The organism is Rhizobium sp. R634, from assembly GCF_002211305.1.
GTDB lineage: Bacteria > Pseudomonadota > Alphaproteobacteria > Rhizobiales > Rhizobiaceae > Rhizobium.
The window spans coordinates 224,380-334,104 of sequence record NZ_LOKW01000028.1 but is presented as its reverse complement, the minus strand read 5'-3'; the positions used below and the strand labels follow the sequence as shown (position 1 = coordinate 334,104).

At 62.1% G+C, this 109,725-nt stretch carries 110 protein-coding genes, 1 tRNA gene and 1 other RNA gene (1 of these 112 only partly in view); 39 read left to right on the top strand and 73 right to left on the bottom strand.

From position 1 onward, the window contains the following. Positions 1-375 precede the first annotated feature (375 nt). The 7 genes from recN to ATY77_RS30920 form a co-directional block, all read right to left on the bottom strand. The gene (gene recN / locus ATY77_RS30950; RefSeq protein WP_088690235.1) at positions 376-2,049 is read right to left on the bottom strand and encodes a DNA repair protein RecN; all 1,674 of its coding nucleotides are present in this window, start codon (positions 2,047-2,049) and stop codon (positions 376-378) included. A gap of 5 nt (positions 2,050-2,054) precedes the next feature. Continuing rightward, positions 2,055-2,924 carry an outer membrane protein assembly factor BamD gene (locus ATY77_RS30945; protein ID WP_190237718.1) on the bottom strand — a complete coding sequence of 290 codons (870 nt, stop codon included), beginning with the start codon at positions 2,922-2,924 and terminating at the stop codon, positions 2,055-2,057. Between the two features lie 268 nt (positions 2,925-3,192). Beyond that, on the bottom strand, positions 3,193-4,149 hold the full coding sequence (lpxC, locus tag ATY77_RS30940) for a UDP-3-O-acyl-N-acetylglucosamine deacetylase (RefSeq protein ID WP_088673245.1): 957 nt from the start codon (positions 4,147-4,149) through the stop codon (positions 3,193-3,195). A 261-nt stretch (positions 4,150-4,410) separates the two neighbouring features. Further along, positions 4,411-6,129, bottom strand: coding sequence for a cell division protein FtsZ (ftsZ, locus tag ATY77_RS30935; RefSeq protein ID WP_088690233.1), 1,719 nt, complete (start codon positions 6,127-6,129; stop codon positions 4,411-4,413). A 56-nt stretch (positions 6,130-6,185) separates the two neighbouring features. Further along, on the bottom strand, positions 6,186-7,517 hold the full coding sequence (gene ftsA, locus ATY77_RS30930; RefSeq protein ID WP_011426086.1) for a cell division protein FtsA: 1,332 nt from the start codon (positions 7,515-7,517) through the stop codon (positions 6,186-6,188). Next, the gene (locus ATY77_RS30925; RefSeq protein ID WP_088690232.1) at positions 7,514-8,446 is read right to left on the bottom strand and encodes a cell division protein FtsQ/DivIB; all 933 of its coding nucleotides are present in this window, start codon (positions 8,444-8,446) and stop codon (positions 7,514-7,516) included. The genes ftsA and ATY77_RS30925 overlap by 4 nt, the downstream gene beginning before the upstream one ends. Beyond that, a complete protein-coding gene (locus ATY77_RS30920) occupies positions 8,434-9,360 on the bottom strand; it encodes a D-alanine--D-alanine ligase (protein WP_088690231.1) in 927 nt (308 codons plus the stop codon). The genes ATY77_RS30925 and ATY77_RS30920 overlap by 13 nt, the downstream gene beginning before the upstream one ends. A 444-nt stretch (positions 9,361-9,804) precedes the next feature. Here ATY77_RS30920 and ATY77_RS30915 point away from each other — a divergent pair, with 444 nt between their 5' ends. Continuing rightward, positions 9,805-10,734, top strand: a complete 930-nt coding sequence (locus ATY77_RS30915; protein WP_088690230.1) for an SDR family oxidoreductase — start codon at positions 9,805-9,807, stop codon at positions 10,732-10,734. Between the two features lie 3 nt (positions 10,735-10,737). Here ATY77_RS30915 and murB read toward each other — a convergent pair whose 3' ends face one another. From murB to ATY77_RS30825, 18 genes are all read right to left on the bottom strand, one after another. Next, positions 10,738-11,712: a UDP-N-acetylmuramate dehydrogenase gene (gene murB, locus ATY77_RS30910; protein ID WP_088690229.1), complete on the bottom strand. Its 975-nt coding sequence runs from the start codon at positions 11,710-11,712 to the stop codon at positions 10,738-10,740. Then, positions 11,709-13,124 carry a UDP-N-acetylmuramate--L-alanine ligase gene (murC, locus tag ATY77_RS30905; RefSeq protein ID WP_088690228.1) on the bottom strand — a complete coding sequence of 472 codons (1,416 nt, stop codon included), beginning with the start codon at positions 13,122-13,124 and terminating at the stop codon, positions 11,709-11,711. Before murC ends, murB begins: the two co-directional genes overlap by 4 nt. After that, the gene (gene murG, locus ATY77_RS30900; RefSeq protein ID WP_088690227.1) at positions 13,121-14,245 is read right to left on the bottom strand and encodes an undecaprenyldiphospho-muramoylpentapeptide beta-N-acetylglucosaminyltransferase; all 1,125 of its coding nucleotides are present in this window, start codon (positions 14,243-14,245) and stop codon (positions 13,121-13,123) included. Before murG ends, murC begins: the two co-directional genes overlap by 4 nt. 6 nt (positions 14,246-14,251) lie before the next feature. After that, positions 14,252-15,406 carry a putative lipid II flippase FtsW gene (gene ftsW / locus ATY77_RS30895; RefSeq protein WP_088673237.1) on the bottom strand — a complete coding sequence of 385 codons (1,155 nt, stop codon included), beginning with the start codon at positions 15,404-15,406 and terminating at the stop codon, positions 14,252-14,254. Between the two features lies 1 nt (position 15,407). Beyond that, positions 15,408-16,820: a UDP-N-acetylmuramoyl-L-alanine--D-glutamate ligase gene (gene murD, locus ATY77_RS30890; protein WP_088690226.1), complete on the bottom strand. Its 1,413-nt coding sequence runs from the start codon at positions 16,818-16,820 to the stop codon at positions 15,408-15,410. Positions 16,821-16,827: 7 nt separating this feature from the next. Then, entirely contained in the window at positions 16,828-17,928 is a 1,101-nt protein-coding gene (gene mraY, locus ATY77_RS30885; RefSeq protein ID WP_085737793.1) for a phospho-N-acetylmuramoyl-pentapeptide-transferase, read from the bottom strand. A gap of 21 nt (positions 17,929-17,949) precedes the next feature. Then, positions 17,950-19,389 (bottom strand): UDP-N-acetylmuramoylalanyl-D-glutamyl-2,6-diaminopimelate--D-alanyl-D-alanine ligase, encoded by a 1,440-nt coding sequence (locus ATY77_RS30880; RefSeq protein ID WP_088690225.1) that lies wholly within the window; start codon positions 19,387-19,389, stop codon positions 17,950-17,952. Next, positions 19,386-20,906: a UDP-N-acetylmuramoyl-L-alanyl-D-glutamate--2,6-diaminopimelate ligase gene (locus tag ATY77_RS30875; protein WP_190237717.1), complete on the bottom strand. Its 1,521-nt coding sequence runs from the start codon at positions 20,904-20,906 to the stop codon at positions 19,386-19,388. Before ATY77_RS30875 ends, ATY77_RS30880 begins: the two co-directional genes overlap by 4 nt. Positions 20,907-20,912: 6 nt before the next feature. Continuing rightward, positions 20,913-22,670: a penicillin-binding protein 2 gene (locus ATY77_RS30870; RefSeq protein ID WP_088690224.1), complete on the bottom strand. Its 1,758-nt coding sequence runs from the start codon at positions 22,668-22,670 to the stop codon at positions 20,913-20,915. Continuing rightward, positions 22,670-23,161 (bottom strand): hypothetical protein, encoded by a 492-nt coding sequence (locus ATY77_RS30865; protein ID WP_088690223.1) that lies wholly within the window; start codon positions 23,159-23,161, stop codon positions 22,670-22,672. Before ATY77_RS30865 ends, ATY77_RS30870 begins: the two co-directional genes overlap by 1 nt. A 1-nt stretch (position 23,162) precedes the next feature. Next, positions 23,163-24,188 carry a 16S rRNA (cytosine(1402)-N(4))-methyltransferase RsmH gene (gene rsmH, locus ATY77_RS30860; RefSeq protein WP_088690222.1) on the bottom strand — a complete coding sequence of 342 codons (1,026 nt, stop codon included), beginning with the start codon at positions 24,186-24,188 and terminating at the stop codon, positions 23,163-23,165. Positions 24,189-24,205: 17 nt separating this feature from the next. Next, positions 24,206-24,643 carry a division/cell wall cluster transcriptional repressor MraZ gene (gene mraZ / locus ATY77_RS30855; protein ID WP_245314410.1) on the bottom strand — a complete coding sequence of 146 codons (438 nt, stop codon included), beginning with the start codon at positions 24,641-24,643 and terminating at the stop codon, positions 24,206-24,208. 415 nt (positions 24,644-25,058) lie between these two features. Then, positions 25,059-25,456: RNase P RNA component class A (rnpB, locus tag ATY77_RS30850), an RNA gene on the bottom strand. A gap of 57 nt (positions 25,457-25,513) precedes the next feature. Continuing rightward, the gene (locus ATY77_RS30845; RefSeq protein ID WP_088690220.1) at positions 25,514-26,689 is read right to left on the bottom strand and encodes an FAD-dependent oxidoreductase; all 1,176 of its coding nucleotides are present in this window, start codon (positions 26,687-26,689) and stop codon (positions 25,514-25,516) included. A 113-nt stretch (positions 26,690-26,802) separates the two neighbouring features. Continuing rightward, the gene (locus ATY77_RS30840; RefSeq protein ID WP_088690219.1) at positions 26,803-27,990 is read right to left on the bottom strand and encodes an FAD-dependent oxidoreductase; all 1,188 of its coding nucleotides are present in this window, start codon (positions 27,988-27,990) and stop codon (positions 26,803-26,805) included. 75 nt (positions 27,991-28,065) lie between these two features. Next, the gene (locus tag ATY77_RS30835) at positions 28,066-28,686 is read right to left on the bottom strand and encodes a lytic transglycosylase domain-containing protein (RefSeq protein ID WP_088690218.1); all 621 of its coding nucleotides are present in this window, start codon (positions 28,684-28,686) and stop codon (positions 28,066-28,068) included. A 262-nt stretch (positions 28,687-28,948) separates the two neighbouring features. Continuing rightward, on the bottom strand, positions 28,949-29,710 hold the full coding sequence (locus ATY77_RS30830) for an N-acetylmuramoyl-L-alanine amidase (RefSeq protein ID WP_088690217.1): 762 nt from the start codon (positions 29,708-29,710) through the stop codon (positions 28,949-28,951). Further along, complete coding sequence (locus ATY77_RS30825) at positions 29,707-30,414, bottom strand: DnaJ family molecular chaperone (protein ID WP_088690216.1); 708 nt, start codon at positions 30,412-30,414, stop codon at positions 29,707-29,709. The genes ATY77_RS30830 and ATY77_RS30825 overlap by 4 nt, the downstream gene beginning before the upstream one ends. A gap of 395 nt (positions 30,415-30,809) precedes the next feature. On the opposite strand from ATY77_RS30825, the gene ATY77_RS30820 reads away from it, so the two are divergent. The 3 genes from ATY77_RS30820 (at position 30,810) to ATY77_RS30810 (ending at position 33,777) form a co-directional block, all read left to right on the top strand. Further along, entirely contained in the window at positions 30,810-32,021 is a 1,212-nt protein-coding gene (locus ATY77_RS30820) for a pyrophosphate--fructose-6-phosphate 1-phosphotransferase (protein ID WP_088690215.1), read from the top strand. A 57-nt stretch (positions 32,022-32,078) separates the two neighbouring features. Then, entirely contained in the window at positions 32,079-32,714 is a 636-nt protein-coding gene (locus ATY77_RS30815) for a LysE family translocator (RefSeq protein ID WP_088673224.1), read from the top strand. A gap of 115 nt (positions 32,715-32,829) precedes the next feature. Then, entirely contained in the window at positions 32,830-33,777 is a 948-nt protein-coding gene (locus tag ATY77_RS30810) for a lytic transglycosylase domain-containing protein (RefSeq protein WP_088690214.1), read from the top strand. Between the two features lie 28 nt (positions 33,778-33,805). Here ATY77_RS30810 and ATY77_RS30805 read toward each other — a convergent pair whose 3' ends face one another. Further along, entirely contained in the window at positions 33,806-35,230 is a 1,425-nt protein-coding gene (locus tag ATY77_RS30805) for a serine hydrolase (protein ID WP_088690213.1), read from the bottom strand. 193 nt (positions 35,231-35,423) lie between these two features. Between ATY77_RS30805 and ATY77_RS30800 the strand changes: the two genes are divergently transcribed. From ATY77_RS30800 to ATY77_RS30780, 5 genes are all read left to right on the top strand, one after another. Next, positions 35,424-36,668 carry a DUF3419 family protein gene (locus ATY77_RS30800; RefSeq protein WP_088690212.1) on the top strand — a complete coding sequence of 415 codons (1,245 nt, stop codon included), beginning with the start codon at positions 35,424-35,426 and terminating at the stop codon, positions 36,666-36,668. Then, positions 36,665-37,339: a class I SAM-dependent methyltransferase gene (locus tag ATY77_RS30795; protein WP_088690211.1), complete on the top strand. Its 675-nt coding sequence runs from the start codon at positions 36,665-36,667 to the stop codon at positions 37,337-37,339. The genes ATY77_RS30800 and ATY77_RS30795 overlap by 4 nt, the downstream gene beginning before the upstream one ends. A 127-nt stretch (positions 37,340-37,466) precedes the next feature. Beyond that, positions 37,467-38,264, top strand: a complete 798-nt coding sequence (locus ATY77_RS30790) for a GH25 family lysozyme (protein ID WP_088690210.1) — start codon at positions 37,467-37,469, stop codon at positions 38,262-38,264. 88 nt (positions 38,265-38,352) lie between these two features. Further along, a complete protein-coding gene (locus ATY77_RS30785) occupies positions 38,353-39,576 on the top strand; it encodes a lytic murein transglycosylase (protein ID WP_088690209.1) in 1,224 nt (407 codons plus the stop codon). A 97-nt stretch (positions 39,577-39,673) separates the two neighbouring features. Next, a complete protein-coding gene (locus ATY77_RS30780; RefSeq protein WP_088673217.1) occupies positions 39,674-40,579 on the top strand; it encodes a DMT family transporter in 906 nt (301 codons plus the stop codon). 456 nt (positions 40,580-41,035) lie between these two features. Here ATY77_RS30780 and metF read toward each other — a convergent pair whose 3' ends face one another. The 4 genes from metF to ATY77_RS30760 form a co-directional block, all read right to left on the bottom strand. Then, positions 41,036-41,938, bottom strand: a complete 903-nt coding sequence (gene metF / locus ATY77_RS30775) for a methylenetetrahydrofolate reductase [NAD(P)H] (protein WP_088690208.1) — start codon at positions 41,936-41,938, stop codon at positions 41,036-41,038. 1 nt (position 41,939) lies between these two features. Beyond that, complete coding sequence (locus ATY77_RS30770; RefSeq protein ID WP_088690207.1) at positions 41,940-42,965, bottom strand: metalloregulator ArsR/SmtB family transcription factor; 1,026 nt, start codon at positions 42,963-42,965, stop codon at positions 41,940-41,942. Positions 42,966-43,364: 399 nt separating this feature from the next. After that, the gene (ettA, locus tag ATY77_RS30765; RefSeq protein WP_088690206.1) at positions 43,365-45,014 is read right to left on the bottom strand and encodes an energy-dependent translational throttle protein EttA; all 1,650 of its coding nucleotides are present in this window, start codon (positions 45,012-45,014) and stop codon (positions 43,365-43,367) included. Positions 45,015-45,112: 98 nt separating this feature from the next. Beyond that, on the bottom strand, positions 45,113-45,853 hold the full coding sequence (locus ATY77_RS30760) for a ribonuclease (RefSeq protein WP_088690205.1): 741 nt from the start codon (positions 45,851-45,853) through the stop codon (positions 45,113-45,115). Between the two features lie 157 nt (positions 45,854-46,010). Between ATY77_RS30760 and ATY77_RS30755 the strand changes: the two genes are divergently transcribed. Genes ATY77_RS30755 through ATY77_RS30740 form a run of 4 tightly spaced genes read left to right on the top strand, consistent with a single transcriptional unit; the run spans position 46,011 to position 50,804 of the window. Beyond that, a complete protein-coding gene (locus ATY77_RS30755; RefSeq protein WP_088690204.1) occupies positions 46,011-46,955 on the top strand; it encodes an alpha/beta hydrolase in 945 nt (314 codons plus the stop codon). Positions 46,956-46,972: 17 nt separating this feature from the next. Then, complete coding sequence (locus ATY77_RS30750) at positions 46,973-47,929, top strand: DMT family transporter (RefSeq protein WP_088690203.1); 957 nt, start codon at positions 46,973-46,975, stop codon at positions 47,927-47,929. A gap of 17 nt (positions 47,930-47,946) precedes the next feature. Beyond that, positions 47,947-49,149, top strand: coding sequence for a CaiB/BaiF CoA-transferase family protein (locus ATY77_RS30745; protein WP_088690202.1), 1,203 nt, complete (start codon positions 47,947-47,949; stop codon positions 49,147-49,149). Continuing rightward, complete coding sequence (locus tag ATY77_RS30740; RefSeq protein ID WP_088690201.1) at positions 49,146-50,804, top strand: thiamine pyrophosphate-binding protein; 1,659 nt, start codon at positions 49,146-49,148, stop codon at positions 50,802-50,804. The genes ATY77_RS30745 and ATY77_RS30740 overlap by 4 nt, the downstream gene beginning before the upstream one ends. A 69-nt stretch (positions 50,805-50,873) precedes the next feature. Here the strand turns inward: ATY77_RS30740 and ATY77_RS30735 are convergent, their stop codons facing one another. From ATY77_RS30735 to ATY77_RS30725, 3 genes are all read right to left on the bottom strand, one after another. Further along, positions 50,874-51,218: a RidA family protein gene (locus tag ATY77_RS30735; protein WP_088690200.1), complete on the bottom strand. Its 345-nt coding sequence runs from the start codon at positions 51,216-51,218 to the stop codon at positions 50,874-50,876. A gap of 71 nt (positions 51,219-51,289) precedes the next feature. Beyond that, entirely contained in the window at positions 51,290-51,628 is a 339-nt protein-coding gene (locus ATY77_RS30730; protein WP_088690199.1) for a TIGR01244 family sulfur transferase, read from the bottom strand. A gap of 73 nt (positions 51,629-51,701) precedes the next feature. Further along, a complete protein-coding gene (locus ATY77_RS30725; RefSeq protein ID WP_088690198.1) occupies positions 51,702-52,541 on the bottom strand; it encodes a DUF4432 family protein in 840 nt (279 codons plus the stop codon). A gap of 363 nt (positions 52,542-52,904) precedes the next feature. Here ATY77_RS30725 and ATY77_RS30720 point away from each other — a divergent pair, with 363 nt between their 5' ends. From ATY77_RS30720 to ATY77_RS30705, 4 genes are all read left to right on the top strand, one after another. Then, positions 52,905-54,305 (top strand): L,D-transpeptidase, encoded by a 1,401-nt coding sequence (locus ATY77_RS30720; protein WP_088690197.1) that lies wholly within the window; start codon positions 52,905-52,907, stop codon positions 54,303-54,305. Positions 54,306-54,459: 154 nt separating this feature from the next. Continuing rightward, positions 54,460-55,428, top strand: a complete 969-nt coding sequence (locus ATY77_RS30715) for an aliphatic sulfonate ABC transporter substrate-binding protein (protein WP_088690196.1) — start codon at positions 54,460-54,462, stop codon at positions 55,426-55,428. Between the two features lie 16 nt (positions 55,429-55,444). Next, positions 55,445-56,284: an ABC transporter permease gene (locus ATY77_RS30710; protein ID WP_088690195.1), complete on the top strand. Its 840-nt coding sequence runs from the start codon at positions 55,445-55,447 to the stop codon at positions 56,282-56,284. 1 nt (position 56,285) lies between these two features. Continuing rightward, the gene (locus ATY77_RS30705) at positions 56,286-57,041 is read left to right on the top strand and encodes an ABC transporter ATP-binding protein (protein ID WP_088690194.1); all 756 of its coding nucleotides are present in this window, start codon (positions 56,286-56,288) and stop codon (positions 57,039-57,041) included. Between the two features lie 60 nt (positions 57,042-57,101). On the opposite strand, the gene ATY77_RS30700 is transcribed toward ATY77_RS30705, so the two are convergent. The 6 genes from ATY77_RS30700 to ATY77_RS30675 form a co-directional block, all read right to left on the bottom strand. Next, on the bottom strand, positions 57,102-57,800 hold the full coding sequence (locus tag ATY77_RS30700) for a ParA family protein (protein WP_088690193.1): 699 nt from the start codon (positions 57,798-57,800) through the stop codon (positions 57,102-57,104). Positions 57,801-58,026: 226 nt separating this feature from the next. Then, positions 58,027-59,181 carry an iron-containing alcohol dehydrogenase gene (locus ATY77_RS30695; protein ID WP_088690192.1) on the bottom strand — a complete coding sequence of 385 codons (1,155 nt, stop codon included), beginning with the start codon at positions 59,179-59,181 and terminating at the stop codon, positions 58,027-58,029. After that, entirely contained in the window at positions 59,178-60,563 is a 1,386-nt protein-coding gene (locus ATY77_RS30690; protein ID WP_088690191.1) for an aldehyde dehydrogenase family protein, read from the bottom strand. Before ATY77_RS30690 ends, ATY77_RS30695 begins: the two co-directional genes overlap by 4 nt. A gap of 207 nt (positions 60,564-60,770) precedes the next feature. Then, on the bottom strand, positions 60,771-62,138 hold the full coding sequence (locus tag ATY77_RS30685; protein ID WP_088690190.1) for a glutamine synthetase family protein: 1,368 nt from the start codon (positions 62,136-62,138) through the stop codon (positions 60,771-60,773). A gap of 145 nt (positions 62,139-62,283) precedes the next feature. Then, positions 62,284-63,840, bottom strand: coding sequence for an amino acid permease (locus ATY77_RS30680; protein WP_088690189.1), 1,557 nt, complete (start codon positions 63,838-63,840; stop codon positions 62,284-62,286). Between the two features lie 120 nt (positions 63,841-63,960). Beyond that, positions 63,961-64,731 carry an N-formylglutamate amidohydrolase gene (locus ATY77_RS30675; protein WP_088690188.1) on the bottom strand — a complete coding sequence of 257 codons (771 nt, stop codon included), beginning with the start codon at positions 64,729-64,731 and terminating at the stop codon, positions 63,961-63,963. Between the two features lie 176 nt (positions 64,732-64,907). Between ATY77_RS30675 and ATY77_RS30670 the strand changes: the two genes are divergently transcribed. The 6 genes from ATY77_RS30670 (at position 64,908) to ATY77_RS30645 (ending at position 70,462) form a co-directional block, all read left to right on the top strand. After that, positions 64,908-65,780: a MurR/RpiR family transcriptional regulator gene (locus ATY77_RS30670; protein WP_088690187.1), complete on the top strand. Its 873-nt coding sequence runs from the start codon at positions 64,908-64,910 to the stop codon at positions 65,778-65,780. 189 nt (positions 65,781-65,969) lie between these two features. Continuing rightward, complete coding sequence (locus ATY77_RS30665; RefSeq protein WP_088673197.1) at positions 65,970-67,073, top strand: ABC transporter substrate-binding protein; 1,104 nt, start codon at positions 65,970-65,972, stop codon at positions 67,071-67,073. A gap of 72 nt (positions 67,074-67,145) precedes the next feature. Further along, on the top strand, positions 67,146-68,039 hold the full coding sequence (locus ATY77_RS30660; protein ID WP_088690186.1) for an ABC transporter permease subunit: 894 nt from the start codon (positions 67,146-67,148) through the stop codon (positions 68,037-68,039). Next, positions 68,036-68,824: an ABC transporter permease gene (locus tag ATY77_RS30655; protein WP_088690185.1), complete on the top strand. Its 789-nt coding sequence runs from the start codon at positions 68,036-68,038 to the stop codon at positions 68,822-68,824. The genes ATY77_RS30660 and ATY77_RS30655 overlap by 4 nt, the downstream gene beginning before the upstream one ends. 12 nt (positions 68,825-68,836) lie before the next feature. Continuing rightward, positions 68,837-69,898: an ABC transporter ATP-binding protein gene (locus tag ATY77_RS30650; protein WP_088690184.1), complete on the top strand. Its 1,062-nt coding sequence runs from the start codon at positions 68,837-68,839 to the stop codon at positions 69,896-69,898. Positions 69,899-70,081: 183 nt separating this feature from the next. After that, a complete protein-coding gene (locus ATY77_RS30645) occupies positions 70,082-70,462 on the top strand; it encodes a pentapeptide repeat-containing protein (RefSeq protein ID WP_088690183.1) in 381 nt (126 codons plus the stop codon). A gap of 211 nt (positions 70,463-70,673) precedes the next feature. Here the strand turns inward: ATY77_RS30645 and ATY77_RS30640 are convergent, their stop codons facing one another. The 5 genes from ATY77_RS30640 to ATY77_RS30620 all read right to left on the bottom strand — a co-directional run bounded on the left by ATY77_RS30640 (position 70,674) and on the right by ATY77_RS30620 (position 76,020). After that, the gene (locus tag ATY77_RS30640) at positions 70,674-71,675 is read right to left on the bottom strand and encodes an ABC transporter ATP-binding protein (RefSeq protein ID WP_088690182.1); all 1,002 of its coding nucleotides are present in this window, start codon (positions 71,673-71,675) and stop codon (positions 70,674-70,676) included. 10 nt (positions 71,676-71,685) lie between these two features. Continuing rightward, complete coding sequence (locus ATY77_RS30635; protein ID WP_088690181.1) at positions 71,686-72,747, bottom strand: Gfo/Idh/MocA family oxidoreductase; 1,062 nt, start codon at positions 72,745-72,747, stop codon at positions 71,686-71,688. Further along, positions 72,744-73,583, bottom strand: coding sequence for a carbohydrate ABC transporter permease (locus ATY77_RS30630; RefSeq protein ID WP_088690180.1), 840 nt, complete (start codon positions 73,581-73,583; stop codon positions 72,744-72,746). The genes ATY77_RS30635 and ATY77_RS30630 overlap by 4 nt, the downstream gene beginning before the upstream one ends. Before the next feature lie 9 nt (positions 73,584-73,592). After that, positions 73,593-74,540, bottom strand: coding sequence for a sugar ABC transporter permease (locus ATY77_RS30625; protein ID WP_088690179.1), 948 nt, complete (start codon positions 74,538-74,540; stop codon positions 73,593-73,595). A gap of 220 nt (positions 74,541-74,760) precedes the next feature. Further along, positions 74,761-76,020 carry an ABC transporter substrate-binding protein gene (locus ATY77_RS30620; protein ID WP_088690178.1) on the bottom strand — a complete coding sequence of 420 codons (1,260 nt, stop codon included), beginning with the start codon at positions 76,018-76,020 and terminating at the stop codon, positions 74,761-74,763. A gap of 527 nt (positions 76,021-76,547) precedes the next feature. On the opposite strand from ATY77_RS30620, the gene ATY77_RS30615 reads away from it, so the two are divergent. Genes ATY77_RS30615 through ATY77_RS30605 form a run of 3 tightly spaced genes read left to right on the top strand, consistent with a single transcriptional unit; the run spans position 76,548 to position 78,556 of the window. Continuing rightward, positions 76,548-77,432 (top strand): N-acetylglucosamine kinase, encoded by an 885-nt coding sequence (locus ATY77_RS30615; RefSeq protein ID WP_088690177.1) that lies wholly within the window; start codon positions 76,548-76,550, stop codon positions 77,430-77,432. Next, the gene (locus ATY77_RS30610; RefSeq protein WP_088673186.1) at positions 77,429-78,193 is read left to right on the top strand and encodes a GntR family transcriptional regulator; all 765 of its coding nucleotides are present in this window, start codon (positions 77,429-77,431) and stop codon (positions 78,191-78,193) included. The genes ATY77_RS30615 and ATY77_RS30610 overlap by 4 nt, the downstream gene beginning before the upstream one ends. A gap of 57 nt (positions 78,194-78,250) precedes the next feature. Continuing rightward, positions 78,251-78,556, top strand: coding sequence for a type II toxin-antitoxin system prevent-host-death family antitoxin (locus ATY77_RS30605; protein WP_245314409.1), 306 nt, complete (start codon positions 78,251-78,253; stop codon positions 78,554-78,556). Here ATY77_RS30605 and ATY77_RS30600 read toward each other — a convergent pair. Both ATY77_RS30600 and metH read right to left on the bottom strand, forming a co-directional pair. After that, on the bottom strand, positions 78,513-78,746 hold the full coding sequence (locus ATY77_RS30600; RefSeq protein WP_010017092.1) for a type II toxin-antitoxin system prevent-host-death family antitoxin: 234 nt from the start codon (positions 78,744-78,746) through the stop codon (positions 78,513-78,515). The genes ATY77_RS30605 and ATY77_RS30600 overlap by 44 nt on opposite strands. A gap of 339 nt (positions 78,747-79,085) precedes the next feature. Beyond that, positions 79,086-82,859 (bottom strand): methionine synthase, encoded by a 3,774-nt coding sequence (metH, locus tag ATY77_RS30595; protein ID WP_088690176.1) that lies wholly within the window; start codon positions 82,857-82,859, stop codon positions 79,086-79,088. A 204-nt stretch (positions 82,860-83,063) separates the two neighbouring features. On the opposite strand from metH, the gene ATY77_RS30590 reads away from it, so the two are divergent. Beyond that, positions 83,064-84,323 carry an AGE family epimerase/isomerase gene (locus tag ATY77_RS30590; protein ID WP_088690175.1) on the top strand — a complete coding sequence of 420 codons (1,260 nt, stop codon included), beginning with the start codon at positions 83,064-83,066 and terminating at the stop codon, positions 84,321-84,323. Positions 84,324-84,359: 36 nt separating this feature from the next. On the opposite strand, the gene ATY77_RS30585 is transcribed toward ATY77_RS30590, so the two are convergent. The 9 genes from ATY77_RS30585 to ATY77_RS30545 form a co-directional block, all read right to left on the bottom strand. Beyond that, positions 84,360-84,956 (bottom strand): DUF2799 domain-containing protein, encoded by a 597-nt coding sequence (locus tag ATY77_RS30585; protein ID WP_088690174.1) that lies wholly within the window; start codon positions 84,954-84,956, stop codon positions 84,360-84,362. 174 nt (positions 84,957-85,130) lie between these two features. Next, entirely contained in the window at positions 85,131-85,754 is a 624-nt protein-coding gene (locus ATY77_RS30580; protein ID WP_088690173.1) for a DUF2799 domain-containing protein, read from the bottom strand. Positions 85,755-85,880: 126 nt separating this feature from the next. After that, positions 85,881-86,375: a heme-degrading domain-containing protein gene (locus ATY77_RS30575; RefSeq protein WP_088690172.1), complete on the bottom strand. Its 495-nt coding sequence runs from the start codon at positions 86,373-86,375 to the stop codon at positions 85,881-85,883. A gap of 77 nt (positions 86,376-86,452) precedes the next feature. Further along, complete coding sequence (locus tag ATY77_RS30570; RefSeq protein ID WP_088690171.1) at positions 86,453-87,064, bottom strand: flavin reductase family protein; 612 nt, start codon at positions 87,062-87,064, stop codon at positions 86,453-86,455. Positions 87,065-87,066: 2 nt separating this feature from the next. Continuing rightward, positions 87,067-87,810 (bottom strand): aspartate/glutamate racemase family protein, encoded by a 744-nt coding sequence (locus ATY77_RS30565; protein ID WP_088690170.1) that lies wholly within the window; start codon positions 87,808-87,810, stop codon positions 87,067-87,069. A 1-nt stretch (position 87,811) separates the two neighbouring features. Then, entirely contained in the window at positions 87,812-88,633 is an 822-nt protein-coding gene (locus tag ATY77_RS30560; RefSeq protein ID WP_088690169.1) for an ABC transporter permease, read from the bottom strand. A 1-nt stretch (position 88,634) separates the two neighbouring features. Beyond that, a complete protein-coding gene (locus tag ATY77_RS30555; protein WP_088690168.1) occupies positions 88,635-89,546 on the bottom strand; it encodes an ABC transporter permease in 912 nt (303 codons plus the stop codon). A 315-nt stretch (positions 89,547-89,861) separates the two neighbouring features. Next, complete coding sequence (locus ATY77_RS30550; RefSeq protein ID WP_088690167.1) at positions 89,862-91,160, bottom strand: PotD/PotF family extracellular solute-binding protein; 1,299 nt, start codon at positions 91,158-91,160, stop codon at positions 89,862-89,864. A 45-nt stretch (positions 91,161-91,205) separates the two neighbouring features. Further along, the gene (locus tag ATY77_RS30545; protein WP_088690166.1) at positions 91,206-92,294 is read right to left on the bottom strand and encodes an ABC transporter ATP-binding protein; all 1,089 of its coding nucleotides are present in this window, start codon (positions 92,292-92,294) and stop codon (positions 91,206-91,208) included. A 268-nt stretch (positions 92,295-92,562) separates the two neighbouring features. Here ATY77_RS30545 and ATY77_RS30540 point away from each other — a divergent pair, with 268 nt between their 5' ends. Then, entirely contained in the window at positions 92,563-93,270 is a 708-nt protein-coding gene (locus tag ATY77_RS30540; RefSeq protein WP_088690243.1) for a GntR family transcriptional regulator, read from the top strand. A gap of 152 nt (positions 93,271-93,422) precedes the next feature. Here ATY77_RS30540 and ATY77_RS30535 read toward each other — a convergent pair whose 3' ends face one another. Together ATY77_RS30535 and ATY77_RS30530 are read right to left on the bottom strand one after the other, a co-directional pair. Then, positions 93,423-93,836, bottom strand: a complete 414-nt coding sequence (locus ATY77_RS30535) for a DUF4174 domain-containing protein (protein WP_088690165.1) — start codon at positions 93,834-93,836, stop codon at positions 93,423-93,425. 121 nt (positions 93,837-93,957) lie between these two features. Continuing rightward, a complete protein-coding gene (locus tag ATY77_RS30530; RefSeq protein WP_088690164.1) occupies positions 93,958-94,341 on the bottom strand; it encodes a hypothetical protein in 384 nt (127 codons plus the stop codon). 361 nt (positions 94,342-94,702) lie between these two features. On the opposite strand from ATY77_RS30530, the gene ATY77_RS30525 reads away from it, so the two are divergent. Then, entirely contained in the window at positions 94,703-94,918 is a 216-nt protein-coding gene (locus tag ATY77_RS30525; protein ID WP_088690163.1) for a hypothetical protein, read from the top strand. A 16-nt stretch (positions 94,919-94,934) separates the two neighbouring features. Further along, the gene (locus ATY77_RS30520) at positions 94,935-95,174 is read left to right on the top strand and encodes a DUF2934 domain-containing protein (protein ID WP_088690162.1); all 240 of its coding nucleotides are present in this window, start codon (positions 94,935-94,937) and stop codon (positions 95,172-95,174) included. A 421-nt stretch (positions 95,175-95,595) separates the two neighbouring features. Here ATY77_RS30520 and ATY77_RS30515 read toward each other — a convergent pair whose 3' ends face one another. Beyond that, on the bottom strand, positions 95,596-95,790 hold the full coding sequence (locus tag ATY77_RS30515; protein ID WP_088673169.1) for a hypothetical protein: 195 nt from the start codon (positions 95,788-95,790) through the stop codon (positions 95,596-95,598). A gap of 123 nt (positions 95,791-95,913) precedes the next feature. On the opposite strand from ATY77_RS30515, the gene ATY77_RS30510 reads away from it, so the two are divergent. From ATY77_RS30510 to ATY77_RS30500, 3 genes are all read left to right on the top strand, one after another. Beyond that, positions 95,914-96,639, top strand: coding sequence for a LuxR family transcriptional regulator (locus ATY77_RS30510; protein WP_088690161.1), 726 nt, complete (start codon positions 95,914-95,916; stop codon positions 96,637-96,639). Between the two features lie 216 nt (positions 96,640-96,855). Then, a complete protein-coding gene (locus tag ATY77_RS30505) occupies positions 96,856-97,521 on the top strand; it encodes an acyl-homoserine-lactone synthase (RefSeq protein ID WP_088690160.1) in 666 nt (221 codons plus the stop codon). Next, the gene (locus tag ATY77_RS30500) at positions 97,518-97,736 is read left to right on the top strand and encodes a hypothetical protein (protein WP_088690159.1); all 219 of its coding nucleotides are present in this window, start codon (positions 97,518-97,520) and stop codon (positions 97,734-97,736) included. The genes ATY77_RS30505 and ATY77_RS30500 overlap by 4 nt, the downstream gene beginning before the upstream one ends. A 76-nt stretch (positions 97,737-97,812) precedes the next feature. On the opposite strand, the gene ATY77_RS30495 is transcribed toward ATY77_RS30500, so the two are convergent. Then, positions 97,813-98,181: a response regulator gene (locus tag ATY77_RS30495; RefSeq protein WP_088690242.1), complete on the bottom strand. Its 369-nt coding sequence runs from the start codon at positions 98,179-98,181 to the stop codon at positions 97,813-97,815. 197 nt (positions 98,182-98,378) lie between these two features. Between ATY77_RS30495 and ATY77_RS30490 the strand changes: the two genes are divergently transcribed. Both ATY77_RS30490 and ATY77_RS30485 read left to right on the top strand, forming a co-directional pair. Then, a tRNA-Ile gene (locus tag ATY77_RS30490) sits at positions 98,379-98,454 on the top strand. Positions 98,455-98,622: 168 nt separating this feature from the next. Further along, positions 98,623-98,871 (top strand): hypothetical protein, encoded by a 249-nt coding sequence (locus ATY77_RS30485; protein ID WP_088690158.1) that lies wholly within the window; start codon positions 98,623-98,625, stop codon positions 98,869-98,871. 111 nt (positions 98,872-98,982) lie between these two features. On the opposite strand, the gene ATY77_RS30480 is transcribed toward ATY77_RS30485, so the two are convergent. From ATY77_RS30480 to ATY77_RS33480, 3 genes are all read right to left on the bottom strand, one after another. Continuing rightward, complete coding sequence (locus ATY77_RS30480) at positions 98,983-99,705, bottom strand: hypothetical protein (protein ID WP_088690157.1); 723 nt, start codon at positions 99,703-99,705, stop codon at positions 98,983-98,985. A 286-nt stretch (positions 99,706-99,991) separates the two neighbouring features. After that, positions 99,992-100,174: a hypothetical protein gene (locus ATY77_RS33485; RefSeq protein WP_348627676.1), complete on the bottom strand. Its 183-nt coding sequence runs from the start codon at positions 100,172-100,174 to the stop codon at positions 99,992-99,994. Beyond that, a complete protein-coding gene (locus tag ATY77_RS33480; RefSeq protein WP_348627675.1) occupies positions 100,171-100,419 on the bottom strand; it encodes a type II toxin-antitoxin system HicB family antitoxin in 249 nt (82 codons plus the stop codon). The genes ATY77_RS33485 and ATY77_RS33480 overlap by 4 nt, the downstream gene beginning before the upstream one ends. A gap of 337 nt (positions 100,420-100,756) precedes the next feature. Here ATY77_RS33480 and ATY77_RS30470 point away from each other — a divergent pair, with 337 nt between their 5' ends. Then, complete coding sequence (locus ATY77_RS30470; protein WP_088690156.1) at positions 100,757-100,993, top strand: DUF982 domain-containing protein; 237 nt, start codon at positions 100,757-100,759, stop codon at positions 100,991-100,993. Between the two features lie 94 nt (positions 100,994-101,087). Here the strand turns inward: ATY77_RS30470 and ATY77_RS30465 are convergent, their stop codons facing one another. Next, positions 101,088-101,711 (bottom strand): outer membrane protein, encoded by a 624-nt coding sequence (locus ATY77_RS30465; RefSeq protein ID WP_088673163.1) that lies wholly within the window; start codon positions 101,709-101,711, stop codon positions 101,088-101,090. A 149-nt stretch (positions 101,712-101,860) separates the two neighbouring features. Then, the gene (locus ATY77_RS30460) at positions 101,861-102,052 is read right to left on the bottom strand and encodes a hypothetical protein (RefSeq protein WP_088673162.1); all 192 of its coding nucleotides are present in this window, start codon (positions 102,050-102,052) and stop codon (positions 101,861-101,863) included. Positions 102,053-102,285: 233 nt separating this feature from the next. On the opposite strand from ATY77_RS30460, the gene ATY77_RS33030 reads away from it, so the two are divergent. Then, positions 102,286-102,432, top strand: a complete 147-nt coding sequence (locus ATY77_RS33030; RefSeq protein WP_190237716.1) for a hypothetical protein — start codon at positions 102,286-102,288, stop codon at positions 102,430-102,432. Between the two features lie 572 nt (positions 102,433-103,004). After that, a complete protein-coding gene (locus ATY77_RS30455; RefSeq protein ID WP_088690155.1) occupies positions 103,005-103,745 on the top strand; it encodes an SIMPL domain-containing protein in 741 nt (246 codons plus the stop codon). Between the two features lie 312 nt (positions 103,746-104,057). Here the strand turns inward: ATY77_RS30455 and ATY77_RS30450 are convergent, their stop codons facing one another. From ATY77_RS30450 to ATY77_RS30420, 7 genes are all read right to left on the bottom strand, one after another. Further along, positions 104,058-104,408, bottom strand: coding sequence for a hypothetical protein (locus ATY77_RS30450; protein ID WP_088690154.1), 351 nt, complete (start codon positions 104,406-104,408; stop codon positions 104,058-104,060). Between the two features lie 228 nt (positions 104,409-104,636). Then, positions 104,637-104,942 carry a hypothetical protein gene (locus ATY77_RS30445; RefSeq protein WP_088690153.1) on the bottom strand — a complete coding sequence of 102 codons (306 nt, stop codon included), beginning with the start codon at positions 104,940-104,942 and terminating at the stop codon, positions 104,637-104,639. A 119-nt stretch (positions 104,943-105,061) separates the two neighbouring features. Continuing rightward, positions 105,062-105,484 carry a secondary thiamine-phosphate synthase enzyme YjbQ gene (locus tag ATY77_RS30440; protein WP_088690152.1) on the bottom strand — a complete coding sequence of 141 codons (423 nt, stop codon included), beginning with the start codon at positions 105,482-105,484 and terminating at the stop codon, positions 105,062-105,064. Positions 105,485-105,583: 99 nt separating this feature from the next. Further along, on the bottom strand, positions 105,584-105,937 hold the full coding sequence (locus ATY77_RS30435) for a DUF1428 family protein (protein WP_088673156.1): 354 nt from the start codon (positions 105,935-105,937) through the stop codon (positions 105,584-105,586). Between the two features lie 75 nt (positions 105,938-106,012). Further along, entirely contained in the window at positions 106,013-106,684 is a 672-nt protein-coding gene (locus ATY77_RS30430; protein WP_088690151.1) for a DUF922 domain-containing protein, read from the bottom strand. Further along, positions 106,684-107,904, bottom strand: coding sequence for an MFS transporter (locus ATY77_RS30425; RefSeq protein WP_088690150.1), 1,221 nt, complete (start codon positions 107,902-107,904; stop codon positions 106,684-106,686). Before ATY77_RS30425 ends, ATY77_RS30430 begins: the two co-directional genes overlap by 1 nt. 130 nt (positions 107,905-108,034) lie before the next feature. Next, on the bottom strand, positions 108,035-108,754 hold the full coding sequence (locus tag ATY77_RS30420; RefSeq protein WP_088673154.1) for a Crp/Fnr family transcriptional regulator: 720 nt from the start codon (positions 108,752-108,754) through the stop codon (positions 108,035-108,037). Between the two features lie 134 nt (positions 108,755-108,888). Between ATY77_RS30420 and ATY77_RS30415 the strand changes: the two genes are divergently transcribed. Continuing rightward, positions 108,889-109,134, top strand: coding sequence for a hypothetical protein (locus ATY77_RS30415; protein WP_088690149.1), 246 nt, complete (start codon positions 108,889-108,891; stop codon positions 109,132-109,134). A gap of 167 nt (positions 109,135-109,301) precedes the next feature. On the opposite strand, the gene ATY77_RS30410 is transcribed toward ATY77_RS30415, so the two are convergent. Further along, entirely contained in the window at positions 109,302-109,532 is a 231-nt protein-coding gene (locus ATY77_RS30410) for a hypothetical protein (RefSeq protein ID WP_088690148.1), read from the bottom strand. A gap of 74 nt (positions 109,533-109,606) precedes the next feature. Then, positions 109,607-109,725, bottom strand: the final stretch of a protein-coding gene (locus ATY77_RS30405) for a DUF427 domain-containing protein (protein WP_088690147.1). It continues 280 nt past the right edge of the window; 119 of the gene's 399 nt are visible here — the last part of the coding sequence; its start codon lies off the right edge, out of view; its stop codon occupies positions 109,607-109,609.

Genomic DNA, 109,725 nt, shown 5'->3' with positions numbered 1-109,725 from the left:
TCATGACGTCGGTCGTTGACACCTATTCCTGTACGGGCGCTTTGTCGCGCGAACCCCGGGATGGCCATCCCGGGGTTCGATCCCAGCTTCTCCTGCAGTAAAGCATAGATTTGAGAGACAATTCCTGTGCCTGTCACAGGAATCCAGCCACCGCGCGTCTGCGCGGTGAATGACTCTTATCGGAAACGGGAGTCTTCCGCGCCCAAGGACTTGGGCTTGCTGGATCCCTGTGACAAGCACAGGGATGAGGGAGATAGAGTTGAACGTTCGCGCCAAACTTGATCGCTGAATTGAAGATACTGATCGGATTGATGCACATAACGCGAAGCCGAAACACTTGTCGCCGCTGTCGACCCTACAGGTGGTTCAGGCGGATCACCCGTTGCCGGCCAGCAGCCGCTTTGCGGCCGCCCTCGCCTCTTCGGTCACCGAAGCGCCGGCGAGCATGCGGGCGATCTCCTCGGTGCGGTCCTTCTGCGCCATGGTCGCGACGCGGGTCGCGATCTTCTCGGAGCCGTCTGTGGCCGGTCCCTTGGAGATCAGCAGGTGCGTTGCCGCCCGGGCCGCGACCTGCGGCGCATGCGTGACCGACAGCACCTGCACGCGCTCGGAGAGCCGCTTCAGCCGCTGGCCGATCGCATCGGCGACGGCGCCGCCGACACCGGTGTCGATTTCGTCGAAGACCAGCGTCGGGGCCGATCCGCGATCGGCGAGCGCCACTTTCAGCGCCAGCAGGAAGCGCGAGAGTTCGCCGCCAGAGGCGACCTTCATGATCGAGCCCGGCCGCGTGCCGGGATTGGTCTGGACATGGAACTCGACGACGTCGATGCCTTCGGCAAGCGCCTCGCCCGCATCCGTGGTGATCTCCACCATGAAGCGGGCGCGCTCGAGCTTCAGCGCCGGCAGCTCGGCCATGACGGCGGCTGCCAATGCGGTGCCGGCGTGATGGCGCTTCTCGGACAGCGTGCGCGCCGCCGCATCGTAACTCTCCCGCGCCAGGCCGACCTCGGCTTCGAGCCGGGCAAGCTTCTCCTCGCCCGCATCGAGATCGGCAAGATCGGCGATCATCCGCACGGCAAGCGCCGGCAGCTCGGTGACGGGTACGGAATATTTGCGCGAGGCGGCCCGGAGCGCAAAAAGCCGTTCCTCCACCCGCTCCAGCTCACGCGGATCGTATTCGGTCTTGCGGAGCGCCGCCTCGACTTCCATCTGCGCGTTGGACAGCTGGTCGAGCGCGGCATCAAGCAGCGCCACGGTCTCTTCCAGCAATCCCGGCGCCTCGTGGCTCTTGCGCTCCAGCCGGCGCACCAGCGAGGCGATATGCGGCACGGGCGAGGCATTGCCGTTCAGGAATTCGGAAGCTTCGGCGATATCTCCGGCGATCCGCTCGGCCTTCATCATTTTCTGCCGGCGATCGGCAAGCTCGTCCTCCTCGCCGTCCTGCGGCGAGAGCTTCTCGAGCTCCTCCACGGAAGAGCGGAGGTAATCGGCTTCGCGCGCGGCACTCTCCACCTTTTCGCGGTGCTTCTTCAGCGTCCGCTCGCTGTCGCGCCACAGGCGATAGAACCGGGCGACTTCGGCTACCTCATCGGTCAGGCCGGCGAAGGCATCGAGCAGGGTGCGATGGGCATTGGTATCGACAAGGGCGCGATCGTCGTGCTGGCCGTGGATTTCGACCAGCATCTGGCCGGCCTGCCGCATCAGCTGCACGCTGACCGGCTGGTCGTTGACATAGGCTTTGGTGCGCCCGTCCGCCGATTGCTGGCGGCGGAAGATCAGGTCGCCCTCGTCGTCAATGCCGTTTTCTCTGAGCAGCGTGCGCGCGCCGTGGTCCATGCCGACGTCGAACACCGCCGTCACCTGGCCCTTGTCCTCGCCATGGCGCACCAGGCCGCCATCGCCGCGCCCGCCGAGCGCCAGCGACAGGCTGTCGAGCAGGATGGATTTGCCCGCCCCGGTCTCGCCCGTCAGCACGGAAAGACCGGTCTCGAAGGCAAGATCCAGCCGCTCGATCAGGACGATATCGCGGATCGAAAGCTGGATCAGCATAGGTTTTATGAACCGAGCAGGAGTTTCTTGCCTGCCGCAGCGATCCACGAGCCCTTGTTTTCACGCGGCTCGGCGCCGCCGGTCTGCAGCAGCTTGTAGGAATCGGCATACCACTGGCTGTCAGGATAATTGTGGCCGAGAACGGCCGCCGCCGTCTGGGCCTCGTCGACGATGCCCATGGCGTAATAAGCTTCGACGAGACGCGCCAAGGCCTCTTCGATCTGGTTGGTGTTCGGATATTTCTCGACGACGATGCGGAAGCGCGAGATCGCGGCGAGATATTCCTTCCGCTCCATATAGTAGCGGCCGATCTGCATTTCCTTGCCGGCGAGCTGGTCGCGCGCGAAGCGCATCTTGGCCTGCGCGTCGTCGACATATTCGGAGTTCGGGTAATTGTCGACGACGGCCTGCATTGCTTCGATCGTCTTGGCGGCGGCGCGCTGGTCCTGCGTCACGTCGACGATCTGCTTGGAATAGGCCAGTCCGATCAGATACTGCACATAGGCGGCATCCTGCGACTTCGGATATTGCGCCATATAGCGGTTGCCGGAGGCGAGCGCATCGTCGAGGCGGCCCTGGCGATATTTGACGAAGGTGCTCATCACAAGCGCCTTGCGCGCCCATTCGGAGAACGGGTTCTCGCGGTCGATCGCGTCGAACTTGCGCGCCGCTTCCGCCATGTTGCCGGCCTTCATATTGGCAAGGCCCTGATTGTAGAGCACATCAGGCGGATCGGTTTCGAGGCCGAGCTTGGTGATGTCGATGTCGGGGTCCGACTGGCAACCGGATATAGAGGCGCCTGCGCTGAGCACCAGAAGCGATGCGAACAAAGCGCGCGCTGTCTTCATCATACCTTCAGATCCTGCATAAGCCATTCGAAAGAACCCCACTGCCGCCGCTCGCTCTACGGCAGCCACGCCTCGCTGGCGTTTCTAGCCACAAATGTGCATCAAGAGCAACGCAATGATAAGGCATTAACGCATTTTTGTGGCAGCCACGGCCGGAATGACCGGCTTTTCACCTTCTTTCCGACCTGTTGCAGCTAAGCACCTGCCGCAAAATGCCTATCGCCGCAGACTGGGAACGACATAAAAAAACCGCCCCTGGGAAAGAGGCGGCCTGGTCTTAAGAATATGCTGGAGGTCATGCCGACCAGGGAGCGAATTCCGAAGCGCTGACCGCGATCATTTCGCGGGCGGCGACGCGCTGGCGCGGCGTCGACGTCTCCACAACCTCATAGGCGGTGGGATCGGCGAGCAGCGCCTTCAGCGCATTGGCGTTCATCTTGTGGCCGCCGCGATAGGAACGGTAGCAGCCGATGAACTGGGCGCCGGCAAGCGACAGGTCGCCGACGGCATCGAGCGTCTTGTGGCGGACGAATTCGTCCTTGGCGTAACGCAGCCCTTCGACGTTGATGACGGTGTTGTCGTCGGAGATGACGACGGAATTTTCAAGCGAGGAGCCGAGCGCGTGGCCCGATGCCCAGAGACGCTCGACATCGCGCATGAAGCCGAAGGTGCGGGCGCGTGAAAGTTCGGTCTTGAAGACGGAGGCGCTCATGTCGCCGGCCCATTTCTGCCGGCCGATCAGCGGGCATTCGAAATCGATCTCGACTTCGAATCGCGTGCCGTCATAGGGGCGGAATTCACTCCAAGAGCCGCCGTGCTCGATGCGCACCGGCTTGGTGATACGGATATAGCGGCGCTTGACGCCGAGAGAAACGAGGCCGACCTGCTCGATCGCTTCGACGAAGGGCAGCGAGCTGCCGTCCATGATCGGCATTTCGGCACCCTGCACTTCGATCACCACGTTGTCGAGACCGAGCGCATAGATGGCGGCCATGACATGTTCGATCGTCGCGACCGAATGGGCGGGCGAGAAACCGAGTACGGTGCAGAGGTCGGTATTGCCGACCTGCGAGGAGACAGCCTTGAGTTCGGTGACGTCGCCATTGTCATGCAGGCGCTGGAAAACGACGCCGGTGTCCGACTCGGCCGGGTTCAGGGTGATCGAGACTTCTGCGCCCGAATGAACCCCGATGCCCGAAAGCGTCACGGGACGCGATACCGTCGTTTGAAAACCCAGCAAGCCAATTGCCATAAAATCTGCCTTTATTTTTCCGCTCCAGTGGTTCGTCTCACGGTGCGGTTTTCATTCCTTCTGCAGAAGGAGCCTCGTTGAGGAGTCTCCTAGGGCAGTTTTCTTGCACCATACTTACGTGTGCCGGCGCTCCAATCCAAATCACTGTTTCTTTCGTTTTGTTACGAAGTCACACGATTGATATCGCTCAGCAATTTCAGGCTGAAAAACGCAAATGCCCGGGACGTGAATCCCGGGCATGAACGGTGTCGAATCGCAGCCTCAGTTCGACTGGCGGCGCAGGAATGCCGGGATTTCCAGCTGGTCGTCTTCCTGCATCATGCGGGCCTGCGGAACCGCGCGGCCCTGGTCGTCGAGGTTGCCGCGGCGCGGTGCGTAGAGGCTTGCCTCCGGCGACAGCGGACGGCGCTGCTGCGAAGCGGCGGGCGGTACGGCCGTCATGTCGGCGGCAACGGCGTCGTCGTCACGGCGGCCAAGCGAATTGGTGATTCGCTTGAGCAGGCCCATCGGACCGCGCTCTTCCTGCTGATGCGCCGAAGCCGGCTGCGTGCGGTGGTCGAGTTCGGCCTGGACGACCGGCGGGAAGTCTTCGACCTTCGGCATGCGCATCGGCTCGGGCGCCTGGCGGATGATCGGCTCCTGCCGGACCGGCTGGTGCTGCTGGATCGGCTGCTGCTGGACCGGCTGGCTCATGACCGGAGCCGGCGCCGGCTGAACCGGTGCCGGACGGATGACGGGCGCTTCCTGCGCAGGTGCGAAGATCTTGCTCTGCGGACGGAAGACTTCCTGCTGAACCGCCGGCTGCTGCACGGGGGCGCTGGCACGCGGGGCCGGGATTTCGAGCTCGCGTTCCATCTCGGCTTCGCGGATGGTCTGCGCGATCGGATCGATGGCCTTCGGTGCCTGCATAACGGGAGCAGGCTGAACTGCGGCCGCTGCCGGAGCAACAGCCGCGGAAGGACGGATAGCGGGCTTTGCAGCCGGCTGGAAGCTGCGCTCGGCGGCTTCGCTGATCGCCCGGTCGATGCCGGTCGCGACGACCGAGACGCGGATGATCCCTTCGAGCGATTCGTCGAACGTGGCGCCGAGGATGATGTTGGCGTCGGGATCGACTTCTTCGCGGATGCGGGTCGCAGCTTCATCGACTTCGAACAGGGTCAGGTCGCGGCCGCCGGTGATGGAAATCAGCAGGCCCTGGGCGCCCTTCATCGAGGTTTCGTCGAGCAGCGGGTTGGCGATTGCCGCTTCGGCTGCCTGCAGCGCGCGGCCGGAGCCGGAAGCTTCGCCGGTGCCCATCATCGCACGGCCCATCTCACGCATCACCGAGCGAACGTCGGCGAAGTCGAGGTTGATGAGGCCTTCCTTCACCATCAGGTCGGTGATGCAGGCGACGCCCGAATAGAGAACCTGGTCGGCCATGGCGAAAGCGTCGGCGAAGGTCGTCTTGTCGTTGGCGATACGGAAGAGGTTCTGGTTCGGAATGACGATCAGCGTATCGACAGACTTCTGCAGTTCCTGGATGCCCATCTCGGCCAGACGCATGCGGCGGCCGCCTTCGAAATGGAACGGCTTGGTGACGACGCCGACCGTCAGGATGCCCTTGTTGCGGGCGGCCTGTGCGACGACGGGCGCAGCTCCCGTGCCGGTGCCGCCGCCCATGCCGGCGGTGACGAAGCACATATGCGTGCCGTTCAGGTGATCGATGATCTCGTCGATGCACTCTTCGGCAGCCGCGCGGCCGACTTCCGGCTGCGAACCGGCGCCGAGGCCTTCGGTGACATTGGCGCCGAGCTGGATGATGCGCTCGGCCTTCGTCATCGTCAGCGCCTGCGCATCCGTGTTGGCGACGACGAAGTCGACGCCCTGGAGACCGGCGGTGATCATGTTGTTGACGGCATTGCCGCCGCCGCCGCCCACGCCGAACACGGTGATGCGCGGCTTCAGCTCTGTGATGTCAGGCTTTTGCAGCTTGATGGTCATGGTACCTGTTCCTTCTCTCTCTGGCCGCATCGCCACGCCGGCCAATTACTCGAATTTCAGAAGCTTTCCTTCAGCCACTGGCCCATCCGGGCTATGCGGCTGTTATTTCCCCCAAGCGACATGAGCAGACCGCTCTGTGACGCATGTGTCTCCATGTCCGCGACCTGCGGATAGATCATCAGGCCGACGGCTGTCGAAAAGGCCGGGCCCTTGGCCGCCGTCGGCAATCCCGACACGCCCATCGGGCGGCCGATGCGGACGTTGCGGGCAAGAATGCGCCGCGCCACTTCGGCAAGGCCGGTCAACTGGCTGGCGCCGCCCGTCAGCACGACGCGCTTGCCGACGATCGGGCTGAAGCCGGAACGCTGGATACGGTCGCGGATCAGTTCCATCGTCTCTTCAATTCGGGCCGATACGATGCGCGAAACCAGCGCCCGCGGCACTTGCGACGGCTGGTCGCGATCGTCCTCGCCGATCGGCGGAATGGAGATCAGCTCGCGCTCGTCGGAGGAATTCAGCAGCGCCGAGGCATGCACGACCTTCAGCCGCTCCGCATCCTCGATGCGGGTCGAGAGACCGCGCGCCAGATCGGTGGTGACATGGTGGCCACCGAGGCCGACGGCATCGGTATGAACGAGCTTGCCTTCGGCAAAGACCGAGATCGTCGTCGTGCCGCCGCCCATGTCGATCGCAGCACAGCCGAGTTCGACCTCGTCGTCGACGAGAGCGGCAAGGCCGGATGCGTAAGGCGTCGCAACGATGCCCTCGACCGAAAGATGCGCGCGATTGACGCTGAGTTCGAGGTTCTTCAGCGCCGAGCGCTCCGCGGTGACGACATGCATGTCGACGCCGAGCGCATCGCCATACATCGCCAGCGGATCGCGGATGCCGCGCTCGCCGTCGAGCGAAAAACCGGTCGCCAGCGAATGCAGCACCGAGCGGTCCTGGCGCAGCGACTGCTGGCAGGCGGCCGAGAGCACCTTCTTCAGGTCGTTGAGCTCGACCTCCTGGCCGCCGAGATCGATGGTCGCGGTATAAATATCGCTGCCGAGGCGCCCCGCCGTCAGGTTGACGATCAGGCTCTCGACGGTCAGCCCCGCCATGCGCTCGGCCGCATCGACGGCAAGGCGGATGACGCCTTCCAGCGCGTCGAGATCGGCGATGACGCCGGTCTTGATGCCGCGGGAGCGCTGATGGCCGATGCCGATGATCTCGATATTGTGGGTGCGGCCGGGCAGGATCTGGCTTTCCTCGCGCGGCGTCAGCCGGCCGATCATGCAGACGACCTTGGTCGAGCCGATGTCGAGGACCGAAACGATATGCGACCGCTTCGACGAAAGCGGCTTCAGGCGCGGCAGTCCGAAATGGGATGAACCGAACAAGCTCATATATTCTGCCCCGACTTCTTCAATTCTTTCGTACGCTCCGTCACCGCCGCCTGCCTGCGGACTGCCGCTTCCGGCGTCAGCTGGATTGCGGTCCTGTCGGGCAATCTCAGATCGACGGCAGCGATATCGCGCTCCAGGAGCTGATGCTGCTTGTCGAACTTCGAAAGTGTGGCCAGCGCCTGGTCGATGCCGTCTTCCGGCAGCTTGACGATGACGCCGTTATCCATGTGCAGATCCCAGCGGCGGCCCGATATCCAGACATAGGCCCTCACACGGGCCTTCACGTCAGGCCATTTCGAGAAGGCCTCGTCGAGCGAAGCAGCCGCCGCTTCGGCATCGCGGCCGACGACGAGCGGCAGCGCCGAAAACTTGTTGTCGCGCAGCGGCGCAATGACGCTGCCGTTCTTCTCGATCAGCGAAAGCTCCTGCCCATGCTGCCAGATCGCATAGGCTTGACGCTCCTTGAGCTTCACCTCGATCGTCTTCGGGTAGATCTTGCGAACCTCGACATTCTCGACCCAGGGAAGATGCGCGATCTTCCGGCGGGCAGCATCGACATCGAGCGCGACCAGCGAGGTCGTGCCGTCGAGGCCGATCAGCTGCAGGATCTCGATTTCGGAGGTTTCGGAATTGCCGGAAACCTTCACGTCCTCGATCGCAAAGCCAGCGGCCGTCGTCGTCGCCTGCGCGACGGCTTCCGTATGGCCGCCGAGCGACATGCCGTACAGGCCGGTCGCGGCCAGGAAGGCGAGCGCCGAAACCGTGCCCGTATGGGCCGGAATATCGATGCGGCCGCTGCCAAGGCTGATCAGGAAACGGGTGACGCGGCGCAGCGGGCGCGGCAAAACGAACCGCTCCTCGGCTTCCACCATGGGAAGCGCGACATGATGGCTAGGGCGCCCAATCCTCTTGACCGTCAACGCAAACAAGACGCGTCCTCCACCATCCACCGGAGAAACTGACCAAATGAATAGCCGGCATGACCGGCCATTTCGGGCACGAGCGAGGTTGGAGTCATGCCGGGCTGGGTATTGACCTCCAGCCAGATGATTTCGCCGTCTTCGGAGAAACGATCGTCGTAACGAAAGTCGGACCGACTGACGCCGCGGCAACCGATTGCCTGATGCGCCCTTAGGGCCAATGTTTGTATTTTTTGGTAAATATTCGGTGAAATTTTCGCCGGGATGACGTGTTTTGAACCGCCTGCCGCATACTTGGAATCGTAATCATAGAAATTGTGTCCCTGCGGCACCACTTCGGTGACACCGAGCGCGACATCGCCCATCACGCCGCAGGTCAGTTCGCGGCCATAGACATAGCGCTCGACCAGCACCTCTTCGCCGTAACGCCACTCGGGCGAGCTGACGACCTGCGGCGGATGCGCCTGATCTTCCGTGACGATGACGACGCCGAAGCTCGACCCCTCGCGAACCGGCTTCACCACATAGGGCGGCTTCATCGGATGCGTCGAAGGGAAGGCGAAACGATTGACCGTCTGCGATTCGGCCACAGGAATGCCGGCTGCGGCAGCAACGCGCTTCGCCTTATCCTTGTCCATCGCCAAAGCCGAGGCAAGCACACCCGAATGCGTATAGGGGATCTCCAGATATTCCAGGATGCCCTGGATCGTGCCGTCTTCGCCGAAGGGGCCATGAAGGGCATTGAAGACGACATCGGGCTTCAGCGCGGCAAGCTTTTCGGAAACGTCGCGGGCGACATCGATGCACGTCACCTTGAAGCCTTCCGCTTCGAGGGCCTCTGCGCAAGCCTTTCCCGAGGAAAGGCTGACGGGCCTCTCCGAGGAAAATCCGCCCATCAGGACAGCGACATGCTTGCGACTCATCAACACCCCCAAAAATAACTTCCACTTTTGAAATCGACGCTTGCGCGAAGCTGTCTGCGCCGTTTCAGGCCGTTGTCCGGCTTGCCTGCATTAGAGCATCATTATGGTTAATGAAGTGTTTACTTTCGTTAACTCTTTGCCCGGAAGTTCCCGGCCCTTTACCTTTTGCTCATCTCGCAGCCATTCCCAGGCCGTCCGGGAGCGGGCCCGAACACGATCGAAAAGCCTATTTGTTCAACGAGATATCGTATGGCGCTCACCACGATGGAATCTGCCAAGGGTTTGAGACGTCATTCCTCAACCCGATACCGGCAACACTGAGGCGGGGGCCGGCGCCTTGATAGATTAATGCAAAGCGCCGCGACGCCCCGCCATTCCCGCTTTTGTGTTGATGCGAGTCCCACTTCCGGTTAGCGAAGGCCAGGAAATAGCAGGGAGAAGATCATGCGATGCCTCGTCACCGGCGCCGCCGGCTTCGTCGGCAGCCCGCTTGTCAAACGGCTGCACGAGGAGAAGGTTTGCGATCTCGTGGTCACCACCCGATCCGCAACGCCTGCCTTTCCTGATGATGTCAGGCATTTTCCGATCGATATAACCGACAGGACCGACTGGGCGGCAGCGCTCGAAGGCGTCGATGTCATCGTCCACCTTGCTGCCCGCGTGCACATCATGAACGACCGCGCGGCCGATCCGCTGGCGGAATTCCGCCGGACGAACACCGCCGCCACGCTCAATCTCGCCGAACAGGCCGCCCGCGCCGGCGTGAAGAGATTCGTCTTCGTCAGCACCATCAAGGTCAATGGCGAAGAGAACGACAGGCCGTTCCGGCACGACGACACGCTGAAGCCGATCGATCCCTACGGTATTTCGAAGCTGGAAAGCGAAACCGGCCTGCGCGAAATCGCCGCCCGTACCGGCATGGACGTCGTCATCATCCGCCCGCCCCTGGTCTATGGTCCCGGCGCAAGGGGCAACTTCGCTCTTCTCGTCGGGCTCGTCCGCAAGCGGATACCGCTCCCTTTCGCTTCGCTGAAAAACCGCCGCACCTTGGTCGCGGTGCAGAACCTCGTCGATCTGATCATCACCTGCATGGCGCATCCCGCCGCCGCCGGCGAGATTTTCCTCGCCGGAGATGGTGAGGACCTCTCGACCCCGGAACTCATCAGCGGAATTGCCGCGGGGCTCGGCGTCAAGCCGATGCTGGTCCCCTTCCCGTCCGCGGTGCTGCACATGGCGGCAAAGGCAGTCGGGAAGGACGCCGTCTATCAGCGCCTTTGCGGTTCGCTGCAGGTCGACATATCCCGGGCGCGCGACGTTCTCGGCTGGTCGCCCGTCGTCACGCCGCGCGAAGGACTGAAACTGGCGGTGAAGTAACCGCTACTCGGTGGTCACGCCCTGGAACGGGCGCACTTCGCGACCGGGCATGAAGACGCCGATGCGCTTGATTTCCCATTCGAGCTTGATGCCCTCTTTCTCGAAGACCTCGCGGCGCACCTGCTCGCCGAGATATTCGAGATCGTAGCCGGTCGCCTGCCCCATGTTGATCATGAAGTTGCAGTGAAGCGACGACATCTGCGCACCGCCGATGACGAGACCGCGGCAGCCCGCCTCGTCGATCAGCTTCCAGGCCGAATGGCCCGGCGGGTTCTTGAAGGTCGAGCCGCCGGTTTTCTCGCGCACCGGCTGCACCGTCTCGCGGTGATTGCGCACCGCGTCCATCTCGGCGCGGATCTGGGCGCGGTCCTCAGGATAGCCCTCGAAAAGCACCGAGGTGAAGATCAGGTCGGCAGGGGCTGCGGAATGCCGATAGGAATAGCCCATCTCGGCATTGGAGAGCACATACTTGTTGCCCTTGCGGTCGACCGCGTTGACCTCGACCAGCCGCTCGCGCGTCTCGACGCCGTTGGCGCCGGCGTTCATGCGCGCCGCGCCGCCGATGCCGCCCGGGATGCCGTAATAGAAATGGAAGCCGCCGATGCCATTGTCCATCGCCATCGCCGCGACGTGCTTGTCCGGGCAGATGGCGCCGGCGAGGATGCGGTTTTCACCGGCCAGTTCGACGAAACCGAAGCCCTTGGCCGACAGGCGCAGCACGACGCCTGGAATGCCGCCGTCGCGCACCAGGATGTTGGAGCCGACGCCGACCACGGTCAGCGGCACCTCTTCCGGCAGGATCTTCAGGAAGGCGATGAGGTCGTCGACGTCATGCGGCTGAAACATCAGCTCGGCGAGCCCGCCCGCCCGGAACCAGGTGACGCGGTCCATGGGGGCATCCGGCGTAATGCGGCCGCGGATATCCTTTACACCGTCTCCGAGAGACGCGAGAAGCTTTTCCCCATTCACCTGTTTCATGCGGACTTTCCCGATAGGCCTTCCAGTTGTTTGGGCAGCGCCGCCGCCCAGGATGTGATGCTTCCAGCCCCCAACAGAACCACGAAATCACCAGGCTTTGCAACCTCTGCAACCATCTGCGGCAGAAGCTCCGCCGAAGCGAGGAAGCGGGCGTCGCGATGGCCGCCGGATTTGATGCGCGAGACGAGCGACAGGGAATCCATGCCTTCGATCGGATCCTCGCCTGCCGCATAGACGGGTGCCAGGAAAATGCTGTCGGCATCGTTGAAGCAGGCGGCGAATTCTTCGAACAGGCTCGAAAGGCGGCTGTAGCGGTGCGGCTGATGAACGGCGATGATCCGTCCCTTGCAGGCTTCGCGGGCAGCGCGCAACACGGCCTTGATCTCGACGGGGTGATGGCCGTAATCGTCGAAGATCTGCACGCCGTTCCATTCGCCGGTCAGCGTGAAGCGGCGTTTGACGCCGCCGAAGGAGGCAAGCCCCTTGGCGATATCTTCCTTCGAAATGCCGAGCCGGTTGGCAACGGCGATCGCCGCCGTCGCGTTGGAAATATTGTGACGGCCGGGCATCGGCATGACCAGCCCCTTGAGCTCGATCACCTGGCCGGTGCGGCGGCGGCGGATCTCGACGTCGAAGATCGAGCGCGTGCCGTCGATGCGCACATTCTTGAAGCGCACGTCGGCCTGCGGGTTTTCGCCATAGGTGATGATCTTGCGGTCCTCGATGCGGCCGACCAGCGACTGCACCTCGGGATGGTCGAGGCACATGACGCCGAAGCCGTAGAACGGCACGTTCTCGACGAATTGCCGGAAGGCGGCGCGCACGGCGTCGAAATTGCCGTAATGGTCGAGGTGCTCGGGATCGATATTGGTGATGACGGCAACATCGGCCGGAAGCTTCAGGAAGGTGCCGTCGGATTCGTCGGCCTCGACCACCATCCACTCGCCCTCGCCCATGCGGGCATTGGTGCCGTAGGCGTTGATGATGCCGCCGTTGATGACCGTCGGGTCGAGCCCGCCAGCTTCGAGCAGGGTCGCGACCAGCGATGTGGTCGTCGTCTTGCCATGGGTGCCGCCGATGGCGATCGCATTGCGGAAGCGCATCAGCTCGGCCAGCATTTCGGCGCGGCGCACCACCGGCAGCAGCTTTTCGCGCGCCGCGATGAGTTCCGGATTGCTCTTCTTGATCGCCGTCGAAACCACGACGACTTCGGCATCGCCCAGGTTTTCGGCCCGGTGGCCGACGGAGACTTCGATGCCCTTGTCACGCAGGCGCTGGACATTGGCGCTGTCGGCCTGGTCGGACCCCTGCACCTTGTGGCCGAGATTGTGCAGCACCTCGGCGATACCGCTCATGCCGATACCGCCAATGCCGATGAAATGGACGAGACCGATCGCCTTCGGCAGTTTCATGCGCGTGTCCTCTTGAATTCCGCTATTGTCCGTCCGGCGGCAATAGCCTCAACCATGTCGGCAAGCAAGTTCGCGGCATCGGGTTTTCCCGCGAGCTTTGCCGCAGCCGCCATGCCGGCAAGCTTTTCCGGGTCGTTCATCACGTGGCCAAGGATGGAGGCGATGCGTTCCGGCGAAAGCTCCGCTTGCGGGATCACCTTGGCTCCGCCGGTCGCGGCAAGCGCGGCGGCATTGGCCGCCTGATCGTGATCGAGCGCATGCGGATAAGGCACCAGCACGGCCGGACGGCCTATAACCGAGATTTCCGAGACCGTCGAAGCGCCGGAGCGGCAGATCACCAGATGCGCTTTCGCCAGCCGCTCCGCCATGTCGGTGAAGAAGGGCGCGATATCGGCGCCCATATCCAGCTTGGCGACGCAGCCGCTGACCATCTCCATATCTTCCGGGCGCACCTGCTGGGTGATGCGCAGACGAAGACGAAACGCCTCGTCGAGCAGGCTGATCGCCGTCGGCAGCGCCTTGGAGAAATATTGCGCGCCCTGGCTGCCGCCGAAGACGACGAGATTGAAGGCTTCGCCAGGATGCGACGGCGTATAAGGCACTTCGGCCGCGGCAATGATCGCCGGACGAACCGGATTGCCCGTGGTCACCGTCTTGTCTGGAAATGCAGCGCCGCCCTCCGGCAGGAAGCCGCCGGCGATCCCCTGCACGCGGGTCGCCAGCGCCTTGTTGGCGCGGCCCATCACGGCATTCTGCTCATGGATCATCGCCGGCACGCCGAGCCTTGTAGCGGCAAGCAGCGGCGGCACGGTGGGATAACCCCCGAAACCGACGACGACGACAGGTTTCAGCCGCTGGATCAGCTTCTTTGCCGCCCGCATGCCGCTCCAGAGCGTCCATAGCGAACGGGCGACGGCAACAGGGTTCTTCGAGCCGATCGTCGCCGACGGCACGACATGGATCTCTTCGGCGGGGAACTTGCCGGCATAACGCTCCGCCCGGCTGTCGGTGACGAGATGCACCGAATAGCCGCGTTCCTTCAGCTTGAAGGCCAGCGCCTCCGCCGGAAACACATGGCCGCCGGTTCCCCCGGCGGCAAGCAGCACGATGCCTTTGCTCATAAGCTCTTACTCCGCCGGCATGCCGTGCGGGACGCGGAAAAGGCTCCGGTCCTGCGCGCGCTTTTCCGGACGATGGCGCGTCAGCGCCAAGATGAAACCGGCGGTGACGCAGATCGCCACCATAGACGAGCCGCCGTAGGAAATCAGCGGCAGCGTCATGCCCTTTGCCGGCAGCAGCTCGAGATTGACGCCGATATTGATGATCGACTGGATGCCCATCTGCAGCACCAGGCCGGCGACGGCGAAACGGTTGAAGTCGTTGCGCTCGCGATAGGCATGCGACAGGCCGCGCAGCACCAGCACGGTGAACAGCGCCACGAGCGCCATGCAGAAGACGATGCCGAATTCCTCGGCCGCGACCGAGAAGATGAAGTCGGTATGGGCATCCGGAATGATGCGCTTGACGATGCCCTCGCCCGGCCCCTGGCCGAACCAGCTGCCGCGGATGATCGCTTCGCGCGCCGTGTCGATCTGGAACGTGTCGCCCTCGCCGGTCATGAACTTGTCTATTCGCCCGGCGACGTGCGGAAAGACGTAATAGGCGCTGAGCAGGCCACCGGCGCCGCCGATGCCGAGCAGGACGATCCAGATCCACGGCATGCCGGCCATGAAGAACATCCCGCCCCAGACCGCCGTGGTCAGGATGGTCTGGCCGAGGTCCGGCTGCGCGACGAGAAGGGCGGCGACGATGCCGAACAGGATGATGGCGAAGAGATTGCCGGGAATTTCCGGCTGTCGCGCATGTTCGGCAAACAGCCAGGCGCAGACGACGACGAAGGCGGGCTTCATGAATTCCGACGGCTGGACGGAAAGGCCGGCGATCCAGATCCAGCGCCTGCCGCCCTTGACCTCCTGCCCGACGAAAAGAACCAGCACCATCATCGCGAGCGAGATGATCAGCAGCAGGATCGCGGTCCGCCGCACCTGGCGCGGCGTCAGGAACGACAGTCCAAGCATCACCCCGATCGACGGGATCATGAAGGCCGCATGGCGCTTGACGAAGTGGAAAGGCTCGAGCCCGATGCGCTCGGCAACCGCGGGAGAAGCGGCGAAGGACAGCATGAAGCCGATGCCCATCAGGAAGATGAACATCGCCAGGAAGAAGCGGTCGATGGTCCAGAACCAATCGGCCAGAGGCCCACGTTCCGCGCGGCTTACCATGTCATTTCTCTCCTGTTGCAGGACCGATCAGCATCGTCATTCCGTCAAGTGCCGCCACGTGGCTGACGAAGGCATCGCCCCTGACTTCGAAGTTCTTATACTGGTCGAAGCTTGCGCAAGCCGGGGATAACATCACGGCCGAAAAGCCGCTCTCGTCGCGCTCGGCATCGGCCGCCGCATGCGCGACCGCCCGCTCCAGCGTGCCCGAAATCTCGTAGGGCACGGCCTCGCCGAGGGTTGCTGCGAATTCCGCCGCCGCCTCGCCGATCAGATAGGCCTTGGCGATACGCGGGAAATAGGGCGCGAGCGTCGTGATGCCGCCTGATTTCGGCAGGCCGCCGGCGATCCAGTAGATGCGGTCATAGCTCGAAAGCGCCGGTGCTGCGGCATCGGCATTGGTCGCCTTGGAATCGTTGACGAAAACGACGCGGCCGCGCTGGCCCACCGGCTGCATGCGGTGCTTGAGGCCGGGGAAGGAGGCAAGGCCGGCGCGGATGTCGTCGGCGGAAACGCCGGCCGCAAGGCAGGCGGCGACGGCAGCGGCGGCGTTCTGCGCATTATGGCTGCCGCGCAGCGTCTGGATGCCGTCGAGATCGATGAAGGGCAGCATGGCGCCGCCGGCGGCCTGAACGAGCTTGGTGCCCTCAGCATAGATGCCATCGGCCACCACGTTGCGGCGGGAGATGCGGACCACCTTGACGCCCGCCCGCTCGACGCGGTCGGCGATCAGTGCCGAATGGCTGTCGTCGATGCCGACGATCGCCACATCGCTGCCGGCGACCAGCCGCTCCTTGACGTCGGCATAGTGCTGCATCGTGCCGTGGCGGTCGAGGTGATCGGGCGTCAGGTTGAGAAGGATGCCGGCGGACGGGTTCAGCGTCGGCGCGAGATCGATCTGGTAGGAGGAGCATTCGACGACGTAATAACGTCCCGCCTTCGGCGGATCGAGCGTCAGCACGGCCGTGCCGATATTGCCGCCGAGCTGCGTGTCGTAACCTGCCGATTTCAGGATATGGGCGATCAGCGCCGTGGTGGTCGACTTGCCGTTGGTGCCGGTGATGGCGATGAAGGGGCAGTCCGGCGCGTGGGCACGGCGCTCACGCACGAAGAGCTCGACGTCACCGACGATGTCGACGCCGGCGGCCCGCGCCAGATCGACGGTCCAGTGCGGCTTCGGATGGGTGAGCGGCACGCCGGGTGACAGCACGAACAGCGCCTGCTGGCTCCAGTCGATCGTATGCAGGTCCTCCGTCCGGATGCCCTCGGCCGAAGCCTTGGCGACGCTGTCGGGATTGTCGTCCCAGGCGGTCACATCGGCGCCGCCTGCAATCAGCGCGCGGGCTGTGGCGAAACCGGAGCCGCCGAGCCCGAAGAGCGCGACCTTCCTGTCCTTGAGCGTCGTGACCGGGATCATCGCCGCCTCACCTCAGCTTCAGCGTCGAGAGGCCGAGCATGGCAAGACCGACCGCGATGATCCAGAAGCGGATCACCACCTGGCTCTCGGTCCAGCCCTTCTTCTCGAAGTGATGGTGGATCGGCGCCATCAGGAAGACGCGCCGGCCGGTCATCTTGAAGAAGCCGACCTGGATGATGACCGATAGCGTCTCCATGACGAAGAGGCCGCCGATGATGGCCATGACGATCTCGTGCTTGGTGGCGACGGCGACGGTGCCGATCGTGCCGCCGAGCGCCAACGAGCCGGTGTCGCCCATGAAGATGGCCGCCGGCGGTGCGTTGAACCAGAGAAAGCCGAGGCCGGCGCCGATGACGGCGCCGAGCACGACGGCAAGCTCACCGGTGCCGGGCACGAAATTGATCTGCAGGTAGTTCGCAAACACGACGTTGCCGGCGAGATAGGCGATGACGCCGAAGGAGGCGGCGGCGATCATCACCGGCACGATGGCGAGCCCGTCGAGCCCGTCGGTCAGGTTGACGGCATTGCCGGCGCCGACGATGACGAAGCCGCCGAAGACGACGAACATGATGCCGAGATTGATCAGGAAGTCCTTGAAGAAGGGAAAGGCGATCGAGGAACCGAAGGTCGAGCCTGCAGTCCCCGAGGCAAGGGCCGTGCGCATCATGAAATAGACGGCGATGCCGGCGATGACGAACTCGATGCCAAGACGGGCCTTGCCGGAAAAGCCCTTATGGCTCTGCTTGGTCACCTTGAGATAATCGTCATAGAAGCCGATGGCGCCGAAACCCAGCGTCACCAGCAGCGTCGCGACGACATAGACGTTGGAAAGATCGGCCCAGAGCAGCGAGGCCCCGACGATGCCGGCAAGGATCATCAACCCGCCCATGGTCGGCGTGCCGGCCTTCTTGAAATGCGTCTGCGGCCCGTCGGCGCGGATCGGCTGGCCTTTGCCTTGCCGGATGCGCAGCGAATTGATGATCGTCGGCCCGAACAGGAAGACGATCAATGCGGAGGTGAAGAGAGCGGCGCCCGTGCGGAAGGTAATATATCTGAACAGGTTCAGAAACTTGAAATATTCCGACAGTTCGACAAGCCAGATCAGCATTCAGGGCCCCTTGTTACCCGATCAAAGTTCGCGTTGCGTGTCGGAAAATGCCGGGAACTTGTCAAGAAGCGCGGCGACGATCTTGCCGAAACCGATGCCCAGAGACGATTTCACCATCAACACGTCGCCCGGCACGACCGAGTTCAACACGTAGTCCGTCAATTCGTCCGTCTTTTCCCGGTATTCGACATGGACGCTTTCCGGCAGTGATTCCTTCAGCGCGGCCATTTCGGCCCCCGCGAGCCAGACATGTTCGATGCCGGCCGCGAGCAGCGGCCCGGCAAGGTCGGTGTGGACCTTCTCGGCATATTCGCCCATCTCGAGCATGTCGCCGAGCACGGCGATACGGCGTCCGCGGCCGGTCGGCTCGGCCGCCGCCAGCAGCGCGATCGCCGCGCGCATCGAGGCCGGATTGGCATTGTAGCTCTCGTCGATCAGCGTGAAGCTGCCCTTGCCGCCGCCGATCGAAAGCCGGTGGCGCTTGCCCCTGCCCTTTTCCGGTTTCAGCGTCGCAAGTGCGGCGATCGCCTTCTCGATGTCGGCGCCGACGATCCTGACGACGCCGAGTGCGGCCAGCGCATTCTCGGCGATGTGGCGGCCCGGCGCGCCGAGCGCCACCTCCAGCGTTTCGCCGCCGATCGTCAGCCACAGCGTCGAATTCTCGTCCGAGCCGTTGAACTCCGCGAGCCGGAATTCGGCTTTCGCATGCTGCCCGAAGGAATGGATCTGCTCGATGCCGAGCGACTGCGCCGTCCGGTCGAGGAAATTGAACTGGTCGTTGTCACGGTTGAGCACGACATGGCCGCCAGGCTCCAACCCCTCGAAGATCTCGGCCTTGGCGGCGGCGATCTCCTTGATGCTCTTGAAATTGCCGAGATGGGCCGGCGCGATCGTCGTGATGACGGCGACATGAGGGCGGATCATCGCCACCAGCGGCCGGATCTCGCCCGGATGGTTCATCCCGACTTCGAAGACCCCGTAATCGGTATCGTCAGGCATGCGCGCCAGCGTCAGCGGCACACCCCAGTGATTGTTGAAGGAGGCGACGGAGGCATGCACCTTACCGGAGGGCGACAGCACGTGCCGCAGCATCTCCTTGGTGGTGGTCTTGCCGACCGAACCGGTGACGGCGACGATCTTTGCCCGCGACCGCTCGCGCGAAGCCTGCCCGAGACGCACGAGTGCTGCGAGCACGTCGTCGACGACGATCATCGGCACCGTCAGGCGGCCCATGGCCGGAAGTCTCGCTTCGCTGACGACGAGAAGGGCAGCACCGTTCGCCATCGCCATCGACGCATAATCGTGACCGTCGACGCGGTCGCCCTTGATTGCGAAGAAGGCTTCGCCCGGGCCGATCGAGCGGCTGTCGATGGAAATGCCGGTGATGCCTTCGGGCAGAGTGCCGAAGGGGCGCCCCGCCATCGCTGCGATCATGTCTTCGGTCGTCCAGAGCCAGCTCAAGATTTCAGTTCCTCCAAGGCCTTGCGCACCTCCGCATGATCGGAGAACGGCAATGTGACGCTCCCGACTGTCTGCCCCTCCTCATGCCCCTTGCCGGCGACGATCAGCGTATCGCCCGATTTCAGCATGCCGACGGCTTCGCGGATCGCCGTGGCGCGGTCGCCGATCTCGGAGGCGCAGCCTGCCGCCGCCATGATCTCCGCCCGGATTGAGGCCGGCTCTTCCGAGCGCGGATTGTCGTCGGTGACGATGACGACATCGGCGAGACGGCAGGCGATTTCGCCCATGATCGGCCGCTTGCCGCGGTCGCGGTCGCCGCCGCAGCCGAAGACGACGACGACGCGGCCGGTCGTGAAGGGCCGGACCGAGCTCAGCACATTTTCCAGCGCATCCGGCTTATGGGCATAATCGACATAGGCAAGCGCGCCGTCCTTGGTGTGGCCGACGAGTTCGAGACGGCCGGAGGCGCCGACGAGCTTTTCGAGCGCGGCCATCGCAGCCTTCGCCGACACGCCGGTCGACATGGCAAGTCCTGCCGCGACCAGCGCGTTGGCGACCTGGAAATCACCGGCCAGCGGAATATCGACCTCGAAGATCTCGTCGCCGATATGGATCTCCGCCGTCTGCTTGTGGCGGAAATGCTCGACGCGTTTCAGCGTGAGGTAGTCGCCCTTGCGCCCAACGGTGCGGACATCGTGACCGGCATCGGCCGCAGCCTGGATCGCCTGTGCTGACCAGGGATCGTCGGCAAAGATCACCGCCGGCGCGCCCTTCGGCAGCAGCGTATCGAAAAGCCGCATCTTGGCGGCCATATAGGCCTCGACGGTGGGATGATAATCCATGTGGTCGCGGCCGAGATTGGTGAAGGCTGCGGCGGCGAGCTTGACGCCATCGAGCCGGCACTGGTCGAGGCCGTGGCTGGAAGCCTCCATCGACGCATGCGTGACGCCTTCGTCGGAAAGCTCGGCGAGCAGCTTGTGCAGGGAAACCGGATCAGGCGTCGTCAGCGCGCCATATTCGTTGCGCGTCGGGGAGACCACGCCCGTCGTGCCGATCATCGCGGCCGCATGGCCCGCATGCGCCCAGATCTGCCTGGTGAAAGAGGCAACGGAGGTCTTACCCGCCGTACCGGTGACGGCGACCATGATGCCCGGCTGCCTGCCATAGAAATGCGAGGCGGCGACGGAAAGGAAGCGACGCGGCTCCTGGACGGCAAGCACCGGGATGGAAGCCTCGACGGCTTGGGAAGCGATCGCGACGGCAGCCCCCCGGCTTGCGGCATCGGCGATGAAGCCCGCGCCGTCCGCCTTGGTACCGGCGACCGCGACGAAAGCGTTGCCCGGCGCCACCTTGCGGCTGTCCGAAGACAGGCCTGAAATATCAAGCAAGCCTGCCGGGCCTTCGAGCTGTGCTTCAAGTTCCGGAAACTGATCTCCGGCCAGGTCTCGCAATTTCATCGAATGCACTTTTCTCTCTTGAAGCCGGTTCACCCCTCGCGAATCGGCGCCGATATTCATTCACGCTCAATAAGACACCAACAAGGCCGATCCGCCCTCCCCAAATTTCGGCTCGATGCCGAGAATGGGGGCGGCGCGGCGGATGATCTCGCGGGCAATCGGGCCGGCCGTACCGGCGGAGATCGTTCCGCCATACTGCTTTTCGCCGGTCTTCGGCTCGTCGCAGAAGGTGATGACGGCATATCGGGGGTTGTCGATCGGGAAGGCGGCGATGAAGGAATTGAAGTTCAGCGTCGAGGAATAACGTCCGTTCACCACCTTGTCGGCCGTGCCGGTCTTGCTGCCGACGCCGAAGCCCGGCACGCGGGCCACGCGCCCGGAGCCCTTGTAACCGTTGAAATCGAGGAGATAGCGGACCGCGTCGCTGGTCGACTTCTTGAGGACCTGCGTGGCGATCTGATCAGCCTGTTGGCGCGTGCGCGGCAGGAATGTCGGCTCGATCAGCTTGCCGCCGTTGACAAGAGCGGCCGCCGCCACGCCGGTCTGCAGCGCCGTCGTCGAAACGCCGTGGCCGAAGGAAATCGTGATCGAATTGATCTTCTTCCAGACGCGCGGCTGGCTCGGCATCTTCACTTCGGGCAGCTCGGTCTGCATTTTCGTCAAGAGGCCGAGCTTGGTCAGATAGTCCTTCTGCGAATCGATGCCGACGAGGTCGATGACGCGCGCCGTGCCGATGTTGGAGGAATACTGGAAGATTTCGGGAACGGTCAGCCAGCGGCGCTGCCCGTGAAAGTCATGGATGGTGAAGCCGCCGATATAAATCGGTTTGCTGGCGTCGAAGGTGTCGGACATCTTCACCTTGCCGCTGTCGAGCGCCATCGCCAGCGAGAAGGTCTTGAAGGTCGACCCCATTTCGAAGGTGCCGTTGGTCATCCGGTTGAGCCAGCCTTCCTTGGCGCCCTCCTGCGGATTGTTCGGATCGAAGTCCGGCGCCGATGCCATGCCGAGCACTTCCCCGGTATGCACATCGATGACGGCGGCGCCTGCGCCCTTGGACTGGAAATTGTTGACGGCGTTGACGACCGCATCGCGGACGATGTTCTGTACGCGCAGATCGATCGACAGCCGCACCGGCTCCAGCGGCTGATCGCTGGTCATGCCGACGGAGGCGAGATCGGCAAGCCCCTGGTCGTCGATATATTTCTCCATGCCGGCCACACCGCGGTTGTCGATGTTGACGTAGCCGAGGATATGCGCGGCGGTCGCCCCGCCCGGATAGAAGCGGCGCTTCTCCGGCCGGAAGCCGATGCCGGGAATGCCGAGCGCCAGGATCTGGCTCTGCTGCTTCGGCGTCAGCTGCCGGCGCAGCCAGGCGAAATGCGAGGTCTTGACCGAGAGCTTCTTATAGGTGTCCCGGGCGTCGAGCTCGGGCAGCACGGTCGAAAGCTTCTCCACCGCCTCATCGACGTCGACGATCTTGTTCGGCTCGGCAAACAGCGAGACGGTGCGGATATCGGTCGCCAGCACCTCGCCGTTGCGGTCGAGAATATCGGGGCGCGACGCCATCAGCCGGTCGGGCGGCAGGATGCTGGAGACGACCTCCTGATCCTTCATCGCATATTCGACCAGACGGCCGCCGATGACGGCGTAGACGCCCATGAAACCCATGATCAGCAGACCGACGCGGCTTTTCGCCTGCCCGGACTTTTTCTTGCGCGACCCCTCGATCGCCAGACCGGCGGAAGGGCCGCCGAAGCGGTTATAGACGCCGGCGGAGAAATGCGCCTGGCTCTTCAGGACCATGATGCGAGAAAGAAACGACATTATTCTACCGACCCCGTTTCGATCTCGTCTGCTTCATCTTCCACGACGCCATGCTGCGTTACGCCGCCGCGTGGAGCGGGCGTCGGAACGGGCTGAGTCTTTGCGGCACCTTTGGCGCTGGCCACGGTCGTGCCCTTGGCGCCGGCCTCGGCCGCGCCTTTGGCGCTGGCCTTGGCCTCCGTCACATCGGGCACGGGAACCTCCGATTTCAGCATCGGCAGCTCCTTGGCATGCACGAGCGCCGTCGATTCCGTCGGCTGCAGCTGCAGCTCGGCATTATAGGCATTGACCAGCCGCTCCAGCCGGTTCGGCTGCGATTGCAGCGCCCAGTCGGCCTTGAGAAGGTCGATCGTATCCTTCTCGAGCTTGATCTCGGCTTCGAGGCGATGAACCTCCTCGAGCTTCAATTCGGCGCGATGCTTGATCGTGTAGGTGACGGCGGCAGCTGCCGTCATGACGCCGATGAGCACGAGATCGAACGTCTTCAGCATATCAACCTCCAAGCTTTCCGAGAGTGGCAAGATTGGGAAACCCGAAGAGCGACATATCAGCCGCCTCGGCGGCGGCATCGGTCCTCAAGCCGGCGCGCAGCTTGGCGGAGCGGGCGCGCGGATTGGCCTCGGCCTCCGCCTCGCTTGCCGAAACCATCGGCTTGCCGATCGCCGTGAACGTCGCCGCCCGCTCATGCGCGGCCGGCAGGTGCCGCGATCCCGTCGCCTTGCCGGCGCGGTCGGAGAAGAATTTCTTGACGATGCGGTCTTCGAGCGAATGAAAGGTGACGACGACGAGGCGCCCGCCGGGCTTCAGCGCTCGCTCCGCCGCAAACAGCGCCTGCGCCAGCTCGCCGAGCTCGTCATTGACGAAGATGCGCAGGGCCTGGAAGACGCGCGTCGCCGGATGGATCTTGTCCTTCATCTTGCGGGGCGTGACCAGTTCGATGAGACCGGCGAGATCGCGCGTCGTTTCGAAGGGCTTTTCCTCGCGCCGCTTCTCGATCGCATGGGCGATACGCGGCGCCTGATTTTCTTCACCCAGAAAATGGAAGATGCGAATGAGGTCGGCGACCTTGGCGCGATTGACGACATCGGCGGCCGAAACGCCTGCCGCCGACATGCGCATGTCGAGCGGTCCGCTCTTCTGGAAGGAGAAGCCGCGCTCGGCTTCGTCGATCTGCATGGAGGACACGCCGATATCGAGCACGACGCCGTCGAGCCCGCCCTGCGGCGCATGATCGGCAAGATGCGAGAATTGCGAATGGATGAGCCGAAGACGGCCGCCATGGGCGGCGACCATCGCTTGGCCTGCCGCAATCGCACTGGGGTCGCGATCGAGCGCGATCACCTCGGCGCCGGCCGCGAGGATGGCCGAGCTGTAACCGCCCGCACCGAACGTACCGTCGAGGATGAGCTTGCCGGGTGCGGGCGCCAGCGCCGCAAGGACTTCATCGAGAAGAACAGGAATGTGACGAACCGGTCCGCCACCGGCATCAGTTGAACCTCCGCCAGGATTCGCCACCATTCCGTTCCCTCGTCCTTTCAGGAACGCTTGCCCGCCAGCTTGCGCTCCCCTCGTGCCTGCGCCTGCGCGGCCTGAAATGCCAGCGGCTGCCAGAGCTGAAAATGATCCGCCCGACCAACGAAGGTCACCTCGTCCGAAATGCCGGTGAAGTCGCGGATGAAATCCGTCACCATCAACCGCCCCTCGGCGTCGAGCTTCATGAAGACCCCGCCTCCGTGGATCAGAAGCGACATCGCATTCGCATCCGGCGAAAACGGATCTTCCGCAGCGATCTGCCGTTCGAACCTTTCGAGAAGATCCGGACCGCCGACGCTGATCGCCGGAAACACAAAATCCTGGAAGCAGTAAAGCTCCTGGACGTTGCGCTGCGCCAGCACGGAACGGAATGCCGAAGGCACGGAAACCCTGCCCTTGGCATCGATCCTGTTGGTCGCGTTCGATAGGAAGCGGCTCATGACACGAAACATCCGTTCCCGCAGGGATCCGGACATCATTGAAACGCCCGAAACTCCCAATATCAGGCACAGCTTCGCAAGCCGGATGAGCTAAATCCCACCCGACGCTTCCGGAACGGAAGACGCCTTTGCTTTGCGATAAATGGGCAAATGATTGCCCTGGTGCAGTGCGCATTTGGGATAGCATGGGACCATATGGGCGTCAATGGGATACACCCATTTCGCAACGGGCGCATGATCAAACATTTATAAGCTGTTAAGTTTAACAAAGGGTTAGCATTGCCATTTTGCAAATGACACGCATTGGTGGCGCCGAACAAATATACATCCGCTAGCTGTATGAATACCAGCTTGAAAACGCTCTGTTTCAGGGGCTTAGAATGGAAATCCGAGCCCTGCCGCGGCTCGGATGATAATCGCCAGTTGGCCTGTAAGCCGGGTTCTGTATGGCTCCGGCGTGAACCGGAACGTGGCAGCCATTCCTCTGGGACAGCGCTCGCACGCTGCCTCACGCAACCCACCCGGATGACTGGCCTGGAAACCGGCCGGAGAACCTTTCGGCCCGCCGCGTCATCCCTATTCGGTCTTGCTCCCGGTGGGGTTTACCGTGCCATTTCCGTTGCCGGAGATGCGGTGGGCTCTTACCCCACCCTTTCACCCTTACCTGTCATGACAGGCGGTTTGCTTTCTGTGGCACTTTCCCTGAGGTCGCCCTCGCCGGACGTTATCCGGCACCGTGTTTCCGTGGAGCCCGGACTTTCCTCACCCTACCGCCTTTCGGCATTGGTAAAGCGCGGCTGCCCGGCCAACTGGCAGGGCTCCCATAAACGAGAGAGCCCGCAATTACCACAGAAAATATGGGCGGCAGCCTTAACGGAAATAAGGTGTGAAATCCGTGGAATAGCCCTGTTCGCTGATTCTGCCTGACAAAAGCAGCTCGGCCCCAAGCCTGCCGATTTCGTCCGAACTCTTGGCCGAGGTCCCGGCGCAGCCCGTCAGCACCGCGATTCCCGGCGATGAGCTGTAGCCGATCATCGGATAGCCGCTTTCGGTGAGCGAGACGACGCAGGCGGCCGTCGAGATCGAAAGCGGCGCCATATCGGGAACGATGCCGGCAACGATGCGCTTGAGATAGGCGCGCACGGTCTCGCGCCCCTCGGTCCTGAACCAGGCGCGCATCTCGGCATCGTCGCCGAGCACCAGATCATCCGGGTCGCCGCCGATCTTCAGGTAATATTTGCCGTCGGGATAACGGATCGGCGGCAGCAGATAGATGTGGATGCCGGGCACGTCGAGGATGAGCGACGGCATTGCAGCCAAGCGGAGCGCGTCGGCTTCGCTTACTTCGAAAAGCGTGACCGTCCGGCCATAAACCGTCATGGCAACAGGCCGCGGCAACAGATTCCGGGCAATGGAAAATCCGCCCGCCGCCAGCAGCACCTTTTCAGCGCAGTAGGTCATTCCGCCGGCGGTCTCGACAGTCGCCAGTCCACCCTGCTCACGGATCGAAACGGCATGGTCCTTGATGACCGTGGCGCCCGCCTTTTCCGCTAGCAATGATTGTGCCTTCACCAGTTTGCGCGGACTGATATGTCCGGCGCCCCTCACCTCGAAGACTCCGGCAGCCGCGTCGGGAAAGGCGAAGAAGGGAAACGCCGCCTTCAGTCCGCTGCCGTCGAGATGGCTGGTCTCGACGCCGAGCGAGACCGCGGCTTGCCGGGTTCGCTCCAGATAATCGCTTCCATCAGGCGCGACGACGACGCAGCCGACTTCGCGATAGAAGTCGATCCCGCTCTCGCGCGCGATCTCGCCGTAACGGGCGATCGAACGATTGGCGAGCAGCGCCCAGTTGCGGTCGGGATCGATGGTGCGGGTGATGCGGCCCTCGTCGTAATGGCTGGCGAAGACGCCGTTATGCGCCTTGCGATCAGCAGGCTCGTCCGGGCCGATCACCGCGACGCCTTCCACTTGGCGCGCCAGATGCCGCGCGGCGGCAGCTCCCATCAGCCCGCGGCCGACGACGATATATTTGAAATCGACTGCCATGATATTCCTCTAGAGCATGTCGCGCAAAACTGTGCAGCGGTTTTGCGGCAACGACATGCGTGAAAAAACAAAAGCTAAAGCGCAACGAACGAATCTGAAAGATCTCGATGCGCTTAGGCAAAGACTGGCGCCAGCTCGCGGCCGAAATCCTCGTCCCCGAGCCGTCCTTCCCTGAGAAGCACGGCGCCCAGACGCCCGAGTTCGTCGGAGGATTTGGCGGCGACGAAATTGCCGCCGGTCAGCACCGCGATGCGCGGCGACTGGGTGAATCCGGCATAGGGATAGCCGGTCGGCGTGAAATTTGCCACGCACGGCCCCGAGGTGACCGGGCAGCCGGCAAGCGCCGGCATCAGCTGCAGGGCGATTGCCGAGAGATGATCGCGTTCGGCCGCACTGCCTTCGGAACGGAACCACGTGCCGGCATCCTCCAGCCGGCTGAAGGAAAGCGCTTCGGTATCGCCGCCGAGCTTCAGATAGGTCTTGCCGTCGGGATAACGCACCGGCGGCAGGATATAGATGTGATCCTCCTCCCGGTCGCCGAGCACGATGGTTGACGGCATGTCACCGAATACAGCCATCTCGCGCTCGCCCATTTCATAGAAGACGACCGTACGCGCCTTCACGCTGAGATCGAGGGGACGCGGCAGCAGGGCGTGAAAATTGCTGAAGCCGCCGGCTGCGACCAGCACGCGTTCGGCGGTGTAGCGAATATCGCCGGCCGTCACCTCGACATGGGAGCCCGCGTCGCGCACCGATGTCACGGTCTCTTCGATTAGAGAAACGCCGCCCCGTTCGGCAAGCCTCGCCTGCGCGCGCACCAGCGCCCGCGGGTTGATATGCCCGGCGCGCTTGCTCTCGAAATATCCGCTGAAATCGGAACCGACATTAAGATAGGGAAAACGCCGGCCGAGGTCTGCCGGCGCGACGATCTCGATATCGCTGCCGAGCGTCCGGCTGACGGTCTGCGCCCGGAGAAGAAAGTCCTGCTCGTCCCTGGGCGGCGGACCGGCAAAGAGGCAGCCGACTTCCGAAAAGAAGGAAATGCCGCTCTTCGCCTCGATGTCCCGGTAGCGGTCGAGCGCCCGGGCGGCGAAACTGCCCCAGGCGAGATTGCCATCGAAGGTGCGGGTGATGCGCGCTTCGTCATAATGGCTGGCAAAGACACCATGATGGGCCTTGCGTTCCTCGGGTTCCGGCGGGCCGATCAGCGCGATGTTATCGGCCATCGCAGAGAGATGCCGGGCGGCCGCGGCACCCATCATGCCGCGTCCGATGATGATGAACCTGAAATCGACTGCCATATCCCACCTCGCTAAATTCCAGCGATACCATGGCAATCATCTTGAATCATCCAGCTCTTGTCAGGAATAAGCGCTTCAGAGCATTGCGAGAACCTTGCCGCAATAGGACTTGGACACCGGGTTCATGCGCGTGGCGCCATGACCGGCATTGTATTTGAGGATGGTGTTGCAGGTCTCGCCACCACCGAGATTATGGGCGGCAGCCAGATATTTCATGCCGTACTTGATGTTGGTTTCCGGATCGAACAGGCCCTTGGCGCTGCCGGAATAGCCCATCATGCGGGCAGTTGCAGGCTTTATCTGCATCAGGCCGATTTCACCGTGGCTGCCGCGCGCATTCGGATTGAAATTGCTTTCGATACGGATGACAGCGGTCGCAAGCGCAACCGGTACATTATATTGGTTCGCATATTTGCTGATCAGTGCGGAATAGGAATTGCCGGAAACATTGGCAACGGGATAACCGCTCTGGCGCTCGACCGTCTTCAGTGTGCGTTCTGCCGTCTTGAGCGGACGCTTCGCCGGCTTGACCGAACGCTCCGCTTTCTTCAACGGACGCTCTGTATTCTTCGAAGGACGCTCGACTTTCTTCACCGGCGCATCAGCTCGCACACCCCAATCATTCGCAAAGGCAAAGCTATTTCCGGCCAGCATCATGCCAGCGCATGTTGCAGCAACAACAATCAGTTTTCTCATGTAGTCTTGAACACTCCGACCCAAAGAATTTCCGGACGGCGCGCCTCGCTGTCACAATGAATACCAGATCAATGACCGATCTGGATTCGCGGCAATTCTTATCGTTTCACATAGCGCCCGTGGTTTAACTCGAAAACAGCCCCGAGTACCGCTTGGCGGAGGTTCTTAGACCATCGCAATGAGGAGATAATAGGGAAATGATGTGGCAGGCCGAATTTCGCGCTGCAGTGCGAAATTCGGCGTTTCAGTAATTGCCGAGGAATCAAGAATAACGCGGCAAAGCCGACAGTAGCCGGTGCAGCGTGTCGATCGTCGAGAAATCGGCGATGCCATCTATCCGTTCGGGCCGAAAATGCCGCTGGAAAGCCTCCACGTCACCTGCCGTTTTTTCTGAAAATTGCCCCGTGATTTCAGTGCCGTAACCATAGAGCGACAGCATCGACTGCAGTGCTTCGACGGGTTGGCCGGCATCGCCGCACTGGAAGAAGCGTCCGCCAGTGATCGTTGCCGGCTCGACCCAGTGCCCGATGCCCGCCCGGTGGAGCTCCGCCCAGGGGAATTTTTCACCCGGATCAACCTTGCGAATCGGGGCGACATCGGAATGCCCGAGCACCCTTTCCGGCGCGATCGACCAACGTTTGACACAGTCGCGACACAATTCGATCACCGCGGCGATCTGCTCTTTCGGAAAGTCGGGAAGGCCGCCGGGATGACCGGCATTGGCGATTTCGATGCCGATCGACAGCGAATTGATATCGTTCTCGCCGTGCCAGCTGCTTTTGCCCGCATGCCAGGCGCGCCGCGCCTCCGGAACCAGCTGGATCACCTCGCCATTCTCGTGCACGAAATAATGGCTGGAAACCTGGCTCTCGTCCCGACAGAGCCAGTCGAGCGCGCCCTCCGGCGTCGGCATGCCGGTATAGTGCAGCAGGATCATGTCGGGACGGCGTCCGTCCGCCCGCTCGCCGTGATTGGGCGACGGCCGCACGCGGGCACCTCGGTAATCGGCCTCGAAAGAGGTCATGCGGCGCGGCGTTCCTTCTCGATCGCCGCATAGGCTGCATTCAGCGCCGCCATGCGCTCATTGGCGATCACATGGAACTCCTTCGGTACGCCGCGCGAAACCAGCCGGTCAGGATGATGTTCGCTGACAAGGCCGTAATAGCGGCGGCGGATCGTCGGAAAATCGTCCGACGGCGATACGCCGAGCACCTTGTACGGATCGCCGCCGGACGAGACGTGGCGGGCGGCGATCTGCTCGAAGCGGATCTCGCTCATCTGGAAGATCTCTGCGATATGGCTGAGGAAATTCAATTCCTTCTCGTGGATCAGCCCATCGGCCTTGGCAATGTGGAAGAGACCGTCGAGCACATCTTCCAGCACCGGGCAATTGGCCGCGCAGGTAACGCAGAGCTTGGAAAGCCGCTCGGCATAGGCTTCGTAGCCGGCGACGTCCTGGCGCGCGAGATTATAGAGTCTCGCGACGTTCTTGGCCTGATCCTCGGGAAATTCGAAGATTTCGCGGAAGGCCTCGACCTCTTTCTCGCTCACGATGCCGTCGGCCTTCGCCATCTTGGCCGAAAGCGCGATGATCGCCACCGAAAAAGCCACCTTGCGCCGCGTTTCCGGATCGCCTTCGAAAACCGTCCGGATAGCCTCGACCACCGCGGAGAGCGCGTTGCCCGCGGTATTGCCAATGGCATTCAACAGTTTTTCCCAGAAGGACATCGAAAATCTCTCGCACGATAGTCAAGTATGAGAAAATCAGCTTGACCAAAGAATCGTAGCCTTTGCAAGGCGGCTATTGGTCGTAGGAGCGAAAACAGTTTTCACGATTCGGTAATTATTGCGCCGCAGCAAGCGATCGGTCGCTTTCGCCTGATCTGGCGTGAGCGGGATAGCCGTCGCCATCCTCGCTCAATGCTTAACCGCCGATTTCCACAAACAGTTCCCGATCGGCAGCGCGTGCTTGAAACGATTATATCGCCGCTTCCCGCCGGCTTTGCCGTTTAACTCGGCCAAAAGGCAGGTTTTTCGTAAATTCTTTACTTTACAGGGCCCTCTCCCTGCCGCATCCATGCGCTAGCTAACGCTGCCGCACTGGGCACCATAGGAGGGAAATCATGGCCAAACAGAAAGTCGCAATGCTGACCGCCGGAGGCCTGGCGCCCTGTCTTTCCTCCGCCGTCGGCGGCCTTATCGAACGTTACAGCGACGTGGCGCCCGAGATCGATATCGTCGCCTACAAGTCCGGCTACCAGGGCGTGCTGCTCGGAGACCGCATCGAGATCAGCCGCGACATGCGCGAGAAGGCACCGCTCCTGCATCGCTACGGCGGCTCGCCGATCGGCAACAGCCGTGTCAAGCTCACCAACGCCGCCGACTGCGTCAAGCGCGGCCTCGTCAAGGAAGGCGAGAACCCGCTCAGGGTCGCCGCCGAACGCCTCGCCGATGACGGCATCACCATTCTCCACACGATCGGCGGCGACGATACCAACACCACCGCCGCCGACCTTGCCGCCTATCTCGCCGCCAACGGTTACAATCTCACCGTCGTCGGCCTGCCGAAGACCGTCGACAACGACGTCGTGCCGATCCGCCAGTCGCTCGGCGCCTGGACGGCCGCCGAAGTCGGCGCGCATTTTTTCGACAATGTCAGCAACGAACAGACGGCCGCACCCCGCACCCTCGTCATCCATGAGGTGATGGGCCGCCATTGCGGCTGGCTGACGGCCGCCACCGCCCGCGCCTATCTCCAGCGCACCAGCGGCAACCAATATGTCGACGGCCTGATGATGGACGCGCATCTGAAAAGCATCGACGCCGTCTACCTGCCCGAAATGGCCTTCGACCTCGACGCCGAGGCCGCCCGCCTCAAGGACGTCATGGACCGCACCGGCCACGCCACCGTCTTCGTGTCGGAAGGCGCCTGCCTCGATGCCATCGTCGCCGAGCGGGAAGCAGCCGGCGAGACCGTCAAGCGCGACGCCTTCGGCCATGTGAAGATCGACACGATCAATGTCGGCGCATGGTTCCAGAAGCAGTTCGCCAATCTTCTGAACGCCGAGCGCTCGCTGGTGCAGAAGTCGGGCTATTTCGCCCGCTCGGCCCCGGCCAATGGCGACGATCTCAGGCTGATCCAGAGCATGGTCGACCTCGCCGTCGAAAGCGCGCTCAATAAAGTCTCCGGCGTCACCGGCCACGATGAAGCGCAGAACGGTAAATTGCGCACTATAGAATTCCCGCGCATCAAGGGCGGCAAGGCTTTTGACCTGTCGACGGCATGGTTTGCCGAAGTCATGGACAATATAGGCCAGAAATACAAAGAAGCGTGATTGACGGATGGTTAATATGATGTCTTTGCTTATTCCTGAGGAATAGGAGGAGACACCATGTCGCTTGAAGCCTGGCTCGCTTTTGCGGCCGCATCCGCCATCATGCTGGCCATTCCGGGGCCGACGATACTGCTCGTCGTCTCCTATGCGCTCGGCCATGGCCGCCGCACCGCGCTTGCAACGGTCAGTGGCGTGGCGCTTGGCGACTTCACGGCGATGACGGCTTCCCTCTTCGGTCTCGGCGCGGTGCTGGCGGCCTCCGCCACCCTCTTCACCGTCCTGAAGTGGATTGGCGGCGCCTACCTGATCTGGCTTGGAATCAAGCTTTGGCGGGCTCCGGTGATCGGTGAACCCGTCGCCGACAACGACAATCTGCCTGAGGAAAAATCGCTCAGGATCTTCCTCCACGCCTACGTCGTCACCGCCCTCAATCCGAAGAGCATCGTCTTCTTCGTCGCCTTCGTGCCTCAGTTCCTCAATCCGGCCCTGCCCTTCCTCGGACAGATGGCGATCATGGAAGCGACCTTCCTCGTGCTGGCGATCCTCAACGCCGCCACCTACGCATTTCTCGCCCACTCCGCTCGCGGACTGATTCGCAAGGCAAGCGTCCAGCGCGCCGTAAACCGCACCGGCGGCACGCTGCTGATCGCCGCAGGCGCGGTAACGGCCGGGTATCGCCGTATTGCAGCGTAGAAACATTCCGTGGTTGCCGGAATGCAACGAATAGGTTAATGGGGTCGTCAGGTTTAAGCTTTTTAGTAACTTTTATAACGCTGCCGGGGCGGCGCGATTTCACGAAAGTGACGGAATGGTAGCGATCGGATTGTCCGGCCTGAAACGCAGTCTTGTCGTTTCTACGGTGCTCTGCTGCGGCGTGATGACCGGCTGCACGAGCGTCGAATACACCTCTCAGGCCGAACTGACAGCTCTCCAGACCGTTGTGCCGACACCCAAGCCCGGCGAAGACGCCATGCTTGCCGCGGTTCCCACGGCAGAAGGCGCTGCCGGCCAGGCAGTCGCCGGCGCTGTCCTTCCCCAGGCGCAGGCAGGTCCGTCGCTGACGGCAACGGCGATGCCGGCGGTCAGTGCTTCTCAGCCCGCCGATCTCACCATGCAGGCAGGCATGCAGCCGGCAGCCTATGCGCAAATCCCGCTGACGCCCGAAATGACCGCCATTCAGTCCGTCGTGCCGACGCCGCGCCCGGGCACGCCGGCGCAGCCGGCAACGCAGCTTGCCTTTGCCGCCACCCCGCAGAACAGCGCGCTGGCAGCTCTTGCCGCGGTCGACACCACGCCGCGCTCCATGGATTACGGCTTCGACGAATCCGGGCCGATCGATCCGCCGACGGCGCCGCCGATGTTCAGCGACGACGACAAGGACGATGCGCCGACCGTCGAGAAGAGCTTCGTCTCCAAGCTGATCCAGAAATATTCGAAACTCTACGAAATTCCCGAAACGCTGCTCCACCGCGTCGTCCATCGCGAGAGCCGCTACAATCCGAAGGCCTACAACAAGCGCGGCTATTTCGGCCTCATGCAGATCAAATACAACACCGCCAAGTCGATGGGCTATGACGGTGCGCCGGGCGGCCTCTTCGACGCCGAGACCAACATCAAATATGCCGCGAAATATCTGCGCGGCGCCTGGCTCGTCTCCGACAGCAAGGAAGACGACGCCGTGCGCCTCTATGCGCGCGGCTATTACTACGACGCCAAGCGCAAGGGCATGAACGACATTGCCCAGGGCAATTACTGACATCGACGATTGAGACAAGCGCGCCGGCCTATGGCTGCGCTTGCGTGCGTTGCTGTGATCCGGCCTGCTGCTGCGGCGCACCGGACGGCGGCAAGGCCGCCAGGATCGCCTTGAGAAGCGTGCGCGGCCGATAGTCGAGCCAGGATGGCGTCAGTCCGAGCCGGACGACGACAAGATTGGCGGACGGCACGATCGCCATGCTCTGTCCATCATGCCCCGACAGCCAGAACGTGTCCTCCGGCAGCCCGAACGCGGCGCTTGAGCCGCCGCCGGGCGCGAGCCAGGCCTGGCCCTGCGTGTACTGGCCGTTGGAGGCCGCCGTCGGCGTGCGCATGGCGCCGACGAACCCCTCCGGCAACAGCCGCCGGCCGTTCCACACACCGTCCTGCAGCAGGAATTGCCCGAAGCGGGCCCAGTCATGCGCCGTTGCATAGAGATAGGAGCTTCCGGCGAAGGTCCCGCGCGCATCGAGTTCGAACACGGCGCTTGTCATGCCGAGCGGCGCAAACAGCGCATCATGCGGATAGGAAAAGGCCGCCTGCGCATTGCCGACCCTGTCCATCCAGATGCGCGACAGGAGCACCGCCGTGCCGCTCGAATAGCGGAACCGCTTGCCGGGCGCGGCCTCCATCGGCGCATTGGCCGGCAGCGATACCATATCGGGGTCGAGATAAAGCATGCGCGTCACGTCGGCGACATCGCCATAATTCTCGTTGAAGGCAAGGCCGCTCTCCATGCCGAGCAGGTCGGAGACCTTGATCTTGGCGCGGGCATCGTCCTTCCACTGCGCCAGCAGATGATCGTCGTCGAAGGAGATCTTGCCGTCGAGCATCAGCCGGCCGAGGATCGCCGCATTCACCGTCTTCGTCATCGACCAGCCGATCAGCGGTGTCGTCGCCGAGAAGCCGGGGCCATAGGCTTCGGCCACGATGCGGCCATCGCGCACCACGACGATCGCCCGCATCGCCGGGCCGGCAAGCCTGGCATCGGCGAGCACCGCGGCAATCTTCCCGTCGGCATCGCCGACGCCCTCGCCTTGCGGCCAGGAGGCATCACTCGTCTCCATCCTGGCCGGCGGGTCGAAAGGCACAGCCTTCTCCGCCGCCTCGAAATCGCCGTCCGGCACGCTCGTGCAGCCGAGCCCATTGCGATAGAGCGCATAACTCGATGCGAACAGCCCCATGAAGCGCGCCGTCACCCGGCCGTTGTCATGATCGACGCTGACGCGCACCAGCCGCAGCAGCGGGTTTCCCGGCGCCTGCACGTCGTCCTCCAGCACATCGTCGGCATTGCGGCCGGCGATGAAGACATTGGAGCAGACGATCTTGGCGGCATAGCCGTCGCCGACGCGCAGAAGCTCCGGCGGCCGGACGGATAGCCAGGCGGCGCCGGCAACGACGACGAGAACGAGAAGGAGAGCAAGCGCCTTCAGGACACGCAGCACAAATCGCATGGCATTCCTCCGAATGCCCGGAGAGAAGCAGGAATTCCGCCCGCCGGAAAGGGGGCGGCGCAAAGAAGATCCGTCCCCCCGATCACTTTCCGAGGAGGAGGATCCTTTCGAACGGCGCAGGCCCACAGCCCACGTCATCAAACTGTAGCAGTGGCGCGCTACACGCCCTGAACGCTAAAAAGGTGACAGACTCATGTCGGAATTTGCACCGGATGCCGGCTTCCGCAAGAACCGGAAACTCAAGGACGCCCTTCTCCGCCACAAGGCTTTTTCGAAGGATGGTTTTTCCGAGCGTCTCTTCGGTCTGCTCTTCTCCGGCCTCGTCTATCCGCAGATCTGGGAGGATCCGGATCTCGACATGCAGGCGATGGAGCTGAAGCCCAATCACCGCATCGTCACCATCGGCTCCGGCGGCTGCAACATGCTCGCCTATCTCTCCAAGGCGCCGGCCTCGATCGACGTCGTCGATCTCAACCCGCACCACATCGCGCTGAACCGCCTGAAGCTTGCCGCCTTCAAGCATCTGCCCGGCCATGCCGATCTCGTCCGCTTCCTGGCGATGCCGAACGAGAAGTCGAACAGCCGCGCCTACGACCGGCATCTCGCCGCCAGGCTCGACGAGGCGACCCGCAGCTATTGGAACGGCCGCAAGTTCGGCCGCCGCCGCGTCACCGTCTTCGACCGCAACATCTATGAAACCGGCCTGCTCGGCCGCTTCATCGGTGCGGCTCATCTTCTTGCCCGCCTGCATGGCGTCAAGCTGCGCGAAATGACCAAGACCCGCTCGATCCGCGAGCAGCGCCAGTTCTTCGACGAGCAGATCGCACCCCTGTTCGAAAAGCCGGTCGTGCGCTGGATCACCGGCCGCAAGAGCTCGCTCTTCGGCCTCGGCATTCCGCCGCAGCAATATGACGAGCTCGCAAGCCTTGCCGACGATCATTCGATCGCGCCGGTGCTGAAGCATCGCCTGGAAAAGCTCGCCTGTCATTTCCCGATGCGCGACAATTATTTCGCCTGGCAGGCCTTCGGCCGCCGCTATGCGGCCGCGGAGGAAGGCCCCTTGCCGACCTATCTGAAGCCGGAGCACTACGAAGTGATCCGCGCCAACGTCAATCGCGTCAACGTTCACCATGCAAGCTTTACCGAGCTTCTGGCCCGCGAGCCGGCTTCCTCGCGCGACCGCTACATCCTGCTCGACGCGCAGGACTGGATGACCGACGGGCAGCTGAACGACGTCTGGCGGGAAATCACCCGCACGGCGCGCGGAGGTGCGCGCGTGATCTTCCGCACCGCCGCCGAAAAGAGCATCATCGAAGGCCGCCTGTCTCCTTCGATCCGTGACCAGTGGGACTACTTCGAGGAGAAGTCGCGCGAGCTGACCGCGCTCGATCGTTCGGCGATCTATGGCGGCTTCCACATCTATGGGAAGAAGGCGTGAGCAAGGTCGGCGCCGAGACGGCAGGAAAGAGCGATCAACATGCCACTCTGATGGATAGCATGTACCGCTACCAGCGCCATATCTACGACCTCACCCGCAAATATTACCTCCTCGGCCGCGACAGAACGATCCGCAATCTCGACGTGCCTGATGGCGGCACTCTGCTCGAGGTCGGCTGCGGCACCGGCCGCAACATGGCGCTGGCCCACCGGCATTTCCCGACCGCCAAGCTGTTCGGCCTCGACATTTCCCAGGAAATGCTGATTTCCGCGCGCAAGACCTTCGCCACCAAGGCGACCATCCCGGAATTCCGCGTCGCCGACGCCACGGCCTTCACACCGCGCGAATTCGGCGTCAGCGGCTTCGACCGCATCCTCATTTCCTATGCCCTGTCGATGATCCCGGATTGGGAGCGCGCCGTCGATGCGTCGATCGCCGCACTCAATCCCGGCGGCCAGTTGCACATCGTCGATTTCGGCCAGCAGGAGGGCCTGCCGCGCTGGTTCCGCCGCATCCTCCAGTCCTGGCTCGCCAAGTTCCACGTCACCCCGCGCCGCGATCTGCGCGAGGTGCTGGAAGCCCAGGCCGAAGAGAACAAGGCGCGATTGGTCTTCGAAACCGTCGGCGGCGGTTATGCCTGGCGGGCGGCAATTATCAGCAAACGCTCATAATTCGCTTGAAACTAACCGATTTTTTACGTTGATATGGTGAAAAGAGGGTTATTCCTCTGCTGGGCTCGTCATCTTCGAAGGTCAGGCTGTGGGGCAAAGAGATCATTCGGTTCACGACGGGATACCCATGCGCCGGCTTTTGTTTTGCGTTCTGCCTTTGGCCATCATGCTCGCCGGCTGCTCCTCCTCCGGTTATGATTACCTCGAAACGGCGTCGATCAAGCCGAAAATGCGCTTCAAGGACACCGATCCGCAGAATTTCGGCGCGAAGCACCCGCATCAGAATGATGTGCACGGCATCGACATCTCCAAATGGCAGGGCGATATCGACTGGGCGACGGTGAAGAATTCGGGCGTTGCCTTCGCCTTCATCAAGGCGACCGAGGGCAAGGACAGGCTCGACCCCCGATTCGACGAATATTGGCGCGAAGCGCGCGCCGCCGGCATCCCGCACGCCCCCTATCATTTCTATTATTTCTGCTCCTCGGCCGACCAGCAGGCCGACTGGTTCATCAGCAACGTGCCGAAGGAGGCGATGCGCCTGCCGCCGGTGCTCGACGTCGAATGGAACGGCGAATCGAAGACCTGCCGCTATCGTCCCGACCCGGCGACGGTGCGCGCCGAAATGCAGCGTTTCATGGACCGGCTGGAGGCCTACTACGGCAAACGGCCGATCATCTATACTTCGGTCGATTTCCACCGCGAGAATCTCGTCGGCTACTTCCCGGACTATCATTTCTGGGTGCGCTCCGTGGCCAAGCACCCCGAGGTGACCTATTCCGACCGCCGCTGGGCCTTCTGGCAATATACGTCCACCGGCGTTGTCCCCGGCATCAAGGGGCCGACCGATATCAACGTCTTTGCCGGCAGCGCAAAGAACTGGAACAACTGGGTCGCGACCGTTTCCAAGGATAGAAATTCTTAGTAACGTCTTTCAATCTTTCTTGCTTCCGTCACATTCCTCTGTGAAAGCGACGGGCATCCATTTGCTATTTGCTATAAGGACCGCATTCATGCACCGCTCGCTCGCAAGCCGCTCTGCACTCGCCCTCCTGTTTGCCCTGACCTTTGCCGGCGGCGCGGCCGCACAGCAGGCGCCTGCCGCCTCCGCTCCGGCGGCAGCGCCCTGCGGCGGCGATCTGTCCGCCTTCCTTGCGGGCGTCAAGGCCGATGCGATTGCCGCCGGCGCCAGTGCCGCGGCCGCCGACGAGGCGCTTGCCGGCGCCGAGATCGATCCCAAGGTGCTCAGCCGGGATCGCGCCCAGGGCGTCTTCAAGCAGACCTTCCTCGAATTCTCCCAGCGCACCGTCAGCCAGGCCCGCCTCGACATCGGCCGCCAGAAGATGAAGCAATATGCCGACGTCTTTGCCCGGGCCGAGCAGGAATTCGGCGTTCCCGCAGGCGTCATCACCGCCTTCTGGGCGATGGAAACCGATTTCGGCGCCGTCCAGGGCGATTTCAACACCCGCAACGCCCTGGTGACGCTCTCGCATGACTGCCGCCGCCCCGAGCTCTTCCGCCCGCAGTTGATCGCTCTCATCGAGATGGTCCAGCACGGCGACCTCGACCCCGCCACCAATACCGGCGCCTGGGCCGGCGAGATCGGCCAGGTGCAGATGCTGCCGCGCGACATCATCGCCTATGGCATGGACGGCGACGGCGACGGCCATGTTCGCCTGAAGCAGAGCGGCCCGGACGCCATCCTGACGGCGGCGAAATTCATCCAGCACCTCGGCTTCGAGCGCGGCCAGCCCTGGCTGCAGGAAGTCACCCTGCCCAACAATCTGCCTTTCGAGAAATCCGGCCTTGGCGGCACCATGAAGGCCAGTGACTGGTTCGCGCTCGGCGTCACCCCGCGCGACGGCAACACCGCCTTCGGCGATCTCGAAGGCGACCTCGTGCTGCCGCAGGGCCGCATGGGACCAGCCTTCATCGCCTACCCAAATTTCAAAATCTATCTCGAATGGAACAAGTCGTTCATCTACACAACGTCGGCCGCCTATTTCGCCACCCGGCTTTCCGGCGCCCCGACCTATTCCAAGGGCACGCCTGAACAGGGGCTCGCCAACGAGCAGATGAAGACGCTGCAGACCAAGCTGCAGTCGCTCGGCCATGATGTCGGCGAGATCGACGGCATCCTCGGTTCCGGCACGCGTGTCGCGATCCAGAAGGAGCAGCAGCGCCTCGGCATGCCGGCCGACGGCTGGGCGACGCCTGCCCTCCTCAACGCTCTCTGATCCCTGACAATTTTCCGCCACCCGCTTCGCAAGAAACGGGTGGCGCCGTTTTCCGCCTGCGCTAAGTCTGTACGAGGTTTTAGCTGGAGGACGCGGCGTGGACAGCAGAATGAATGCCTGGACCTGGGGGCTGCTGGTCCTGCTCGGCCTGATCTGGGGCGGCTCCTTTTTCTTTGCCCGCATCGCCGTCCAGCACGTGCCGCCGCTGACCCTCGTCTTCTTGAGACTACTGCTCGCAGCGACCGCGCTGCATGTCTATATTGCCGGCCGCTTCGATATCTATCCGATCCTCAAGGCCCGCTGGCGGGAATTCCTCATCCTCGGCGTCATCAACAATGTCCTGCCGCATGCGCTGATCTTCTTTGGCCAGACCCGCATCGGCGCCGGCCTTGCGGCAATCCTCAACGCGACGACGCCGATCTGGACCGTGCTCATCGCCAATTACCTCACCTCGGACGAGAAGCTCTCCTCGGCAAAGATCGCCGGCTGCCTCGTCGGCCTTGCCGGCACCATCGTGCTGATCGGCCCCAGCATCTCCACCGGCAGCGAAGCGCCGCTCTGGGCGCTGCTGCTTCCGGTGCTTGCCGCCGTCTCCTACGGTTTCGCCGCCACCTACGGCAAACGTTTCAAGGGCGTTCCCTCCCCCGTTACCGCCGCCGGCCAATTGACCGCCTCCTCGCTGATCGCATTGCCGCTGTCGCTTCTCGCCGATCGCCCCTGGGAGCTTGCCACGCCGCCGCTCGATGCGCTGCTTGCCATCCTGGCGCTGGCGCTGCTGTCGACGGCCTTCGCCTACATTCTCTATTTCCGGATCATGGCAATGGCCGGCGCCACGAACGCCTCGCTCGTCACCCTGCTGGTGCCGCCGGGGGCCATCCTTCTCGGCGTCCTCTTCCTCGGCGAAAGGCTCAGCCTCGCCGAATTCGCCGGCATGGCGCTGATCGGTTTCGGCCTCGTTATCCTCGACGGCCGCGCCTATCGCCTGTTGACGAAACCAGCCTAAGAACGGTTGCATTTCTCTATCTTTTCAACCTGTTGCATAGCCGCCATGTTTTGGGCGCATAGGTGAATCCGCAATCGCCTGATTTAACGCCGCGTTAAAATCTGTGAACAAAAATTAGCGATAAATTATCGTTTTATCTCAATAGCTTGGGAAAACGATCTTCGACTTATCCACCGGCCATTTCGGCGGTGCAGCATAAAATCCGCTTTCCAACCGACATATTTCAGACATAATATCGGCCGGTTAACGCGAGGAGACAGACATGGGACTCACGCAATCCTTGAATGTTCTGTTGGTCAGTGCGGCGTTCGCTTTCGTCCTATCCATGCTCTTCATCTGAGCCGGGATGACAAAAACGTAACGCTGATAGTGCCTAAACTCCCCTGATCAATCCGCCATGAAAAAGCGCATGTCCCGCCCGACATGCGCTTTTCACTTTTGAGCGGAGACGAAAGATCAGGCGGCGGCGCCGGCGCTCTTTGCCGGGCGGCGGGAAAAGCCGAGATTGTCGAGCACGGCGGAGACCAGCGGCGCGCGGTTCATCGTATAGAGATGGAACTCATCGATGCCGCGCCGCACGAGATCCTCGATCTGTTCGGCGGCGACTTCGGCCGCGACCTTCGCCCGCTCTTCCGGCTTGTCGTCGTAGCCGGCGAAACGCTCGTCGAGGAAGGCTGGGATGATCGTGCCGCAGGCGCCGGCGAAGCGCTTCAACTGCGTCAGGTTCTGGATCGGCATGATGCCGGGCACGATGGGAATCGAGACGCCGGCAGCCCGCACCCGCTCCAGATAACGTTCGAAATTGTCATTGTCGAAGAAGAACTGCGTCAGCGCCCGGTCGGCGCCGTTATCGGCCTTGCGCTTCAGCATCTCGATATCGGCGGCCGTATCACGGCTTTCCGGATGTTTTTCCGGATAGGCGGAGACCGAGATCTCGAAATCGCCGATCGCCTTCAGGCCCGCCACCAGCTCGGCCGCATTGGCGTAGCCGCCGGGATGCGGCTGGTAGGGCGCCCCCGCGCCGCCCGGCGCATCGCCGCGCAGCGCCACGAAATGCGTCACGCCAGCCTTGCGGAAGGTGTCGATCACCTGATGCGTCTCTTCCTTCGTCGCGCCGACGCAGGTCAGGTGCGAAGCGGTGGCAAGCGGCGTCTGCCCCAGGAAGCGCGTGACGGTCGACAGCGTCGGCGTCTTGGTGGTGCCGCCGGCGCCATAGGTCACCGAGACGAAATCCGGGTCCCAGTCCTGCAGCTTGCTGACGGTCTCCCAGAGCTGGCCTTCCATCTCTTCCGATTTCGGCGGGAAGAATTCGAAGGAGATCCCGATGTTGCGCCCGCGTGCTTCGTTGTTCAAAGCCATGTCATACTCTCCCGGCAAATGTAGGTTCGGCGCCTTCGCTTAGTTGCGAAGCCATGAGGCGCCTCGGATCGCGCGCGAGCCAGACGGTGACCGTCAGCCCCTGCCCGCTCTGCTGACCCGGATGAAGATCGACGACCTGCTCGACATCGAGCCCGGTCTTGCGCAGCCAGTCGGACATCGCCTGGTGCGAGAAGCCGAGACGGACATGGGCATGTTCGTCGCGGAGATATTCGAGCGCGTGCGGTGCGAGGTCGATGACCACGAGCCGGCCGCCCGGCCGCAGCATGCGCGCCGCTTCCGCGATCGCAATCTCCGGCTGGTCGAAGAAATGCAGCACCTGATGGATCGTCACCAGATCGAAATCCTGTCCCTCGAACGGAAGGTTCAGGATATCGGCGTGGCGCACCGTCGCCTTGGTGATGCGGGATTTGTCAAGATTGGCGCGCGCCACGCTCAGCATGTCGCGGCTGGCGTCCACGCCGATGGCGCGGCGGTAAAGCCCTGACAGCAGCTCGAGGATGCGGCCGGTGCCGGTGCCGAGATCGAGCAGCGAATCGATCGGCTGGTTGCCGAGCAGCCGGATGACTGCGGCGTCCACTTCTTCGTCGGCCGCATGCAGCCGGCGAAGCTCGTCCCATTCCGCAGCGTTGCGGCTGAAATAGGCCTGGGCCCGTTCGGCGCGCTGGCGCTTGACCTGCGAAAGCCGCTCGCCGTCGCGAAGGACGGTCGGATCATTCTCCGAGACATGCTTCAGCAGCGCCCGCACGAGCATGGCCGCCTTGCCGTCCTGCTTGAGCCGGAAATAGGCCCAGGCGCCTTCCTGATAGCGTTCGATTAGCTCGGCTTCGCCGAGCAGCTTCAGGTGGCGGGAGATGCGCGGCTGAGACTGGCCGAGAATTTCCGTGAGATCGGTGACCGTCAGATCGCCGCCGTCGAGAAGCGCCAGAAGACGCAGACGCGTAGGCTCGCCGGCCGCCTTCAAGACGTCCACCAGCCCATCCAGTCCAAGCTTCAAAGGTTCGCTCATTAACCGCCCAATCAAGATATAAAGATATCTTTATGTGATTTGAAAAGCGGTGGCAAGCGGCAATTCGCACTCTCCGCGAAATTGCCTGCTCAAATTGCGACAGAGCCCCAATGCATACTGCCCGAGCGCGCGCAGCGATTTCAAGAGGCCGATATCCATTAAAAACAAAGATTTAGACGCGCCGCATGAGTGAGGGTCGAGGGCGGCACGCTTAAACGACAAAGCCCCGGACGAACCAGGGCTCAGCTTGTTGAAAACCTCTCTTTTGTCGCGACGCCATCCTCGGCCTTGTGCCGAGGATCTGCTCCGCATCGGCCGTCGCAGATGCTCGGGACAAGCCCGAGCATGACGAAAGAGGAGTTGGCGGCCTCAGTCGCAGGCCTGACCGACAGGAGGCAATCAGCGCGTCAAGCGCTTATGAGCCTGGCTGCCCGGGTTCAGCGCATCGGGGCCGAGGCGGCGGATCTTGTCCTGTTCGTAATCCTCGAAGTTGCCTTCGAACCATTCGACATGGCCCTCGCCTTCGAAAGCGAGGATATGCGTCGCCAGGCGGTCGAGGAACATGCGATCGTGGCTGATGATGATGGCGCAGCCGGCGAAGTTCTCCAGCGCGTTTTCGAGCGCGCCCAGCGTTTCCGTGTCGAGGTCGTTGGTCGGTTCGTCGAGCAGCAGAACGTTGCCGCCTGATTTCAGCATCTTGGCGAGGTGCACGCGGTTGCGCTGGCCGCCCGAGAGATTGCCGACCTTTTGCTGCTGATCGCCGCCCTTGAAGTTGAAGGCGCCGCAATAGGCGCGGGAGTTCATGTCGAACTTGCCGAGCTTGATGATTTCGGCGCCGCCGGAGATCTCTTCCCAGACCGTCTTGTCGGCGGCAAGCGCGTCGCGGCTCTGGTCGACATAGCCGAGATGCACGGTCTCGCCGATGCGGATCGAGCCGCCGTCGGGCTTTTCCTGGCCGGTGATCATCTTGAACAGCGTCGTCTTGCCGGCGCCGTTCGGGCCGATGATGCCGACGATGCCGCCCGGCGGCAGCTTGATCGACAGGTCGTTGATCAGCGTGCGGCCTTCGAAGCCCTTGGTGATGCCTTCCATCTCAATGACCACCTGGCCGAGACGCTCGCTGACCGGGATGATGATCTGCGCGTCGCCGGGACGCTGCTTCTCGGCCGCCTCCACCAGCTGCTCGTAGGACTTGATGCGCGCCTTGGACTTGGCCTGACGGGCCTTCGGGCTGGAGGCGATCCATTCCTGTTCGCGACTGATCGCCTTCTGACGTCCGGCCTCTTCGCGGTTTTCCTGCAGCATGCGCTTGGCCTTCGCCTGCAGGTAGGCCGAGTAGTTGCCTTCGTAAGGAATGCCGCGGCCGCGGTCGAGTTCCAGGATCCAGCCGGTGACGTTATCCAGGAAGTAGCGGTCGTGGGTGATCATCATCACCGCGCCCGGATAGTCGCGCAGGTGCTTTTCGAGCCAGGCGATGGTTTCGGCGTCAAGGTGGTTGGTCGGTTCGTCGAGCAGCAGCAGATCCGGCTGCGACAGCAACAGGCGGCAGAGCGCGATACGGCGGCGCTCACCACCCGAAAGCGTGGTCACATCCGCATCGCGCGGCGGGCAGCGCAGGGCTTCCATCGCCATCTCGACCTGGCTTTCCAGATCCCAGAGATTCTGGCTGTCGATGATATCCTGGAGCTTCGCCCCCTCTTCCGCCGTCTCGTCGGAATAGTTCATCATCAATTCGTTGTAGCGATCGACGATGGCCGTCTTGGAGGCAACGCCTTCCATGACGTTCTCGAACACGGTCTTGGCGGGATCGAGCTGCGGCTCCTGCTCGAGATAGCCGACCGTCGCACCCTCGGCGAGCCAAGCTTCGCCGGTATATTCCTTGTCCTTGCCGGCAATGATGCGCAGCACAGTGGATTTACCGGCGCCGTTCGGGCCGAGGATACCGATCTTGGCATCGGGGTAGAAGGAAAGGTGGATATTCTCCAGGATCTTCTTGTTGCCATAGGCCTTGTTGAGGCCGGACATGTGATAGATGAACTGACGTGCCATACTGCGCTGCTCCGGGCGGGAAACTTCGATTGTGCCGCTATGTAGGCGAAACAGCGCCTGCGGGCAACGCCGAAACCCGGTTTACGCAGGATTTCCGGTCAGAAGCCCGCAGCGTCGACGACGCCCTCATTGCAGCCGAAGGAGGTTTTTCCCGCTCCCTGGATCAGATCGGCGAGTGCCGCGGTTTTTGCCGATGCCGTCCCCGCCTGCTCCGAAAGCCCGATCGTCAGCTCGCTGATCATCCTGACATTGCCGGCACGGCGGCAGCTCATCTTGACGCGGTCGCCCGCCCCCGGCCCGAAGCTCTTGTCGAAAGCCGCCTTGATCGCCTCGGCCTTGACCGTCTTGCCGATATTGGCGGCGAAGAGATCGCGCACGGCCGACGCGTTGAGCGCGGTCAAGAGATGCATGCTGACGCCGAAATAGTCTTCCGCGCTCATCTTCGTGCAGGTGCCGTGCTTGACCCATTCATGCCGATCCAGGCCGGATTGCGTGCCGGGCATCGCCTTTGCGAGCGACGCCTGCGTCTCGGCCGACAGCGTCACCGTCGGCAGCTTGTTCCAGTCGCCATCCTTGTCCACGACCTTCTGGTCATCGGCGACCCCGCAATAATCCTGCCGCATCGGCCAGAGACCGTGCAGCGAGAAATTGGTGGCATCGGCACGCTCGCCGGTCTGGCTGGCGCATTCAGCTCTCTTCTGGTTGGTCTGGCAAAAGGCAGGCTGCCAGCTCGCGGCCAGAATGAAGCGGGTGCGCCCGCCGCCTTCCTGCGCCACAGCGCTGCCGGCAAGAACCATCGATAAGGCGAACGCCAAGGTACGCAACTGAATGCTGCTCATTTCAACCCCCAAAAGAACAATAGGGGAACAAATAAGCACGAAGCGTGAAAGCCCGCAACCCTGAATCGCAGCGATATTGTAATTTGTTATCGGATAAATCAAACGCTGATGTTGCATTTGCCTGCCGATCTGGTCTGTTGCCGCAAGGAGGACCCGCATGTTTTCTGAAACGCACAGGCTCGCCGTGCCGGAGGCGTCGCTTACCTATCATCGTACCGAGGCTGCCGGCCCGGCACGCGGGATCCTGCTGATATCGCACGGCCTTGCCGAACATTCGAAACGTTACCGCGTCTTCGCCGAGGCGATGGCGGCGCGCGGCTATCATGTTTATGCCCATGACCACCGCGGCCATGGTGAGACGACGGCGCCCGACGCGCCGATCGGCCGCTTCGCCCGGCGCGGCGGCGTTGCCAGGGTGATCAGCGACGTCATCGCCATGCGCACCCATGCGGTCTCCCGCCACCCCGGCCTGCCGGTGATCCTCTTCGGCCATTCGATGGGCGGCCTCATCGCCCTCAATGCTGCCGTCACCGCGCCGGCCGATTTCGACGCCGTCGCCGTCTGGAATTCAAATTTTGCCGCCGGCCTTGCCGGCCGCGCCGCCCAGGCGATCCTCCTTGCCGAGCGCATGCTGAAAGGCTCCGACGTGCCGAGCGGCCTGCTTCCGAAGCTCACCTTCGGCGCCTGGGGCAAATCCATTCCCGGCCGCCGCACGGAATTCGACTGGCTGTCGCGCCTCCCCAGCGAAGTCGACAAATATGTCGCCGATCCCCTCTGCGGCTTCGACGCATCGGTCTCCCTCTGGCTCGACGTCTTCGAACTGACCTTCCGCGCGCCGCAGAAGATCCACCTCGACCGCCTGCCGCGCGATATGCCGATCCATCTCGTCGGCGGTGGACAGGACCCGGCGACGGAGCGTGGAAAAGCCATCCTCTGGCTGTCAAAACAATTGAAAGGCCGGGGCTTCTCCCGTATCAGCACAGTGATATATCAGGATATGCGGCATGAAACGCTGAACGAGCTCGGCGCGGATGCCGCGATCGCAGCCTTCGCGGATTGGTGCGACGAAACCGTCGCCGGACCGCGAGCGACCAGATCCTGAGCAACAGGGAACCCATCATGCCGAGCACCGCCGCCCGTCCCGCTCCTTCCGCTTCCGAGGTGACGACGGGGCTTGCGCTGATGTTTCTCTCGGTGATGGTCTCACCCCTCATCGATATCTTCGCCAAGCTCGCGGTGGTGACCGTCCCCTCCGCCGAGATCACCGCTGCCCGTTTCGCCGTCCAGGCGCTCTGCATGCTGCCGATCGTGATATGGCGGCGCTGCTTCATCGATTTCTCCTGGCGCCAGAACCTGTTCCACGCCATCCGCGGCGCGATCATCACCGTCTCGATGGTCTCCTTCGTCACCACGCTGAAATATATGGCGGTCGCCGATGCGATCGCCATCTTCTTCGTCGAGCCGATCATGCTGACGATCCTCGGCGGCATTTTCCTGAAGGAAACGATCGGCTGGCGGCGCTATACGGCCTGCGGCGTCGGCTTCTTCGGGGCGATGCTGATCATCCAGCCGAGCTTCCAGGAGGTCGGCTACGTCGCGTTGCTGCCCGTCGTCAGTGCGCTCTGCATCGCGATCTTCGTCCTGATGACCCGTGTCCTCTCGCATCGGGAAGACCCCTGGTCGATGCAGTTCCAGATGGGCATCTGGGGTCTCGTCTTCTGCACCATCCTGCTGCTCGTCGGCGAAGGTAGCGGCTCCGATATCTTCGATCCGGTCATGCCCGAAGGCAGCGCCTGGTTCTATCTCGCCGGCGTCGGCGCCACGGCCGCCACGGCCGGCATCCTCGGCGTCTATGCCTATCGCGCGGCACCGGCCTCGACGCTCGCGCCGCTGCAATATTTCGAGATCGTCTCGGCGACGATCTTCGCCTGGCTTGTTTTCGGCGACTTCCCGAATGCCATCAAATGGCTCGGCATCATGATCATCATGGCATCGGGCTTCTACATCCTCTGGCGCGAGCGCCGCTTTGCTTCAAAGCCCGTATCCGATACATCTGAGGTGACGCTGGCGCCGTAGACATTGCCGGGAGGAACATGACGGAGACCGTGACCAAAAAGCCGCCGCTTACCGGCATCAGGGTGATCGAGCTTGCCCGCGTGCTTGCCGGTCCCTGGGCGGGGCAAATGCTCGCCGATCTCGGCGCCGATGTCATCAAGGTCGAAAATCCCGACGGCGGCGACGATACGCGCCAATGGGGTCCGCCCTTCGTCGAGGGTGCGGACGGCGAAAACCTCTCGGCCGCTTATTATCACGCCGCCAATCGCGGCAAGCGCTCCGTCACCGCCGACCTGAAAAGCGCGGAAGGGCAGGATCTCGTCCGCCGCCTCGTTGCGTCAGCCGATGTGGTGATCGAGAATTTCAAGCTCGGCGGCCTCGTCAAATACGGGCTCGATTACGACAGCCTGCGCCGGATAAACCCGAAGCTCGTCTATTGCTCGATCACCGGCTTCGGCCAAACCGGCCCCTATGCCAGCCTCGCGGGCTACGACTATATCGTCCAGGGCATGTCCGGCTTCATGTCGATCACAGGCGAGCCGGGCGGCCAGCCGATGAAGGCCGGTGTGGCGATTGCCGATATCTTCACCGGCATCTATGCTGTCTCGGCGATCGAAGCTGCTTTGATCCATGCGCTGAAATCAGGCGAAGGCCAGCTAATCGACATGGCGCTGCTCGACGTGCAGTCGGCCGTGCTCGCCAATCAGAACATGAACTACCTCATCTCCGGCGCCGCGCCGACCCGCCTCGGCAATGCCCATCCGAATATCTCGCCTTACGAAGTCGTGCCGGCGGCCGACGGCTATTTCATTCTCGCGGTCGGAAACGACGGCCAGTTCCGCCGCCTCTGCGCCATCCTTGGCCTGGAGACGATATCAGGCGACGAGCGTTTTTCCACCAACAAGGCCCGCGTCGCCAATCGTGGCGAGGTGCGCCGCCTCATTTCGACCGAGACGCTGAAATGGCAGAAGGCGGATCTCTTGAAGGCCTGCGAAGAGAATGGGGTTCCATCGGGCGCGATCAACACGATCGAGGAGATGTTCGCCGACCCGCAGGTGCAGGCCCGCGGCTTGCGCATCGATCTTGCCGATGCCGCCGGCACCCTCATCCCGGGCGTCAGAACGCCGATCGTGCTGTCCGAGACGCCGCTGCATTACATCAGGCCGAGCCCGCGCCTCGGCGAACATAACGAAGAAATTCTCACCGAACTCGAAGAGCGCGAGAGGAAGGCATCGTCATGAAGAAGACCGGCGGGGAACTGATCGTCGAGGCGCTGAAGGCGAACGGCGTCAAACGCCTCTCCTGCGTGCCCGGAGAAAGCTTCCTCGCCGTCCTCGATGCGCTGCGCGACAGCGATATCGACGTCCTCGTCTGTCGCCAGGAAGGCGGCGCGGCGATGATGGCGGATTGCTGGGGCCGGCTGACCGGCGAGCCCGGCATCTGCATGGTCACCCGCGGCCCGGGCGCCACCAACGCCTCCGCCGGGCTGCACATCGCCAGGCAAGATTCGATCCCGATGATTCTCTTCATCGGCCAGGTGCAGCGGGAAGCGCGCGAGCGCGAGGCCTTCCAGGAGGTCGAATTCCGCCGCGCCTTCACCGAATTCGCCAAATGGGTGGGCGAAATCGACGATGCCGCCCGCATTCCCGAATTTGTCACCCGCGCCTTCACGGTCGCCACCTCAGGCCGTCCCGGCCCCGTCGTGCTGACACTGCCGGAGGACATGCTGCGCGACGAGGTGGAAGCGCCCCGCGCCAAGCGCTACACCCGTGTCGAGGCCCATCCCGGCCGCAGGCAGATCGACGATTTCTATCTGCGCCTGCTAAAGGCCGAGCGACCGATGGTGATCCTCGGCGGCACCCGCTGGGATGCCGATGCCGTCGCCGATTTTGCAAGCTTCGCCGAGCGCTTCCATCTGCCCGTCGGCTGCTCCTTCCGCCGGCAGATGCTGTTCGATCATCTCCATCCCTGTTATTCAGGCGACGTCGGGATCGGCATCAATCCAGCGCTCGCCAAGGAGATCAAGGAGAGCGACCTTCTGATCCTGCTCGGCGCACGCATGTCGGAAATGCCGTCCTCCTCCTACACGCTGCTCGACATCCCCTACCCCCAGCAATCGCTCGTCCATGTTTATCCCGACGCCTCCGAACTCGGCCGCATCTACCGCCCGGATCTCGCCATCTGCGCAGCCCCTGCCGATTTCGTCGCCGCCCTCGCCGATCTGGAAGCGCCGGCCGAGCCCCACTGGGCGGAGCGCACCGGGCGCATGCACCAGGCCTATCTTTCCTGGTCGAAGCCGCCGGCAACAGGTCCAGGCGCGGTCCACATGGGTCCGATCATCGAATGGCTGGAGGCCAATACCGGGCCGGAGACGATCTTCACCAATGGCGCCGGCAATTACGCGACCTGGCTGCACCGCTTCCATCGCTTCCGCCGCTTCAACACGCAAGCCGCCCCAACCTCCGGCTCGATGGGTTACGGCCTGCCGGCCGCCGTCGCCGCCAAGCGGCTCTTTCCCGAGCGGGAGGTCATCTGCTTTGCCGGCGACGGCTGTTTCCTGATGCATGGCCAGGAATTCGCCACCGCTATCCGCTACGGCCTGCCGATCATCGCAATCGTCGTCAACAACGGCATGTACGGCACGATCCGCATGCATCAGGAGCGCGAATATCCCGGCCGCGTCAGCAGCACCGATCTGACCAATCCCGATTTCGCCGCCCTTGCCCGCGCCTATGGCGGCCACGGCGAAACCGTGGAAACGACTGAGGAATTCGCCCCGGCCTTCGAGCGGGCGCGCCAAAGCGGCAAGCCGGCAATCATCGAGGTCAAGCTCGACCCCGAAGCGATCACGCCGACCAGGACGCTCTCGGAAATCGCGCAAACAAAAAGCCGGTGAGCCCGTGGCTGGCTCCATTCGGAGTCAGTCCAGAACCCACCGGCTTCAGCCGATCAAACGGCACGACTTTTAGTCGAGCGCGGCCGTGACGATGAACTCGACCTTGTACTTCGGCGCAGCGAGCTTGGCCTCGCTCGTGGCGCGGGCCGGCGGATTGGCCGGATCGATCCAGGCCTCCCAGGCTGCGTTCATCTCGCCGAAATAAGCGATGTCGGAGAGATAGACGAGGGTCTGCAGGATCTTCGACTTGTTGCTGCCGGCGGCGGTCAGCAGGCGGTCGACCTCGGCCAGCGCGGACTTGCACTGATCGGTGACGCTTTCGCCTTCGCCGACCTGGCCTGCGAGATAAACCGTGTTGCCGTGAATGACAGCGCCGCTCATGCGCGCGCCGACGTCGATACGCTTAATGCTCATCATAGTCTCCTGAGTGAATGGAAAGGGACGGCGCTGCGGTGCAGCGCCGGAAAATCAGCACCGATGGCGCTTTAGCTGCGGATATGGTGCGTCTTCTGATAGATCGCCGTCGAGCGGGCGCCCGAGCGGCAATAGCCGAGCATCGGCCGCGGGAATTCGTCGAGCGCATCGACCATGCCCTGCACCGCTTCCTCGGTCACGCCCATCGGCCCGACCGGCACGTGGGAGATCTCGAGACCGAGTTCCCGCGCGCGCGCCTCGATCACCGAAAACGACGTCTGGTCAGGGCTTTCGTGGTCGGGGCGGTGGCAGACGATCGATTTGAAGCCCATCGCCTTGATCTCGTCGAGATCTTCGAGCGTGATCTGACCCGAAACCGAATATTCATCGTCGATCTGGCGAATATCCATCGTCTTGTCTCCTGATAAATCGTGGGCTGAAGGTCTACGACGGGAGGCCGTCGAGCGTCAACAAACACTTCGCTTACAGGAAGGCAAAGCTCAGCGCATAGCTGCGGCTTTCCCCGGGCGCCAGCATGTTGAACTCGCCGGCAGCCTCGATCTCGTGGCGCAGGACCCAACGGTGCGAGACGGGCTCGAGGCCGATGATATGGGCCGGCGCCTTCTGGTTTCGCCAGACCTGCAGGTAGGGCAACGTATCGGCGCGGAAGCGCACGCGGAGCGTCCTGCCGCCGATCGCGGCGATCGGGCCGAGCCGGACTTCCGCGAACCCCTGCTGCGCCGCTGGCGCCGGCACGCAGAAGATGCCGCCCGGTTCCTCGCCGAAGGTCCACGGAAAGCCGCCATTCTCCAGCATATGCCCTTCGAGCCGCGTACCGTCGTCCAGCCACTTGCCGCCGGTGTTGATGTGATACATCAGGAAGGTCGGGACCGTCTGGTCGCTGGTATTGACGATGCGGTCGTCGAGCCGCACCTCGCCGGTTGCCCCGTCGATCCGCCAGAGCCGCTCGATGCGCTGCGGCAGCCCCTCGACGGTGGTGATGTCGATATCGGCGCGGCATTCGGCATTGCCGTTCTCGAACTTCGTCCACAGCACCTTCGCGGCATGGCCGGAGGCCGATCCGTGCAGCGGATAGACCTTGCCGTCGGCCCGGCCGGCGATCGGTTGGCGGTGGCGAATATGGTCCGGCCCGCAGGTGAAGAGGAAGCCTTCGAGCGAGTGATCGATTCGCGGATCGCCATCGTCGGGAATGGCGCGCTTCGGCGCGATATCGACGCCTTCGACGATGCATCCGCCGATATCCAGCACCGATGTTTCATCCAGCATCAGGCGCGGCCCGCGTGCGGCGGCAAATTCGATCATCTCGGGTCTCCTCAAGGATTTATCGGCCCTTAGAGCGCCGTGCGTCCTTTCGGACGCACAAAAGGACGCTCTAACGCTTTGAATCAACGCATCGTGCTTTCCGAAAATCGATTCTAACTTTCGGAAAGCACGATGCGTCAGCGTTAGATTTTGCGCCGTCTCTCGTCAATTGGACGCTTTCCGTCTCTTGCGCTTTTGCCGCAACCATGGATTTTGCGGAACTGAGGCGGAGAGGCAAACGTTTATGAGTAAAAGGAAATCTTAGTGATTTTCATATTTTGTTCAGCACGGTTTCATAAATTCCACACTAGCGTCAAAATTCGCGGGTGTGTGTCTGCCCAGTCACTGTTCGAGGTGTGAGACGTGAATCGCTTTTTGAAGTCGGCATTTTCCGTTGCGGCCGTGTTGGCGGCCCTTGCTGCCGCAGCGCCCGAGACAGGCGCGCAGCAGTTCCGCGACCGGCGCCAGGGCGATGTCGTGCTGGTCACGCCGAACGGCGAGATCCTCGATTACGTTCCGCAGGGCTTTGCCTATGCCCGCGACCGCAGCGGCAACCGCGTGCTGATCGACGGCTACGGCAATATCGTCGCCACCGAGATGCGCGCCCGCGGCTATTATCCGCCGCGCCCCGGCCCGCGCGACGGCTATGCCGACCAGTACGGCAACGATCCCTATTATGCCGATGACAACCAATACGGCGATACGCGCTATTCCGAGCGCGGCGCAGTCACCGGCGGCATCCCGCGCGATGCGGCGATCGAACGCCAGCCGCTCGGCGAGCAGCCCTATCCCGACGACAACAGCATCGGCAATCCGCAGTCGGGCGACGACTATGCCTCAATCGATCCCGACCAGCAGATCCCGCCCGCCGATGCGCCGAGAACCGCGCCCGAAGAGCCCGTCATCACGCTCAAGGACAAATCGAAGCCGGAGATCGTCGCGCTGCAGGTCTTCCTCGATCGCGCCGGCATCTCCCCCGGCGTCATCGACGGCCATATGGGATCGAACGTCACCAAGGCGATCTATGCCTATGACCAGATGACCGGCTCCAAGCTCGATCCAAACAATACCGACGCCATTCTCGAAGAACTGCGCATGACCGGCGGCCTGCCCGTCGTCAGCTACACGATCACCCCGGCCGATGCCGCCGGTCCCTTCGTCGCGGAGATCCCGGAAGACTATTCGCATAAGGCGCTGCTGCCGTCGCTCGCCTTTACCTCGACCACGGAAATGCTCGCCGAGCGCTTCCACATGGACGAGGCCTTCCTCAAGGAGATGAACCCCGGCGCCGATTTCAGCGTTCCCGGCACGGTGATCAAGGTCGTCAATCCCGGCGAAGCGAAGACTGGCGAAGTTGCCCGCATCATCGCCGACAAGGGCCGCAAGCAGGTCTTCGCCTATGACGGCGCCGGCAATCTGCTCGCCGCCTATCCGGCATCGATCGGTTCCACCGACACGCCCTCCCCCTCGGGCACCGTGACGGTCGAGCGCGTCGCATTCAATCCCGGCTATACCTATAATCCGAAGATCAATTTCCAGCAGGGCGCCAACGACAAGATCCTCAACATCCCGCCCGGCCCGAACGGCCCGGTCGGCACCGTCTGGATGGCGCTTTCCAGGCCGACCTACGGCATTCACGGCACGCCCGAGCCCTCCAAGATCGGCCGCACCCAGAGCCATGGCTGTATCCGCCTGACCAACTGGGATGCGACCGAGCTCGCCAAGATGGTCAAGCCGGGCGTGACGGTGGAATTTGTGGACTGACGGGCGACCCCGGCTCGCCTTTTTGACACAACAATCTAGCGCGGGCCGCGGCGGCAGTTCAAATTTGCTCTCCCGTCGCAAAGTTTGGAACCTGAAAGCGCGCCAAAAGCTATTAAATCTGTAGATTTCACTTCCTAACCATTTTGGAGGTCGTATGAAATCGCTTTTTCGATTGGCTTTGGGCGCATTGGCGAGTTTGCTCGCGGTAAGTGCCGCACGCGCTGCCGACATCTCGGAAATTCGGGTGGACTGGGCGACCTACAACCCGGTCAGCCTCATCCTGAAGGATGAAGGCATCCTGGAAAAGGAATTCGAGAAGGACGGGATCAAGATAACCTGGGTCCAATCGGCTGGCTCCAACAAGGCGCTCGAGTTCCTGAATGCCGGTTCCCTCGACTTTGGCTCGACGGCAGGTGCGGCCGCCCTGATCGGCCGCATTAACGGCAATCCGATCAAATCCATCTATGTCTATTCGCGGCCGGAATGGACCGCGCTGGTCACACGCAAGGATACCGGCATTGCCAATGTCGCTGACCTCAAGGGCAAGTCCATCGCGGTGACGCGCGGCACCGACCCGCACATCTTCCTGGTCCGCGCTCTTGCCGATGCCGGCCTCACGGAAAAGGATGTCTCGCTTGTTCTGCTGCAGCACGCGGACGGTCGCCTGGCGCTGAAGCGGGGCGATGTCGACGCTTGGGCCGGCCTCGATCCGATCATGGCCTCCGCCGAGATCGAAGATGGCGACGTGCTCTTCTATCGCAAGCCGGAAAACAACAGCTGGGGCGTTCTCAACGTCCGTGAGGAGTTTGCCGTCGCGCATCCCGACATCGTCAAACGCGTGCTGGCCTCCTACGAGAAGGCCCGCGCTGAAGCTTTGAAGGATCCTGCCAAGCTCAAAGCCGCCCTCGTTGCCGCCACCAAGCTGCCCGATACCGTGATCGATCGCCAGTTGGAGCGCACCAACCTCGGCTATTCCGTCATCGGCGATGCGCAGCGCCAGACGATCGAAGCCGCCGGTCTCGCCTTGCAGAAGGCCGATGTCATCAAGCCGGATGTCGACATCGCCAAGGCCGTATCCGGCCTGATCGATCCCAGCTACGCCTCCGCCGCGCTCGGCCAGTGAAGCGATAGGAATTCCCATGTCGTTGGTCGACATCGCGCTGTCATGGCGCAATACCGAAATGGGAAAGGAAACCCGGCAGCGCCGGGTTTCGCCTTTCGATCATCCGATCGTCGGAATCCTGTTTCCCGTCGCGTTCTTCGTCGCCTGGGAGATCCTCGTCCGCACGGGAATGGTCGGCGGCCGCCTGATGCCTCCACCTTCGAAAATTCTTTATACGGTCTATGCGCTGGCGGCCTCCGGCGATCTGGCAACGCATGTCGGGGCGACACTGCGCCGGGTCGTGATCGGTTTTGCCTTCGGGTCTCTGGCGGGGACGGTGCTCGGAGCGCTGACCGGCTACTCCGGGCTGCTCGCGCGCCTGCTCGATCCGACGCTGCAGGCCTTGAGAGCCATTCCGTCGATTGCCTGGGTGCCGCTGTTCATCCTGTGGTTCGGCATCTTCGAGGCCTCCAAGGTCGCCTTGATCGGTGTCGGCGTCTTCTTCCCTGTTTATCTCGGCGTCTATGGCGCCGTCGTCGGCGTTGACAGGCGCATCGTCGAAGTCGGCCGCGTCTTTCGGCTTTCAGGGCTCGAACTCATTCGCCTGATCCTGCTGCCGGCCGTCCTTCCGGATTTTATCCTGGCCTTGCGCGCAGGCCTCGGCCTCGGCTGGATGTTCGTCGTCGCAGCGGAATTCATGGGCGCGTCGGAGGGGCTCGGATATCTGCTTGTGGATGGTCAGCAGCTCGGGAAACCGGACCAGATCCTCGCCGCCATCTTGATCTTCGCCCTTGTCGGCAAGGCGACCGACAGCCTGCTTCTGATTGCGGCCGCGCCGTTTCTGCGCTGGCGCGACAGCCATGGGAGCGCGACCTGACATGCTCGATATCCGCGCTCTATCGAAGATTTATCCCAATAGAACGCATGCGCTGCAGGATTTTTCCCTGAACATTGGAAAGGGAGAGCTGGTTGCGGTCATCGGCGGATCGGGCTGCGGCAAGAGCACGCTTCTCAGGCTGTTGTCCGGCTTGGAAGCACCGACACAAGGCGAGATCAACCTAAAGGGCCGGCGGCTGACGGAGCCGGACCCACTCGTGAATATCGTCTTCCAGGAGCCTCGGCTCTTTCCTTGGCTGACGGTCGCGGACAATATCGGTTTCGGGCTGCGTCATCTGCCAAGCAGCGACCGCGAGGAGCAGGTCTCGGCGGCCCTGGAAAAGATCGGCCTTCGCGGCTACGAGAAGCGCTGGATCAAAGAGCTGTCCGGCGGGCAGGCTCAACGCGTGGCCCTGGCACGCGCGCTCGTGACGAAACCGGCCGTGCTCTTGCTGGACGAGCCCTTCTCGGCGCTCGACGCGATGACGCGCGTCGAGCTTCAGGATCATCTGATCGATCTATGGCGCGTGAATGCCACGACGATGCTGCTGGTCACGCACGATATCGAAGAGGCCGCCTTCCTGGCGGATCGCGTGGTCGTGATGCGCCCCTGGCCGGGACGCATTCTGGAAGTGGTCGATGTCGGGCTGCCGCGGCAGCGCAATCGCATGTCGGACGAATTGGCCGAGGTCAAAAGGCGCCTCTCAGGCCTTCTGGCTCATTCTCTCCATGAGGGCGGCCGCACGGCAAGCCGCTGAAAAGCAAAATGCGTCGCGGGGCGAACCGGACGCATTTTTCTCTGAAGGCTGCGTGATCAGTCAGGCCGCCGTCGCCATGCGGGCCGAGGCCGGCAGCCGGACCGGCAGCTTGCGCATCATTTCCTCGGCGAAACAGGTGGCGTTCTCACGCGCCTTGTCGAGATTGCTGACGCGCGCGGGGTCGATCGTGTGCAGCGTGCCGCCACAGTCGAAGATGTCGCGGAAGGCCGAGCGCTCGATGATCGCCGTATCCAGCACCGGCACGTGACGCTCGCTGAGCAGCGACTTGACGAGCTGCAGCGCTCTCGTCGTCACCATCGAATTGACGCGGGTCAGCACCACCGAATGGCCGATCTTGATGCCTGCCTTCTCGTCCAGATATTGCAGCAGTTCGAGCACCTGTGCGCCGCCGCGCGCATCCATCGCACAGCCCTGGATCGGGATCAGCACGTGGTCGGAAAGGCCGACGGCGGTGGCGAGCAGCGGATTGCGCGCGCCCGGCAGGTCGACGATGAAATAGTCGGTATTGTGCTTGTTCTCGCTGATATGCTGCGGCAGCGAGGCGGTGGTCACGAAATCGATCACCGACACATTGGGCACATGGCCCGAGATCTCATGCCAGCGTGAAATCCAGTGCTGCGGATCGGCGTCGAGAATGGTGACGCGGAAACCCTTGCGGGCAAGCTCTGTCGCGAGCAGGAGAACAGCGGTCGTCTTGCCGGCGCCGCCCTTGGTGTTTGCGAAAGTAATGACTGGCATATCAGGTCCTCGGAGGGAAATGGCGCGAGCCGGCATCGCTCTTTTGCGCACTGTCGGAGCATCGTGCGGTTAAGCCATCCTTTACAATCATGGTTAACAAATTCCGAACGCGCCCGGCGAAATTGCAGCCGGTATTTTTCACATCCCTAAAACTCAGGATGCCACCGGAACAAAAAAGCCCGGAAAGCCGAGCTTTCCGGGCCAGTATGAGATCCGCCGTCAATTCTCAGAAGCAATCCCTGAACAACGCCTTGGTGTTTTCGAGCGTCATCGCAACCGGGTTGCCACCGGCGCTCGGGTCCTCGATCGCCATGGCCGACAATTCGTCGATGCGGTCGGGGGCGATTCCCATCGCCGTCAGCGTTTCCGGCACGCCGAGGTCGGAACGAAGCTTCAGCACATAATCGTAGAAGCCGTCGAAGCCGCCCGAAATGCTGAGATAGGCGGCCGCACGGCCGATCTTCTCCTCGATCGCGGCGCGATTGAAGCGCAGCACCGCCGGCATGACAACCGCATTGGTCATGCCGTGATGGGTGTTGTAGACCGCGCCGATCGGGTGCGACAGCGCATGGATGGCGCCGAGCCCCTTCTGGAAGGCGACCGCGCCCATGGCGGCGGCCGACATCATGTTGGCGCGGGCTTCGAGGTCGGTTCCTTCCCTGTAGGCGCGCGGCAGGAATTCCTTGACGAGCCGCATGCCTTCCAGCGCAATGCCCGCCGACATCGGATGATAGAAGGGCGAGGAATAGGCTTCCAGGCAATGGGCGAAGGCATCCATGCCGGTGCCGGCCGTAATGATCTTCGGCATGCCGACCGTCAGCTCGGGATCGGAGATGACGACTCCAGGCAGGAACTTCGGATGGAAGATGATCTTCTTCACATGCGTTTCGGAATTGGTGATGACGCTGGCGCGGCCGACTTCCGATCCGGTGCCCGCCGTCGTCGGCACGGCGACGATCGGCGCAATGCCCTCGACGCTGGCGCGCGTCCACCAGTCGCCGACATCCTCGAAATCCCAGACCGGCCGCGTCTGGCCGACCATGAAGGCGACGCACTTGCCGAGATCGAGGCCCGAGCCGCCGCCGAAGGCGACGACGCCGTCATGGCCGCCATCCTTGAAGGCCTTGATGCCGGCTTCGAGGTTTTTCTCGTTCGGGTTCGGATCGACTTCGGCGAAGATCGCCCGGCCAAGGCCGGCATCTTCGAGAATATCGAGCGCGTTCTTGGTGATCGCCATCGAGGCGAGGCCGCGGTCGGTGATGAGCAGCGGCTTCTTCATGCCGAGGCTCTCGCAGGCGTCGGCCAGTTCCTTGATGCGGCCCCGGCCGAGCTTGACCGATGTCGGATAGCTCCAGTTTGCGGTGATGTTGCTGCTGCTCATGCTGTGACTTTCTTCAGGTGGAAGGATTTCGGGCGCGTCAGATTCTGGAAGCCGATGATCGACAGCGAGCCGCCGCGGCCGGTCTCCTTGACGCCGGTCCAGCAGAGCGCCGGATCGAGATAGTCCGCGCGGTTCATGAAAACGGTGCCGGTTTCGATCTCGCGGCCGAGCCGCGCTGCCCGTTCGGCATCCCTCGTCCAGAGCGAGGCGGTCAGCCCGTATTGGCTGTCGTTCATCAGGCCGAGCGCCTCCTCGTCGCTCTTTACCTTCATGATGCCGACCGCCGGACCGAAGGTCTCCTCGCGCATGAAGGCCATGGAATGGTCGACATCGACGAGGACCTGTGGTGCCAGATAGGCGCCGCCGTCGTCCTGCGGGAAGAGTTTCGGATCGACCAGCGCCTTGGCGCCCTTCGAAACCGCGTCCGCGATCTGCTCGCGCACCACCTTGGCGAACCGCTTGTTGGCCATCGGCCCCAACGACGTCTCGGGATCGAGCGGATTGCCGAGCTTGTAGTTCGAAACCCAGGCGACCGATTTCTCGACGAAGGCGTCGTAGAGGGATTCGTGCACATAGATGCGCTCGATGCCGCAGCAGCACTGGCCGGAATTATAGGTGGCGCCGTCCATCAGCGTATCGACGGCCGCATCGAGATCGGCGTCTTCCATGATGTAGCCCGGATCCTTGCCGCCGAGTTCGAGGCCGAGGCCGGTAAAGGTGCCGGCGGCCGCCCGCTCCATCGACCGCCCGCCTTCCACCGATCCGGTGAAGTTGACGAAATTGAAGCTGCCGGCGGCAATCAGCGCCGAGGTCGTCTGATGGTCGAGGAAAACGTTCTGGAACACATCCTCCGGAACGCCAGCCTCGACGAAAGCCTGCACCAGCCGCTCGCCGACCAGCAACGTCTGCGAGGCATGTTTCAGCACTACGGTATTGCCGGCCATCAGCGCCGGCGCGATCGTGTTGATCGCCGTCATGTAGGGATAGTTCCAGGGAGCGACGACGAAGACGACGCCATGCGCCTCGCGCTCGATGCGGCGCTCGAAACGGTCGCTCTCCTCGACGACGAGAGGCGCCAGCGCATCAGCCGCGATCGAGGCGACATAGTTGGAGCGCTCGTTGAAGCCCTTATATTCGCCGCCATACTTCACCGGCCGGCCCATCTGCCAGGCAAGCTCCGGCACGACGGTGTCGGACATTTCGTTCAGCCGCGCGACACCCTTCAGCACTAGTTGCACGCGCTCTTCAAGCGGCCGTTTCGCCCAGGCCTTCTGCGCCTTGCGGGCGCGCGCCACCACATCCTTGGCAGCGTCGAGCGAAAGCGCCGGGCGCTCCGCGTAAACCGATCCGTCGACCGGTGAAATGCATTGGATCATTGCCATGATCGATTTCCGTCCTCGTATTGATCAAAAATTCCGTCGGAGCCGTAGCCCCTCATCCGCCTGCCGGCACCTTCTCCCCGTAAACGGGGCGAAGGGGGATAGCCGCAACCTCTCCGGCCCTCGCCAACGTCTCACAGGGCAGGTCCCCTCTCCCCGTTTTTACGGGGAGAGGGTTAGGGTGAGGGGCAAGCAACTCGCAAAATGCTATTAAGCTCTTTCGAACCCGCGCGCCACTTCCCAATCGGTGATGCGGCGGTCGTATTCTTCCTGCTCCCATTCGGCAGCACGGGTATAGTGGTCGATCACATCGTCGCCGAAGGCTTTGCGCAGCATTGCCGATTCCGTCATCGCCGTCGTGGCTGCGCGCAGCGTGCGCGGAATTTCGCGGATATCCTTGCCGCCATAGGCGTCGCCGACGAACGGGGCCTCGAGTTCCAGCTTGTTTTCGATCCCGTCGATGCCGGCGGCAAGCAGCGCGGCGAAGGCGAGATAGGGGTTGAGATCGGAGCCGCCGACGCGGCATTCGATGCGGATCCCCTTGGTCTCCTCGCCGCAGAGCCGATAGCCTGCGGTGCGGTTGTCCTTGCTCCAGATCGCCTTGGTCGGCGCAAAGGTGCCGGCCATGAAGCGCTTGTAGGAATTGATGTAGGGTGCCAGGAAATAAGTGATCTCGCTCGCATGGGCGAGAAGCCCGGCAACATAATTATGCATCAGCGGCGACATGCCGTATTTGCCGGTATGGTCGAAGAACAGCGGCTTTTCCTCCAGGCTCCAGAGCGACTGGTGGATATGCGAGGAGCTGCCGGCGGCATTGTAGTTCCACTTGGCAAGGAAGGTGATGGCCTTGCCCTTCGACCAGGCGATCTCCTTGCAGCCGTTCTTGATGATCGCGTGCCGGTCGGCCATGGCGAGCGCGTCGGCATAACGCACATTGATCTCCTCCTGGCCGGCGGAAGCCTCGCCCTTGGAGTTTTCGACCGGAATGCCGGCACCCTGCAGGCCGGTGCGGATCGCCCGCATCACCTCTTCCTCCTTGGTGGTCTGGAAGATGTGGTAGTCCTCGTTATAGGCGCTGGCGAGCTTCAGGTTGCGGTAGCCCGAGCTATGGGCGGCCTCGTAACTCTGGTCGAACAGGAAGAATTCGAGCTCGGAAGCCATATAGGCCTTCATACCCATGTCTTCGAGGCGCTTCACCTGCTTCTTCAGGATCGCCCGCGGCGAATGGGCGACCTCTTCGTGTGTGTGATGGTCGAGCACGTCGCAGAGCACCAGTGCCGTGCCCTCCAGCCAGGGGGTGCGCCGCAAGGTCGAAAGATCCGGCTTCATCGTATAGTCGCCGTAGCCCTTTTCCCAGCTCGTCGCCTTGTAGCCGGAGACGGTCTCCATCTCCATGTCGGTGGCGATCAGATAGTTGCAGCTATGCGTCTCCTTCCAGGCGCTTTCGACGAAATATTCCGCCTGGAAACGCTTGCCCATCAGCCTTCCCTGCATGTCCACCTGGCAGGCGAGAACCGTATCGATGCGCCCTTCGGCAACATCCTTCCTGAGATCGTCGATTGTGTAGCTGCTGCTCATGATTGATCCGCCTGAAACTGGGATTGAGAAATCGGGGCAACGAAATCGCATTCGCTCGGCCGGACGCTGCGGCCCGATGCCATTTCGTTGATCCGGTGGCTGGGCCGCGGAGGCGGCCCAGCCATTGAGAGGGAAGCTTCGATGCTTAGCGTTCGCCGCTTTCGCCGACGGCCGCTTCGGCCGCCGCGATTTCGGCTTGGCGTTTTGCCACCTCGGCGCCGATCGGCGGCCCCTTGAAGCGGCGGCTTTCGAAGCCGAACCAGACGATCCCGGTGACCACGAGGAAGCCGACGGTGATGTAGAGCGCCCATTCGTTCGGCGGCTGAATGCCGAGAATGAAGATCAGCACCATCGCGATGATCGTCAGCACGGCAAAGAGCTTGAAGACGCCCTCGCCGAGATTCCACGGACCCATCTTGTCCCACTTCGACGTACCCCAGGCAAAGAGGCCGAGCGTGATCGGGATCGCGAAGGAGAAGAACAGGAAGATGACCGTGCACGAGACGACGATCGTATAAACCGGCGTGTCGCCGATCGTAACGAGCGAAGAGCCCCATACGAACAGCACCGACAGGATCGAACCGGTCCAGATCGCAGCGACCGGCGTGCGGTACTGCGGGCTGACCTTCGACAGCGCCTTCGATGCCGGCAGGCCGCCGTCACGCGAGAAGGCAAAGATCATGCGCGAAACCGAGGTGACGGTCGCAAGGCCGCACAGCCACTGGCTGACGAAGATCGCGAGATAGAGGAGGTCCTTGACGATGGGGTTGACCTGGCTGTCCATCGCCCAGAAGAACACGTTCCAGCCCTGCTTGGCCGCGTCGTCCATGTTCGGCAGCATGAGCACGAAGGCGCACAGCATGATATAGCCGAACAGCGCCGACCAGAGGACCGAGGCAACCATGCCGCGCGGCACCGAATGGGCGGCCTTGACCGTCTCTTCCGAGGTATGCGCCGAGGCGTCATAGCCGGTGATGGTGTAGATCGGCAGCAGCAGGCCAAGCAGGAAGACCCAGGCGCCCGAGGTGGACGGCCAGACATTGCCGCCGACTTCGCCGGAATAGTTGGCGAAGGTGAAGAGACGGCCGAATTCATAGGAGGGCGCTGCGATGAGGCAGACGACCGCCAGCGCGATCGAGGTCGCGAAGATCAGATAACCCGAAAAATCGGTCAGCTTCGCGGTCAATCCGATGCCCATATGGTTCACCAGCGCCTGCGCGCCGGTGATGATCACCAGGAAGATGATGCGCACCGTCGTCGAATCCGTCAGCCCGAGATAGGTCGTGCCGAAGGAGCCCATGAAGAAATAATAGGTGCCGACGTTGATGGCGCCGAGCACGGTGACGAGACCGAGCAGGTTGAACCAGGCGGTCAGCCAGCCGGTGAAGCGGTTGCCGAGGATCGAGCCCCAGTGATAGAGGCCGCCCGCCGTCGGATAGGCCGAGCTGATCTGCGCCATGGCGACGGCGAAGACGAGCGAGATGAAGCAGCCGAGCGGCCAGCCGATGCCGATTGCCGCGCCGCCGGCGCCCGAAGTCGCCTGCGCCAGCGAATTGATGCCGCCGGAAAGGATGCAGATGATGGAGAACGATACGGCGAAGTTCGAGAATGAACTCATTCGCCGTTCGAGTTCCTGGGCATAGCCCATCGAATGCAGGATGTGCACATCCTGCTTCTTGTCTAAATCGGTATAGTCCGACATGACTTCCCCCTGTTCACGATCGGCCGCGGGATTGCGGCCATTCAGTGCCAATTGCCCGCGGCATTTGCGCCATGCGGACGTCCGCAGATAAACTGCTCCCTTGGGTCTTCTTTTCTTTTGTCAGGCCTCCAGGCTTTGCTGGAGAAGTCCTGTCAGATAGTCGGCCATGACCCCTTGGCCGCCATCGTCTGCGATGAGGTCGTTGCGGACCTCGATCATCACATTGCGCAAGCCGTTCGAAAGCCCGTGCAGGATCAGCGTGTGGGTCACGCCGTCCGCAGGCCCGTAAGGCTGGTTGCGTTCAGTCCTGTAAAGCGGCGCTTCGGCCGCGGCGTCCAGCATGCGGTCGGCGAGCCGGCTGTCCTCGTCGTGCAATATGCCGAGTTCGACGGCGCGTTCGCGGCCGTGATAAACCGGCGTGAAGCTGTGCATCGTCACGATGATACTGTCCTGCCCCCTCGCCCTGCGATCGCGGATCTGCCCGCGAATGGCGTCGTGGAAGGGCACGTAGAGTGCGTCCGTGCGTGCAAGGCGCTCTTCGTCGGTCAGATCCTTGTTGCCGGGAATGGCGTAGATTTCGCTGGTCTCGGGCATGGCGCCGGGCGAACTGGGCGGCCTGTTGCAGTCATAGATGAGCCGGGAAAACCGCTGGTAGACGAGCGTCGCGTCGAGCGCCTGCGATATGCCGCGCGCAACCGCCAAAGCCCCGGGATCCCAGGCGATGTGGCTCGACAGTGCCTCCGCGGGCAGGCCGAGATCACCGAAACGGGTGGGGAGCGTTTTCGACGCATGCTCGCAGACGAGCAGCACCTCGCTCCGTCCGCCGACGCGTTCGATCCCGACGCAATCGCCGTCCGCTTCGCTGAGGATTTTCGGCCGGGCCAGCACCAACGGCGCCACTCCTATCCCTTAATGAAAGCTTTACAGAAAAGAATTCTTCAGCTTTTGGCGACTGTCAAGCATCCGCTGAAAATTTCTTTTCATGACAGTGGTTGACATGGATTGTGACAGCGTTGTTAAATTTGGTCGGAGGAGTGGCGCCAGACCACCCCCGGGGAGCAAGATCAGTGACCACCGCGTCGAAGACGGTTTCGGACGTCATACATTCGCATCTCGGCGTGTTGACGCGTGCCGAGAAGCAGTTGGCAGAAAGCCTTCTCGACAATTATCCGGTTTCCGGCCTCGGCAGCATCACCACGATCGCGGAGAATGCCGGCGTCTCGACGCCGACCGTCGTGCGCATGGTGCAGAAACTCGGCTTCAAGGGCTATCCCGACTTTCAGGCGCGTCTGCATCTGGAGGTGGAGGCGACGATCTCCAACCCGATCGCCAAACACGACCGCTGGGCCCAGAACGCGCCGGGCACCCATATTCTCAACCGCTTCGCCGATGCGATCATGGGCAATCTGCGCCAGACGCTGACCGATCTCGACACCGCGACCTTCGACAGCGTCGCCTCGCTGCTGTCGGATCGCAAGCGCGGCCTCTATTTCGTCGGCGGCCGCATCACCGGCGCGCTGGCCGAGTATTTCTTCACCCACATGCAGGTCATCCGGCCGGCAACGACCCTGCTGTCGTCGAATTCCAGCAGTTGGCCGCAATATGCGCTCAACATGAATGCCGGCGATATCCTGATCATCTTCGACATTCGCCGCTATGAGCAGGAAATGGTGAGCCTCGCCACCGCCGCCCGCAAGCGCGGCGCCGAAATCGTCGTCTTCACCGACCAATGGGGTTCACCCGCCGCCAAGCTTGCCCGACATACCTTCCGGGTGCGGATCGAGGCGCCCTCGGCCTGGGATTCCTCCGTCGTCACCCTGTTCATCGTCGAGGCGCTGATCGAAGCCGTCCAGAATTCGACTTGGGACGAGACGAAGGAACGCATGAAGACACTGGAGGGTCTGTTCGAGCAGACCAAACTCTTCCGCAAGCCGGGTTAGGAGGACAAGACCAAGAGGGAGAAAAACAACGGCGGATCTTTGCGGAAACAAACCGCGCTGTCGCAAATGGAACATCTGTCACAAGCGCCTGCTATTCATGCAAAATCACCGTCACGCAGCCGTCACACAAGCTTCATGTAAGCTGATTAACAGCATCGCCAGACACTGAAAACCCGAAGGAGAACAACAGTGATCTCTAACATTTCTCGACTGCTGTCGCTTTCTACTGCGATGATCGTGGCTACGACCGCGATTGCCGCCGCAGAACCGAGCGCTGAACTGATCGCCGCCGCCAAGAAGGAAGGCACGCTGACCACCATCGCTCTCCCGCACGACTGGTGCGGCTACGGCGAGGTCATTGCCGGCTTCAAGGCCAAGTATGGCCTCGAAGTCAATGAGCTGAACCCGGATGCCGGTTCGGGCGACGAAATCGAAGCCATCAAGGCCAACAAAGGCAACACCGGTCCGCAGGCCCCCGATGTCATCGACGTCGGCCTCTCCTTCGGCCCGTCCGCCAAGAAGGACGGTCTGATCCAGCCTTACAAGGTTTCCACCTGGGATTCGATCCCGGATACGGCAAAGGATGCGGAAGGCTACTGGTACGGCGACTATTACGGCGTTCTCTCGTTCCTCGTGAACAAGGATCTCGTCAAGGAATCGCCGGCCGACTGGGCCGACCTGAAGAAGAGCGACTATGCAAACAGCGTCGCGCTGGCAGGTGACCCGCGCACCGCCAACCAGGCTGTCCAGGGCGTTTATGCCGCCGGTCTTTCCGCAGCGGGCGGTGACGCCGCCAAGGCAGGAGAAGAAGGCCTGAAGTTCTTCGCCGAGCTGAACAAGAACGGCAACTTCGTGCCCGTCGTCGGCAAGGCCGCTCCCTTCGCACAGGGCTCCACGCCGATCATCGTCGCCTGGGACTACAACGCCATGTCCTGGGGCGAAAGCCTGAAGGGCAATCCTCCGTTCGAGGTCGTCGTTCCGAAGACGGGCGTCGTCGCCGGCGTTTACGTCCAGGCGATTTCGGCCTTCGCTCCGCACCCGAACGCTGCCAAGCTCTGGATGGAATATCTCTATTCCGACGAAGGTCAGCTCGGCTGGCTGAAGGGCTATTGCCACCCGATCCGCTTCAACGATCTTGCCAAGAACAACAAGATCCCGAAGGAACTGCTCGACAAGCTGCCGCCGGCAGCAGCCTATGAAAAGGCTGTCTTCCCGACGCTCGAAGAGCAGGCCGCCGGCAAGGAAGCCATCACCAAGAACTGGGATAGCGTCGTCGGCGCCAACGTTAAGTAAACTATGATCCGGCCTCCCCGCCCCCCAAGGGCGGGGAGGTTTTCTCACTCCGATGCCCAGGATGAGCTTTTCATGAGTACCGTTTCAACGCCGATGGTGAGCAGCACCCCCTTGATCAGCAAAGACCGCGTGATCGATTGGCTGGGCATTGCGCCCTTCATCATTTTTTCTCTGCTGTTCCTGATCATCCCCACGCTCTATCTCGTGGCGGGCGCATTCCTGACGCCCGAAGGCGATTTCACACTGAAGAATATCGGCGATCTCTTTACGCCATCGATCATGAGCGCCTACTGGATCAGCATCAAGGTCTCGGTGGCATCCGCTCTCGGCGGCGCGCTGATCGGCTTTTTCCTCGCCTGGGCCGTCGTGCTCGGCGGCCTGCCCGCCTCGGTACGCTCGACGCTTTTGACCTTCTCCGGCGTCGCCTCGAATTTCGCCGGCGTGCCGCTCGCCTTCGCCTTCCTGGCGACGCTCGGCCGCACCGGCCTCGTGACGGTCTTCCTGCGGGAATGGTTCGGCTTCAATCTCTACGGCACCGGCTTCAACCTTCTGTCCTTCTTCGGTCTCACCATCACCTATATGTATTTCCAGATCCCGCTGATGGTGCTGATCCTGACGCCGGCACTCGACGGTATGAAGAAGGAATGGCGCGAGGCCTCTGAGATTCTCGGCGCCACCAACCGCCAATATTGGACGATGGTCGCCCTGCCGATCCTCTGGCCGAGCCTGCTCGGCACCACGCTCCTGCTCTTCGCCAATGCCTTCGGCGCCATCGCCACCGCCTTCGCGCTGACCGGCAGCTCGCTGAACATCGTGCCGATCCTGCTCTACGCGCAGATCCGCGGCGATGTGCTGCACAATGCCAATCTTGGTTACGCCATCGCCCTCGGCATGATCGTCATCACAGGCGTCTCCAACGTCCTTTACCTCATGCTGCGCATGCGCGCCGAGCGGTGGCAGAAATGAAAACACAACGCCTTGGAGCCTGGATCGCCATCATTCTCGGCGCATCCTATTTCATCATTCCGCTGATCGGCACGATCGAGTTTTCGCTGCGCATGCGCCGCGGCGAATACAGCCTCGACGCCTATCAGTCGGTCTTCTCGGACGCCCAGTTCCGCGAAACCTTCGGCTACTCCATGATGATGGCGCTTCTGACCATCGTCTTCGGCATGCTGCTCGTCGTGCCGACGGCCTATTGGGTGCGGCTGCGCCTGCCGCAGATGCGCCCGGTCGTCGAATTCATCACGCTGCTGCCGCTGGTCATTCCGGCGATCGTCATCGTCTTCGGCTACCTCAGAATGTACAACTCGTCGTCCTACCTGCCCTTGACGGGTTCGACGACCGGCACCAACGCCCTGCTGGTCTTCTCCTATATCACGCTGTCGCTGCCCTATATGTACCGCGCCGTCGATACCGCCATGCGCGCCATCGACGTGCGCACGCTGACGGAGGCGGCCGAAAGCCTCGGCGCCCGCTGGACGACCATCATGTTCCGCTGCATCTTCCCGAATGTGATGAGCGGCGTGCTCTCCGGCGCCTTCATCACGCTCGCGATCGTCATGGGCGAGTTCACCTTCGCCGCCCTGCTCAACCGCCCGGCCTTCGGCCCCTACCTGCAGCTCGTCGGCGCCAACAAGGCCTATGAGCCTTCGGCGCTCGCCGTCATCGCCTTCTCGATCACCTGGCTCAGCATGGGCCTGCTCAATCTCGTTTCCCGCTTCGGCAAAGCCCGCCCGGCAAAGGCTTAAGGTAACCGGCTCATGTCTTTTCTCACACTGAACAACATCCAGAAATCCTTCGGCCCGGTTCAGGTCGTCAAGAATTTCAACATGAACATCGAGAAGGGCGAATTCATCTCCTTCCTCGGGCCGTCGGGCTGCGGCAAGACGACGGTTCTGCGCATGATCGCAGGCTTCGAAACGCCGACCGGCGGCACGCTGACCATCAACGGCAAGGACCAGAGCGCGCTGAAGCCGAACCAGCGCAATATCGGCATGGTCTTTCAGGCCTATGCCCTGTTCCCCAACATGTCCGTGCACGACAACGTCGCCTTCGGCCTCAAGGTCGCCGGCGCGCCGAAGCCCGAGATCGACGCTCGCGTCAAGGAAATGCTCGGCCTGATCAAACTCGATCACCTGGCCGACCGCTATCCCTACCAGCTGTCGGGCGGCCAGCAGCAGCGTGTCGCACTTGCCCGCGCGCTCGCCGTCAAGCCGCAGGTGCTGCTGCTCGACGAGCCGCTGTCGGCCCTCGACGCCAAGATCCGCGTGTCGCTGCGCGAGGAAATCCGCCAGATCCAGCAGCAGCTCGGCATCACCACCGTTTTCGTCACCCACGATCAGGAAGAAGCCTTGTCGATCTCTGATCGCATCGTGGTGATGAATGCCGGCAAGGCCGACCAGATCGGCTCGCCCTTCGAGATCTACAACAAGCCGGCGACGCGCTTCGTCGCCTCCTTCGTCGGCACGCTGAACCTGATCGAAGCTCAGGTCGTCGATCCCGACGCCAACCTCATCCAGATCGGCGATCAGCAGATCACGCTGAAGCAGTCGGTCGCAGCCCACAAGGCCGGCGAAACCATCTCGCTGGCGCTGCGCCCGGAAGCGGGCTCGCTCTCCGACACCGCCAAAAGCGATACGGCGCTGACCGGCCAGGTCGTCTCGGCCCACTTCCTCGGCTCGGTCATCCGCACCCGCATGAATGTCGGCGGCAACGTCATCTCCTTCGACATGTTCAACAGCCCCGGCGTCACCCCGCCGCAGGCCGGCGAAACCGTGACGCTGCGCTTCATGGCGGCCGACCTGCTCATCATCCGCGACTGATCTGGGAACGGGATTTGCTCGAAAGGCGCTGCCGACGCGGCGCCTTTTCATTTCTGCTCGCCCGACCAACGGCATGGCCAGAATGGCGTGAGCTCGTTTCTATTTCAGATTCGACGGGTCGTATATGATCATGCAGTCTGGCATTCTTTGGGTTGCAATCATGATTGACCGGAGGAAACGACAATGAGCGATCACCAGAAACAAAACCCATTTGATGGCCCTCAGATGCAGGGAATGCATTACGAGCGGGCCGATATGTCAGGCGCTCATTTCGATGGCGTAAACCTCGCGGACGCTCGATTTTACGCTGTTTTGACCAAAGCAAGGTTCACCGACACCAATTTAAGCGAAGCGGTTTTTGACGATATAAGCCTTGCAGATGCGCGCTTTAACAACGTCAATCTGTCTGGTGCCGCCATCACGAATGCAAACCTATCGCGATTGAGCATAAGCGGCGTTACGTTGGCAGATTCAGACATTCAAGATGCCGATTTAACGGGGATGCGGATCAATGGCGTTCTCGTAACCGATCTATTTATGGCCTATGAGCAGGCGAAAATCTGAAGGCCATTTTTTCCCAAATCATGCGTAATGCCGCGCAAATCCCGATCAAAGCGACACTTTTGCGATTGAATTTCGCAGTGTCGCCAAAATCGGATTTCTGCAGCAGATGAATGTGCAGAATGCTTCACGAGAAGAAAAACGCCCTGATTGCCCGTGCCGCAAATGGATTCGGCACGATTAAGGACGGGCTTTCTTTCATTGCATCATCCGCTCAACGGATCGCCCGGTCGTCCGCATCGAAGCGATGCACGCGCGCCTGGTCCGGGGTCGCATAGACGATCTCGTCGGGCTCGTATTGGTGCTCGCCGAAGAGGCGCGCCGTCAGCAGCCCGCACTGGTCGGATTCGAGATAGATGATCGTGTCGGCGCCGAGATGCTCGACATGCACGACCTTCGCCGCCCAGCTCCCCTGCTCGCGCGACAGCGTCATGTGTTCGGGACGCACGCCGATCGTCTTGGCGCTGTGGTCGCCGACTTTCTCGCCGGCGATGAAATTCATCTGCGGCGAGCCGATGAAGCCGGCGACGAAAACGTTCGCCGGACGATTGTAGAGTTCCATCGGCGAGCCGATCTGCTCGATCGCGCCGGCATTCAGCACGACGATCTTGTCGGCAAGCGTCATCGCCTCGACCTGGTCGTGGGTGACATAGATCATCGTCGCCTTCAGGCTGCGGTGCAGCCGGGCGATTTCGAGACGCGTCTGGACGCGCAGCGCCGCATCGAGGTTCGACAGCGGCTCGTCGAACAGGAAGAGTTCCGGTTCGCGCACGATGGCGCGGCCGATTGCGACACGCTGGCGCTGACCGCCTGAGAGTTCGGCCGGACGCCGTGCCAGATACGGCGCGAGCGACAGCATGCCGGAGGCCTTGCCGACACGGCTGTCGATCTCGTCCTTGGGCGTGCCCGCCTGCTTCAGGCCGAGGCCCATATTGTCCTTCACCGTCAGATGCGGATAGAGCGCATAGGACTGGAACACCATGGCGATGCCGCGCTTGGCCGGCGGCGTCAGCGTCTCATCTCGGCCGTTGATGACGACGGCGCCCGAGGTGACGTCCTCGAGGCCGGCGATGCTGCGCAGAAGCGTCGATTTCCCGCAGCCCGACGGGCCGACGAAGATGACGAATTCGCCGTCCTCGACCTCAAGGTCGATGCCTTTCAGCACCTCATGCGTGCCATAGGTCTTGCGGATGGATTTGAGTTGAAGCGATCCCACTATCTTTTCCTTACAATCTGACCGGCTGGCCGGTGCGCACGCTCTCGTCGGCGGCAAGGCAGATGCGCAGCGACGCCACGGCATCCGCCATATGGCGGTCGAGGTTCAGATCCTCGCGGATCGCCCTCAGCATGAAGGCCTGTTCCAGGTCGCAGAGCGCCTGATGACCGGGCTCGCCCGTCATCCGCATATCCTGGTCGGGCCGGATGAACTTGCCGTCCGGGCCAGTTTCGGCCGTGTGCAGACGGATCACCGATGTCTTGGTGTGGGTGTCGATATCGTCGGACTTGGCGTTCGGATCCATGACGATCGACACCGCGCCCTTGGGCGACATCACGTCCTTCACGAAGAAGGCGGTCTCCGAAATCATCGGCCCCCAGCCGGCCTCGTACCAGCCGACCGAACCGTCCTCGAAGAGCACCTGCAGGTGACCGTAATTGTACATGCCGGCGGCGATCTCATCGGAGAGGCGCAGCCCCATGCCGCGCACCTCGACGGCTCTCGCATCGGTGATCTGGCACATGACGTCGATATAATGCACGCCGCAATCGACGATCGGCGAGGTCGTCTGCATCAGCGACTTGTGGGTCGCCCAGGTCGGGCCGCTGGACTGCTGGTTGAGATTCATGCGGAAGACGTAAGGCGGACCAAGCTTGCGGGCTTCCTCGATCAGCTTCGTCCAGGACGGATGATGGCGAAGGATATAGCCGATCACCAGCTTGCGCCCCGCCTTCTTCGCCGCCGCCACGACCCGCTCGGCGTCGGCGACGGTGGTCGCCAGCGGTTTCTCCACGAAGACATGGCAGCCGGCCTCGAAGGCGGCGACGGCATAATCGGCATGGCTGTCTGAATAGGTGTTGATCGAGCAGAGGTCAGGCTTCAGCTCGGCGAGCGCCGTCGTGAAATCGGGATGAACCGTATAGGCTTGCAGCTCGGGCTCCAGCTTCGGCGTCGAGCGGTTAACGAGACCGACGATCTCGAAACCGGGATTGTTGTGATAGGCAAGCGCATGGCTGCGGCCCATATTGCCGAGACCGGCAACGAGAACGCGGATCGGTTTTTCCTGGCTCACTTGACGGCTCCCGAGGTGATGCCGCGAATAAGCTGCCGCGAGAAGATGACGTAGAGGACGAGGATCGGCAGGATCGCCAGCGACAGCGCCGCCAGCACCGCATTCCAATTGGTGACGAACTGGCCGATGAAGATCTGCGAGCCCAGCGTCACGGTCTTGGTGGCCTCGGCAGGCGCCAGGATCAGCGGGAACCAGAGATCGTTCCAGATCGGGATCATGGTGAAGACCGCGACCGTCGCCATGGCCGGGCGTACCAGCGGCAGCACCAAGCGGAAGAAGATCGCATATTCCGACAACCCGTCGATACGCCCGGCATTCTTGAGATCGTCCGAAACCGTGCGCATGAATTCCGAGAGAATGAAGATCGCCAGCGGTATGCCCTGCGCGGTGTAGACGAGGATCAGCGCCGTCAGCGTATTGACGAGGCCGGCCGCCACCATGCCCTGCAGGATCGCCACCGTCCCAAGGCGGATCGGGATCATGATGCCGATCGCCATGTAGAGCCCGAGCAGCATATTGCCGCGGAAGCGGTATTCCGACAGCGCGAAGGCCGCCATGGCGCCGAACAGCAGCACCAGCAGGATCGAGACGATCGTCACGATGAAGCTGTTCTGGAAATAGGTGGCGAAATCGCCCTGCCCCAGCACCGTCTGGTAGCCGACAAGGCTGAAGGTCGACGGCGTCGGGACCATCAGCGGCTCGCGGAAGATCGCGGCGCGATCCTTGAACGAGTTGACCACCGTCAGGAAAACCGGAAACAGCGCGACCAGCGTGTAGGCGCTGAGCGCCAGATGCACGAGGCCGGTGCGGATGGGAGATGTGCGTGCCTTGGACATGCGCGCTCCTCAGAACTGGTAGCGACGCATGCGCCGCTGGATGACGAAGAGATAAAGCGAGACGCCGGCGAGGATGATGAGGAACATCACGGTGGCGATTGTCGCGCCCATCGAGCGGTCGCCGAGCTGCAGCTGGAAACCGAAGAAGGTGCGGTAGAGCAGCGTTCCGAGAATGTCGGTCGACATGTCGGGCCCGGCGAGCGCCCCCTGCACGGTGTAGATCAGATCGAAGGCATTGAAATTGCCGACGAAGGTGAGGATCGATATGATGCCGATCGCCGGCAGGATCAGCGGCAGTTTGATCTTCCAGAATTGCGCCCAGCCCGTGATGCCGTCGCATTCCGCCGCCTCGATCACTTCTTCGGGGATGCTCAAAAGCGCGGCATAGATCAGCATCATCGGAATGCCGATATATTGCCAGTTGGAGATCAGCGACACGGCGACCAGCGCCGAGCCGGGCTTGCCGAGCCAGGGCGCGAACAGGAATTTGAGCCCGATGAGATCGAGCATCCAGGGCGCCACACCCCAGATCGGCGACAGGATCAGCTTCCAGATGAAGCCGACGATGACGAAGGAAAGCAGCGTCGGCAGGAATATCGCCGTGCGGTAGAAGGCCACCCCGCGCAGCTTCGGCACCGAAAGCAGGGCAGCAAGCGCCACGCCGATCGGGTTCTGCACGCACATATGGATGGCGAAGAAGATCAGGTTGTTGACCAGCGCATTCCAGAAATCATGCGCCCAGCGCGGATCGCCGAACAGCACCTTGAAATTCGCCAGGCCCACGAAGGCCGGCTGGCCGTCGACCGTATTGTAGAGCGAAAGCCGGAGTGTTTCGATGAGCGGCAGCACCATGACGGCGGAGTAGACGATCACCGCGGGCAGCATGAAAACGAAGATGTGCCAGCGCACTGGGCGCTTGATCGGGACGATATCGGCCGCGTTGTCGGTTGGGCTCATGGCTTTTGCCTGTTCTGGTCACTGGCCGCAAACTTGCAGGCACAGGTGGAAAACGTTGCGCCTCACCCGAACTCTCTGCCGCCTGGGAAGAGAGGCAACGCCCTGCTGGAATGCAATGTCGGGCCGGGAGGTCGCTTGCGAGTCTCCTTCTCCCCGCAAGCGGGGAGAAGGTGGCCGGCAGGCCGGATGAGGGGCAGCAAACACCGCCCCTCCGCATTCATCACTTCGCCGGCTTGTACCAGCTGTCGAGGCCCTTCTGCAGCTTTTCGGCAGCAACCTGCGGCGTATCCGTGCCGTTGATCACGTTGGCCGATTCGACCCAGGTCTCGTTTTCGAGATTCGGCGTGCCGCGCGACAGGATCTGATAGGTCGAGCGCACGGTCGACTTGTACGGGCCGCGCCAGGAAACGAATTCCTGAGCGAGCGGATCGGACATCTTCACCGGGTTGGAGTTCAGGCTGAAGAAGCCCGGCAGCGCATTGGCGTAGATATCGGCGAATTCGGGCGAAGCGACCCAGCTGAGGAACTTCTTGGCTTCCTCGGCATGGGTGCTCTTCGCGTTCAAGGCGACGCCGATATCGGGATGGTCGGAGATATAGCCCGTGTCGCCGGCCTTCGGAACCGGCGGCGGGAAGGCGCCCATCTTGAACTGCGCCTGCGTGTTGAAGAGCGCAATCTCCCAGGAGCCGGCCGGATAGATCGCGGCGCGGCCGAGCGTGAAGAGGTTCTGGCTGTCCGAATAGGTCTGGGCTTCGAAACCATCGCCGAGATAGGGCTTCCACTTGGCAAGCTCTTCATAGGGCTTGACCCACTCGGCGTCCGTCAGCTTCTGCTTGCCGGCGATAAGCGCTTCGCGGCCTTCTTCGCCCTTCCAGTAGTTCGGGCCGATGTTCTGGTAGCCCATAGTCGCAGCTTCCCAGAGGTCCTTCGTGCCCATGGCGAGCGGGATGTAGGTGCCGTCAGCCTTGATTTTGTCGAGCGCTGCGTAGAACTCGTCCTGGGTTTTCGGCACGGAGATGCCGAGCTTGTCGAAGGCATCCTTGTTGTAAATGAAACCATGGATGACCGAAGCCATCGGCACGCAGAAGGTCGACTTGCCGTCGTCCGTGGTCCAGGCGGCCTTGGCGACCGGCGAGAAGTTCTCCATGCCGGGCAGGCTGGTGAGGTCGACGAGTTGCTTCTTGTTGAAGAGTTCGAGCGAGGCGTCGAACGGACGGCAGGTGATGATGTCGCCTGCGGAACCGGCATCGAGCTTGGCGTTGAGCGAAGCGTTGTATTCCGTCGGCGCAGTCGGCGAGAAGACGATCTTGATGCCCGGGTTCTTCGCTTCGAAGGCCGGAATGATCTTTTCCTGCCAGATCTGCAGGTCGTCGTTACGCCAGCTTTCGACCGTCAGCGTGACGTCGGCGGCATGGACGAGACCGGCCGATGTCAGCAGGCTGGAGGCAAGCAGCAGGCTTTTCAGAGCAGTGTTTTTCATTTCCCTCTCCTGTGTTTTAAGCGCCGCAAGGCGCCGTTTTCGATCTGAAACAAGCAGTTGGTGTGCTTGAGGAAACACCCAACGCCCCTTGGAGGACCGCCAGCGGCTGCCGGTCCCGAAAGCTCGATGGACGCGAAGGCGGATCGCCTGCGGCCGACTGCGCCCCGTCCCGGCAATGTGCACCGGCCGCGGCAAATGGATGGGAAAGCTGATAGACGCCCGAACTTGCCATCAGCCTCACAGGCCATGGGTCGCTCTCATGGTTATCCTCGAAGCGGCTCCGGCTTGCCGTAGCTGCCGGTTTTCGTGGGCCTCGAAACGCTGTTCCCTTTTACCAAATTAATGCCAAAAAAATACCAATTGTCCAGCCGATTTTAACTTTTGGAACCGAGAAAATTTGTTAAAAAATTTTATCAAGCAAAATCAATATGATAAAAAGATGAATTTTCTCGATCTTTTCCGCTTGGTAAATGGTATTTTTTTGGTATTGTATAAAAAACCAAAGGGAACGGCGTATCGGAGGCCCGATGACGGAGCTTGCAATCGGCATAGATGGCGGCGGAACGAGCTGCAGGGCGGCGGTCGCGGATAGAAACGGCAATGTCATCGGCCGCGGCAAATCCGGCCCCGCCAACATCCTGTCCGATCTGGAAAACTCTCTTCTCAACATCGTCGAATCCGCCCGGCAGGCGCTCGGCGACGCCGGGCTCGACGCTGGAGACGTTTCCTCTGTCTCGGCCGTCGTCGGCGTCGCCGGCGCCAATGTCATGGATTATGGTGAGCGAATCGAAAGAGCCCTGCCCTTTGCCGAAGGCCGCGTCGTTACCGATGCGTTGATCTCCCTTCAGGGCGCGCTCGGCGATGGCGACGGCATCGTCGGCGCCTTCGGCACCGGCTCGGTCTACAATGCCCGGCGGGACGGCCGCCTGCGCGGCATCGGCGGCTGGGGCTTCGTCGTCGGCGACCAGGCAAGCGGCGCCCGCCTCGGTCGCGATCTCATGGAGCGGTCGCTGCTTGCCCATGACGGCGTGCGCCCGGCTTCGCCGATCACCGAAGCGATCCTGGCCGAATATGGCAACGACCCCGAGCGCGTCGTCGAATTCGCCCATACGGCACGGCCCAAGGATTTTGCCCGCTACGCGCCGATTGTTTTCGAACATGCGACAAGGGGCGATGTGGTCGCCGCCGGCATCATCAGCGATGCGGCAGCAGCGATCGGCGAAAGCCTCGAGGCGCTGCTCTGGCCCGAATGCCCCTCGATCTGCCTGCTCGGCGGCCTTGCCGAAGCCTATGAGCCCTGGCTTTCCGAACGCTACAGGTCGCGGCTTGCCAGACCCAAGAACGATGCCCAGCAGGGCGCGGTGGAGCTTGCGGTCAAGCTCCTCAACGACAGGCGGAGAGGTGCGGCATGACCGACGACCTCGCCACTCTCCTTTCCCTGCAGCGCCTGCAGGCCGCCGGCACCGGCCCGCTCTATGTCAAACTGCGCCGCACGCTCGAAGAGGCCGTGCGTACCGGCACGCTCGGCCACGGCGATGCGCTGCCGCCGGAACGCGACATCGCCGAATTTGCCGCCGTCAGCCGCGTCACCGTGCGCAAGGCAATCGATGAACTCGTCGCCGACGGCCTGCTGGTACGCCGCCACGGCTCTGGCACCTTCGTCGCCAAGCCGGTCTCGAAGGTCGAGCAGCGCCTGTCGCAGCTCACCTCCTTCACCGAGGACATGGCGCGCCGCGGCATGTCCTCCCGCTCCGAATGGCTGCACAAAGGCGTCCACACGCCCTCGCCCGATGAGATGATGATTCTCGGTCTCGGCACCGACGTGAAGGTGTCGCGGCTTTCGCGCCTGCGCATTGCCGACGACCAGCCGCTGGCAATCGAGAATGCCAGCGTCTCCGGCGAATTCCTCCCCGATCCCGCGGCCGTTACCAATTCGCTTTACGCCGAACTCGAACGCCTGCACGTCCGCCCGGTGCGCGCCGTACAGCGCATTTCGGCAACCAACATGAAGGAAGCCGACGCCCAGCTTCTCGGCGTCCCCGTCGGCGCCGCCGGCCTGTCGATCGAGCGTATCTCCTATCTCGGCTCCGGCCGCGCGGTCGAATTCACCCGCTCGCTCTATCGCGGCGACGCCTATGATTTCGTCGCGGAGCTGACAATCGGGGTGACATAGCGGCTTGAGCTTATCCAAATTATACGTATATCCGGATATCGAAGGCTGGAACCTATCATGGCTCGGACCACGTCTCTGGAATTTCAGCGAAAATTCAGCGAATTTCAGCGTCAGGCGCAGCATGGGCCCGTCGAGATCACCTGTCATGGCCGATGCGAATTCGTGCTGATGTCGGCCGAGCACTATGATTGGCTGAAAGCGGCCTCGCAACGAGCGCACAAAACCGCCGACGCCTTGCCCGTCGTCATCGATGCCGTCGAGAAAGCTGAGATGGATGCTGCAAGCTGCCGACATAAAGCGTTGTCGAGCAGAAGCGAGTTCACTCGCTCCCTTTCCAGACCGCGAGTTCGCCCTCGTTCATAGGCGCGAAAAAGTCCGGCCCATTTCCAGTAACTTGCCCCTTGAGCAGGCCGACTTTGAAGGGAGACCGTCCAATCGGAATGATCTTCACCACGGGCTTGCGCCCCCTGGCGATCACCACGTCCTCACCGGAAAGAGCGGCATCGATCAATTTCGATAGATTGGCCTTTGCCGCCCGGATGGTCACTTGCATTGCGGCCTCATTTGCAAACTTGGCTTAAGAATGCCATCCCATCGTCATTTCCGCTATCGAATTCAAACAGCCTGACCGCGGTAATTATCGAGCCGTATCAAAAGCATGATGCCGGAAACTGCGACAAAGTCCGCCAACTTCTCCTTCGTCATGCTCGGGCTTGTCCCGAGCATCTGCCTCCGGTCGATAGGGCAGCAGATCCTCGGCACAAGGCCGAGGATGACGCCGAGTAACGAGATTTGTCATCAAACTGCGCCGGGAAGTGAACACTTCTCGGCTTGCCATTCATTCAATCGATCTCTGAATACGGCGCCTCAAGCGACTGCGAAGACTCGGCAATTATGCCGCGTCCTCGATATCCTCATCCGCCTTGCGCGGCACGTAATTCAGCACCGGCCCCAGCCAGCGCTCGACTTCGGAAACCTCCATGCCCTTGCGCTTGGCATAGTCTTCCACTTGATCGCGCTCGACCTTGGCGACGCCGAAATAATAGGAGTCGGGGTGGCCGATATAGAGACCCGAGACGGAGGAGCCGGGCCACATCGCGTAGCTCTCCGTCAGCTTCACGCCTGCGGTATGTTCCGCATCGAGCAGCTTGAAGAGCGTTTTCTTCTCCGTGTGGTCGGGCTGAGCGGGATAACCGGGCGCCGGGCGGATGCCGGCATAGGCCTCGCCGATGAGGTCCTCGTTGCTGAGGTGCTCATCCCTCGCATAGCCCCAATATTCGCGCCGCACCTGCTCGTGCATGCGCTCGGCGAAAGCTTCGGCGAAGCGGTCGGCCAGCGCCTTGACGAGGATCGAAGAATAATCATCGTTGGCGCGTTCGAAGCGTTCGGCGATGGCGATCTCCTCGATGCCGGCCGTTACCACGAAGCCGCCGACATAATCCTGCACGCCGCTAGCCACAGGCGCGACGAAGTCGGAAAGCGCCACGTTCGCCCGCCCGTCCCGCTTCGAAAGCTGCTGGCGCAGCGTGTAGAAGGTGGCAAGCTCCTGGCTGCGGCTCTCGTCGGTAAACAGGCGGATATCGTCGCCGACGGCGCCGGCCGGCCAGAAGCCGATGACGGCGCGCGGACGGAACCACTTCTCGTCGATGATCTTCTTGAGCATGGCCTGGGCGTCGGCCCAGAGCGCACGCGCCGCCTCGCCCTGTTTCTCGTCCTCGAGAATGGCGGGGTAGCGGCCGCGCAGTTCCCAGGTCTGGAAGAACGGCGTCCAGTCGACGTACTTCGCAAGCTCGGCCAGATCGTAATCCTCGAACACCCGGGTGCCGAAGAATTGCGGCTTCGTCGGCTGGTAGGCGGACCAGTCCACCTTATGCGCATTTTCGCGAGCCCGCGGCAGCGGCAGACGCACCTTCTCGGCCTCGCTGCGGGCATGGGCGGCCGCCACCTTGGCATATTCGGCCCTGATATCGTCGACATAGCCCTGGCGCGTCTCCGGCGAGAGCAGCGCCGAGACGACGCCGACGGCGCGGCTCGCATCGGTGACGTAGATCGCCTGACCCTTGTTGTAGCCCGGATGGATCTTCACGGCGGTATGCACGCGGCTGGTCGTCGCCCCGCCGATCAAGAGCGGGATGTCGAAGCCCTGCCGCTCCATTTCGGCCGCGACATGCACCATTTCGTCGAGCGACGGCGTGATCAGGCCGGAAAGACCGATGACATCGACCTTCTCGGCGATTGCCGTTTCCAGAATCTTCGTCGCCGGCACCATGACGCCGAGGTCGACGATCTCGTAATTGTTGCAGGCCAGCACGACGCCGACGATGTTCTTGCCGATATCGTGCACGTCGCCCTTGACCGTCGCCATCAGGATCTTGCCCGCCGATTTCCGGTCGTCGCCGCCGGTGAGGCGTTTTTCCTCTTCCATATAAGGAAGAAGAACGGCAACAGCCTGCTTCATGACGCGCGCCGACTTGACCACCTGCGGCAGGAACATCTTGCCCGAGCCGAAGAGATCCCCGACGACGTTCATGCCGGCCATCAGCGGCCCCTCGATGACATGCAGCGGTCGTGCGGCCTGCTGGCGCGCCTCCTCGGTATCGGCTTCGATATATTCGGTGATACCGTTGACCAGCGCATGTTCGAGACGCTTCTCGACGCTCCATTCGCGCCAGGAGAGGTCCTGAACGCGGCCTTCCCTTGCACCGGCGCCGCGGAAACGCTCGGCCACTTCGAGCAGCCGCTCGGTGCTGTCGGCGCGGCGGTTCAGCACCACGTCCTCGCAGGCCTCGCGCAGCTCGGGATCGATGTTATCGTAAACGGCGAGCTGGCCGGCATTGACGATGCCCATGTCCATGCCCGCCTGGATGGCGTGGTAGAGGAACACGGCATGCATCGCCTCGCGCACCGGCTCGTTGCCGCGGAACGAGAAGGACAGGTTGGAGACGCCGCCGGAGATATGGACGAGCGGCATGCGCTCGCGGATCGTCCGCGTCGCCTCGATGAAATCGACGCCGTAATTATTGTGCTCTTCGATGCCGGTCGCGACTGCGAAGATGTTGGGGTCGAAGATGATGTCCTCGGGCGGGAAGCCGATCTTTTCTGTCAGCAGCCTATAGGCGCGCGTGCAGATCTCGACCTTGCGGTCGTAATTGTCGGCCTGGCCTGTCTCGTCGAAGGCCATGACGACGACGGCAGCACCATAATTATGCAGGAGCCGCGCCTGGGCGAGGAAATTCTCCTCCCCTTCCTTCAGCGAGATCGAATTGACGATCGGCTTGCCCTGGACGCGCTTCAGGCCGGATTCGATGATCGAGAATTTCGAACTGTCGATCATCACGGGCACGCGGGCGATGTCGGGCTCGGCGGCGATGAGGTTGAGAAACTCGACCATCGCCTTTTCGGAATCGATCAGGCCTTCGTCCATGTTGATGTCGATCACCTGCGCGCCGTTCTCGACCTGGTCGCGCGCGACATCGAGCGCTGCCGTGTAGTCGGCATTGGTGATCAGCTTGCGGAACTTCGCCGAACCGGTGACGTTGGTGCGCTCGCCAACATTGACGAAGGGAATGTCCTTGGTGAGTTCGAAGGGTTCGAGACCCGACAGCGACATGAAGGGGCGATGCTCAGGGATCGGACGCGGCTTATATTTGGCCACGGTCTCGGCGATCGCCCGGATATGTTCGGGTGTCGAGCCGCAGCAGCCGCCGACGATGTTGACGAGGCCTTCGCGGGCGAAGCTGTCGATCTGGGCCGCCATCAGTTCCGGCGTTTCGTCATACTGGCCGAACTCGTTCGGCAGGCCGGCATTCGGATAGGCGCAAATGAAGGTGTCGGCGGCGCCGGAAAGCTCCTGCAGGTGCGGGCGCATCGCATTGGCGCCGAGCGCGCAGTTGAGGCCGATCGTGAAGGGATTGGCGTGGCGCACCGAGTTCCAGAAGGCGGTCGGCGTCTGGCCGGACAGCGTGCGGCCGGAAAGATCGGTAATCGTGCCCGAGATCATCACCGGCAGGCGTACGCCCTTGGCTTCGAAGCGCTCCTCGCAGGCGAAGATCGCAGCCTTGGCGTTCAGCGTATCGAAGATCGTCTCGATGAGGATGATGTCGGCGCCGCCGTCGATCAGCCCGTCGATCTGCTCGCCGTAGGCGGCGCGCAGGTCGTCGAAGGTGACGGCGCGGAAACCGGGATTGTTGACATCGGGCGAGATCGAGGCAGTGCGGTTGGTCGGGCCGATGGCGCCGGCGACGAAGCGGCGACGGCCATCCTCGCGCTCGGCGCGGATTGCCGCGCGGCGCACGATTTCCGCGCCTTCCTTGTTCAGCGCAAAGACCTCGCCTTCCATCTGGTAATCGGCCTGCGCGATGCGGGTCGAGGAGAAGGTGTTGGTCTCGAGAATATCGGCGCCGGCCTTGGCGTATTTGTAATGGATCTCTTCGATCGCATCTGGCTGTGTCAGGATCAGAAGGTCGTTATTGCCCTTCTGGTGGCAGGCGCAGCCGATGAACCGCGTGCCGCGGAACTGGTCTTCGTCATAGCCGAGCCCCTGGATCTGCGTGCCCATCGCACCGTCGAGCACAAGGATGCGTTCGCTCGCAGCCTTCTTCAGCGCTGCAAAGACTTCACTGCCGTCACGCTTGCCCCCTTCGGGACCAAAGAGATTGTCAAACACGGGAGGGCTCCTTGACGTCGTAAGACCAGACAGTCCAAATCGCATAAAGATATCTTTATGTCAATATATGCCTGTCGATTTCATGGTTTGCAAGCCGGCAGCGCCGACCGTCTTTTCAGACGCCGGGCGCTGCAGGGATGACAGACTCGAATGGCCTCTATATAGGCAATTCAACAGCATTGCGCAGGAAATCGGAGGAGCATCATGGCACTGGCAACCGGCACCGCCGCACTCGGAAACTGGACGAGCCGCGCCTATCATCGCGGCTGGCTGCTCAACCAGGCAAACGGCCTCTTCGATTTCTTCCAGCACAATTCGGTCAATCCCAAGGGCGGCTTCTACGATCTCGACGATACCGGCGGGCCGCTCGATGCCGAGGGCCAGGTTCGCGGCATCCATATCGCGGCGCGCGCGGTGCATTGCTTCTCGATCGGCGCCCTGCTCGGCCGTCCCGGCGCCTCCGACGTCGTCGACCACGGCATGGACTATCTCTGGAACCATCATCGCGACCGCAAGAATGGCGGCTATTTCTGGTCGCTCGACAACAATGGCCCGGTCGATTCCAACAAGCAGGGTTATGGCCATGCTTTCGTGCTGCTCGCCGCTTCATCCGCCAAGACGATCGGCCATCCGCTTGCCGACGGCATGCTCGCCGACATCACCGAAACCCTGAACACGAAATTCTGGGAACCGCGCCATGGCGCGATCGCCGAGGAATTCACCGCCGACTGGCAGCCGCTCGACGGCGGCGCCTATCGCGGCCAGAATTCCAACATGCACCTGACCGAAGCGCTGATGGCCGCTTTCGAAGCCACCGGCGACAAGGACTACCTGACCAAGGCCGAAAGCATCACCGATCTCGTCATTCGCCGGTCGGCCGGCTCGGTCGACTGGCGCGTCGCCGAACATTTCGACGCCGAATGGAACCTCGACAAGGATTACTATCATCCCAACGAAATGTTCCGCCCGGCCGGCACGACGCCCGGCCACTGGCTGGAATGGACCCGCCTCATCCTGCAGCTCTGGGCGCTCGGCGGCAAACGCATCGAATGGATGCCCGATGCGGCCAAGGCGCTCTTCGAGCAATCCATGGCGCTCGGCTGGGACAGCGACAAGGGCGGCTTCTTCTACACGCTCGATTGGGACGACAAGCCCGCCAAGCGCAACAAGCTCTGGTGGCCGGCCTGCGAGGGCGCCGCCGCCGCCCATTTCCTCAACGAGCACCTGCCGAGCGATTATCACGAGGAATGCTACCGCAAGATCTGGAACGTCATCGAGCGCGCTTTCATCGACCACAAGAATGGCGGCTGGCACGAGGAACTGACGGAGGATCTCGTTCCCTCGCACTCGCTCTTCCCCGGCAAGGGCGATATCTATCACGCCCTGCAAGCCTGCCTGATCCCGCTCTTCCCGGCGACAGGCAGCCTGACGAAGGGGATACTCGAAGCCGGCGGCAGGCTCTGAGGAAAACGCCTCAGCAGCGCTGTGCCGATTTTGCGTTTACAGCTGGCTCTCGAACAGACGCACCTGTTGATCTGCCTCGTTGAGCTCGTCTCGCACACGATCCTCCTCGTCCCTTATATCGCTAAGATCCTCTTTGAGATCTTTAACCTTCCAGTAGTTCAATAAGGAATACTCTTCATTACGATCTTTCTTCATTTTCTCCTGTAATTCTTCAAGCTCCTCTTCTTTACGCTTGTAATTATCTTCAAGCCGCTCCAGTTTCGATCTGAGCGCATACTGACGATAACCAATCACGTGGCCGCGCAGAAACTCAGCTTCCGTCTTAGGCGGGCACAGACCGTTATAGCTGTGCCCATGCTGTCCTTCCCACAGGCCGCTCCATGCGGTGCAATAGCGTAGCAGACCCTTCTTATAACCCTGTTTCCAAAGAGTGAGGTCCGGCACGACCTTCACTCGCTTGCAAGACTTGGTGTGTCCTTCAAACCGTTCTTTCGGCAAATAGCCGTTGAACCCGTCGGTGAAACCAATTCCCTTCCAATCGCCAGCAAGGCAATCCTTCTTGGAGATCGTGTAACAGGAGGTCAGAAACAGACTGATGCCGAGGGCGGAAAAGATACAAAACAAACGCAGCATGACGCTCTCGAATTTAGAACAAAACAAGAACGAATTACCATTTCCGCATCTATCCGTCTACTGCCACGCGGGGATGCCAGCGTTTTATTTTCAGGGAAACAGCCGCTCCGGCCGCGGCACTGGACAGAACGGAGCGACGTATCCTTGAAACCAGCGGCGAGCTTCGAGGCCGGATCAATAACCCGGCGCGGGCAATGCGACATTCGGATTCCGCTGGAACCACTCGACATCCTCGTTGACGCGGTCGAGCTCGTCCTGCACGTCGCGCTGGTCGCGGCGGATGTCGTGCATGTCGTCCTCCAGGTCCTCGATCCGCCGGCGCAGGTCGGATCTTTCCTCGTCCTTGGCGTCTCTCAGCTTGTCGGAAAGCTCGTCGATGCTTGCCTCCTTGAAGCTGTAGTCGTTCTGCATCGAGGTGAGGCGCTGCTGCAGCCCATGCTGCTTGGATCCGAGGTTGAAGCCGCGCAGGAAGCCCGGCGCTGTTTCCGGCGGGCAGACATTGGCGTAGCCGCTGCCCGCCTGGCCGCGCGCCAGCCCGCTGAGCGGCGTGCAGTAGCGCACCAGACCCGCCTGATATCCCTGGAACCAGATCGTCTGGTCCGGCACGATCCTGACCCGCTCGCAGGACTTCGCATGCGCCGCAAAGCGCTGCTGCGGCTCGTGGCCGGCGGCACCGTCACTCTCGCCGATCACCCGCCAGTCGGCGGCGACGCATTCTTCCTTGGAGAGCGTGTTGCAGGAGGCAAGGAAAAGACCAAAACCGATGGTGGCGGCGAGCGCGGAGAAAAGGCGGATCATGGCGTCCCGGGAAGGTTAAGGAGGGCAATGCCGCACCTTAACCACCGAACAAAGCCGCGTCACCGGAGCAGCGGCGCGATTTTGCACTTTTCATGGCTTTTTTCTGTCAAAATTGGGGCGGAAGCCTCAGAGCGGGGCGAGCCGCAGCGTATCCAGGTCCTTCGCCAGCATCAGCGCCAAAGCCTCGACCACAAGATTATGGTCGTCGCGCTGCGGCAGGCCGGAAACGGTGACCGCGCCGATGCAGCCGGTGCCCTTGACGTTGATCGGGAAACTGCCGCCATGCGGCGCATAGTCGTCGCCGGAAAGCCCGTTGTCTTCGACCGTTTTGCCGTCCTTCTTTAGCTTCAGTCCGGAAGCATAGCTGCTTCGGAAATAGCGCAGCACCATGTTGCGCTTGCGGCGAACCCAGTTGACGTTATCGGGCGTCACACCCGGAAGCGCCGCGTAGAAGACCGGCATCGAATGCAGCGTCACGTCGATCGCGATGCCGAGGCCGCGTTCGGTGCCGAGTTCCTGCAGAAGCTTGCCGAGCTGCCATGCCGTCGTCAGGTCGAAAGCGTCGAAGCTCAGCGCCTCCTCCTGCTCCGCGATCCGGCTGAGATCGTTCTCGATTGTCATGGCTAAGCCCTCCTGCCGCGTTGAACCGCCGCTGACCATTCTCGCGGGAGGCAAAAAAGTAAAGCAGAAACTTGATGTCAGAGCTTCGGCGTCAGCATCTCGAAACGGTCACGTGTTGTGGCGCAGCTATCGCCGCCGAGCCGCGCGATGGCATCGACTGCGGCCGGATCGACATGCAGCCTTTCCGGGTCGACGATTCCGTCCCGATAATGCGCATAGACGATCTCGCCCATGATGATCTGCCGCGAACGGCCGAGTTCGAGCGTCACATGCCGCTTGCATTCGAAGGCCGCCGGCGCCTCGGCGATGAAGGGAGATGCCACCTTCTCGCCCGGCACCGCCGTCAAGCCCGCCTCCTTCAGCTCGTCGACGCCGCGCGGATATTTGGCGCCGCAGACATGCATGGCCTCGGCGATGGCGAAGGAGACGATGTTGACCGTGAAAACCTCGGTCATGCGGATGTTGTGGCCGGTGTCCTTGAACGACATGTCGGGATGATTCTCGACCCCGATCGCCAGAATCGGCGGATCGGCCGACAGGCAGTTGAAGAAGCTGAAGGGCGCCGCGTTGATCCGGCCGTGTTCGTCGACTGTCGTTACCAGAGCGATCGGACGCGGAATGATCGTGCCGATCATCAGCTTGTAGCGCTCGCGCTCGCTAAGCTCCTTAAAGTCGAAGGAGATCGGCATGATCAACCGTCCGAACGGATCGGCGAAAAGGCGCTCATCGCGCCGGTGAAAGGTTTCGGCAGCGGCGAGGCGTAGGAGCCGCGCTTGCTGGTGGAAAGCCCGAGCGAGACCAGCGCCTCCGCCTGCTTGACGGCGGCCGAGACCCCATCGATGACGGGCACGCCGTAAATATCCTGCAATTCCCTTGCGAGATCCGTCATGCCGGCGCAGCCGAGCACGATCGCCTCGGCGCCGTCTTCTTCAAGCGCCCGCTCGATCTCTGCCCTGAGCTTGCCGATCGCGCCCGATGCCGCATCTTCCAGCTCCAGCACCGGAATATCGGAGGCGCGCACCTTGACGCGCTCGCCCATGCCGTAGCGCCGCACCAGATTGTCGATCAGCACCCGCGACCGCTCCAGCGTCGTCACCACGGTAAAGCGTTGCGCCAGAAAGCCCGCCGTTGCGACTGCGGATTCGCAAAGCCCGAGGATCGGCACATCGGCGAAGCTTCGCGCCGCTTCAAGCCCGGTATCGTCGAAGCAGGCGATGACGGCGGCGTCATAGCCCTCCCCCTGCCGCGCCTTGAGCTCCGAAAGCAGGCCGGGGATGGCGAGCGCCCCGTCATAATGGCCTTCGATGGAGACAGGCCCCATCTGCGAGGTGGCGGCGATGATTTCCGTGCCGGACGCGGCCACCGCACGCGCGGCGGTCGCCGCCTTCTCGGTCATGGAGGCGGTGGTATTCGGATTGACGATGAGGATGCGCATGTCAGCTGATCTTTGCCTGCCGCCGGCTGAGCATGGTCATGATGCCGAGCGCGACGAGAATGATGGTGAAGGAAAACAGTGTCGTGACGGTGCCGAGCGCATAGAGCACCGGCGTCGTGACGTTGGTCGTCATGCCGTAGATTTCGAGCGGCAGCGTATTGTAAGTGCCCGACGTCATCAACGTACGAGCGAATTCGTCGTAGGAGAGCGTGAAGCCGAACAGGCCGACGCCGATCAGGCTCGGCGCGATCATCGGCAGCACGACATGGCGAAAAGTCTGCCAGGAGCTGGCGCCGAGGTCGCGCGCCGCCTCCTCATAGGCCGGCGAGAAGCGGTTGAAGACGGCAAACATGATCAGCACGCCGAAGGGCAGCGTCCAGGTGAGATGCGCGCCGAAGGCCGAAGAATACCATGCGGGCTTCAGCCCGCCTTCCTGGAAGACGACGCCGATGCCGAGTGAGACGATGATCGACGGCACGACGAGGCTCGCGACCGTCGCATAAAACAGCACCGTCGAACCGTGGAAGCGGCGGCGGAATGCAAGGCCGGCAAGCAGCGACACGACGACGGTCACGATCATCACCATCAGCCCGAGCGAGAAAGAGCGCCGGAAGGAGGCGCCGAAATCGCCGACCGCCTGCTTTTCGAACAGGTTGAAGAACCAGTGCGTGGAAACCCCGTTCATCGGGAAGGTCAGGCCGCCGTCCGGCCCCTGGAAGGAGAGGATCAGGATCGCCGAAAGCGGGCCGTAGAGGAAGAGCACGAAGACGGCGAAGAAGACCGCCAGCAGATAGAATTCGAGGCCGCGTTTTTCGTGATTCATCTCAAAGCTCCTTGCGGATATCGACGACGCGCAGGATCGCCGTGACCATCAGCAGCACGACGCCAAGCAGCACCACGGCATTGGCGGCAGCGGCCGGATATTGCAGCAGCGACATCTGGTTCTTCATCATCAGCGCCACCGAGGCGCTCTGGCCGCCGGACATCACCTGCACCGTGGAGAAATCGGCCATGACCAGGGTGACGACGAAAATCGTGCCGATCGCCATGCCGGGTTTGGCAAGCGGAATGACGACATTCCACAGCACCTGCCAGCCCGACGCGCCGGCATCGCGCGCCGCCTCGAACAGCGACCGGTCGATGCGCATCAGCGTGTTGAAGATCGGCGTCACCATGAACAGCGTGTAGAGATGCACCATGGCGAGCACGACGGCGAAATCGGAATAGAGCAGCCATTCGATCGGCTGCGGAATGACGCCCATCTCGATCAGCGTCGAATTGACCAGACCGTTGCGCCCCAGCACCGGGATCCACGAGATCATGCGGATGATGTTCGACGTCATGAACGGTACGGTGCAGACGAGAAACAGGATCATCTGCGTCGAGGTCTTGCGGATGTGGAAGGCCAGGAAATAGGCGACCCAGAAACCGATGACGAGCGTCAGGCCCCAGACGAGAGCCGTGAATTTCAGCGTGTTGAGATAGGTCTTCCACGTCACCCACGAACCGAGCGTATCGGTGTAGTTCATCGTCAGGAAATCGGGATAGAGGCCGGCGAAGTCGTAATCCCAGAAGCTCACGACTGATATCATCGCGATCGGCAGCAGGAAGAAGAAGCCGAGAATGCCGATCAGCGGCGTCGCCTGGAGATAGGAGATGGCTGAGGGGGAGAGGCGCAACGCGCGGCGGCCTGCACTTTGCTTGCCGTCTTCCGTTGCCGTTGCGATGGTTGCCATAATCCGCTTCTCCGTTGTGATTACGTCAGGTGGGACGAAGGTGCCTGCCGCCCCCTCATCCGCCTGCCGGCACCTTCTCCCCGCTGGGGAGAAGAGAATCGCGGCAGCGCCTCGACCGCCGCGAACCTCGATTTTCTTCACGCGACCCCAGCCGCGAACTCCCGCTTCTCCCCAGCGGGGAGAAGATGCCCGAAGGGCAGATGAGGGGGCGGAGCGAAGCGACGTCTTGAGCGATAGCGAAAGACAGCTCGCTCCACCGCCTCCGGACTCCCTCCCCCTTGTGGGGAGGGTTGGGGAGGGGAAAGCGGCAAGCGCTTACGCCGCGATGAACTCGTTCCAGCGGCGGACCATGTAGCGGTCTTCGTCCATGACGGAGTTCCAGCAGGCGACGGCGCCCATGCGGGCTTCGAAGGAGCCGCCGTCGCGCACTGCACCGGCCTTCTCCATCACCTTGCCTTCCGGCGAGAGAATATCGCCGGCGGCCGGCTTGCCTTCGATCCAGTAGCCCCATTCGTCTGCCGTCATGAAGTTCTTCGCCGTCTCCATGCAGGCGGAATAGTAGCCCTGGCGATTGAGGTAGCCGCCGACCCAGCCGGATGTGTACCAGTTGATATATTCATAGGCCGCGTCGAGCTCAGCGCCCTTGAGGTGCGAGGCAAGGCCGAGGCCGCCGCCCCAGGCGCGGTAGCCTTCCTTGAGCGGCTGATATTTGCAGGCGATGCCCTTGGAGCGGACGGCGGCGACGGCGGGCGACCACATCGACTGGATGACGACTTCGCCCGACGCCATCAGGTTGACCGACTCGTCGAAGCTCTTCCAGAAGGCGCGGAACTGGCCGTCGCCCTTGGCCTTGATCAGGAATTCGATCGTCTTGTCGATCTCTTCCTTGGTCATGTTGCCCTTGTCGGCATATTTGATGTTGCCCATGGCTTCCATGATCATCGCCGCATCCATGATGCCGATCGACGGGATGTTGAGGATCGAGGTCTTGCCCTTGAACTTCGGGTCCATGATATCGGCCCAGCTGGTGATATCGCGGCCGACGAGATCCGGGCGGATACCGAGCGTATCGGCATTGTAGATCGTGGGAACCATCGTCATCCACTGCGTCGGTTCCTTGGCGAATTTCTTCGCATCCTGCGCCTCGACGAAGCCGACCGTGTGCGGCGCCGTGCCCTGGGCGATGACGCTCTCCGGCTTCATCTTGCCGTCGATGAACAACGGCACGATCTTGTCGTAATATTTAAGCTTCTTGACGTCCATCGGCTGCAGCACGCCCGTCGGAAATACCTTCTTGGCGATCCAGTATTCGATGTCGGCGATATCGTAGCTGTCGGGCTGGGTGACGGCGCGCTGGGCGGCGGCGTCGGAATCGGTGGCCGTCATCTCCAGCGTGATGCCGAGATCGGCTTTGCACTTCTCGGCAATGGCGTTGATGTTGGAAACGCCGGTGCCGAACTGGCGAAGCGTGATGTTCGTCTGCGCCCAGATAGTGGGAAAGCCGGTGATGGCGCCGGAGCCGGCGATGGCACCGACGGCGGCGGCACCCGTCTTCAAGAGTGCACGGCGGGACAGCCCCTTCTCCGTCTTGGTCGATGTGGTTTCAGTCGTCATGTCAGTTCCCCTTTTTTGATGTGGAAGGTCTTGGTTCTTGATTGGTCATGCGGAAGCGCGGCCGAGCAGCACGGCATCCTCGAGCGCCCAGCTGAGCGAAACCGCATCGCCGACCGAAACCGGCCGGGCGAAATAGTCGCCATCGTCGGATATGACGGTGAAGTCGTCGCTGCCGGCGCCGAAAACGGTGATCTTCACAGAAGAGCCGCGATATTCGACATTGGAGACGATGCCGTTGAAGCCGAGCGTCCATTCGCTCGCCACCTGCAGCCGCACGCGGTCGGTGCGGATGCCGATATCGACCGGTTCGCCGACCGCCCTGCCCTCGCCGCGCACCGAAAAGCTCTGCCCTTCCGGCACAGTCATCACGAGCACGCCGTTCTCGCTTGAGGTCACGCGGCCGCTGAGCACGTTGTGATCGCCCATGAAGCGGGCGACGAAAGCGGTCGCCGGCCGCTCGAACACTTCGCGGGGCGCGGCCGCCTGCTCGATCCGGCCGTCATTCATGATCACCATGACATCGGCGAGCGCCATCGCCTCTTCCTGACTGTGGGTGACGTGGACAAAGGTGATGCCGAGCGATTTCTGCAGCTTCTTCAGTTCGGCGCGCATGCGGATCTTCAGGAACGGATCAAGCGCCGACAGCGGCTCGTCGAGCAGCAGCGCTTCGGGATCGGTGATCAAAGCGCGCGCCAGCGCCACGCGCTGCTGCTGGCCGCCGGAAAGCTGGGCCGGACGGCGGCCGGCATAGCCGTCCATCTGCATCAGCTTCAGCATGTCGAGCGCCTTGGCCCGCCGTTCCGCCTTGTCGACGCCCTTCATCTTCAGGCTGAAGGCGACATTGTCGACGAGATCGAGATGCGGAAACAGCGCGTAGGACTGGAACATCATCGCCGTGCCGCGCTTGGCCGGCGGAAAGTCGGTGACGACTGTATTGCCGAGGCGGATATCGCCCGACGAAATGCTCTCGTGACCGGCGATCATGCGCAGCGTCGAAGTCTTGCCGCAGCCCGAAGGACCGAGGAAGCAGCAATAGGAGCCGGCCGGGATCTTCAGGCTGATCCCGTGAACCGCCGTCGTCGCCCCATAGACCTTCGAAACGGATATTATATCGATCTCTGCCGCTTTCGACATCATGCCTTCCCCTGTTTGGAGAAGAGGATGCATCTGCCGTGCCAAATCCCAGGGAGGCGCCTCAAGCCATTGCAGATAAAAGATTTTATGTCCCACACACCTGCAAGAGCAAAAGACGAGCAGAACTTCGTCTGCACATGATTTAGGCTATCGTGCTCAATTCGTGCAAAAGATCGTATACAATTTGATCGTCACTTCGGGCACAAATTCCGTTTAACTTTTGCCGCGAAGCCGGATATGGTTTGCCCGCCATCAGGGAATGAAATTCATGAAATCCGCCGCCAAGGCCATGCAGGAAGATACCGCCGAAACCGGCGCGCAACAGATTCGCGACGCCATTCGCGAGGCGATCGTCGAGCGCAGGCTTTCTCCCGGCACCAAGCTTTCCGAAAGCGATGTCGGCAATCTCTTCAATGTCAGCCGCACGCTCGCGCGCGCCGCCCTGCAGGCACTCTCCTATGAAGGCCTCGTCAGCGTCGAGAAAAACCGCGGCGCCTTCGTCGCCTACCCCTCGCCCGAGGAAGCGCGCCAGATCTTTGCCGCCCGCCGCCTCGTCGAGCCCGGTATCCTGCGCGAAGCCGCGGCCCACATCACCCCTGCCGATATCAAGCAACTGAAACAGCTTCTGCTGGAAGAAGGCCGCCTGATGAGCGAACGCGGCCAGACGGCGCGCCGCGCCGAAATCAAGGCGTCGGGCGATTTCCATCTCATGCTGGCGGAAATTTCAGGCAATGCGATCATGCAGCGCTTCATGGAAGAACTCGTCGCCCGCTCGTCGCTGGTCATCGCGCTCTACGGCCAGTCGACCGCCTCGAGTTGCGGCCATTCGGAACATGGCGACATCATAGCGGCGATCGAAAGCAAAGAGCTTGACCGCGCCTGTCAGCTGATGCTGCATCACATCGCCCACATCGAGGCCGATCTCGACCTGCGCGAGCGCAAGAGTCTCGGCCTCAAGGAAGCCTTCGAGCTTTGAAGATAGAGCATGTCTCGCAAAAGTGTGCAGCGGTTTTGTGATAAAGACATGCGCAAAAACAAAGACCTAAAGCGTGACGCGAATCTGAAAGATCGCGACACGCTTTAGTCGGCAGCGTCGCCGCCCCCACCCTTCCAATGCAATCTTGAATATTACCAGGGCGTCTTCTTCGGCAGGATCTCGAATGCTTCGAAGATCTCTTCCGCCGTGCGCGGCTCGCTGGAGCGCAGCTTCACAGCGCCGTCGCGGCCGACCAGGATCAGCCCGAACTCGCCCGACGGCGGCCCCTGCAGCCGCTCTCGGATATCGTCGGCATCGAGTTCCCATTCGTCGTCGAACAGCGCAAACGCGCCGCCGCCGGCGATGCTGAACACTTCGACGTCTTCTTCGATGAGACGCATCTGCGCCTTGCGCAGCCATTCGTCCTGAATGAGGGCGCGATCGTCCTGCGCGTCGGCAAAGATGATCAGCACCCGCTTTCTGTCGCGAAACTGCTCGAGCGATTGCGGAAGATCCGGCTCGCGGCGAGGCGTGCCGATGATTTCGTGAACGATGGATTTCAGCATGGTGCCATTCCTCGGCCATCGCTTGATGTGGCCGTATCTATCCGAATAAACGGCCTGGAATGAGCGAGGTTCCGCCAGGAGGCGGAAAAGGATCGCAGCCTTGGCCGCGACCCTTCGTCTGTCAGTCGCGGTTCTGGTCTTCGGCCGTATGAGCCGAAACGGCGACGGGGTCCGGCGTGCCATTGACGAGGAGACGCTTGCGCACGAGCACGCGCATCACGCGCGCTGCCGTCGAGAAGGTCATCTGGTCGAGCGGGCCTTCGCCCTCCCACGGCTTGGTCAGCCGCTCGGTGACGGCGCCGACGATGTTCATCGGCACGATGTCGGTGCATTCGCGCATGGCTTCGAAAACGAAGCTGATGGGGATGACGCGTCCCTCATGCGTGACGATCGGTTCGGTCAATTCGCTGTCCCATTCCTCGAAGGCGTAAAGCGCTTCGCGAAACAGCTGCTGGAGGTTGAACGGCGCGTGGCCGTCATGAAGTGGCGGCAGGGCATTCATCATGTCTGTCTCCTCTTGATGGATTGAAGCCAAAGTCCTCCGGTATCGGTCGCGCCAACGCGGGGAACGGAGCGTTTTGCTGCCCCCTGCGAACCGAATAACACGATTGATTCTATAGAGTAACACGCCGGGGTAAAGCCCATTTCTCGGCGCATCAGGAAGCCGTTTCCATAACGCGCTGATATTCTTGCATGTTTTAGTCGAAATTTTCTCCGCCGCCACCATTCTTAAAAATCTATGCCACGGCCGAATAGGCGCTTCAAAACGGCTCAACAGGCCTGAAAAACCCTGAAAATTCACGGAACTTTTGCCGCTGTAATTTGTTTTGTTCTCACAATCGCCGAACCGACTGGGGTTATCACCAATGACGCAAATCCGTGAACCGGAGCGCCGAAGCAGAATCGTGCGCGGCCGCCCCTATAGCCTTGACGAATTCGCTTCCAAATACGGCCTGCAAAGCGACCAGGCCGAGAGCCTGTTCACCCGCTTCGGGCCGTCCTCGATCGAACTCGACCTGCTGATGGCGGCCAAGCGCCGCGCGCCGGTTTCCGAGGACAAAATTGTCGACGAACGCCCCTGAAGAACGGAACGGATCAATGAGCGACAGACGCCACGAATGGATCAGCAAGAGAGCCTACGCGATCTGGGAAGAACAGGGCCATCCGCACGGGCGTGAGAACGAGCACTGGCGCCAGGCGGTTGCCGAACGCGATGCGCTGGAACGCACGCAAGCCTCGATCGACGGCCGCGAGGTGCTGGTGAAATTCCGCCCCAAGCCGCCGCGCCCGGAACTGCCGAGCCAGGACTGGATCGATCCTTCGACGAAGGTCGGCTGACCTTTATCCATCGCCCGCTTCAAGAGAGAGGTCGCGGCCTGCCGGTAAAGAAGACCGGCAGGCGGACCTCTTTCTGCGTGGCATAGCACACAGAATCAGCCGCACGACGCCACAGTCACGCGGATGATGAGCGCCGCCCACATCGAGCAAAACGCCTAAAATGGCACAATGCAGCCGCTTTCATAGGCACCGCTGCTCTCGCTGGAAACGCTTCGTCAAGCATATCGGCACAAATCCAGGGACTATGCGCTCCCCTCCGACCCGCCCGAGACATTGCCGCTCGACACTCTCTTCGCAAAATCGGAAACGGATAGACATGAAAACGGGCTCATGCGCGAAGCACGGATTCATCTTGGCCCGGCACCGATCGATCTGTTTATTTCGGGGAAAAGCCTGATACCGCCGAGGCAGCCAAGCCTTGTCAGAAGGCTTTGTTTTCCTCGCAAAGCGCCCGGTGAACCTCGGTCCAGAACAGCGCCAGCGGGGTATCGCCGTTGCGTTCGGCCACGAGGGCGCGGATCAGCGCTTCGGAGCCTGCCATGTCCTGCCAGCTGGATTTCAGGCCTTTGGCGGCCTGTCGGCATTCGGCAATCTCGAACGGTCTCTTGCTGTCCATATGAGGCCTCCTCATGCAAGGCGCTAACAGACGGAGCCCGGATTGTCATTCCCCGCATATGTGGGGATGCCTTGTATTTGTGAGGGTGCTCACGGTAGGATTGAGGGAATTGGGGCAGTTGAAATGACCGAGAATACATACAGCGAAAAGTTCGAGTCCACCTTCGAACAGATCAAGGCAGCGGCCAATGTGGATGCTGCCATCCGCATTCTGCAGGCCGAATATGCCCTCGATTTCGTCACCTACCATCTTGCCCAGACGATCGCGAGCAAGATCGATTCCCCCTTCGTGCGCACCACCTATCCGGATGCCTGGGTCTCCCGCTACCTCCTGAACAGCTATGTGAAGGTCGATCCGATCGTCAAGCAGGGCTTCGAGCGCCAGTTGCCCTTCGACTGGAGCGAGGTCGAGCCGACGCCGGAAGCCTATGCCATGCTGGTCGACGCCCAGAAGCACGGCATCGGCGGCAACGGCTATTCCATCCCCGTGGCCGACAAGGCGCAGCGCCGCGCCCTCCTGTCGTTGAACGCCCGCATCCCGGCCGAGGAATGGAACGAACTGGTCCGCCGCTGCCGCAACGAATGGATCGAAATCGCCCACCTGATCCACCGCAAGGCCGTCTACGAGCTTCACGGCGAGAACGATCCGGTGCCGACATTGTCGCCGCGCGAGATCGAGTGCCTGCACTGGACCGCCCTCGGCAAGGATTACAAGGACATCTCGGTCATTCTGGGCATCTCCGAGCACACCACGCGCGATTACCTGAAGACCGCCCGCTTCAAGCTCGGCTGCGCCACGATTTCGGCGGCCGCCTCGCGGGCCGTGCAACTGCGCATCATCAATCCTTAAAAGATCCGAATCCGATTTCGCAGGCGTCGGTTCAAGAGCGTCGCGATATTTGAGATTGCCGCCGCGCTTTCGCGCCTCGCTTGCGCATGTCCGGACGCCAATCCTCATACTTTTGGGCTAATCCCCCCATCTGAGGGGGCTCATCTGAGGGAATTTCCGATCCCCGCCGTCTGGACCATTCTGCTCCCCACGGACTTGCAAACGCTGGAGGGCAAAATGTTCGTTATCATTCAGGCACATGAGTATCAGAAATACGCCGCCGTACTCGACCAGTTGTTTCGCCTGCGCAAGAAGATCTTCGCCGATACGCTCGGCTGGGACGTTCCGGTGATCGGCCCCTACGAGCGCGACAGCTACGACTCCCTCTCCCCCGCCTATCTTGTCTGGTGCAACGACAGCCGCACCCGTCTCTACGGCGGCATGCGCCTGATGCCGACGACCGGCCCGACGCTTCTCTACGACGTCTTCCGCGAGACGTTCCCGGCCGCTGCCGAGCTCGTCGCCCCCGGCATATGGGAAGGCACGCGCATGTGCATCGACGAGGAAGCGATCGCTAAAGACTTCCCGCAGATCGATGCCGGCCGGGCCTTCTCCATGCTGCTGCTTGCGCTGTGCGAATGCGCGCTGGAGCACGGCATCCATACGATGATTTCCAATTACGAACCCCACCTCAAGCGCGTCTACAAGCGCGCCGGGGCCGAAGTGGAAGAACTCGGCCGCGCCGACGGATACGGCAAGTATCCCGTCTGCTGCGGCGCCTTCGAAGTGTCGGACCGCGTGCTGCGCAAGATGCGCGCCGCCCTCGGCCTGACCCTACCCCTTTATGTCAGGCACGTGCCGGTTCGCTCGGTCGTGACCCAATTCCTGGAGATGGCAGCATGAACCGCCTCGTTGAAACCGCAACCCAGAAAGATCTCGGCGCGCTGGAGCGTCACGTTCTCGCCTCCCGAGACATAGCCACCCAGATGGGAGATTCCTTCCTCTCCTATCTCCTCTCGATGGCGCTGTTCACCATCTACGAGAAGAAGGCCCGCTACGAAAATGAGGCGCTGAAGAGCGGCTCGGCTGAAGACGCGGTCCTCCCCCGCCGCGCCTGAAGACGAGCATGCCTCCCGGCCGCCTCGCGCGCAGCCCCGGAACCCGCAACAGGGTTTGGAGGGCTGCGCGCCGCGGTCACGTCATCAGGGAATCGATCGTCGAAATCAGCGTGTCGTGCATGTAGGGCTTCGGCAGGAAGGCGGTATTGGCGGGCAGAGCCATCGGATCGAGCCGCACCATGCCCGAGGTGATGATGATGCCGATGTTCGGCCGCATCGCCCGCACGCGCTTGGCAAGCTGGATGCCGTCCATCGAGCCTGCCATGTTGACGTCGGTGAAGAGAATATCGACATCCTGCCTCCCCTTCAGCACCACCAGCGCCTCATCGGCATTCGCCGCCTCCAGCGCCACATGGCCGACATCCTCCAGCACATCGAGGATATTGAACCGGATTATCGGCTCATCTTCCACGATGAGCACCACGGCACTGTTCGAAGCCACCATCGCGATCGCCCTCTTCATCGACTACGATCTCAATAATTGTCGCCCGCGCGACAAGGTTCCAGTGCCCTGCCCACGAAATATGCATCGTCCACAGATGCTTGCGCTCTCCGCTTGTGGCTCCCTGCAATTTGCGTTAGAGCGGAACCCGTGCCGCGGGAACCATTGCCCCGGCATCCCGCGTCCACCATCGGCGCCAAGGGCCTGTAGCTCAATGGTTAGAGCCGGCGGCTCATAACCGCTTGGTTGGGGGTTCGAGTCCCTCCGGGCCCACCATCCTCCCCTTGCTTCAAGGCGCCTAGAGGGTGGCTAACCATCAGGTTAGCCTGTGTTCCTGGCGCCTTCTTTATCGACATTTTTCTGGAGAGTTTTGCCATCGCCTCGCGGGCAAGCCTCTGCTGCTCGGCCTCGCGGCTGTATGGCGACAACGTCGACATCTGGGACATGAGCAGGCTTGCGCCGATGATCGTGGCGCTGACCGAAAGGCCGGAGGCGATAGCGCGGCCCGACTTCCGCGCCGCACTGGAGGAGTTCGACTTCTGGCAGCTTTCCGATCAGGACGACGCCGATCGCACGGCGGGTCGTCGTCGCGGAATTTCCCACCCACCCAAATCTGAAACCATACGCCGGAGTGCTGGCATGGATCGACAAAACTTTCTGGTGTGCGTATCGCTGCCGGCAGCAGCGGAGTGATGCGATGACGAACGAACCAGCTGTCGGCCAGGCCGGGCGTCCGCTGCTGCGCCGCATCCGCCTTTGCGCCAACCATTGCCCGATCGCCCAAGTAGTTTGGAACATGGGAGCTCAGATGAGCTTTGTCTCCTCCATAGTCCTTTCCCATGCCTCAATCTGTTTATCAGCCTCCGCCAAGACATTGCTGAAGTACAGTTCCATGAAGTCATGAGGCTCCGCCCGACCTCTGAAGCGTTTAAAATCCGCAACATTTATTTGTTGACGCGGATCATGCTTAAGGGCGTCGACCAACAGGTTTCCAATTTCAAGTACAGGACGCAAATTGGTGCGTAGCATGAAGGCGGAACCGATCCCGGCATAGCCTATTTCGTTCTCAAAGTTATCGAATTCCGGGCGAGAAAGCTGCTCTTGCAGCGAGCGGAGGCCCGCCATCATCGAAAAAAGAAGATCCATTGTGGGAGCTTCCTGATCGCCTTCTCGGATAACCTGTTTGAGAAGTTTGAGCGTTATTCTGGCAGAGTTTACGGCGTCCTTGAGTCGTTGCGCCCGGAGATAAACGGGGCGCGTTGCGTGCCTCATCGTCTCGCGATGATGCAACCGCATGTCGTTCACTTGACGCGAAAGAAATATCAGCGTCGCGAACGTAACCGCGCCGCCGAACCAGCCACTGGTCGCCGACACCCATTGGCGGAAGCAATCGCCCTTATCGCCTGGCGAACATGTCATTTTCAAAAGTTGCTGAGTTTGACTGAAACCGGCAAAGGATATGACGCTGATAAAAACAAAAGCTGCGAGCGCGATCCACACTCCATAGCGCTCGTACCAAGATCTCATCTAGATTCCCCCGATTATAGAGAGAGCATAGATACTGCCGCGCAACCTTTGCAAGGGGTGGCGGTATGATCTGGCGACAGGAAACCTATCGCGCCGTGCTGCAGAGCGGCGACGTTGATGTCGGCTGCGTCTATCCGGCGGTCGCATGTGGCGCTGGCGGATCTGGGTGACATCGAGCGGCCACACGAGCAATGGGCGAAACCTTTCCGAGGTCCGCGCAAAGGCGGACGTAGAGCGGCGCTTCCGCCACTTTCTCAACGAGGCGCAGCTGGTGAACAAGGCGGCGTCAGGCGGCCTCGTCGAGCCCGATCACCAGGCGCTTACCCATGGCGGCGAGCGCACTGACAAGCAAGGGCACGTTCGTGGCGACATCAGGATCCAGAAGGCGGCGCGCTTCCTTCTCGTCCTTGCCCATGCGGCGGGCAAGCTCGCTGCGCGCGATCCCCGCCTGCTGGAGGGTTTCGATCACGGCGACCTTGGCGGCGACCTCTGGTCGGGCGTGACCATGACGCCTTCGGCCTTGGCTTCCGGAAGGGACTTGCCCATCTCCAGATATGTCAGCAGCGCCACGCCGAGCGCGTCGGCCGCCATCTCGCGGGTATCGGCCATGTCGTTGCCCTCGGTGATGGCCTCGGGCACGTCGGCGAAGGTGACGGTAAAGCCGCCTTCGCATTCGGTTGGCTCGAAGGTTGCCGCGTATGCGTAAGTCTTCATGGTTCGGTCTCCCTGGCGGCCACCATTGCCCTGTTTCGACATGGGCAAACGGTTTCGGCGGTCTGGGGCTCAGCCCCGGACCCTTTCTTATCTTCGCCGCCGTCTTCGGGTCGATCTCCCGGCTCGGGAGGGTCGTGAACCGGTCACCTATCCAGACCGTTGCATGCCCGCCCTTGCCCTTCAATTTGCTGACCCGGAAGGAAAGGCCGCGTTGTTTCCCTGAGTTCAGCGATGAAGCGATCCCGCTTGTTCATGTCCATCTCCGTTTCGGGAACTGTGTCTGGAACGAATCGCCAATTGAGTCGTTGATTCGCTGGTCCGTGGGAGGGACCACGCCATGAGCAAACGACGTTTCAAGGCGGTGACAATCACGATTAATGGAAAAAAGAAAACCTTGAGGACGGTCCTGCAGGCCGGAAATGCCTTGCTCAACGACTGGCCCGAGCAAACGCCGGCGGCCAAAGCCGCCGAGATGATCGTGCTTGATGTGTTCGCCGATATCGCAGATCCAGAGGAGGTCCGTCGCGCCCTTATCGCTGCAGCCAGAGCCAGCGACATCAAGTGCAGTTCGTGACAGGCGAAGCGCGCTCTTGCCACTATAATTGCTTTAAAACGCAAAAGCCCCGCTGTCTCGGCGGGGCTCTCACTACTGATCTGCTGGAAGGCTCTTAGAACTTTACGCCGATGCCGAACTTGAGTTCGTGCTGATCGAGATCGGCATCCACACCGAGAACGTCCTTCTCGCCGAAGTCGTTGAACCGATACTCGCCGCGGGCGAAGATGTTGTTGGTGATGGCAAAGTCGACGCCGGCCCCGACGGTGTAACCGTTGAAAGTCTCCGTCTCTTTATCCAATCCCGGCAGATCGACGTAGCCGCGCGTGGCCGTCCAGCCGGCGGCGCCGTAGATCAGTGCTTTGTCGAAGGCGTAGCCGACACGGCCGCGAACAGCGCCGGCCCAATCGGTCCCAACGTCCGCTCCCAGCGTTTCCTCTTCATTCCAGTTGTGTTCGAGGTTGCCTTCGATACCGACAACAATGTTGTCGAACTGGAAGTTATAACCTGCAAATCCGCCGAAGACGCCGCCGTTGAAGTCCTCGGAAGCGCTGGCCCCACCGGCGCTGAAGTCACCGTTGAGCCATGCCGCACCGCCATCGATACCGAAGTACGGACCCGACCAGGTGAAAACAGGCGCAGCCGCAACGGGAGCCGCCGGGATGTCTTGGACGGCATCGGCTGCAAATGCGGTGGTTGCGAGAAGTGCGAGCAAGGTAGTCGCGATAGTCAGTTTCATCTTCTGTACCCCATGATTACAACGCAACCAGAGGATACCGCGCCACTCAACAGAAAGCTGTAGCTACAGCGGCACACACGCACAATGGTGCGGTAACGGACAAAGCTGTTCCGCTTGACAAGCGACGATTTCGCAAGGGCATCACGTCTCTAATAGCTGCAAGACCGCCCATCGCTCGGTCTGAACCCACCGCCGCAAGCTGGATTGAGCGGCTGACGCTCGTAATAGCCGCCGCCGATCGACGACGTGTAATCGACGTTTCCTGATGACGTGCAGGCCGAAGTGATCGTGGCAAGGCTGATCAGCGTTCCGGTCGCGACAAGTGCGAAAAATCGGTTCATCTGAGCTTCTCCTTCGGAGGGCATGGCTTGAGCCCGAGCGACGCAGTCTACCACGCCGAGGCGATTGCCGGGCGAGGTTTCATCGCGGCGGGCGGCTCCCGACGCCCCTTCTAACGTCAATGTGATCGTCATGCACGCCTGTGCATAGCAGTCATGCCAAATTGCCCATTGCGAAGGCAGCCTGGGCAAAATATATGCCGCCGGCTAACAAAAAAAAGAATGAGTGAATTGACATGAGTGCCATACACAAACTTTTCAACCGCAATCTCCTGAGCCGGTTCGTATCCGGTCTCGGTGCGGTTCCCCAGCGTTTTCGCGAAGCACGCGAAGAGCGCAAGCCCGCCATCCATCCCTCCTTCATGGATGATTTCGGCGCTTAAAATCAAGCGCCGCGTCCGCTAGCCGCAGGGTAAGGCATGGTCTTGCCCTGGCTGGCGTGCATCTTCAGTTCACGACCGGCGATGCCGGTTCGCCCCAGCTGGCCCTGTTTCTTAACCCGCCGTCTTTGCTATGAGGTTTGCCGGATTTGGGATACGGCGGGGCATGTTTGCTTGCCGCAGTACCGGCGTGCCGTGTGCACCCCCTCAGTCCTGCCGGACATCTCCCCCACAGGTGGGGAGATTGGCAAGTGGTCAAACCTTCGCACACGTCTGCCGTTTCACCTTGCTGTGACGCCAGTTGGTTAGGAAAGCCAGCGCTCCCAGCCGATCTCCACCCTTGGTGGGGGTCCGAAGGACGGGTCGAGACCCGTGGCTCGACCCCAGGGTCCGGCAGGCAGAGGGGAGTGCCCCACGGCCCATCCTCTCTTTTTTCTTGTCCAGCCGGACGGCAGTGGCGAACACCCCACGCATTTTTCTCTTCCCGCACCGCCGCCTATCCCTTTCCGCCGCAATAGCTTCACAATCAACCGACAGAAAGTTCATCCGGGAAACGACAACTAGGGAATGAAAACATGGCGCCGATTCTTTCCAAGACTCTTGTAATGACTGCTCTTCTGGCCCTGCCGCTCGCCAGCGCGGCCCCCGCATTCGCGCAGGAGGCAAAGCCGCGCGAGCCGGTGATTTCGGTGACGGGCAATGGCGAATCGGCGCTCGCTCCCGATATGGCCGTCGTCAATCTTGCCGTCGTCAAACAGGCCAAGACCGCCCGTGAAGCGCTCGACGAGAACAACAAGGCGATGAACGACGTGCTCAAGGCGCTGAAGGACGGCGGCATCGCCGAGCGCGACCTGCAGACTTCGGGCTTTTCCATCCAGCCGCAATATAACTATCCGCAGCCGGTCGACGGCCAGCCGCAGCAGCCGCAGCTGATCGGCTACCAGACCATCAATTCGGTGACCGTCAGGCTGCGCGATCTCGCCAAGCTCGGCCAGGTGATCGATCAGTCCGTCAGCCTCGGCATCAACCAGGGCGGCGACATCCAGTTCACCAACGACAAGCCGGAAACCGCCCTCGAAGACGCACGCAAGAATGCCGTCGCCGATGCGGTCAAGAAGGCGAAGACGCTGAGCGAAGCCGCCGGCGTCAAGCTCGGCCGCATTCTCGAGATCAACGAGAACGACCCGCGCCCGCTGCCGCAGCCGGTCTATCGCGCCACCATGATGAAGGAAGCCTCCGACGCCGCTGTTCCCGTCCAGGGCGGCGAGAACAATTACAATGTCAGCGTCACCGTGACTTTTGCCATCGAGCAGTAAAAATGGAAGCGCCGCGCGGTGGCTAAAGCCCCTCCCCAACCCCTCCCCACAAGGGGGAGGGGCTAACATGCTGCACCGCTTCACATGACCTCGACCGCCGCAATCGCTGAGCGGCGGCAGCTAAAAAGACTTTCATTTTGGTCGCTGCAGGCAACCGCGACTTAGCCCCTCCCCCTTGTGGGGAGGGGTTGGGGAGGGGTCTGCCGAGCAAAAAGCCCCTCCAAAAAAGAAACCGCCCTTGCCTGTCCGGAGAGACTGGCAAAGGCGGTTCTGGCCGCCGCATCGGGGAGACGAGGCGGTATTTCTATGAAATCAGCGGCGCAGCGGAGGGCAGCCGCGGACGTTGGCGAAGCTCATCTGGTCGGGACCGCGACGCGTCCAGCCCTGCACGACGACGCGGCGCGGGGTAACGTCGACGACGCGGGCGCGGCGGAAGCCGTAATCGCGGGCCATGTCTTCGGCAAGCCGCGGATCGCAGGCGCGCGGACGGCGGCCGTAGCCGTAGCCGGGCGGCGGAGGCGGACGGCGATAATCCGGCGGCGGAGCCCGATCCGGCTCGCCGATGATAATATTCAACTGGGCGGCAGCCGGAGCCGCCGTGCCGGCAAGGGTGCCGGCGATCAGCATGGCGGCAAGACCCGCCTTTGCCAGAAATTGCATCATTAAAAACCTCTCCTTTGAAGTCGGTGCGGTCGAGCCGCCCTCCCCATTGCCCCATCGCGCCGAAGCGTCGGCTGGGAATCACTCATACGAATCTGACAAGAGACGGCGGAAAGTGGCACCGTCAAGGCAAAACGGCCGGAAACGCCCGTATTGCGCCTCCGGCCGCAGTCCTTAGAGCATGATGCCGAAAAGTGTGAGCGGTTTTCTCATGACATCATGCTCTAACTATTAGCGCCGGATCAGCGGGCAGCCGCGGACATTGGCGAAGACCATCCGGTCCCAGCCGCGGCGGTCGCGGCCGGCAACGACGACGACGCGCGGCGACATGCGGGTGATATGGGCTCTGTGCAGACCGAAGTCGCGCGCCTTGCGCACCGCATGCATCGGCGAGCAGCCGCGGATCGGGCGATGGTACTGCGCCTCGACGATGTAGCTCGTCTGCGGCCCCGCGGCGGCCGCCGTGGAAGTCGTGGCCGGAATGGTGCAGAGGGCGAGCAATGCGGCAAGGCCGGCCTTGGTGAGGAAATGCGTCATGAGGGTCTCCGTCGATTGATACCTAAGCTCTCCCTTCAGGGATTGTCTCGACAGTAAACGCCGCAAACTGAATGGCGTTCGAACCGCACATTCAGATTTCATTCACAAGGATTAATCCTTCAATTGCCGAGGTGCAGCACGATTTCGCGCCGGTGCGGCCGATCGCGGTGCTCGAAGAGATAGATGCCCTGCCAGGTGCCGAGCATCAGCCGGCCCCTTGCAACGGGAATGCCGATCGACACCTGCGTCAGCGCGGCCTTGATATGGGCCGGCATATCGTCCGGCCCTTCGTCCCGATGCACGACCCAGCCCATCGACGGATCGGAGGCCGGCGGCACGAGGCGGCGGAAGAAGGAGAGAAGGTCGGTTCGCACGTCGGGATCGGCATTTTCCTGGATCAGCAGCGAGCAGGACGTATGGCGCACGAAGACGGTGAGCAATCCTTCGGCCTGTCCGGAGGCGCGCACGAATGCCTCCGCCTGATCGGTGAATTCGTAAAGGCCCTGCCCGCGTGTGGAAAGGTTAAGCATCGTCTGGGGCAAGGCGCCCTCCCCGTCTCGGATTGGATCTCCCGCGAGTTGGCGCGCCGCGGCCGGCAAGTCAATGCCTGCCGCGAACCCGAACGGCATGAAACATCGGCATCAGAGCCTGAGCAGCGTCTCGAAGCCGCCATAGATCATTCGCTTGCCGTCGAACGGCATCTGCCACTGGTCGCCCTTCAGCCTCGCATCGTCCATCACCTTGGCATTGATCTCGTCGCGCTCCTGGCGGGACCGGTAGAGGATCCAGGAAAACACCACCACCTCATCCTGCTTGGCCTGCACGGCGCGGGGAAAGGACGTCAGTTCGCCATAGGGCACGTCGTCGCCGATGCATTCGACATATTCGAGCGCCCCATATTCCTTCCAGATCGAGCCGGCAAAGGCCGAGAATTCCTTATAGGCCTCGACATTCTCCTTCGGCACCGCGACGATGAAACCATCGACATAGGACATGACACTTCTCCTCCCTTTGGCCCGCGTTAGCGGGAGAGATAGGAGAGCGGCCGGGCAGGTCCAGGCCACGCCCGATCAAGGCCCATTCACCAGCTTGAGGATGAGCTGCTGGATATTGCCGCCGTCGCCCATTTCCACCTTATCGAAGTCGCGGCCGCGCTGGCGTTGCCTTGCAGAGATCTCGCCGAGGCGGCGGGTCAGTTCGATCCTGATCTTCTTGCAGCCGGGGTCGTCGGCGACGGTCAGCCCGATGCTCATCGTCTCGATTTCCTTGACCATCTCCTTGATGGTGTCGCCATGCACCCGCTCATGCGCCTCAACGCCGGATCTGAACACCTCCCAGCTGCTCTTGACCGGTCCCGGCAGCTCGGCCGCCGGCTTCGGCAGGGTGTAGGTGATGATGAGCTTTGGGCGGTTGGTGACGATGACGCAGGCGGTGCCCTGCGGCTCGTATTTCCGGGTCCAGGTCAGCTTGAAGGTCGTATGCGCGATCACCCGGCCCGTGACCCCGGCCTTTGGGCCATTCGCCCCGATCGATTCATAGAGCTCGGCGCCAGTCTTGCCCGATATCGAATAGGGCCGCACCTCTTCGACCGCTTGCCAATCACCCGAGGCCGCAGCCGGCATCGCCGCGAAAAATGCCGCCAGCAGACCCAATAGAAAAACTGCCCTCACGCACACCCCGCCCGAATGATGTTTCGCGCCGACCCTAATGGGACTATGCGCCGCTTTCAACGATGCATGCATCAGCCCTGCAGCGTCTTCACCTTGGTGAGATCGGGAAAGAGCCGCATCCACAGGAGAACGACGATAATCGTGCCGAGCCCGCCGACGATGCCGGTGGCGACCGGCCCGAGCACGGCGGCCATCATCCCCGATTCGAATTCGCCGAGCTGGTTGGAAGTGCCGATGAACAGCGAGTTGACGGCGCTGACGCGGCCACGCATCTCATCCGGCGTCAGAAGCTGCACCAGCGAGCTGCGCACGACCACACTCACCGTATCGGAGGCGCCGACGACGAGTAGAGCGGCAACGGAAAGCGCGATATTGGTGGAAAGGGCAAAGACGATGGTCGCAAGCCCGAATACCGCGACGGCGGCGAGCATCTTGCGCCCGACATTGCTCTCGAGCGGCCGGCGGGCAAGCACGACAGACATGGCAAGCGCGCCGATTGCCGGTGCGGCGCGCAAGAGGCCGAGTCCCCAGGGGCCGGCATGCAGGATATCACGGGCAAAGATCGGCAACAGCGCGGTGGCGCCGCCGAGCAGCACCGCGAAGAGATCGAGCGAGATCGTGCCGAGCATGACCGGTCGGCTGCGGATGAAGGAAACCCCGGCAAAGACGGAGGCGAGCGTCACCTTCTCGCGCTTGCCAGGCACCCACTGCATGCGGATCGAGATGACGTTGAAGCTCGCCACGGCAAAGAGCAGCGCCGACACGGCGAAGGGCGCGACGGGATCGAGCCCGTAGAGCAGGCCACCGAGCGAAGGGCCGATGATCAGAGCCGTCTGCATCATCGAGGTCGAGGTTGCGACCGCCTTCTGCAGCATGGAGGCCGGCACGATGTTCGGCAGCAGCGCCGCCATGGTCGGCCGCTCGAAAGCGACAACGGCGCCGAGTACGGTAACGGCGATGAGAATTCCCGCCGGCGTCAGCCATTGCTGCCATGTGGCGACCGCCAGCACCAGCGCCGTCACCGCCTCGATCAGCTGGCAGACAAGCCCGATGCGCCGCCGGTCGAAGCGGTCGGCGGCATGGCCGACGACGAAGGTCAGCACCACCATCGGCAGGAACTGGCAAAGACCGACGAGGCCGAGCGCAAAGGCGCTGTGGGTCTGATCATAGATCATCCAGCCCATGGCGATGCCGATGGACTGGAAGGCGAGTGAGGAAAAGACGCGGGAGGCGGCAAAGTTCAGATAGCCGGGGTGGCGAAGAACGCTCCGCGGGCCTTGGGAAATGTCCATTGCGATGTCACCGGCCGGCGGGGAGCTGCGGCCTTCAGGAGGTTAGGAATATCGATCGGTGTTCTGCTCCCAGGGCCGGTTTGTCAATCGGAACGGGCCGGCATCACCGGATTGTGCGCGCCGCAGTCCCCTAGCGCGGCTCCCTCGATATGCTGAGATAGGCAGGATCGAATTCGGCGATTTCCTGCAGGCGCTCCCAATCGACGATGGTGATCGTCCGGTTTTCCCAGGTGAACACACCCTCGCGCCGCAGCGCCTGCAGCGTCTTGTTGAGATGGACGACAGAGATGCCGAGCACGTCGGCCATCTCGATCTGCGTCAGCGGGAACTGAAAGCTTGGCCCACGTGTGCGCCTGACGATCTGCAGGCGCACGAAGAGCTCGCAGACGAGATGGGCGATCTGGGCGCGCTTGGAGCGCCGCCCCATGGCGACGATCCATTCCCGGTGGATGGCGCCGTCGACCAGCGTATCCAGCCAGAGCAGCCGGGTCAGATGCGGCATGCGCTCGGTGATCATCTTGAGGTCGGCATGATCGGCGAAGGCGACGCGGCAGGGCGACAGCGCGACGATGCCATGATCCATCTTCTTGATCGAAAAGGCGTGCAGATCGACGAAATCGCCGGCGACATGCAGCGCCGTGATCTGGCGGCTGCCGTCGGCCATCACCTTGTAGCGCGCCGCAAAGCCATCGAGCAGCAGCGTGCTGTATGCCGGCCGGCTGCCTTCGGAGACGAGATCTTCACCGGCGGCGAAATGCCTGTCCTTGCCGATGATCGACCGAAGATGGCCTTCCTCCTCGGGCGAAAGCACATCGCGGCTTTCGAGGTTGAGCAGCAATGGTTCAATCATGGCCTTGCCCGCCGATACCCCGAAACGTCGGGACCATCTCGCAAAGACCGATATTTTCTATAAGAATCAATGCCTAGCCTCGGGAACAATTCTCTTCATCTCAGATTTCTCCCTTGTTACGCGCAGGAAAAATCATGGCTCGCTACTACTTCGATCTACATAACGGGGAAGGCCCCACGCGCGACGAGCACGGCACCGAGCTCAGATCTCGTGAAGACATCCCGAAAGAGGTGACCCGCATCCTGCTGGATGTGGCCCGCGACGAACTGCCTGCAGGTGATCGCCTGACCATCGCCGTCACAGTTCGTGACGAGAGCGGCTATCCGGTCACGGTTGCCAGCCTCGTCTTCAGCAATGAATGGCTCGACGACCCGCGATGACGGCCGCCCTTCGAGGCTGCCGCCGGATCACCCAAACGCGTCAATCCGACTCGGTGGATCGGCGCGACGCTAAGACCCGCCTTCATGGGCGGCAATTAAATTTGACATAGTTTCGCGATTGCCTGATGCCATCGACGGGCGTTTGTCGGGCCGGACGTCGATCGCGGCTACTTCGCGATCTCTTCGAGAATCAGCCGAATTTCCGCAAGCGGACTTCGGCTATCGTCGAAGAGTTCCACCGAAAGCATGTTCAGCGGCGGAGCCGGCAGGCCTTCGGCCGCCATTTCGGCAAGCACCCTTCGCGCCTCGGCCTTCGCAACCTCGATGGATTCGAATTCGTACCCGGTCTCGCTGCCGACACCATCACGATCGAAGAGCTGGAAATAGAATTTCGGCACGGCATGCTCCCCCGATGATGTTCCTAACGATCCCGCAGGCGACATGTTCCGCCACATCGGGCACTTCGGCAAAATCAGAAGGTGCCCGCCTCCGGTGAAGCCATTTCCTCGATCGCATCGACGCGGGCGGGATAGAAGGCGAGATGGTCCTTGATGCTGCTGACGGCGTCATGCGGAGCCTCATAGGTCCACA

Coding starts and splice junctions, on each gene's coding strand:
- recN (WP_088690235.1), bottom strand. CDS start 2,049: ATGCTGATCCAGCTTTCGATCCGCGATATCGTCCTGATCGAGCGGCTG.
- ATY77_RS30945 (WP_190237718.1), bottom strand. CDS start 2,924: ATGGCTTATGCAGGATCTGAAGGTATGATGAAGACAGCGCGCGCTTTG.
- lpxC (WP_088673245.1), bottom strand. CDS start 4,149: ATGGCAATTGGCTTGCTGGGTTTTCAAACGACGGTATCGCGTCCCGTG.
- ftsZ (WP_088690233.1), bottom strand. CDS start 6,129: ATGACCATCAAGCTGCAAAAGCCTGACATCACAGAGCTGAAGCCGCGC.
- ftsA (WP_011426086.1), bottom strand. CDS start 7,517: ATGAGCTTGTTCGGTTCATCCCATTTCGGACTGCCGCGCCTGAAGCCG.
- ATY77_RS30920 (WP_088690231.1), bottom strand. CDS start 9,360: ATGAGTCGCAAGCATGTCGCTGTCCTGATGGGCGGATTTTCCTCGGAG.
- ATY77_RS30915 (WP_088690230.1), top strand. CDS start 9,805: ATGCGATGCCTCGTCACCGGCGCCGCCGGCTTCGTCGGCAGCCCGCTT.
- murB (WP_088690229.1), bottom strand. CDS start 11,712: ATGAAACAGGTGAATGGGGAAAAGCTTCTCGCGTCTCTCGGAGACGGT.
- murC (WP_088690228.1), bottom strand. CDS start 13,124: ATGAAACTGCCGAAGGCGATCGGTCTCGTCCATTTCATCGGCATTGGC.
- murG (WP_088690227.1), bottom strand. CDS start 14,245: ATGAGCAAAGGCATCGTGCTGCTTGCCGCCGGGGGAACCGGCGGCCAT.
- ftsW (WP_088673237.1), bottom strand. CDS start 15,406: ATGGTAAGCCGCGCGGAACGTGGGCCTCTGGCCGATTGGTTCTGGACC.
- murD (WP_088690226.1), bottom strand. CDS start 16,820: ATGATCCCGGTCACGACGCTCAAGGACAGGAAGGTCGCGCTCTTCGGG.
- mraY (WP_085737793.1), bottom strand. CDS start 17,928: ATGCTGATCTGGCTTGTCGAACTGTCGGAATATTTCAAGTTTCTGAAC.
- ATY77_RS30875 (WP_190237717.1), bottom strand. CDS start 20,906: ATGAATATCGGCGCCGATTCGCGAGGGGTGAACCGGCTTCAAGAGAGA.
- ATY77_RS30870 (WP_088690224.1), bottom strand. CDS start 22,670: ATGTCGTTTCTTTCTCGCATCATGGTCCTGAAGAGCCAGGCGCATTTC.
- ATY77_RS30865 (WP_088690223.1), bottom strand. CDS start 23,161: ATGCTGAAGACGTTCGATCTCGTGCTCATCGGCGTCATGACGGCAGCT.
- rsmH (WP_088690222.1), bottom strand. CDS start 24,188: ATGGTGGCGAATCCTGGCGGAGGTTCAACTGATGCCGGTGGCGGACCG.
- mraZ (WP_245314410.1), bottom strand. CDS start 24,643: ATGAGCCGCTTCCTATCGAACGCGACCAACAGGATCGATGCCAAGGGC.
- ATY77_RS30845 (WP_088690220.1), bottom strand. CDS start 26,689: ATGGCAGTCGATTTCAAATATATCGTCGTCGGCCGCGGGCTGATGGGA.
- ATY77_RS30840 (WP_088690219.1), bottom strand. CDS start 27,990: ATGGCAGTCGATTTCAGGTTCATCATCATCGGACGCGGCATGATGGGT.
- ATY77_RS30835 (WP_088690218.1), bottom strand. CDS start 28,686: ATGAGAAAACTGATTGTTGTTGCTGCAACATGCGCTGGCATGATGCTG.
- ATY77_RS30830 (WP_088690217.1), bottom strand. CDS start 29,710: ATGACCTCTTTCGAGGCCGATTACCGAGGTGCCCGCGTGCGGCCGTCG.
- ATY77_RS30825 (WP_088690216.1), bottom strand. CDS start 30,414: ATGTCCTTCTGGGAAAAACTGTTGAATGCCATTGGCAATACCGCGGGC.
- ATY77_RS30820 (WP_088690215.1), top strand. CDS start 30,810: ATGGCCAAACAGAAAGTCGCAATGCTGACCGCCGGAGGCCTGGCGCCC.
- ATY77_RS30815 (WP_088673224.1), top strand. CDS start 32,079: ATGTCGCTTGAAGCCTGGCTCGCTTTTGCGGCCGCATCCGCCATCATG.
- ATY77_RS30810 (WP_088690214.1), top strand. CDS start 32,830: ATGGTAGCGATCGGATTGTCCGGCCTGAAACGCAGTCTTGTCGTTTCT.
- ATY77_RS30805 (WP_088690213.1), bottom strand. CDS start 35,230: ATGCGATTTGTGCTGCGTGTCCTGAAGGCGCTTGCTCTCCTTCTCGTT.
- ATY77_RS30800 (WP_088690212.1), top strand. CDS start 35,424: ATGTCGGAATTTGCACCGGATGCCGGCTTCCGCAAGAACCGGAAACTC.
- ATY77_RS30790 (WP_088690210.1), top strand. CDS start 37,467: ATGCGCCGGCTTTTGTTTTGCGTTCTGCCTTTGGCCATCATGCTCGCC.
- ATY77_RS30785 (WP_088690209.1), top strand. CDS start 38,353: ATGCACCGCTCGCTCGCAAGCCGCTCTGCACTCGCCCTCCTGTTTGCC.
- metF (WP_088690208.1), bottom strand. CDS start 41,938: ATGGCTTTGAACAACGAAGCACGCGGGCGCAACATCGGGATCTCCTTC.
- ATY77_RS30770 (WP_088690207.1), bottom strand. CDS start 42,965: ATGAGCGAACCTTTGAAGCTTGGACTGGATGGGCTGGTGGACGTCTTG.
- ettA (WP_088690206.1), bottom strand. CDS start 45,014: ATGGCACGTCAGTTCATCTATCACATGTCCGGCCTCAACAAGGCCTAT.
- ATY77_RS30760 (WP_088690205.1), bottom strand. CDS start 45,853: ATGAGCAGCATTCAGTTGCGTACCTTGGCGTTCGCCTTATCGATGGTT.
- ATY77_RS30755 (WP_088690204.1), top strand. CDS start 46,011: ATGTTTTCTGAAACGCACAGGCTCGCCGTGCCGGAGGCGTCGCTTACC.
- ATY77_RS30750 (WP_088690203.1), top strand. CDS start 46,973: ATGCCGAGCACCGCCGCCCGTCCCGCTCCTTCCGCTTCCGAGGTGACG.
- ATY77_RS30745 (WP_088690202.1), top strand. CDS start 47,947: ATGACGGAGACCGTGACCAAAAAGCCGCCGCTTACCGGCATCAGGGTG.
- ATY77_RS30740 (WP_088690201.1), top strand. CDS start 49,146: ATGAAGAAGACCGGCGGGGAACTGATCGTCGAGGCGCTGAAGGCGAAC.
- ATY77_RS30735 (WP_088690200.1), bottom strand. CDS start 51,218: ATGAGCATTAAGCGTATCGACGTCGGCGCGCGCATGAGCGGCGCTGTC.
- ATY77_RS30730 (WP_088690199.1), bottom strand. CDS start 51,628: ATGGATATTCGCCAGATCGACGATGAATATTCGGTTTCGGGTCAGATC.
- ATY77_RS30725 (WP_088690198.1), bottom strand. CDS start 52,541: ATGATCGAATTTGCCGCCGCACGCGGGCCGCGCCTGATGCTGGATGAA.
- ATY77_RS30715 (WP_088690196.1), top strand. CDS start 54,460: ATGAAATCGCTTTTTCGATTGGCTTTGGGCGCATTGGCGAGTTTGCTC.
- ATY77_RS30710 (WP_088690195.1), top strand. CDS start 55,445: ATGTCGTTGGTCGACATCGCGCTGTCATGGCGCAATACCGAAATGGGA.
- ATY77_RS30705 (WP_088690194.1), top strand. CDS start 56,286: ATGCTCGATATCCGCGCTCTATCGAAGATTTATCCCAATAGAACGCAT.
- ATY77_RS30700 (WP_088690193.1), bottom strand. CDS start 57,800: ATGCCAGTCATTACTTTCGCAAACACCAAGGGCGGCGCCGGCAAGACG.
- ATY77_RS30695 (WP_088690192.1), bottom strand. CDS start 59,181: ATGAGCAGCAGCAACATCACCGCAAACTGGAGCTATCCGACATCGGTC.
- ATY77_RS30690 (WP_088690191.1), bottom strand. CDS start 60,563: ATGGCAATGATCCAATGCATTTCACCGGTCGACGGATCGGTTTACGCG.
- ATY77_RS30685 (WP_088690190.1), bottom strand. CDS start 62,138: ATGAGCAGCAGCTACACAATCGACGATCTCAGGAAGGATGTTGCCGAA.
- ATY77_RS30680 (WP_088690189.1), bottom strand. CDS start 63,840: ATGTCGGACTATACCGATTTAGACAAGAAGCAGGATGTGCACATCCTG.
- ATY77_RS30660 (WP_088690186.1), top strand. CDS start 67,146: ATGAGTACCGTTTCAACGCCGATGGTGAGCAGCACCCCCTTGATCAGC.
- ATY77_RS30655 (WP_088690185.1), top strand. CDS start 68,036: ATGAAAACACAACGCCTTGGAGCCTGGATCGCCATCATTCTCGGCGCA.
- ATY77_RS30650 (WP_088690184.1), top strand. CDS start 68,837: ATGTCTTTTCTCACACTGAACAACATCCAGAAATCCTTCGGCCCGGTT.
- ATY77_RS30645 (WP_088690183.1), top strand. CDS start 70,082: ATGAGCGATCACCAGAAACAAAACCCATTTGATGGCCCTCAGATGCAG.
- ATY77_RS30630 (WP_088690180.1), bottom strand. CDS start 73,583: ATGTCCAAGGCACGCACATCTCCCATCCGCACCGGCCTCGTGCATCTG.
- ATY77_RS30625 (WP_088690179.1), bottom strand. CDS start 74,540: ATGAGCCCAACCGACAACGCGGCCGATATCGTCCCGATCAAGCGCCCA.
- ATY77_RS30620 (WP_088690178.1), bottom strand. CDS start 76,020: ATGAAAAACACTGCTCTGAAAAGCCTGCTGCTTGCCTCCAGCCTGCTG.
- ATY77_RS30615 (WP_088690177.1), top strand. CDS start 76,548: ATGACGGAGCTTGCAATCGGCATAGATGGCGGCGGAACGAGCTGCAGG.
- ATY77_RS30610 (WP_088673186.1), top strand. CDS start 77,429: ATGACCGACGACCTCGCCACTCTCCTTTCCCTGCAGCGCCTGCAGGCC.
- ATY77_RS30605 (WP_245314409.1), top strand. CDS start 78,251: ATGGCTCGGACCACGTCTCTGGAATTTCAGCGAAAATTCAGCGAATTT.
- ATY77_RS30600 (WP_010017092.1), bottom strand. CDS start 78,746: ATGCAAGTGACCATCCGGGCGGCAAAGGCCAATCTATCGAAATTGATC.
- ATY77_RS30590 (WP_088690175.1), top strand. CDS start 83,064: ATGGCACTGGCAACCGGCACCGCCGCACTCGGAAACTGGACGAGCCGC.
- ATY77_RS30585 (WP_088690174.1), bottom strand. CDS start 84,956: ATGCTGCGTTTGTTTTGTATCTTTTCCGCCCTCGGCATCAGTCTGTTT.
- ATY77_RS30580 (WP_088690173.1), bottom strand. CDS start 85,754: ATGATCCGCCTTTTCTCCGCGCTCGCCGCCACCATCGGTTTTGGTCTT.
- ATY77_RS30575 (WP_088690172.1), bottom strand. CDS start 86,375: ATGACAATCGAGAACGATCTCAGCCGGATCGCGGAGCAGGAGGAGGCG.
- ATY77_RS30570 (WP_088690171.1), bottom strand. CDS start 87,064: ATGCCGATCTCCTTCGACTTTAAGGAGCTTAGCGAGCGCGAGCGCTAC.
- ATY77_RS30565 (WP_088690170.1), bottom strand. CDS start 87,810: ATGCGCATCCTCATCGTCAATCCGAATACCACCGCCTCCATGACCGAG.
- ATY77_RS30560 (WP_088690169.1), bottom strand. CDS start 88,633: ATGAATCACGAAAAACGCGGCCTCGAATTCTATCTGCTGGCGGTCTTC.
- ATY77_RS30555 (WP_088690168.1), bottom strand. CDS start 89,546: ATGGCAACCATCGCAACGGCAACGGAAGACGGCAAGCAAAGTGCAGGC.
- ATY77_RS30550 (WP_088690167.1), bottom strand. CDS start 91,160: ATGACGACTGAAACCACATCGACCAAGACGGAGAAGGGGCTGTCCCGC.
- ATY77_RS30545 (WP_088690166.1), bottom strand. CDS start 92,294: ATGTCGAAAGCGGCAGAGATCGATATAATATCCGTTTCGAAGGTCTAT.
- ATY77_RS30540 (WP_088690243.1), top strand. CDS start 92,563: ATGAAATCCGCCGCCAAGGCCATGCAGGAAGATACCGCCGAAACCGGC.
- ATY77_RS30535 (WP_088690165.1), bottom strand. CDS start 93,836: ATGCTGAAATCCATCGTTCACGAAATCATCGGCACGCCTCGCCGCGAG.
- ATY77_RS30530 (WP_088690164.1), bottom strand. CDS start 94,341: ATGATGAATGCCCTGCCGCCACTTCATGACGGCCACGCGCCGTTCAAC.
- ATY77_RS30525 (WP_088690163.1), top strand. CDS start 94,703: ATGACGCAAATCCGTGAACCGGAGCGCCGAAGCAGAATCGTGCGCGGC.
- ATY77_RS30520 (WP_088690162.1), top strand. CDS start 94,935: ATGAGCGACAGACGCCACGAATGGATCAGCAAGAGAGCCTACGCGATC.
- ATY77_RS30515 (WP_088673169.1), bottom strand. CDS start 95,790: ATGGACAGCAAGAGACCGTTCGAGATTGCCGAATGCCGACAGGCCGCC.
- ATY77_RS30510 (WP_088690161.1), top strand. CDS start 95,914: ATGACCGAGAATACATACAGCGAAAAGTTCGAGTCCACCTTCGAACAG.
- ATY77_RS30505 (WP_088690160.1), top strand. CDS start 96,856: ATGTTCGTTATCATTCAGGCACATGAGTATCAGAAATACGCCGCCGTA.
- ATY77_RS30500 (WP_088690159.1), top strand. CDS start 97,518: ATGAACCGCCTCGTTGAAACCGCAACCCAGAAAGATCTCGGCGCGCTG.
- ATY77_RS30495 (WP_088690242.1), bottom strand. CDS start 98,181: ATGGTGGCTTCGAACAGTGCCGTGGTGCTCATCGTGGAAGATGAGCCG.
- ATY77_RS30485 (WP_088690158.1), top strand. CDS start 98,623: ATGAGCAGGCTTGCGCCGATGATCGTGGCGCTGACCGAAAGGCCGGAG.
- ATY77_RS30480 (WP_088690157.1), bottom strand. CDS start 99,705: ATGAGATCTTGGTACGAGCGCTATGGAGTGTGGATCGCGCTCGCAGCT.
- ATY77_RS33480 (WP_348627675.1), bottom strand. CDS start 100,419: ATGAAGACTTACGCATACGCGGCAACCTTCGAGCCAACCGAATGCGAA.
- ATY77_RS30470 (WP_088690156.1), top strand. CDS start 100,757: ATGAGCAAACGACGTTTCAAGGCGGTGACAATCACGATTAATGGAAAA.
- ATY77_RS30465 (WP_088673163.1), bottom strand. CDS start 101,711: ATGAAACTGACTATCGCGACTACCTTGCTCGCACTTCTCGCAACCACC.
- ATY77_RS30460 (WP_088673162.1), bottom strand. CDS start 102,052: ATGAACCGATTTTTCGCACTTGTCGCGACCGGAACGCTGATCAGCCTT.
- ATY77_RS33030 (WP_190237716.1), top strand. CDS start 102,286: ATGAGTGCCATACACAAACTTTTCAACCGCAATCTCCTGAGCCGGTTC.
- ATY77_RS30455 (WP_088690155.1), top strand. CDS start 103,005: ATGGCGCCGATTCTTTCCAAGACTCTTGTAATGACTGCTCTTCTGGCC.
- ATY77_RS30450 (WP_088690154.1), bottom strand. CDS start 104,408: ATGATGCAATTTCTGGCAAAGGCGGGTCTTGCCGCCATGCTGATCGCC.
- ATY77_RS30445 (WP_088690153.1), bottom strand. CDS start 104,942: ATGACGCATTTCCTCACCAAGGCCGGCCTTGCCGCATTGCTCGCCCTC.
- ATY77_RS30435 (WP_088673156.1), bottom strand. CDS start 105,937: ATGTCCTATGTCGATGGTTTCATCGTCGCGGTGCCGAAGGAGAATGTC.
- ATY77_RS30430 (WP_088690151.1), bottom strand. CDS start 106,684: ATGCATGCATCGTTGAAAGCGGCGCATAGTCCCATTAGGGTCGGCGCG.
- ATY77_RS30425 (WP_088690150.1), bottom strand. CDS start 107,904: ATGGACATTTCCCAAGGCCCGCGGAGCGTTCTTCGCCACCCCGGCTAT.
- ATY77_RS30420 (WP_088673154.1), bottom strand. CDS start 108,754: ATGATTGAACCATTGCTGCTCAACCTCGAAAGCCGCGATGTGCTTTCG.
- ATY77_RS30415 (WP_088690149.1), top strand. CDS start 108,889: ATGGCTCGCTACTACTTCGATCTACATAACGGGGAAGGCCCCACGCGC.